Consider the following 100,960-nt stretch of genomic DNA (forward strand, 5'->3'; position numbering starts at 1 on the left):
ACCATTTGATCACATGACAAGATGTGCATCTACCTTAAATTTATGATTTTTATCAAAATCATTAGGGGATTCCTCAGAGCTTTGCCTTTATGATAGGCTCCGCCAGTGCGGAGCTTTTTCTTTTCTAACCTTTGGAACTTATCGTGTTGAGCAGAGTATTTAAACTTGGAACTGCTTAAGTTGATGTTTTTGATTTTCTGCTAAACCAGACAACTCTTGAGCGGCAGCAGCGGATTGCGTAATGCCAGTGACGTTCTGGCTCACTAGTTCATAGATGTTCGTTAAGTTGTTGTTGATATCAGCCGTGACCTGTTTCTGCTCTTCTGATGCGGTTGCAACTTGAGTGTTGATTGAGTTCAGATCGGCGATAGCATTACTGATATTAGCAAGTGATTGGCTAACTTCTTGTGTCAGAGCTTGGTTGTCTGACAACATGGCTAAGCTGGAATGCATACTTTCATTTGCGTGACCAGATTGTTGCTGTAGCTCTTCTATAATGGTTTGGATCTCTTTGGTGGACTCCTGAGTTCGCGCTGCCAGCATACGTACTTCATCGGCCACTACCGCAAAGCCTCGGCCACTTTCGCCCGCTCGTGCAGCTTCAATCGCTGCATTCAGTGCAAGTAGATTCGTTTGCTCAGAAATACCTTCAATCACTTCGATCACGCGACCAATGTGTTCTGATTGATCTTTTAGCGAAGTTACGACGGCAGCGGCTTCGTTAAGTTGTTCCGCCATCTTTTCACTTGCGCGAGTGCTTTCCCCAAACATGCTTATACTTTGTGAGGTTAACGTACGTGCTTGATTTGATGCACTATCGGCTTCTTGTGCATTGGTCGATACTTCAGCTGCGGTCGACTCTAGCTGATTGATCGCCGAGGCTACTTGCTCAACTTCTTGCTTTTCTTGATCCGAGTTGACGCTGCTTTGAGTCATAACAGTTGCTAACTCGGTTGATGCTGATGCCACATCTTCACTAATGCGAACCAATGCGCTTACAGTTTCACGCAGTTTTTCTATGGTCTGGTTTACATCTCGAGCCAGCTGAGACACTTCGTTTTTCCCGATGGCTTCGGCCTTAACTAGTAGGTTTCCCTTCGCGACTTCCTGCATCGTTACTTGAAGGTTACGAATCGGCGCAACGATGTAGCTGGCGAGTACCCAACTAATAAGTGAAGCGGCACTCAAGATCACCGCAAGCGAGACGGCGCTGTAAGTTAGCGTGGTTGAATGTTGTTCGCCATTCGTTTCGACTTCATCGGTGACGATTTGATTCAATTGTTTAGATAGTTTGTCGATGGCGTTGATCATCGCTTCGCCAGCTAATCGATACTCAGCCATTGCAGATTCGTACTTTTGATTGAAATCAGAGGTGGTGTAATCAGAAGAGTGTTTAGTGGTGAGCAGAGGTGTCATGGTAACGCGAGTGAAATCAACATAGTGATTCATGGCCTTACGCATAGCATTGACTTCATTTTGAACGCCAGGGAGATTGTCGATGGAGTTAAGAAAATCGCGGTTTTTGTTTTGTCGCTCAGAAAGCTCTTGGTTGAGAGACTGAACATCTTCGGCTCTAAATAGACTATAAATGGCTTTGATGCGCATGGCGTAAGTGTTGTCTACGATGCCGCTAAGTTCCTCTTTGTGAATGATTAGCTTATGGGTGGAAGCCGAAACCTTATTGAATGCTTGATCGAGTTTACCGATTCCGACACTTAGTCCAATGATGAGTAATATAACTGTGAATAGAACAGGTAGAAAAACCTGAAGTTTAATAGAAAGCGTACTAAGAAATTGACGCATGAGATTGACCCTCTATCGGTTTGATTATTATCTTTTTTATAAATAAGCATTTCGATTTTAATTGTTACATTCGCCAAATCAATGAGTTACTCATATCTAATTGTTATGAAATGTACCAAAATCGATGGGGTTATCATCTTGAACATGAGGCAACTTATAAAAACGTTACGTTCAAATTGAGAGAGGGATAAGTCGCGGAATTAATAGTTAGAAATGACAACGTGTCATAGAGGGTTCAACTAAGTGAAACACAACTGTCATATTCAAATTCTAAAGTGAGCACCGTTCAAGTGAAACACAACGGCAATAAAGCCACTTAAGGAAATTGTGATGAAAAAGACAGTAATCGGTGCAATCGCACTTCTAGGCGCAATGGCAGTGACTCCTGTTTCTGCTAAAGAAACTATCTCTGCAGTGGGTTCTAGCAGCGTAACTCCACTGATGGAAGTTTTCTCTGAAACGTACATGAAGAAGAACCCTAACGTATTTATCGAAGTTCAAGGTCCTGGTTCTTCAGCTGGTGTAAAAGCAGCGAAAAATGGTTCAGCAGACCTTGGTATGTCTTCTCGTAATCTAAAAGACTCTGAAAAAGAATCAACACTAATCGAAGAAGTGGTTGCTCGTGATGGTATCGCAGTGGTTGTTAACCCACAAAACAAACTGCCAGGTCTAACAGCCGAGCAAGTGACTGCAATCTACAAAGGCGAAGTATCAAACTGGAAAGAAGTCGGTGGTGCAGACAAGCCAATCGTAGCCATTACTCGTGACACGGCTTCTGGTACTCGTGGCGCATTTGAAGACATCATGTCTCTAAAAATGAAGATTTCTGGTAAGAAGGTATCAGCTATCTCTCAACGTGCTCAAGTTGCAAACGGTAACGGCGCACTGAAAACAATGGTTGCATCTAACCCATACGCAATCGGCTACATTTCTCTTGGTACTGTAGACAACACTGTTAATGCGCTAGCAATCGACGGCGTTGATGCAACGGTAGCTAACGTTAAAAACGGTTCTTACAAAGTAGCGCGTCCATTCCTTGTTCTTTACAAAGAAGGCAAGCCATCAACAGAAACGCAAAAATTCCTAGACTGGATGCTAACTGACGAAGCGCAAGCGCTAGTTGACCAAAAAGGTTACATCTCAGTTAACTAATCCCATCGGGACTCTAAAGTTTGCTCAGCCCAACGTTTCGGGCTGAGCCTTTTCTATCCATTGTGTTCAACGGCATTGCCCAGAACCGTGAGATTTTTAAATGACCATCGCAACAAATAGTGAAAAGCTTATGAATACTGACGCTAGAGCTATCAGCAAGTCAGGCCTACGCGAGAAGCGTCGTGTAGACTGGAAAGAGCGCATCTTCCACGGCTTGTTCCTAACGAGTGCCGTAATCGGCATTGTTTCATTGGCCGTTATTGCATACTTCATCGTTCGAGAGAGTATTCCGGCATTCCAAGAAGCAGGCGTATCGGGCATTGTCTTAGGACAAAACTGGTTACCACCTGCGCTTTACGGTGTCGCCACCATGATTGTGGCATCTATCGTATCGACGGCTGGTGCTGTCATTGTTGGGGTTCCAATTGGTGTTCTGACCGCCATTTTTATCGCTGAAATCGCACCAAAGCGATTAGCAGACATTATCCGTCCAGCGGTTGAGCTGCTAGCTGGTATTCCTTCAGTGGTCTACGGTTTCTTCGGTCTGGTTATTATCGTTCCATTGATTCAGAAGGTATTTGATGTACCTGCAGGTAATACTATCCTTGCCGGTATCATTGTTCTTGGTGTGATGATTCTACCAACGGTAATTACGGTATCTGAAACGTCTATCCGCGCTGTCCCTCGTACTTATAAAGAAGGTTCTTTGGCACTGGGCGCATCGAAAATCTACACCATCTTTAAGTTGCTCGTTCCAGCGGCTCGCTCAGGCATCATGACAGGTGTGATTCTGGGTATCGGTCGTGCGTTGGGTGAGACCATGGCGATTATCATGGTTATGGGTAACGCGCCGGCAATGCCAGAAGGCATCCTTGATTCGGCTCGTACACTAACTGCAAACATCGCTATTGAAATGTCTTACGCAAGTGGTGTTCACGCGAACGCACTTTACGCTACAGGTGTAGTACTTCTGGTCTTCATCATGTCGTTGAACGCTGTACTACTGTACCTAAACCGAGAAAAAGCGAAGTAATCGCTCGTTAAAGGTGACTATTATGGATCGCGCAAAACTAAAAAAAGCACGCCAGTTCAAAGATAATGTCTTTAACGCATTTGTCTGGATCTCGGCAGCACTAACGGTAGGTTTCTTGTTCTGGATTATCTGGTACATCCTATCAAACGGTCTACAACACGTAGATTGGAACTTCATTACTGATAACTATACGCGCACAGGTGAAGAGCACGGTATCTTCCCAATGATTGTGGCGACCATTTACATGGTTATCGCTTCTATCGCAGTGGCAGCGCCACTCGGTATCATGACGGCAATCTACTTGACCGAATACGCGAAAGTGGGCAGTCGTTTGGTGAAAATCATCCGATTCTGTACCGAGTCATTGGCGGGTATCCCGTCGATCATTTTCGGCCTGTTTGGTATGACTTTCTTCGTGGCGATTCTTGGCCTTGGCTTCTCGATTCTGTCGGGTGCATTGACGCTAAGTATCCTAATCCTGCCAGTTATCATCCGTACAACGGAAGAAGCGCTGATGGCAGTACCACAAACGTACCGTGAAGGCTCTTATGGCCTCGGTGCTTCTAAGATTTACACTATCTGGCGTTTGATTCTTCCGAGCGCAATGCCAGGTATCTTAACCTCGGTCATTCTAAGTATTGGTCGTGTCATTGGTGAGTCTGCTCCAGTATTCCTGACAGCAGGTATGGTTGCACGTATTCCGGATTCTTTATTGGATTCAGGTCGTACGCTAACCGTTCACCTATACAAACTGACTACCGAACTGTTTACCGTTGAAGAATGGAATCAGGCTTACGGTACGGCAACAGTGCTTATCGTAGTTGTTCTCTTGATCAACATGGTAACGAAACTGATTGCTAGACGTTTTAACACCGCAACTTACTAACAACACTAATTAAGAACGCACGTTAAAAGACACGAATTCAAGAATTAAGAGATTAAGACAATGAACAAATTTGATATTGAAAACCTAGACCTATTCTACGGTGACAACCAAGCACTGAAATCGATCAACTTACCAATTCCAGTTCGCCAAGTAACTGCACTTATCGGCCCGTCAGGTTGCGGAAAATCAACGCTTCTACGCTGTTTGAACCGAATGAATGATCTAATCGAAGGCGTGAAAATTACAGGTAAATTGGCGATGGACGGCGAAGATATTTACGGCAACATTGATGTTGCTGACCTTCGCATCAAAGTCGGCATGGTATTCCAAAAGCCAAACCCATTCCCGATGAGCATTTACGAGAACGTGGCTTACGGCTTACGTGCTCAAGGTATCAAAGACAAAAAGACAATTGATGAAGTGGTAGAGCGTTCGCTGCGCGGTGCTGCACTTTGGGATGAGGTGAAAGATCGCCTTAAATCACACGCATTCGGTCTTTCTGGTGGTCAGCAGCAACGTTTATGTATTGCACGTACAATCGCGATGGAGCCGGATGTGATTCTGATGGATGAGCCAACGTCGGCACTTGACCCAATTGCGACACACAAAATCGAAGAACTGATGGAAGAGCTAAAGAAGAACTACACCATCGTTATCGTGACTCACTCAATGCAACAGGCGCGTCGTATCTCTGACCGCACTGCGTTTTTCCTAATGGGTGAACTGGTTGAGCACAACGATACGCAAGTGATCTTTAGCAACCCTCAAGACGACCGTACTCAAGGCTACGTAAATGGTGATTTCGGTTAATCCACCGTATTTACAAGCATAACTAAATAACTATAAGCGATGGTAACTTTGCCCCTCTTGATGAGGGGCCTTTTTCTTTTTAAGTCGTAGGCTTAAAACATCTACCAACACAAAAATCTTGTAAATAAGTACAACTTTCCTCCCCAGTTTATAAAGCATGTAACTTATGTGAAACATGGCTTTAAAAGTGCTGAAGAGCTCTCGAATGTAACACTAAGTCTGATAATTTTGCGAATGACTTAACAGCTCAAATTTGAACGTATTGATTGCATATCATGGCCTAAGTAGTTTTTTATCGAGGATAAAAAAGTAGATTAGGTTGGTAGGGTGAGTTTAAGAAGTTTTACAAGAAAAGTGTCTTCAACGAGGGACCATCGGTTGCTAGCGGAGGCAATCTTTGATCATTTAGAGAGTCTGTTCTCCCCTCAAGCCCTCGCTATTTTTGAAGATCCTTCAATTAACCCTCGTCATTCAATGAGCTTCTCTCGCGGAGAGCTTTACCCAACCCAAAACTATCCTGAGACATTCTGGGAGTGGGCAAGTCAGTTTGATACCTCTGAAAGCATCATACCTCTGGCGATTAACACTTGTAACTGGAATCACACCCGAGATTTAGGCGGTGATAGTTACATCATGATGCTCGACAACACGCCTATCAAACGTACCTACCTACTGATTCAATCTGTACATGCTCGCACAGCACATAATATCTATGAAGAAAGTTACGACGCAATGCAGCTCGCAGCGGCGCGTTGGCAATGTATTCGTGCTGAAAAAAATGCCTCGAAAGAGATCAGGCACAGAGATATTCGTGAAGCGCAATATGTTGATGAGATTAGCCAACGCGAGCGCTTTATCGAAAATATGAAGTTAGTTCAGCAAGTTGCACTCGAAATCTCTAATCCTGATTCTTTAAAGGACTTGTATTACAAAGCCGTCGAAGCGTTACGTGAACGACTTGGGTTTGATCGCTCTACACTGATGCTTCTCGATATGAAAAAGCGTAGCTTCAGTGGTACATACGGCACGGATGAGTCAGGAATTACGATTGATGAATTTCACACACAATACGATTTACATCAACTTAGCGAGGAGTATATCACCGCGTTATCTAGCCTTGAGAGCAACTTAGTGATTGTAGAAGACGCGCCAATATACACAGCAGGCAAGGTCATCGGGCAGGGCTGGAATGCGATGTTGATTTTACGCGATGGCAATGAACCGTTTGGGTGGTTCGCGCTAGATAACTTTATTCATCGTAAGCCGATAACGGCATATCAAAAACAGATGTTGGACTCGTTTGGTTCACTCTTCTCTCAAATTTACATTCGTAAGCGCCAAGAACAAAACGTACGCATGTTGCATTCAAGCATGGTTGAGTTATCACGTTGCACTACTGTCAGTGGAGTATGCAAATCGGCCGTCACTTTCGCCATTAAAAATCTTGGTATTGATCGAATGGCGGTGTTTTTAACTGATGAAAATTGCTCTTACATGCAAGGAACGTGGGGTACCGATATTCAAGGTAACGTGGTGGATGAATCTTACTTCTTTGGCGAAACCCAAGATTTCTCTCTTATAAATCTGGCTCGCTCAATGCCAAACGAAGTCGCATTTGAAGAATCAGTGCCTATTTATCATGACTGTAATATTGTTGGCTTTGGTTGGGCTGCGATGACGGTATTGACTTCAAATAGCAGTGGTCCTATCGCCTTTATCGCTGTTGATAATTTGCTGACACGTGCGCCCTTAACTTCTCAGTTACGTGAAGTGATTCGTATGTTCGCGTCCAGCTTAGCTGAAGTATTGCAACGTACTCAAGCTCAAGAGGCGATTCGCGAACTAAACGAAAACTTAGAGCTGGAGGTTCAGAACCGAACAAAAGAGTTGGAGGAAGCCAATCGACAGCTTGAGGTACTTTCTAAGCTCGATCCTTTGACGCGTCTTGGTAATCGCCGCATGTTAGAACATGTGATGCAAAAATATTGTGCCCTAGAGTGTGAAGACGACATGTCGTTTGGCCTGATCCTGATTGATATTGACCATTTTGGCTTATTCAATAATCACTATGGTCATCTCGAAGGCGATATCGCATTGATGCGAATTGGCTATATCTTGGATCATCATACCAAAGGTGAAGATGAAGTTTTTTGCCGTATCGGAGGTGAGGAGTTTGCATTGCTCATGATTGGTTCTGAGCAAGAGGAGGTTCGACTGAGAGCAGAGTGCATTCGTCAGTGCATCGAGGGCGAGGGGATAAAGCATCGACATAACCCAGAAGGGGAGTTACTTACCGTTTCAGTCGGTTACTCCTGTTATAAAGCGAAAGGCAAAGACTTTAATTTCGACCATTTATATCAGTTGTCGGATAAGGCACTCTATCAAGCGAAGAATCATGGGCGAAATTGTGTAAGGCGATACGAATACGAGCCCCAAGTGTTTGTTGAGTGAGTTATGTTCATAAGAGCAACTTGATAGGGAAGGGGCGGCGGTTGGTGCTCTAGATAAAACCGCTAAAGCAAATTTGGCCGGATAAGAGAATGGGCAGCTCATGAGAGCTGCCATTGTTATCTAGTTATTTATAGCTTTTCGAGTTGGTGGTCGGTTTTCGTTACGTTTGCTTTGCCAAGGTTTTGAATTTTCGCTAGCAGCGAATCAGGGCTCCAAGGTTGTTGGTTGGCACTAAAATACGCTTGATTCATGGCATTAAGCTCTTGCTTAATTGCTTGTACGTCACCAGGGTTTAACCTGTCTTGATGAGTGGTTAAATACTCATTTACAGAGCGTTCAATTTTCGCAGCATCGCCCTCTTCGATGACTTTTTTTAGCGCGTCGATGCAAAGTGGTTGTTCAGTATTTGAAACCGTTCCACTCGCTGTTATTGACCGCTTTTTCCATGCCCAAATAGCGATTCCCAATGTCATTATCCAAAGCCCTAAGAAAACAAAGGTTAATGTTCGCCAGAGACTGTTTACATCGCCGCTTGATTCAGGACTAGGGGCTGACACTAAAGGCGCTGAAAGAGGCGATTCCGGCAACGTGATTAGCCCAGTGTCATTTTTCTCTACGTCTAATGTTAGCTCTGGTAACGTTGTTTTCTTCGCTTCATCATTTTGACTGTCCCACCAGTTCAAGTCGTATCCTGGTAAGGTATATTTCCCGGCCTCTGTAGGAATAATGACTTGCTTCACCGTCATGGTAACGGTGCCATCTCTCGCGCTATCGAACTTAGGTTGTTCGGGATACACGCGCAGTGAACTCGGGTAACTAATATTGACTCGTGGCAGATATTCGGCTTGTGTACCGCGAGCCTTAACTTGAATGGTTCGAGTGAGTGAAGAGCCTTGTTTTACTGTGTTGATTGCGTTAGTCGACAATAGATTACCTTGATCGTCTTGCCAGCTCTGTGTCATTTCTAACGCTGAAGCAGGAAGCCATTCACCTTTAAATTCGCTCGGAATCGGTTTGACCGTGATTGGCATGCGTTCCGCTTTGGTGTTGATAGGCATTATTTTGGTTGAGCCCGTCAAGCTGTCGCCATAAATATAAGAACCGGTCAGTTTAGGACCTATCAAGGTATAAGTGCCTGGTTGATTTGCCGTTAAGCGAAACGACTGCTCTATGACCGCTACTTCTAACCCATTTAAGATCTTCTGTCTTTGTTGTAAGCCACCCAGCGCCTCAAGCTTCATGCCTTCAATCTGCGGAGGTACTATTTGCGGGTTATCTAGGCGTCGAGTGTCCGCTTTAATTAGAAGTTGTATACGTAATGTTGCAGATTGCTGAGGGTAGAGCGTACTGTTGTCGACCGTAATATTGAAGCTAAATAGATCATCAAGATTGGGGTCTGTTTGGCTCGCGTTGACACGTAGTTTGATCGGCTCCGTTTTCATGCCATCAGCGGAAAAACTTGGAATAGTCAGAACACCTTCTTTCATTGGTGCAATTGAGATACTCCACTCGGTACGCACTGATTTTCTTCCGTTAATGTTATTGCTAGAGCGGCCATAACGAGGTTGACCCAAGAAGAAGTCTTTCTCTAGAACATTGAAGTCGATTGAGTCTGAGCTGAGCTCAGTATCTGAAATGATTCTGAGGTTAATCACTTCATTCTTGGCTACTTGTGTTTTATTCACACTAGCTTGAAGTGTCTGTGCCATCACCGAGAAACTGGATATTAGGCTGGCCACAAAAATAAAGACCAGTTTTACGCCTTTGTTCATCACAGGCTTACCACTCCTTTTGAGATTGTTGTGGAGGTTGTTTTTGTTGCGCTTGAAGTTGCATTTGCGCACGGATCAAAAAGCTTGGGTCGCGAGCACTTTCTACTGCTTCTAGTCGACGGAACTCAGGATCATCCTGATGCATTTTTTCGGGATGCGCTTTAGCCTGTATTGGTTCACCTTGAACCTTCACTTGCTTGTCATCTCGTTGCGGTTGATGTTGTTCCGTTTCTTGTTTTTCTTCTTTATTTTCAGAATCTTGCTGATTTTGTGACTGTTGTCCTTGCGCTTCTTTCCCTTCGTTTTGAGACTTTTGTTGCTGTTGCTGTTGCTGTTGCTGTTGCTGTTGCTGTTGCTGTTGCTGTTGCTGTTGCTGTTGCTGTTGCTGTTGCTGTTTTAGCTTTTCTTCTACAACCGGTAGGTTTTTCTTCGCGGCTTCAAAGTTAGGCTTTTCCTCTAGCAGTTTTTTATACAAATCAGCCGCATCTTCTAATTGACCATTTTGAGCGAGCGAGTTGGCGAGGTTATAGCGGCCGTTAAGGGAGGCATCATGAGAAAATGCTTCGATAGCGGCTTCGTAGTCACCTTTTTGATAACTGGCGGCTCCTTTCCAGCTTGGGTTTGTAAATAGGTTTTGCGCCTGTTCATACTCACCTTGCTTGTAGAGTTCCGCTCCTTGTTGGTCGGCATTTAAGAACGGATTAGCTTCTGCATGCGGTGTCCACGTTACTGGGACTACAGTCGCAACTACGATCCAAATCAGGCCGCGTCGAAACAGTAAAGCCGCAGGAAGAAGTAACAACGGCAGTAACCAAAAGCCACTGTTGAGACGAGAATCAGTTTTAACTTCTTCGCTTTGGGTCGCAGAAAGCTGGCTACCAATGTTATTAGTAAAGGCCGCGATATTTTCAACATCACGGTTGGTGTGCTGAATAGGAACAAATAGACCGCCAGTTTTATTCGCTAGCGTCTGTAGGTTTTTCAGGTTTGTTTTCGCTACGACGGTTGTGCCTTGTGCCGTTTTTAGCAGAGAGCCATCGGGCAGCGCGATAGGCGCACCGTTAGGAGTCCCGACGGCAAGAACAGAAATGCGAAACTTTGTACCTTGGACTAAATCTAACGCGCGAGACAGCTCTGACGTATCAAGATCATCCGCTAACACGATGATATCGCCTTGTTGCGTGCCGGCTTGAGAAAACTGGTTGATCGCAAGTTCAATCGCGGCAGGCAGGTTTGCTCCTTGAAAAGGCATCAGCTCTGGTGACAAATTTTCGATAATGCCCGCAAGCGTACTGGAATCAGTTGTCAGTGGACTTAAGTTATAGGCATCGCCAGCGTAAGCAATAAGTCCAGTGGCTCCCTCTTTCCATTTTGGCAGCAAATCGAGCGCCTTATAACGTGTTTGTGCTAGCCGATTGGGTTTGATGTCTGTAGCAAACATAGAGCGAGACATATCAAGCACCAAGATACGGTTTTGGTTTAACTCAAAGCTTGGTCGAGCATTGGACTGCCAGCTTGGCCCCGCTAATGAAATGCAAGTTATTGCCCAAGCTAAACCCCATAGAGTGAAGTAATGCTTAGACTGCGTGTTTTGTCCGAGCATCCGCGCTAGGTGAGGGGCAATCAGTGTGGATTTTTGGGCTCTAAATTTGTGATTAAGCAAGAGTGCGATAGGGATCACGATGAGCCCCAAAAGCCAATAAGGATTGAGGAAAATAAACTCAGCCATGTTTTCTCCTTAACAGGAATAACAATACCGATAATACAAATGCAGCGCTTAATGGATATGGAAACCATTCAGACTGTGGGCGCCAAGTTTGTGTGTCGCTAGATACGGGTTCTAGCTGGTTGATGGTGTCATAAATATTTTCGAGCTCTTCTGTATCTCGCGCTCGAAAATATTGTCCACCTGTCACCTCTGCCACTTTAGTCAGTGTTTGTTCATCTAAATCGGCTGCGGTGTTGACTTTGCGAGTCATGAAAAACTCCTTCACCATCATTTCACCAGCGCCCACGCCCACGGTGTAAATAGTGGCGTTGTATTTTTTCGCAATTTCCGCTGCTTCTAGCGGCTCGAGAACCCCTGCAGTATTGCTGCCGTCACTAAGCAAAATCATGACTCGTTGCGGAGCATCACTGTCTACAAAGGTTTTTGTGCCTAAACCAATACCATCACCAATGGCGGTTCGTTGACCAACCAAGCCGATGACGGTTTGATTAATCTGTTGCATGACGCTTTTGCGGTCTGCAGTGAGTGGTGTTTGCAAATAAGCATGGTCGCCAAACAAAACAACTCCGAGACGGTCACCTTTTCTCTTTGCTACGAAATCAGACAGAACTTGTTTGACTGCTGTGAGGCGATCGATATATTCGCCGTTGAGTTCCATGTCTTCCTGCTGCATCGAACCGGACAGATCGACGACTAACATCAAGTCCCGATATTTGGGTTGGAATTCAACGGGATCGCCAAACCAAACTGGACGCGCACAAGCGACGACAAGAAGGCCCCAGATCGCGATTGAAAGCGTTTTTTGCAGCGCTTGCTTAGGCTTGCTGCGATTCTCATTAGTTGGTAAGTACGCCAATTTGATCTCGGCTTGTTGAGATTCTTGTGGCAGGAACTTGTATACCAGCCAGGGGATGGGCAACAAAAACAGTGCCCACCACCAGACAAATTCAATGTTTAGCCATTGGGCAAGATCGGTTATGAGTGTTTGCTCAGTCACGGTTATTTGCCTTTTTCTTTGGTGGCAAAGCGTAGGTTATCCAAAAGACACAATCGTCTATCAAGCTTTGATGATGCCCTTGGGAGGAATTCTGATACAACGCTTCTTGCCACTGATGTTGTTTATCTACGAATCGAGTCTCTTTGGTATGGCTATCGAGAAATTTATACCAAGCGATTCCAGTTAATGGTGCGATCTCTTCACGCGGAAAGTAACTCAATGCTGCCTGGCGCAATATTTCCAGAGCAGAAGAGGGGGTATGAGGCGCGGTAGGTTGAGTTAAAAGTGTTAATGCTGTCTTTTTTGCGCGTAAGTGTTTTTTACGCCATCTCACATAAAGACAAATGCCGAAAACGAAGAGCAAGGTGGCTGCAAGCACCACCCACCATCCCCAAGCGAGCGGAAACCAATCCGGTGCGTTTGGCAAAATCAAAGGTTCAAGGTCTAGGCTTTGGTTGTTTGTTGTCATTATTATTACTGCTTAATAAATACTGCTTGTCAGTTTGTTAGCTTAATTGTGAAATTAAGGGCCAGCCACTTGATAGCGTGTTAAATGGAATTGCTATCGAATGGCATTGCTGCTTAATGGTTTCTTGATGTTGGGTAAAGTGGCTTTCGAGTTCTCTTCGTTGTCCTTTAGAGCCAAAGTTAAACCATTGACTATGCAGCCCATCCGAAGCTTTCACTTGACCTCTAAAGTCTGTTTCGCCTCTTTCTAACGGATCATAAAACTGAACAGCCCTTACGCTATTGTGTTGTTTGAGTCGACGTAGTTGTGCCAGTTCCGTTGGTGTTACGTGGGCAAAATCACTGAGCATAATCAATTCGCTGCCTTTTGGGGTGAGCGTATGAAGTGTCTCCAATACTTGTGCATACGGCAGTGTACGAGTGTCGTTGCTTGCAGTACGAGTTACTTGCGCATTATGTATGTCGACTATGGCGTTAAGAATCCGCAGCCCTTGTCTTTGTAAAGAGGAGGGGCGAAATTCAAGACATTGATGTCCGTCATCAATCACTGCGCCGATGCGATCTTTTTTAGCTAGAGTTAGCCAAATTAGAACACTGGCAAAGTGGGCCAATTGAACGGATTTGAGTACATACTTAGATCCAAAATGTAGACTAGAACTTAGATCAAGATAAAGAATGACCGCTTGCTCTTTATCTTCTGCAAACAACTTCGTATGTGCTTTACCGGTCCTAGCGGTGACTCGCCAATCAATGCTGCGAATATCGTCGCCAGGTTGATATTGGCGCACCTCCATAAAATCCATACCTCGCCCTTTTTGGCGACTGGTATGGTTACCACTCATCTGCGACCAGAGACTCTGTGCTGGTGGTAACCAACGTACAGATTGAGTGCGATATTGGAGCAGCTCTTCAAGGGTTAATGTCACCCCATTCGCATGAGGTGGTAATGAATGTGTAGCGGACATATCACTCACTCGTTTATGCACTGCCAACAAGGTTTAGCAGTTTATCGATGACCTGGTTTGCCGTAATGCCTTCAGCTTGAGCGTGGTAACTCAATAATAAACGGTGGCGCAGTACCGGATAAGCCATGGTTTGAACATCTTCCGGAGAGACAAAATCACGACCAGCAAGCCAAGCGTGCGCACGTGCACAGCGATCAAGAGCGATGGTAGCACGCGGACTCACACCCATTGACAACCATTTGTCCAACTCAGTGTCATATTCGTTGGCTTGACGTGTCGCCATAACTAAACGGACGATGTACTGCTCTATCGTTTCCGCCATATGAATATCCAACACTTCTTTACGTGCGGTGAATATATCGTGTTGGCTTAACATTGGGCGTTCAACCTTTGCTTCGCCTTTTGCTTCTCCGCGGTTAATACGCAAGATAGACAGCTCATGCTCCGCATCTGGGTATTCCACTTCTAAATGCAATAAAAAGCGGTCTAGCTGCGCTTCAGGAAGGGGGTAGGTCCCTTCTTGCTCTATCGGGTTTTGAGTTGCCATAACCAAAAACAACTCTGGCAGCGGGTAGGTATGACGACCTGCTGTGACTTGTTTCTCTGCCATTGCTTCAAGCATTGCCGCTTGTACTTTGGCTGGCGCACGGTTTATCTCATCCGCAAGAATAAGCGAGTTGAAGATAGGACCTGATTGGAAAGTGAATTCTCCGGTTTCGGGACGGAAGATATCGGTGCCGGTTAAATCGGCTGGCAGCAAATCAGGGGTGAACTGAATGCGGTGGAAGTCGCCTTCAACACAGTCTGAGAGTGATTTTACTGCACGGGTTTTTGCTAACCCAGGAGGGCCTTCAACTAAAATATGCCCATCCGCAAGAAGCGCAACAAGCAGTTGCTTTACCAGATCTTGCTGTCCGATGATCTGCGACTCTAAGTATTGCTGAAGAGTTTCGAAGTTAGATTTATGCATGCTTTGGACTCTCGGTATCCATGTGATTTTCGTGTTGAGTATTGGTCATTTTCCATGTGAAAAAAGTTCCAACGCTCTATTGCAATTTATCTTTTCAATATTGGGACGCTACAGAGAATTGCAAGTACGTGCTATCTCTGAAAGTGCTTATTTGACAGTGTGTTACATTTATTTTTCATAATATAATGAGAAATGCCTCTAGTTTTGTACATATGAGCCGATAAAGATTCCGTGGTGTGCGTGTCATGAGATATGCACCTGATTCCCCTTGTGGGGCCAATAACAAGTGATTCTTTTAAAAGGTCCGAATATGTTGAAACTTCATTCCTTGAGCATCAAACAGAAGGTTGTACTTGGCATTACGTTTGCTGTTCTAGCATCAACAATCATTGTTGGTGTTATGGCTCAGCGTCATGCGAGAGATGTATTGAGCCATCGTCTTATTGACATCGAGCTACCTGCGATGTTGCAGCAAATCAATACCGAAATTGACCGCGAAGTTGTCGAAATGCAACAAGCGGCAAAACAGCTGGCTACAAACGAATTTATTGTTGAAGCCCTATCTAATACAGACCGTGATCCGTCAGTAGAAGTTCAGTTGGTTCAGCAGCTCAATAACGTTAAATCACAGTATGGTCTTAATGATGCGTCGGTAGCGAATCGTCAAACGGCATATTACTGGAATCAAAACGGATTCTTACGTCAACTTAACCGAACGCAAGATGCTTGGTTCTTTGGATTTACGTCGTCTGGTCAAGAAACGTCCGTGAGTGTGTTCCAAGAGGCAAATGGCGAAGTGAAAATGTTTGCCAATTTCCAAGATCTTAATGGTACATCAATGTCAGGTCTCTCTAAATCTATGGGAGACATGGTTGCTTTGCTCAATGGGTTTAAAATTGAAGATACGGGTTACGTGTTCCTCACTAATGAACAAGGCCAGATTCAAATACACCGCCAACAAGGTAAGAACCAAACTTCTATCACTAAACTATTTGGTAGTGACGCAAGTGCGCTGTTGAACAAAAATAGCTTCAACCTAATTAATGTGGAGTTTGAAGGGCAGGATACTTTTGTTTCTAGTTTGTATGTTCCTTCAATGAACTGGTTTGTTATTGGCGTGGTTCCCGTTGATGAAGTATTCGCAGACCTGAATGCGACAGCTAAAAAAATGCTGTTTACGACCATCATTGTTGCCGTTGTATTCATCCTCATGGGCGTATGGTTAGCAAACAGCATTACGAAACCAATCCGACTGATTGCCGATCGTTTTACCGACCTTGGGCAAGGTGAAGGCGATTTGGCGCAGCGTATTGAAATTAAGGGTAATGATGAAATTGCTCAGCTTTCAAAAGGCTTTAATGGATTTATTGAGAAGATTCATGCCACGATGAAAGAGGTTGCTCTAACCAGTGGCTCATTAAGTCAAGCGGCAGAAAGTGTGTCAACGAAAGCAACATCCACACACGACAACAGCCAAGAGCAGCGTGATCAAACCATTCAAGTAGTTGCAGCTATCAACCAAATGGGTGCGACCATCAGTGAAATTGCATCGAACGCTGCTACCGCTGCTGATACGGCAAATCAGGCTTCAGATAACACTCAAACTGGTCGAGAAGTTGTGATGAAAGCAAAAGAGGTGATCAGCCGCCTAGCCGATGATGTTGAAACAACCAATATTGTTGTTACGCAGTTGGCGTCGACAACCAAAGATATTGGCTCGATTCTGGGTGTAATTCGTGACATCTCTGAGCAAACGAATTTACTTGCGCTAAACGCTGCAATTGAGGCTGCTCGTGCTGGTGAGCAGGGACGTGGTTTTGCGGTTGTTGCTGATGAGGTAAGAAACCTAGCTTCACGCACGGCTGATTCTACAGAAGAGATTCAGCGCATGATCAATCAGCTTCAAAGTGACGCACAAGACGCGGTAAGTGCTATGGAAGCGGGCAAAGCGGTCACCATAGAAGGGGTTACTTCTACCGATGAAGCAGTCGAGGTATTAATCAGTATTTCTGAACGAATCACCGACATCTCTGATCGTAATACACAAGTTGCAACGGCGACGGAAGAGCAATCCACGGTGGTGCATACCATTAATCAAAATATCGAAGAAATCAACGCGATAAATGAAATGACAACCGCGACAGCAGAAGAGTTGGCGGATGCAAGTCGCGATCTTCAAGCGCTCTCTTCTCGTTTAGACAAGATGGTTGGTAGCTTCAAGTTATAGAGTTGGATAGAATAGGCGAAGTTTAAAAGTTCAATCATTAATTTTAGGTAAGTACTATGAATGACTTCGAAAAAGAACTAGAGCAAATTTCTCAAGAAACCGCTCAGGAGCCAGAAGTAAAACTGCCGTCGCTAGAAGAGCAAAAAGCGATCGTCGCTGAGCTGAAAAAGCTGGAAGCGGAAGGTAAGCTGACGCCAGAAGTGTTAGAACAACACTTTGGTAAGTTTAACCAAAAAAACGCAGTTCCAATCCACTAAGTTAGGTGGTGTTTTGCCTCTAGCGTGCGTGATTAAATCACCTGCTCAAACACAAAAAGGGAGTTTATACTCCCTTTTTTAATGTGTGAAAAATGCTAATACCTCTCACATACTTGCCACTTAAAAATTATTGACACTTCAATGAGTTATTAATTAGTACTAGTGATTTTCATACTTGACAATACTACCGCTCTATCTAAATCTATTGCGTATTTCAATAAAAACGACCAAGGGAATGCGATCAGGATGGAGCAGCAAAAAAAAAGAAACGTTATTTTAATCACGGAGGGAAGTCTACAGTCATCTCTGTTGAAAGATGTATTGGAGACCAAACTCGGTATTAGTGTTGCTCTAATCACGCCAGATAATCTGATTCACGGAGTGTTACATGAATCTCTTGCATCAGCCATTATTGTTGATTGCAGCGTGATCACGGATGAAATTTTTCGCCGTTATGCGGAGTTTAAAGCGGCCAAGCAGAAAGACACGCTTGAAATCTTAATTAATTGTGAGCAATCCATATCGACAGAAGATCTCTTTGCTTGGCGTACTTTGGCCGGTATTTTCTATACCTCTGATGATATAAAAACGTTGCAAGTTGGTATTGGTAAGGTGCTTCAAGGAGATATGTGGTTCAGCCGTAAGTTTTCTCAGCAGTACATTACTTACCTTCGTCGACATTGCAAACCTATAAATAAGAATGTTTCCGCTATTCTGACCAAACGAGAGCAACAAATAATTACCTTTCTTTCCATGGGGGCGTCCAATCAACAAATCGCCGAACAATTATTTGTCAGCGAGAATACGGTAAAAACGCATTTACATAATATTTTCAAGAAGATTGATGTGAAAAATAGAGTTCAAGCACTTATTTGGGCAAAGGAAAATATTTCAGACAACTCGTTAACGGTGTAATGCTATTGCAATATTAGGTTGCCTAATTTAGTAAACTCTTAATAATTTCTGTGACCTGAATGTGTTAAAAGTGTTTCTTTTATGAGAAACACTTTTTTTGGTTCTCTTTTTAATAACTTTAGAATTTAAAAAAGTAGCAAATAACTTTACTCTGTGAACTAGCACTTACATATCAAACTAAGTGCTGACGATTAACTACTAATTTAAGAATGTTAAGTCACTGAAAGTATGAGAAACATTATGGAACAGTATATGGAAAAGCCTGAAATCCTAATGCTCACTCAACAAAGTTTACAGAGTGAAAACTTTAAGGAAATGCTTTCTAAAAATACAGAAACTAAAATAACGATCATTGATACTAAAAACCCTAGTTATCATGAACTCATTCCGGAACGCTACTTTTTGCTTGTTGATTTTTCAGTTGAGATTCCTTCCGAAACTTTAGTTTATTTAAAAGATAGTAATAAAGTGCTAGGAACCATAATGCTTAATCTAGGTTATGACTTAGACACAGAAGAACTCGCTTCTTGGCCTCATGTAAAAGGTATATTTGGTCCAGGAGATTCAATGGACAAGGTTTGTCAGGGATTAAAAGCAATAATAAAAGGGGATAATTGGCTGTCTCGAAGATTACTTGATCAGCTAGTAAATTATTATCGAGGCAGAGAAGTAAATAGCATTATCGAACCTGCTATTGAGGTTGAGCTTACTCGGCGTGAAGTTCAGGTTTTAAAAATGTTGAAAGAAGGTGGTTCAAATATGGAAATCGCTGATTCTTTATTTATCAGCGAGCATACTATTAAATCACATCTATACAATATTTTTAGAAAGTTAGAAGTAAAGAACCGTACGCAAGCTACAAGTTGGGCTAAGAGAAACCTGTAGTACTAGTATTAACTTGCTGTAATAAAAAGAAAATACTCTATAAAGTACTAAATTTTATATTTATTATTAAAATGTCAGTCTGAAATATCATCCCATATTCAAACTTATTCCTATTCAGTTGACTATTAGACTTCTCATGTCGTGACGAATCTAGTCAGACGTGGAACAGAAGGTCTATTCAATTAATAAGCTAAGAGGGAATAAAAATGAGCGCAAGTGACAATGACACGTATTTAGGCGATGCAGGTGTAAATAACCAATTTGCTGATTTCGATGGCGGCGATGATTTGTTTATCGGTTTTGGTGGTAATGACTCGTTTGTTGGCGGTGGCGGTAATGATTATGTGATCGGCGGCGACGGCGACGATCGCCTAACTGGTGGTGCTGGAGATGACATCCTTAGGGCTGGTACAGGAAACGACTACCTCGGCGGTGGTACCGGTAATGACTTGCTGTTGGGTTTGTTGGGTGACAATAAATTAAATGGTGGTGTCGGTGAAGATATTCTTGTTGCTGGTTCTGGTGACAACGTTTTAGTTGGCGGCAGCAATGGCGATAAGTTTGTGTTCACGGATAAGTTTGGTGGCCATGGCGAAGCCAAAGTTGTTGATTTCACCATTGGTGAAGACTCTTTGCACATCATTAGCGACTCTGTCACTGACTTTGGTGATTTAAGCTTTAGCTACGATGCAGTTGGGAATGCAGTGTTTACCGATGGGGCTGATCTAACAGTGAAACTTATTGGCGTGACTGAAACTGACATCAACACCTATGGTGCAGATCTGTTCGTAATCTAAACGACTGAAAATAACTCTGGATGGGAATTAGTTTGCGTGGCTCTGCCATGCTGAGGTGAACTAATCGGACACTCTAGAGCGATTTGAGGTTACCTTAAGCTAGGCGCTAGTATTTCTGGCGCCTACAATTTTCACGTTAAACGGAAGTAGTCGTGCAAAAAACGGTTTTCAAAGAAGTGAAACAAAAACTATGCACGCTTGCGGGCTTGCTGATCGTTTTTAGCCTTTTTATCAACTTATTGGTTCTCTCGATTCCGTTGTACATGCTTCAAGTGTACAACCGAGTTATATCCTCCTACTCAACCGATACTTTATTCTTGCTCACTGTCATCGTAATTGTCGCGCTGTTAACCATGTCCATCATCGACATTGCACGAGCACAAATGAGTAAATCTTTTGGTTATTGGATGGACACAAAACTCTCCGCTTTCATGCTCAAGCGCACGATTCAATATCAATCACATACTGGGAAGAGTTATACCTCGCAAACTCTGAGAGACATTCAGAACATCAAAAGCTTTTTGAGCAGTCAAGCACCTTATCCACTGTTGGATGCGCCCTGGACACCGCTATTTATTTTATTTGTGTATTTATTGCACCCGATACTAGGTCACATCGCGTTACTTGGATCTATCGTATTGTTTAGCCTAGGTCTGCTTAATGAGCTAATGACGCGTAAAACAATGCAAGAGAGCGAAGTCAGAGCGATTTCTCATATCAACAACGCAGAATTAGCCACGCAAAACTCCAATTCAATTCTCGCAATGGGGATGATGAATGCATTTTTAGAGAAGTGGCAGTCGCGCGTGAGCGAAGTGAATGTGCTTGAAGAGCGAGTTGCAGGTAAGTCTATCTACATGGCTAACTTTTCTAAGTTTGTGCGTGGCTCATTACAGATATTTTTACTGGGAGGTGGTGCATGGTTAGTTATCCAACATGAGATAACGGCAGGGGCGATGATCGCGAGCTCCATATTAATGAGTCGGGCATTATCGCCGATGGAGCAGGCGATAGGCACGTGGCGAAGCGCGATGTCTGCTAAAGGCGCCTATAAAAGGTTGAAAGAAATCGATGCGATCGTGCGCCAAGATGAATCAGATATGCCACTGCCTAAACCAAAAGGACACTATGAGCTTACCGGACTGGCCTATCGCCATCCTGGAGCAACCGAACCAGTGCTCTCATCGCTCAGCTTATCGATTCCTCCGGGTGTTGCTGTTGGGGTGATTGGCCCTTCTGGTACGGGTAAATCGACGTTTGCTCGGCTGTTATTAGGTACGGTTAAGCCATTAGCGGGTAAAGTGACTCTTGATGGAATGGAAGTCTCCGTATGGGCATCTGAAGATCGCGGCGTGCATTTTGGGTATCTCGCTCAAGAGGTGGAGTTATTTCCTGGCACAATTCGAGAGAACATCGCGCGCTTTAAAGAAGAAGACCCCGCTAAAGTCATCAAGGCGGCTCAACTAGCAGGATGTCATGAATTAATACTCAAGAAAAACAAAGGCTATGATTGCATTATTGGTGAAAATGGCCGTGGTTTATCTGGGGGGGAAAGGCAGAGAATCGCTCTTGCAAGAGCCGTTTATGGCGACCCTTCTATTGTGATTTTCGATGAAGCGAATGCCAACCTCGATGGTGAGGGAGAGGCTGCGTATCAACGTTTGATTGCCCATTTAAAAGCACAGAGTACAACGATTATCGTCATTGCTCACAATCCGAGCACGTTACGACAAATGGATAGGCTCTTGTATTTGGCTGACGGCCGAGTCAAGTTATACGGCGCTAAAGATGAAGTATTAAAACGTTTGATGGGCGAAGAAAGAACAGATATCCCAAGGGTAAGAAATGAGCAATCAACTGCCAACCGTTAATCAGAGTTCTACCGAGATCGTATATCGTTTTAGCCCCAAAGCGAGACTAAACTTTCGAAAACCAATTTTACTCGGTGTGGTGACCTTAAGTGTTTTTCTTGGAGGCCTTGGCTACTGGGCTGCAACAGCCAAATTAGAAAGTGCAGCGATTGCTTATGGTGATTTGTCAGTTCTCACTAAGCGACAAGAAATTCAGCATTTAGAAGGCGGTATTATTGAAAAGCTATATGTACAGGAAGGGGATTTAGTCGAAAAAGGTCAGTTATTAATTCAACTTTCTAAGCGTCAAGCTATGGCTAAGTTGGACTCGTTAAGTGGTCGTTTTATCCATACTCTAGCAAAGGAAAACCGTTTAAGTGCGGAGCTTGACGAGCTTCCAACGATTGTATGGTCTGATGATCTTGAAAGCATTCCCCGTGTCGATATCGTACAAGAAGCACAACTGGTTCAAAACAAGATCTTTGAAGCGAGAAAGCGATTCTTTGATAGTAAACTGAGTATCATTGAGCAGAGTATTTCTGGAGCAAATTTAGAGCTTGAAAACCTTCAGCAAACCAAAGTGATTGAGACGGAACGACTCAACTTTATTGCTGAAGAAATAGACAGCAACCAAGCCTTGGTGCAAAAAGGTTTCTCGGGAAAATCTACTTTACTTCAACTCAAGCGCTTAGCAGCGGAGGTGAGAAGTACCTTAAGCCAGTTAGACAGGCAATCGCTCACCGTTAGAAAAAGGTTAGATGAGAACCTAGCGCAAATTGAAGAGTTGAAGCTTGAAAGGCTGAATGAGATTGTCGAGGAACTACGAAACACCAAAACAGAAATTGTCGCAATTCGGGAAGAATATCGCTCCGCTCAAGATATTGTCGCAAGAACAACGATCAACGCACCTATTTCTGGTCGCGTAGTCAACATGCAAGTGTTTACCGAAAAAGGTGTGATTGGCTCGGGTGAAACGTTACTAGAACTGGTCCCGCAAGACGATAAGTTGTTAGTCGAGGCTCGTGTTAATCCTCAGGATATTGATTTAGTGAATCCAGGCCAGCAAGCGCATGTTCGTCTGACCGCTCTGAATGCACGGACGTTGGCACCTTTAGACGGTACAGTGCTGACGATTTCTGCCGATAAGCTCTCGCAAGAAAACCAAGAAGATTTTTATCTCGCTAGAATTGCAATTTCACCGGAAGATGTGACAAAACATCGTTTAACCTCAGGTATGAATGCCGAAGTGCTTATTTTATCTGAGCCACGAACGCCATTGAGCTACCTAATAAAGCCAATTACAGAAAGCATGAATCGCGCCTTCAGAGAGGAGTAATTTCAAAAAGACTTGAGTGAGCACGGACAACAGACAAAATAATTTGTTATCGTTAGCTGTTACTGGGCCGTATTTTTATTCGAGGGAGCCGTGGAATGGAGAAAGTGCAGTTAGTTGTCGATTTTCTTCTCACTCATAAATTGATTTTTACCGCACTGATCTTTGCGATTATGTGGTTAATTCGTCGTGCAATTTTATCGATGATTCGTGGTGATCACGCTTTTCTCTCAGAAGATCAGCGTAGTTGGATGTCCAGAACTAAAAATGGCACCTTTGCTGTTACATTACTGATTTTATTTATTTTATGGCAATCAGAAATTAACGAGTTTGCTCTGAGTGTAACGGCGATTGCCGTTGCCATTGTAGTGGCATCCAAAGAAATCATTTTGTGTTTTACGGGTTCGATTCAAAGAGCAAGTTCACGTTCTTTTCGCGTTGGGGACTGGATTGAGGTCGGGAAGTTATGCGGTGAAGTGATTGAGCACAATATGATGGCGACGGTGATTCAAGAGATCGACCTGCATCATGGGCAATATCATTACACCGGCAAAACAGCGACATTGCCTAATAGTATGTTCTTTACCTATCCAGTAAAGAACCTCAACTTCATGAAGCGGTACGTTTACCACAACTTTTCTGTAGTGGTGAAAGACTTCGTCAATTTGTATCCACTGCTACCGATTTTAACTGATAAAATTGAAGAACATTGCAGTTACTTTGCTGATGTTGCACATCGTTACAATGCGATGATTGAAAAACATGCCGGTGTTGACCTTCCTGGTTCTGAGCCACATATGCATATTTCTAGTAACATTAATGGTGAACAAATTCTGCACGTGATGATTTTCTGCCCAACCGATAAAGCGAACCACTTAGAGCACTTAATTCGTAAGGACTTTATGGAACTTTATGAGCAACGTTTTCCTGTAGTGCGAGAAGAATAGAGCATCGTACTTCGCCTTTAATTTCAAACCCCGCTATCAAAATAGCGGGGTTTGTTTTTCTTAGCGTATTTTTAGGCTGTAACAATATTCCCAACTTAGCTGAATTTACTCTTCAGCATTAAAAATAGGAAGTAAGTGCTGCCTATAATAGCGACCAACGTGCCAGCTGCGACCTGACTTGGATAAATAGCGATTTGTCCTAGCCAATCTGCCCACAACATTAGGGTTGCGCCAATTAAGGCACCGACACACAGTTGCTCTTTCACTTTTCTTGCTCCTAACATCATCGCCATATGGGGAGCGACCAAGCCAACAAAAGATATTGGACCAACTGTAGCGGTAGAAAAGGCGCATAACAAAGCAACGATGGTGAGCATAAGCGTATTGGCTACGGTAGGGTTAAGCCCTCGTGCATTTGAGAATTGTCGCCCGATGGAAATTAGTGTTAGCCAACGAGAAATCGAGAATACAGCGGCAAGCAGAACTATTATGGCCAAAAATAGCATCAGTGCGGTGTCGGCTGTGACTCGATAAATAGAACCAGTTAGCCACAATAAAATTTTGTAACTGTCACCAGAACCTTGAGCTAGCGAAAATTGAACGAGGGCTTCTAATAGTGCCGTTAGTGCGATGCCGGACAACACGAAGTTAGATGGATTAAAATGGCTTCGTTTACCGATAATCAGCAATAACATCAATACGGACATACTTCCGAAAAAAGCGATACCCCAGCTAAATGCGGAGAGAAGCGACCCAGCGATGACTCCTGTCGTTATAATGGCAAACGTGGCTCCGGAAGACACACCGAGAATATCGGGACTTGCCAGAGGGTTATAAACAATGCGTTGCAAAATGATTCCGGCAACGGATAGCGCAATACCGACAGAAAGTGCGGTTAACATTCGCGGCCAACGCAATTGCCATTGGAACTCACCTGGCACAGACCATTGAATTCCGTTTATACCATGGGTAACGAATGAGTAAGCTAGAATCCCAACCAGACTGAATAGCGCAATGCTGCATACCGCGCGTTTAGAAAGCGCCGTTTTTCCTTGGCTCATTGAAAGGTTAAGTTGATCGGTTGCCGTCAGCTTTTTACGAGTAAACCAAATTAAAGCGGGAGCGCCAATAGCTGCAGCCGCTACACCGCTAGGAATGGTTTCCTCTAACCATAAGCTCAGCGAGATAGCGGCAGAGTCTGTGATGATTAGTAGCATTGCGCCCAAAAGCATGCTGCTGATCAATTCGTCGCGCGGTGTTCTTGCCCCCATCGCTCTGGCAATATTGGGTGTCAGTAATCCGATGAAGCTGATAATACCAACTGCGGTGATGGAGGCAGATACCAGCCAAATACCCATCACCATTAACGCACCAAACGCGGGTAATACCGCTAAGCCTCGGGCTGCTGCGCCTTCTTGTCCTAGTTTCATTAAGGTCAGAATACGTGGTGCGACGATCAAAATTACGATTGCGATAGCGCAGCGAGGCAATAACCACTCAAACCAATCCCAGCTGTATTGAGAAAGGTCTCCGGCTCCCCACATAAAAATATTCTGTGCGAACTGGGCGTTTAAAATAATAATGGCTGTGGCGATAGAACCGAGCAAGATATTGATCACCATCCCCGAAACGACCAACGGCAAACCTGTCATATTACGCACGCCTGCAATTGATACGATCAGGCCAAACGCCACTAAAGCCCCAACCATTGCGGCTAATGCAGAGTAATCGGCGACCCAATCGACGAACCAAATGTTTACCACGACTAATGCAAGCCAAGCACCAGAAGAGGTGCCAAGAGTCAACGGCGAGGTGAGGTTATTCTGCGTTAATTGCTGCATTAAGCTGCCGGTGAGACCAAGCATGGCACCAACAAGCAGGGTCATACTTAACCTAGGAAGCTGCGCTTGCGTAAAGAATACGTCACGAAACTCGGTTGCTACCTCTGGTTTTGTTAATAATTGCCATTGTTCGAAAAGTGATAAATTAGTATCAATTTGTAGGCTAAAGACGCTAAGTAACGTAATCAGCGCCAGATAACCAATATAATGTTTCGTTCTCATTGTTCTGGTGCCAACTCTATTAGACTGTCGGTAATCGCTTCAGCGGTGTATTGCAAAGACATGGCACCGCCATACGCCCACACTGCTCTGACTGAATTTACCCGCTGCTTTTTCACAAACGGCATCGCTTGCCAAAGTGGCGACTCTTTCAGTTTTCGTTCTTCTGGGAAAGGTTGTACGTAGAGAACGTAGCTGTTTTGAAGGCTCTGAAGCCGATTGATTCGATCTTGCTTTACTCCCCACGCACGTGGGTCCTCTTTAATTGGAGCCTGTAATCCCAGTTTTCTAACCACGTAGTCAGTGGTGGAGTTTTCGGTTGCAAGTAATACAGTATTCGGAGTTGAAAATCGCATCACAAGAACGCTGAGTGGAGCAGAGTAATAGTGGCGAATTCGCTGGCGCATCTGCGCAAATGAAGCATCTAATTCTGCCAATTTCTGTTCAGCAAGTACCTCTTTATTGAATAGCTTGCCGAGCGTACGAAAGTGACGAATGGCCGTTTCAGCTGCGGCCTCATTTTCAGAAAAATTAGGTAAATAGATTACCGGAGCAATTTGTTTGAGTAACGGAATCAAGTCTTGCTGTGGAGACGCAGCAAGGATGACATCTGGTTTCAAACTGGCTATTTTTTCTAAGTTGGGCTCTGCTCGGGTTCCAATATCTTCAATTGACTCTGGTGCGGTTGGATTGACTACCCATTGGCGGTAGCCTGGTAAATTTGGGGCTGCGATTGGCTCTACGTTTAGCGCCAAAACTTGTTCTAAGATGTCCCAGTTTAAGGCAACAACGCGTTGTGGCGCTTGCTCAAAACTATGCTCACCATATTGATCAGTAATGGTGATTTTTGCATTTGCGTTGGTCATAAAAAATGCCGATAGGAAGGCAGATTGCATAACCAAAGTAAGTAAACGAGCTATTATGCGCATACAACAGCCACCTTTTGGCTCGCTAATGTGTTAGCCGGGCTTGGGTGTTCAATCAGCTTAATTGGTGACTCATATAGTTTAGAAAGGCGTGCCTCGTCTAACAACATGTCGGCGTTGCCTTCGAAGGCAATTTTACCTTTTTTGAGCGCAACAATGTGGGTGGCGTAGCGCAGTGCTAAGTTCAGATCGTGCAGGATCACGATAATGCCTACATTCTCGGTTCGATTCAGTTCTGCCAGCAGCGCCATTAGTTGAAACTGATGGTGAACATCGAGCGCCGAGGTTGGCTCATCGAGAATTAAAATTGGCGATTGTTGAGCCAGTAGCATAGACACCCAAGCACGTTGGCGCTCACCGCCCGATAAGTCATCCGCCAAAGCTTGAGCAAAAGGTGTAACCCCTGTTCGTTCCATAGCCTGCGTGATGATCTGTTTGTCTTCGGTTTTCCAACGACCAAGTGCCCCACGCCACGGAAAGCGACCTAAGCGCACTAGCTCTTCGACCGTTAAACCAGCTGAAGAGGGCAGCTTTTGTGGCAAATAGGCGATCTGTTTTGCCAACTCTTTGGTTTTAAGTGATGAAAGGGAAGTATCGTTTAGTGTTACCGTGCCTTTATCTGGTGGCATTTGACCAGAAAGCAGGTTCACCAGTGTCGACTTACCTGAACCGTTATGGCCTAAAACGACCGTTAGCTCATTTGTTGGGATGTTAAGTTGTTCGATGCCGAGGATCTGACGTCCACCTCGCACGATCTCAATATTAGACAGTTGAAACATGGATGGCTCTTAGGAGAAAACTCCCCTCAATAGAGGGGAGTAGAAGTACAATTACCAGCGGTAGTTTGCGTTTAGCATAACAGAGCGAGACTGGCCGTAGTAACACCAGTAATCGCAACCTGAAACAAACTCTTTATCTAGGATGTTGTTCACGTTTAGCTGTGCTTGCCACTGTGAAGTGATGTCGTAAGTGACTGACGCATCCCAAAGAGTGACAGAAGGAACCGTTAGGTTCGAGCTCTTAGGGTTATCTTTTGACTCACCTACGTAGCGCACACCAGTACCGATATTGAGGCCTGGAATCAGGCTGTAGGCGCTGTAGTCTACCCATGCAGACGCTTGATGCTCAGGAATAAGTGCGGCTTGTTTTTTACCTTGGCCAAAGCTCTCATCTGTTTTCGCTTTAGTGTAGGTGTAGCTTGCCATCAGTTTTAGATCGTCGGTTAGCTGCGCCGTGCTTTCTAGCTCAATACCTTGAGATGTCACTTCACCTGTTTGTGTCGCAATCCATGTTGATGGGTTAGTGACCAACGCGTTCTTTTGCGTGATGTCGAACCATGCAAGGTTGATAAAGCCATCCATAAAGCTTGGCTCATACTTTACACCCACTTCTACTTGCTCGCCTTCCAGCGGTTTGTAAAGTTCATTGGTTGCCGCATCAATAGTGCTGATCACTTCAAACGACTGAGAGTAGTTTGCGTAAGGTGACAGGCCATTGTTTGCAAGGTACATCACACCCGCACTTAGAGAGAGCTGACCATCATCACGAGATTCACTTTGATCAACGGTAGCGCCTTTGCCAGAGTTTTCTGTTTTCACCCAGTCGTAACGAGCACCTATGTTACCAATCCACTGTTCATGCAGTTTCAATTGGTATTGTGAATAGAGACTTGCTTGAGATTTCTCAATCTCACGTTTCACGTTGTTGGCAGGATCAAGAGGGGTGAAGTTGCCGTAAACTGGGTTCCACGGGTTGATAGTGCCAAATGCATAGTTGTCTTGCTCGTCGCCATCGGTTTTGTGGAATTGCAGATCCATACCGATAAGCACTGTGTGCTCTGCGTTGTCTGTCATCCAGTTGCCGACAGCATTGTTATCGAACGTAATGCTCTGGTTTTTTCCGTCACGGAATACGATGCCTTGCGTTAACTCTTCTTTCGCTGGATCGTTGTTTGAGAACGCGTAAGAGCTGCGCAAGTACAACTCATTCGAACCGTAGTTGAGGTTTTGCGAGAGTGACCACATGTCATTGATGTCGTGCTCTAGTAAGTAACCTAGAGAAAACTGCGTGCGTTCGTATTTATCGTAGTTTGGCTGACCAAGGTTAGTCGAAGGATCGATTTTGCCAAAGTTAGAACCAATCAGAGTACCTGCTGCCGGGAAGAATGGGTTAGTTGGTACACCGTCATCATGAAGGTAAGTTGCCAAAACGGTCAGCATTGTACGGTCAGAAATGTCGAACTCGACACTTGGCGCTAGGTAGAAACGCTCGTTATTTGTGCCGTCCAGTTCACCATCTTGGCTTGTCATCAAGCCAACCAAACGATAGCGCACAGTGCCTGCGTCGTTTGCTTCGTCAGCAATGTCAAAACCTACGGATTGGTGTTGGTTGTTGCCAACTTCGACTTTTACTTCGCCTTGAGGCGTAAACGTTGGTTTTTTCTGAACAGCATTCACGATACCGCCTGGTGCCGATTCACCAAACAGAATAGCCGATGGACCTTTAACGACTTCTACACTTTCTAGGCCGTAAGGTTCGACCAACCATGTGTAGTAACCATCGCGGAATAGGCGGTTGCCGTTTAGGTAAGTCGCTGCATCAAATCCACGAACTTTGAACCAATCAGTGTCGTTGTCTGCGCCATAAGGCTGAGCGGTTACACCAGACGTGTAGCGTAATGCTTCATCTAGCTTTTTCGGTGCACGAACACGAAGTTCATCTTCAGAAATGATAGATACGCTGCGCGGCGTTTCTGCTGCCGGGGTTTCTACTTTAAGTGCTTGCGCGGTGACCGTTATGGTCTCCATGGCAATCACGTCATCTTGTACGACGTCTTCTTGAGCTTGTGCTGTGAATGCAACCACTGCTGTAGGTGCTAAAGCACAAACCAACGCGTTGCGGATAGCGATGGTCAGTGAGTTATTCTTTTGCATAAATCTATTCCCGATAATTATGATTAACGCTAAGCTTAATTGTAATTATTATCATTTGAGCTTTTGTTTCGGTATTTTACTGACTTTTGTATCAAAAGATAGTAAAACGTTCGCAAATTCATTCGCGGTACCTAAAGTCATTGTTATGTTCAATTGGTTTGAAAAACTGACCCAACCCTTTCCCCAGATGGAAACCGAAAAGCCACCGAAGACGCTATTTGGCTTTTGTCGTTTTTACACTCGTGGCTTTGAAGCCCCTTTACTCGTTATGGCTGTGTTCAGTGCGCTTATTGCCATTACAGAGGTGACGCTGTTGCGTTATATGGGCGAGCTCGTCGATATTCTCTCTAATCAAGATCGCGCAACATTCTGGCAAGACCAGGGTGATCGCATGCTAATGATGCTGTTCTTAGTGGCGGTTGTGATGCCAGCTCTCGGTTTTGTCCACTCAATGGTGATGCACCAAACGTTATTGGGTAACTACCCGATGTCTATCCGTTGGTTGATTCACCGTTACTTGCTAAAACAAGCGGTTGGATTTTTCCAGCGTGACTTTGCAGGCCGAGTTGCGACCAAAGTGATGCAAAGTGCGTTAGCGGTACGAGAAACGGTCATGAAGCTGGTGGATGTACTGGTTTATATCAGCGTTTATTTTCTTTCGATGCTCTGGATGATGGGCGAAGCCGATGGTTTGCTAATGTTGCCTATTGTGATTTGGATAGGAATGTACGCGGTTATCCAGTTCTACTTTATCCCTAAAATGAAACAAGTAGCGACAGAGCAAGCGGATGCTCGTTCTGTAATGACTGGGCGCATTGTCGATTCTTACACCAACATATCTACCGTAAAGCTATTCGCGCACTCGCAACGAGAGTTGGAATACGCAGAAAGCAGCATGAAGCAATTTTTGGTGACGGTTTACCGCCAAATGCGCATGGTGACTTGTTTACTGTTTAGTGTGGATGCCATCAACTATTTGCTGCTGATGTCTATTAGTGCCATTTCGGTTTATCTATGGCTAGATCACGCTGTAACAATTGGTGCTATTGCGATTGCCATCAGTATTGCGTTGCGCGTACAAGGTATGTCGAAGTGGATCATGTGGGAAGTTAGCGCACTGTTTGAAAACATCGGTACAGTAGTAGACGGTATTAATACGATTTCAAACGATGTTGAAGTGAAAGACGTACCAAATGCTAAGCCTTTGCAAATCTCTCAAGGTGAGATCTGCTTTGATCACGTAGGTTTTAACTACAGTGATGAGAAGGCAGTATTTGAGAACTTGAATCTGACTATCAAACCGGGCGAAAAAGTCGGCATTGTCGGTCGCTCTGGGGCAGGTAAATCCACGTTGGTCAACTTGTTGCTGCGCTTTTACGACGTAAATAGCGGTAAGATTTGTATTGATGGACAGGACATTTCTCAAGTCGAACAAGAGTCTCTTCGCCAACACATCGGTATGATCACGCAAGACACCTCTTTGCTGCATCGTTCAATTAAAGAGAACATTCTTTACGGTGATCCAGATGCTTCAATGGATGCCGTTATCGCAGCTGCTGAGAAAGCACATGCTCATGATTTCATTCAATCTCTACGAGACGAGCAAGGTAACGTTGGCTATGACGTTGAAGTGGGTGAACGCGGTGTGAAGCTGTCTGGTGGTCAGCGTCAACGTGTGGCGATTGCTCGCGTTCTGCTGAAAAACGCGCCAATTTTGATCATGGATGAAGCAACGTCTGCACTTGATTCAGAAGTAGAATCGGCAATTCAAGAAAACCTTGAAGTTCTGATGGAAGGAAAAACAGTGATTGCGATTGCTCACCGTTTATCAACGATTGCCGCGATGGATCGTTTGATTGTAATGGATGACGGCAAAATCATTGAGCAAGGCTCGCATTACGAGCTGCTGCAATTGGGTGGTGTTTACGCTCAGTTGTGGAAGCATCAAACCGGCGGATTTTTGTCTGAGCAAGGTGATGCTCAACTGCAAGTCATCTAATATGACGCTACACGAAAGAGGAGCAAATGCTCCTCTTTTTTGTGTCTGTCGTTTATACCGAGTAAGTAGGCGTTAATGGGCAACGTTAACTTGTGATTATTCATTGAGTTAGGCCAACTTAATGATGGTTATGTTTATAACTCACTGTCGTTATTGAATTTTTTACGCTTTTTTTACGCGAACTCCGAATGGGCTTTTGCTAAAGTTTTCTACATCGAATTTTGGTTGATGTATTTTATGTTTGTTCAATGGCGAGATAACACCTTTCTCTTTTCTACTACCGTGATTGTTGGCGCGGTTGTCGTCTCATGGTTGTTAGACCAACTGTTTGGCTCTACAGCCGCAGTCCTGCTGATTTTACAGTTAGCGGTCGTGGTGGTGGCGTTTCAATGCAACTCGCGATTCGCTTATGCGGCGGCGGTGATCGAAGCGTTGAGCTTCAACTTCTTTTTCACGACGCCTCGTTACTCTTTGCAGATGTTTCGTCCGGAAGACATTTTTAATTTAGTCGTGTTTATGGTGGTGGCATTTATCACCAGCACCTTTGCGGATCTTTATCGTCGCCAGCAGGGAGAGTTAAAACAAACCAAGCTGCAAAACAGCATCCTGCTATCGGTGTCCCATGACCTACGCACGCCGCTGGCAACCATTATTGGAACATTGACCACACTCAACGAGTACATGCCCAAGCTCAATGACTTAGAGCGCAAAGAATTGCTCGACAGTGCGACTTCAGAAAGCCACCGTTTGCACCAATATATCGAGAACCTTTTACAGGCGACTAAGCTCCAGCATGGCACATTAAAAATTACCAAAAAAGATGAGCTGATTGCAGATATTGTGCGGGATGCGGTTTCTCGTTTGCCGAATTACACTGAGAAAGTTTCCATGAATATGGATGATTCCGTTGGTTATTTATCAGTAAGTCGTTCGCTAATCGAACAAGCGATTTTTAATGTGTTGGATAATGCCATGCGATTTTCACCAGAGAATGAATCTGTTGAGGTTTCACTTTCTAAGCAGGGTTCGTCGTGCGTGATTGATGTTCGGGACATGGGGATTGGCATCAAAGCTGAAGATGCGGAAAAAATATTCAGCCTTTTCTATTCCGGCGCGAACAACAAATCGGCCGATTCAGGCACCGGAATGGGACTCGCGGTTGCCAAAGGCATCATCACCGCACACCAAGGAGAGATTCAATCTATGCCAGTATCAGAAGGGACGCTGATCCGCATTCGACTTCCACTCAATCAAGGAGCAGAGCAGGCGTGAGTTACAAAGTTTTAGTCGTGGACGATGAGCCTCGCATTCATACCTTTATTCGAATTTCGCTGTCTGCTGAAGGGTTTGATTACATTGGCGCGAGTACCATTGCAGAAGCCAAAGCGTGTTTCGAAGCACATTCGCCGCACGTCATTCTGCTAGATTTAGGCTTGCCCGACGGCGATGGGAAGGAGTTTCTCACTACGCTTCGTCAGACGTATAAAACGCCAGTGCTAGTGCTGACGGCTCGCGATCAAGAAGAGGAAAAAATCCGCCTTTTAGAAGCGGGCGCGAATGATTACTTGAGCAAGCCTTTTGGCGTAAAAGAGCTCATCGCGCGCATCAAAGTGCTGGTTCGAGATTTGGTGGATGAGCAATCCATCGCTGATGAGCTGGTGGCTGGCCGAGTCAAAATCATCAAAAGCACTCACCAATTTTGGTTGGATCAGAGGGAAATTCCACTCACCAAGAAAGAGTTTTCTTTCATTGAACAATTGATTCTCAAGCCGGGAAAACTCATTGAGAAAACTCATTTGCTAGCGGTGATTTGGGGAAAAAGTCATGTCGAAGACACTCACTACTTACGCGTGTTAGTGAGTCAACTACGCAAAAAACTGAACGATAGTGCTGACGAACAGCGGCTATTAAAAACCGAGCCGGGGCTGGGTTATCGTTTAGTGCTTGAGACGTCCAAGCACCACTAAATTCCAAATTTAATCAACGTTAATGCCAAGGTTTAGTGCTGGTTATCGGCACTCGAACAGGATTCGTGTTGCCTATTTTTCGTGACGGAAAATCAGCCTAGCCCTTAGCGCATTAGCATTTTCTATACATAAAACACAGTTAGGGATTGATATGGCTCACTTTACAGTAATTGGTTTAGGGCGATTTGGCGTTGCCGCTAGCTTAGAACTTATTCATCTTGGACACACCGTAACGGGGGTGGATAGCGACCCGAAAATCGTCGAGAAATACGTCGAAGAGTTAACGCAAGCGGTCATATGTGACGCAACAGACGAAGGTGCACTCAGAGAGTTAGCGTTAGCGAACAGTGATGTGGTGTTGGTGGCGATTGGCGAAGACATGCAAGCCAGTTTGTTGTGTACGCTGGCGCTGAAAAATCTGGGTGTGAAATCTATTTGGGTCAAAGCGAGCACCAAAGCACACCACACCATCGTGTCTAAGCTTGGTGTACAACGCATTATTCATCCGGAAGAGGAGATGGGCGTAAGAGTCGCGCAGGCACTCAACTATCCGATGGTGAACAACTATTTGGAAATGGGGCATGGTTTGTATGTGGTGGAAATCCACGTTAAATCCAATCTGCACGATACGCCGCTTTCTAAGTTGATCAGCCGAGGCAGTTACAACATTCAGCCTATCTTGGTGAAGCGCGAAGAAGCCGTCTACACCAATATCAATGATGAGTTTGTGCTTAATGAGTTCGACACGCTGTTGCTTTGCGGTAGTCGCGCTGAGCTGAAATACGTCGCTCCAAGGTTGGTGTAACATGGTTTTGTGGCATCCCTCTGTTATCCCAATCGAGCGAAAACCCAAAGCGGGCAAAAAATTGTTGGGCGCACCGCCATTAATACTTAGCCTCAGCTTTGCGTGCTTGATCATGCTCGGCACGGTCTTACTCAAACTGCCGATTGCCACCACAGAGCCCATCACTTGGATTCAAAGCCTGTTTACTGCGACATCGGCCATTACGGTGACGGGATTAGTTGTGGTAGACACGGGCACGGCGTTTACGCCTTTTGGGCAAGTGGTTATTGCTTTCCTGATTCAATGTGGTGGCCTAGGTTTGATGACGTTTGCTATCGTGACCTTGCTGGCTCTGGGCGGAAAAATTGGCTTTTTGGAGCGAGCAGTCGCGAGAGAGGCGTTCAACCAGACTGATTCATCGACACTCATTGCCACCGCTAAATCTGTATTGATGTTCGCTCTGCTCGTTGAACTTATTGGTTTCACTATTTTGAGCGTTTATTGGAGTGAAGAGCTGGGCTGGGAAACCAGTTTGTTCCATGGTTTCTTCTACACCATCAGTGCGTTTAACAATGCAGGTTTTGCGTTGAGTGCCGATAGCTTAATGCCTTACGTGGACGACCCGGTCGTTAACTTCACCATTACCAGTTTGTTCATTATTGGTGGTTTAGGCTTCTCGGTTTGGATTGACTTAAAACGCAATCGCCGTTGGCATCGACTCACCGTTTACAGTCGAATGATGATCTTAGGCACGATGATCATTAACGTGGTGGCACTTATCGCGATTTATCTGATTGAATATGACAACCCCAACACGCTTGCCCCGTTGAGCGAAGCAGGGAAATGGTGGGCATCGTGGTTTCAAGCGGTGACGCCAAGAACGGCAGGGTTCAACACTTTAGCTATCGATCAGTTGGAAGATGCCACAACGGCGATCATTCTGGTGTTGATGTTTATCGGCGGTGGATCATTGAGTACGGCAAGTGGCATTAAAGTTGTGACATTTATGGTGTTAGTCTTGGCAACTTACAGCTATTTGCGTCGCGATGAAGCAACCTATGCCTTTCAACGCGAGATTCCCAAAGAGACCATCAGCAAGGCATTGGCGCTGACTCTGATCTCGGTGGGGGTGACTTGGTTTGCCATATTCACGCTGTTACTGACAGAGAAAGCGTCTATGTTAGATATTATGTTCGAAGCGGTCTCGGCACTGGGTACGGTTGGGTTATCGCGAGGCTTAACGGGCAGTTTGTCCGAACCAGGTGAGTTAGTGATCATCTTCATGATGTTTATGGGACGATTAGGGCCTCTTACATTAGCGTACTTCTTAGCCAGTCCAAGAAAGAAAAAAGCGCGTTACGCGAGTACTAAACTGGCAATAGGGTAGATGGGCTAACTCGTACAAAGTGAGCAAAAGGCTAGACAAAAGAGGAGTAACTGCTCCTCTTTTTGTGCTCGTTGTAGCCACGAAACTGTATACGGCAGTCTCTCTCACAACAATTTATGATTCATCTCTATTTTTTATCATTTATAAATTGTCGTTTTTGAGGTGTTGTCCAGAATGGCATTATCCACGTGCAACATAAGATTGCCGGGAATAAAAATAATTACAATACTGCCTTACTGGAAGATACATGAAAATCAAACCCCTCCCACCTTTAAATAGCCTCGTTGCGTTTGAAGCGTCGGCGCGGCACTTGAGTTTTACGTTAGCCGCTGACGAGCTAAACGTGACCCAAGGTGCTATCAGTCGCCAAATTAGACAATTAGAAGAATACTTAGGCAAGGCTATGTTCACGCGAGCCAATCGAAGCATTAATTTAACGCCTACAGGTCTTCAATATTATCAAGCTGTCAGCCAATCTTTGCTCGATATTGCTCAAATCACGGGTGAAGTGAAGAAATGGCAGGGCGAACAAAAGATCACGGTTGCGACGACAAATGCAATGGCAGCCTTGTGGTTGTTGCCTAAGGTTGCTCAATTTCAAAATGAACATGATGACATCGATATAAGGATATTGGCCTCAGATAATGTGTTGGACTTACGCCGATTAGATTGCGATCTCGCCTTGTTTTATTGTCGCACTCCACCTGCGGAAATGGATGTGACAACGCTATTTTCAGAAGAGGTATTCCCTGTGTGTAGCCCGCTTTATTTAGAGAAAATCGGCCAGCCTAGTGAGCCAGAAGAAATCTTCAATAAAACGTTACTCTATCTGGAAGAGTCTCAAAGAGATTGGGTGAATTGGGAGCAGTGGTTTGCAAGTGTGGGGTTGCCAAATATTTCGCCTCGTAATCGCATGAACATCAATAACTATCCAATGCTGTTACAAGCGGCAATTAATGGTCAGGGAATCGCGTTAGCCTGGGGGTCATTAGTGGACGACTATTTACAAAGCGGCGCTTTGGTTAGGCCAGTCGAACACGTGCTTTCAACACCTTCCAATTTTTCTATGCTTGAACCTAAAAATAGAGGTTTAATCCCAGCCAGCGTCAAACGTTTTAGAGAATGGCTTTTGCATCAGTTGCCAGATGAGGTAGGTGATCGAGGCTTAGCTTAAATCAATAAGCAGAGAAAATAACAGAGTTTGGTCATGTTAAAAAAGCGGGAATATCAGTTCCCGCTTTTTTAATTGATTGATGAAACGACGCACTAACTTAGTACTGGTCCCTGATTAAGTGTGGAATCATCTTTCAGCGAGGATCTTGAAGCGATAGGCTCGGAAGCCACAGTTTTGCTTTCAACAAGCGGTTCAACAGGACCATCAAGTTTCTCTTGCTCTGGGTGAACATGCTCAGGAAGCATTGCCCATGGCTTAGGTTCGCGTCGAATACTATGGAACAGCGTTAAGCTCATCACCGCGATAAAAATCGCGATAGGGAAACCGGCAATAATGGAGGCTGTTTGCATTGCTTTTAACCCTCCTGCATATAGAAGCACTCCCGCAATGGCAGCGATCATGATTCCCCACAATACGCGTATAGACGTAGGAGGCTCACTGTGCCCAGCGGCATCGAGGGTACATAGAACCAAGGTACCCGAGTCTGCGGAGGTAATGAAATAAGTACCGAGCAATAGACACGCAAGCACGCTAAGGAGTTTACCAAACATACCTGTATCTAGATTGTCGAATAGCGTAAACAAAGCGCGTGTCGTATCGGCTTTAGTCGCTTCAAGAATCGGGCCGCCAGAGAAATCCGCAGGTGGTGTTTGTTTGGCTTCTTGTGCCGCAGTGACTTGCTCTTGATGAGCAACACGAGCGTCTTGCTCTACCTTCAACGCTGCACCACCAAATACTGAAATCCATAAAAACGTGATCAGCGTGGGTACGATGAGAGCACCGCCGATAAGTTCACGTATTGTGCGTCCTTTAGAGATACGAGCCACAAACATGCCAACGAAAGGTGCCCAAGTCATCCACCAAGGCCAGTAATAAGCCGTCCACCAGTTTTGCCAGCCAGAGTCATTCTGTGCATCGCTCCATAAGCTCATACCGACAATGTTTTGTGCATAAAGCCCCGTACTTTCGAGTAGCGTATTTAAGATATAGCGAGTTGGGCCAATGTAAAGTACGACTAGCACGAGTGCGAGTGAGAGCAGCATGTTCCATTCTGATAAACGGCGAATACCTTTTCCTACACCAGATAGCACCGACGCAACCGCACAAGTACAAAGGGAAACGATAATAAAGAGTTGAATCCCCAAACTAATATCTAGACCAAAGGCTTGATTCAAACCAGAGTTTATTTGGATAACTCCCATCCCCAAGGTTTGAGAGATACCGAAAGCAGTCACCGCGACTGTTAGGATATCAACCGTGTGTCCGATAGGCCCATAAATACGATCACCAATCAAAGGGTACAAGATAGAGCGTAGGGTAAAAGGCAGATCTTTACGGTAGGAAAAGTAGGCTAATGCGAGTGCAACAATAATAAAGACAGACCAAGGATGTAGACCCCAGTGAAAGAATGTCAGTTTCATTGATGTTGTTGCGGCTTCATTGGTCAGGCCTTGAGTAAATGGGTTGTCAGCGTAATGCCACATCGGTTCGGCGACCGACCAGAAAATTAAGCCTATCCCCATGCCTCCGGAAAAAAGCATGGATACCCAAGACAAATAACTAAACTCTGGTTTTTCGTCATCTTTACTCAAACGAATATGTCCATATCGACTAACCATAAGGTAAAGAAGAAAACCGACAACGAGTGAAACAAGTCCGATGTAAAACCACTTCATATTCTGCAGCAAAATGCCGGAAATCGTTTCGAAGTATTGGCCCGCTTGGTTGGCGAGAATGGCGCAGAAAAGTACAAAACCGATAACGACGATCTTTGATGCGATAGTCACAGTCGGATTGAGTCCTTTCAATATCCCAGATGTTGCTCTCATAGGCATCCCTCACAGTGCGTTTGTTTTAGCGTTATTGTTTGTTGCGTTATTGTTAATTTTTGAAAGAGAGTAGAGAGAGGGCTTTTGTGTTTCAACTGATTAATACTCATCGGTTAATGAGTATTAATCATGACAAGAAGATCATTGTTAATTAAAAGGTTATTTTTTTGTTCGAGATCAATGCATGAATGACAAAAACTCATCCAAGCCCGGCGAAAAAGTCGTTTGTTTGTTGCCGGGTTGTTAATCAAAATCATCTCCACTAACACAACACGATGTTGTACGCACTGGATGCAACTCGACTCTCGGAGATAAGAATATGAGTAATGTCAACCAAACCATTATTCCTGTTGAACTTGTTGATAATGTACTGAACCCAATCAGTGAAGCAACAGGAATGCCGAATCAGGCCTACACCAGCGAAGAGTATTTTACTTTTGAGCGTGATCAGGTGTTTGGTAACACTTGGGTATGCATTGGTTTTGCATCAGACCTGCTTAAAAATGGCTATGTGATGCCACTTGATTTCATGGATCTTCCACTACTCATGATGAGAAATCGTCAAGGTGAAGTCCAAGTCTTCCACAACGTATGTAGTCATCGTGGTATGAAGCTGGTGCATGAGGCAGGCGAAGTTCAAGGCATGATTCGCTGTCCTTACCATTCATGGACGTACGATCTTGACGGCAATCTAAAAGGCACACCACACATTGGTGGTATCGCAAAACACAAAGATGACCGATTTAAGTGTGAAAAACATGGCCTTAAGCCACTTCGTTCAGCCGTTTGGATGGACATGGTGTTCGTCAACTTATCGGGCAATGCAGAAAGCTTTGAAGAGCATATCGCGCCGCTAGAGCAACGTTGGCAGCAATTCTTAGGTGAAGAAGGATTAGGGCTTCTTCGCCGCGTGAACATGGGTGGCAACCTAGAGATAGAAGTGAAAAGTAACTGGAAGCTTGCCGTAGAAAACTACTGTGAAGCTTACCACTTACCTTGGGTGCATCCGAGTTTGAACAGTTATTCTCGCCTAGAGGATCACTACAACATCATGTTTGCAGAGCGTTTTGCTGGCCAAGGTAGTCTCGCATATAACCTCTCTGATACTGCAGGAACACACTTACCTAAATTTCCAAACTGGCCAGAAGATAAACTGCGTCATGCAGAATATGTTGCACTCTTTCCAAACGTGTTGCTTGGTATTCAAGCCGATCATGCCTTTGCGATGATGATTGAACCAATCACTGCGAATAAGAGTGTTGAGCACCTACGTGTTTTCTATGTGGGTGATGAAGCAACGAAAGATGAGTTCGCTGCGTGCCGTACTGCTACCGTTGAGTCATGGCGAGTCGTATTCGGCGAAGATATTGGAGCGGTCGAGGGCATGCAGGAAGGTCGTTACTCACCTGGCTTTGGTGGTGGTGTGTTCTCACCAGAAATGGATGTTCCGACGCATTTCTTCCAAACCTGGTTGGCAAAGCAAGTGAAAGCGGCACTGGAGCAGTAATATGATGCATTACCTTAATTATATTGATGGTGAGTGGTGCGATTCAGAGCAAGCGCTGACCGTCATGAACCCTGGCACAGCCGAAGCGTATGCGACGATTGCAGAAGCCACTATCACCGATGCCGATCGCGCAATGGCAGCGGCACGTCGAGTGGTCTATCAAGGTCTTCTTTCGGACGTTCGTCCCGCCGTCAGAACCGAGTGGATGTTAAAAGCCGCCGCAGCTATTCGTGAAATGGTTGATGAAGGTGGGTTAGTTGCCTGTCGTGAAAATGGGAAATCTTTGCAAGATGCCAAAGATGAGTTTTTAGAGTCGGCACGTTACTTCGAATACTACGCTGGCATGGCCGACAAGCTGGAAGGCACGTCAATTCCGTTGGGTAAAGACTATGTCGACTTCACTCAATATGTGCCGTTTGGCGTGTCAGTGCAGATTGTGCCGTGGAATTTCCCTGTCTCTATTTGTGCACGCTCATTGGCACCTGCATTAGCCGCAGGTAACGCAGTGGTGATCAAATCGCCAGAGATTTCTCCACTTGCCATGACGTTGTTGATTAAAGCGATTGAAAAAGCGGGCTTCCCAAAAGGCACGATTAACTTGCTATGTGGCAAAGGCTCAGTCGTTGGCAGTCATTTGGTGCAGCACCAAGAGGTCGATCAAATTGTCTTTACGGGTTCTGTTCCAACTGGCCAACGCATCCTGCAAGATTCAGCGCAACGCGCTACTCCATCGGTGATGGAGCTGGGTGGTAAATCGGCTGCTATCGCGCTGAAAGATGCGAGCCTCGAAACACTTTTGAAAAGCGTTCAGGTCGGTATTTTCTTTAACGCTGGTCAAGTTTGTTCGGCAATGTCTCGTTTGCTGATTCAAAAAGAGCGTTATGAAGAAGTAAAAGCGGCGGTTGTGGAAATGGCAAAAAGCCTAACCATTGGCCAAGGCGAAAGCCAGCCGGACATCACACCGTTGGTATCGGCTGATCAACAAGCGCGCGTGCTTGAAATGATAGAACAAGCAAAAGCCGACGGCGCGAACATCCTAACGGGTGGCTACGCCCCTGATTTGTCGGGTTACTTTGTGGCACCGACGGTGATTGAAGCCTCACCAGATATGCGTATTGCTCAAGAAGAAGTGTTTGGCCCTGTACTGGTAATTACACCGTTTGAAACCGAGCAAGAGGCCGTTGAAATCGCGAATGGCACCGATTTTGGCCTGGTCGCTGGTGTCTTTGGTGAAAGCCTAAACCAAACATTGCGTGTGGCACAGCAACTGCGTGGTGGACAAGTGTTCATCAATGAATGGTTTGCTGGTGGCATCGAAACACCATTTGGTGGCGTGGGCTTGTCCGGGTTTGGGCGAGAAAAAGGACAAGAAGCGATTTATAGCTACGTCCAGACACGCAATATTGCCATTCGTTTGCAGCAAGACAGCAACGTATAGCTACCGTGTAACTGTATTTTCATCACCTCGTACCGGCTTGGATTTCAGACCACAAGCTAGGGCGAGGTTGATGGAATCACAACAAATCTGACAGCGGTTTGTAAACACGGAAATTCTGAACAAGGTAGTTGGAGTATAAGTGATGAGAAAGTGGCTCTGTATTATTTGCGGCTTAATCTATGATGAAGCACAAGGTTGGCCATCCGATGGTATTGCACCAGGAACAGCATGGGAAGATGTACCGGATGACTGGTTATGTCCTGACTGTTTAGTGGGTAAGGCCGATTTTGAAATGATCGAAATCACCGACGATGCGCCACTAGAAGAGGTTGCAGCGGTGTCTTCGGCGTCGGTAGAAGCGTCTGTTCAGCCAAATACTGCTCAGCCTCTTCCATCTGAAGTTACTCAACCTGTATTCTCAAATGACCCTATCGTTATCATCGGTAGTGGCCACAGTGGTTACCAGTTGGCGGCGGCACTTAGAGCGCAATCTGAGACGGTTCCGATCACTGTCTTTACCGCTGATGATGGCGCTTTGTACAGCAAACCAGCATTGTCTAATGCACTGGTCATGAATAAAGACGGCGACGCGCTACAAAGTGAGAGCGCGTTGGAGTGGGAAAGCCGTCTAAATATCCGAGTTTACCCGCATACCCGTGTTGAACAGATCGATCGTGCCAATTCAACGTTACATACCTCCATCGGTAAATACGCCTACAGCCGCTTGGTACTGGCAACAGGTGCATCACCGATTGAAATCCCAATTGAGGGCGATCGCTCTTGGGTTATGAGTGTGAACGACTTAGTTGATTACCGCCGTTTCAGAGCGGAGCTGCAAGACAAAAAGCGCATCGCGATCCTAGGTGATGGCTTAATTGGCTGTGAGTTCGCAAATGATCTGATCGAAAGCGGTTATGAAGTAACAGTTATCGGGTTGGGTCAATGGCCAATGGAGCGTTTGATCCCGCAACAGTTGGGTGAATCATTACAAAGCGCACTTGCCGATCGAGGCGTGCAATGGGCTCTACAAGACAGTATCGCCAGAATCGAGCCAAGGTCCGAATCAAGCGCGGTTTTACATCTAAACAGTGGCAAGCAGATTGAAGCAGATCTAGTGCTGAGCGCGGTTGGACTCAAGCCAAATGTTTCTCTGGCTGAGCAAGCAGGGCTCGAAGTGGGCCGCGGCATTAAAGTGAATCAATTCGGCCAGACGAGTGATGAGAATATTTACTCGCTAGGTGATTGTGTTGAAACTGATCACGGGTGGCAGCCCTATATTGCGCCGATTAATCAAATGATCCCTTCTGTAGCGAAAAGCTTGCTAGGCGATGTCGCCTCTATCTCGTTAACACCAACTCCAGTGATTGTAAAAACGCCGATTCTTCCACTCACGATTTTCCCGGTAGCCGCTGAAGAACAGGGACAATGGTACATCGAGAACCAAGCAGATGAATTGACCGCTGCGTTTTATTCACCAGAAGGAGCAATGCTCGGTTTTGCGTTGCTAGGAAGAAAAGTACAGTCATTACGCGGCCCTTGGCTAGATCAATTGTCATTGAAACTGTCAGCAGCGTAGCGGAGAAAAAAGATGATTCATTTACCCAATGATGACGTGACGTGTGGTTGGTATCATGCGTTGCCAAGTATTCCAGAAAAATCGGCGTTAAAAGGTAAACAAAGTGCTGACTATGCCGTGTTAGGTGCCGGTTTCGCAGGCCTAGCTATGGCAAGACGTTTAGCTGAACTTATGCCTAATGCACGAATTATACTGATTGATGCGCAACGTATCGGCCAAGGGGCTTCAGGAAGAAATTCGGGCTTTGTTATCGATTTGCCTCATAAGTTTTCACTTGAGCATCCCGACCCTGAGCACAAGCAAAAGTTATTATCACTCAACCGTTCTGCGATTGCTCAGCTAAACACTTTAGTGTCGAAGCACAGTATTTCTTGTCAGTGGTCAGCAAAGGGCAAATATCAAGGAGCCGTAGGGGCGCGCGGTGAAGCATATCTCGATCACTTTGAGCACCTAATGAAAGACCTTGGCGAACCATACTTCCATGTTAATGGCAGTGAGCTTGCGAAAGTCTTAGGGACAAATTACTACAGCCGCGCAATTTACACGCCAGGTGGTTATTTAATGCAACCTGCTGCTCTGGTGCGTGGGCTAGGGGAAAGCCTTCCAGAGAATGTCGAGGTGTTAGAAAACTCGCCAATCCGCAAGCTCAGTAAAGAAAACGGTTGCTGGGTATTACATGGAGATAGTGGCTCTGTTGAAACCCCTGAACTGCTGCTTGGGACCAGCATTTTTACTCGGGAGTTTGGTTATCTTAAAAACAGACTACTTCCAGTGATGACGTTTGCAAGCTGGACGCGTCCATTAACCGACGCAGAAATGCAACGATACGGAGGTGAGCTGAATTGGGGGTTAACTCCAGCTGATCATGCGGGAACGACGTTACGTATGACCGCCGATCGACGTATTTTGATCCGCAATACTTACAAACACGTGCCGAAATATGGCTCAAGCATGAACGATAAAGTCAGAGAACAAATTCGCGACGATCATCGTCAGGTCTTTCTGGCGCGTTATCCCGAGCTGGCCGACGTACCATTTACTCACACATGGGGTGGGGTGTATGCAATCTCTCGTAACTTTACTAACTTTTTCGGTCAATTAGATGAAGGTGTTTATGCCAGCGCTTGTGACAATGGTGTTGGTGCTGCGTGGGGAACCATTTCTGGAACACTGTTAGCTGACTATGTCGTTGGTGCGACATCTAAATCATTGGATGACATACAGCAAGTGACAGGAATGCCTTGTTTGAATCCGCCAGAGCCTTTTTTAGGTTTGGGAGTAAAAACGCGTATCCAATTAGCAAAATGGCAAAGCCGGAGTGAATTATGAAGCCAGTCAAACTTGTTGATAGTAAAAGTCTAGATTTCAATGTTCGTGGTGATACGCCGGGAATGGCGTATGTTGCCAGGGCGTTAAGCCCAGAAATTTCACCAAACATAGGCGTAGGCTTTGCTAAATGGGAAGGCGCTAAAGTGGCTTGGACAGTGCTTTATGATGAGGTTATTTTCGTGATTGAAGGCTGTTTCGAGCTGACCGCAAATGGTGAAACACATTTTGTGCACCCAGGTCAGATGCTGTGGATACCGGAAGGGACTGAATTGGTTTATGGTGGGCATGCTCTGTTCGGCTATGTGGTTCATCCAGGAAACTGGAAAGAGTTACATGATATTGAATGACTTTTATCATTTAGTAGTGTTTCGGAAAGGCAAAACAAAAATCCGATTTTTACCCATGAGTTTTCGTAAAAGAACTTAATCTCAGTGGAGCAAGGGTTTCTTACTTGCTATGTTTCTTGGTCACGTTTCCAGACGTGTTAGACCTTTCTCAATTGCTATTTTATCTATCAAAAAGGGAAGCCTTGGCTTCCCTATAATGAGTCTTCTTTTGGCTTGGCTGAATCTTTTATTTTAGCTCAAATTTACCCTGCATGATTGCCCAGTGACCCGGGAACGAACAGAAGAATGAATAGTCACCGCCGGCTTTCATTTTCTCAGTACTGAACGTAATGCTGGTGCTTTCACCGCCACCAATTACTTTTGTGTGAGCGTAGACGCGATCATCATTTGGTTTTACGTAGTTATTTTCTGCTCCAGCTGCCATGCCATCAGTACCGACTGCTTGTAGGTTGGCTGTGTCAGAGATGACCACGTTGTGACCCATCGATTGCGCTGGCATCTTACCTGTGTGATTCAGCGTTAGTTTTACCTCTTTACAAGTGGCTGGTACGCTCAATGTTTTAGTAGAAAACTGCATCATATCGTTAGCATCTAATGACACTTCACACTCGGCACTGGCTTGGGCACCAAAGCTCATTCCTACTAATGCGAAGGTTGTTGCTAATAAACGTAAAGACATATAACACTCTCCATTTTGTATTTTAGGCTGACTTGGATTGATCTTATCCAATAGTTCTCATTATCAGCCAATTTTCACTCCAAAAACGTGCTTCAATCGGTATATTGACGTTTTGTTGCAAGCTTGTACTGGTCAGTTCCGCTATTTGATCACTCAAATGCCTTATTTCATGCGATTGCGTGAGTTAAATCAAAAGTCGTGATTAGCCAGAGTTAAGGTGAAAATAATCTCTCTAAACGGGTGGCAGAATTGTTTGGTTTTACGGTATTGGAGAGGTTTCAAGAAAGAAGCTCAGCTAAATTGCTGAGCTTCTAGAGAACAGACGACAAGTAGACCTAGCGAGTTTGCTTTAACGTGTGCAACACATCATGCAGTGAAGGTGCGACGGTATGGCCTAATTGTTTTATTTCGTTGCAAGGCTCAACCAAATCAGGAATTTGATAAGTGATCATGTTCGCTGCTACAGCAGCACGCACGCCATTATTTGAATCTTCAAAGGCGAGACATTTGGTTGGATCTACGCTTAGACGACTTGCTGCAAGCAGGTAGATCTCTGGCTCAGGTTTGCCGTGTGACACTTCACAGCCTGTCGTTAAGTTGTCGAAATACTTGCTTAGGCCCGCTAATTCCAACTTCTTCTGTGCCACTTCTTTTGCTGTAGAAGTGGCGACTGCAATTGGCAACCCTTGGCTTTTCAACCACTCAAGCAGTTCAATCACCCCTTCTTTTACTGGTATCGCTTGGTGCTTAACCACAGCGTCGTAACGGTCGCGCCACTCTTGGTGTAAGCGGTCAAGATCATCCCCATAAGCTTTACGAAAAATCACTTCAATGCCCGCTGCATTGCGACCAATGATTGAAAGATAAACATCTTTATAGAAGGGTAGGTTCTGGGCTTCACATGCTTCTTGGAAAATATGCATACAGACGCGCTCAGTATCAAGGAGCAAACCATCCATATCAAAAATAGCAGCTTGGTAGTTCATTACATTAAGACTTTTTGGTTGGGATGGCGCATTTTGACACAAGCAGATCGGTTTTTCTTCTAAAAATTAGAACTTGATTTTGATCCTATGAGTTCACATTGCCTTTGAACACACTATACACAGAGTCTATAAACTAGGTGTGAAATATAATGTTTTTAAAATTAGAAAAATTTCAGTTAAATAGATAAAACTCTATCTTAATATAAGCTAGAGTTTTATTAATATCCTATTGTTATTTTAACTATTGAATGATTTGTTAATAATAAAATAATACCAAGTCACGATTGTTTACGACTGCATGAGTGTACCAGCTCTTGACTTCAGATATTTGTTGCTCTGATAAGCCTCCGAAGTCAACGTTATCTTGGTGAATATCTTGATTTTTTATCATAAAAACAACAGGGAAATCGTCAGGGAATGGGAATTTTATAGGATAATCGGTATTAGTGAATGGAATATCGCAGAAATCGTTTACATCGCAAGGATACCAAGAGTTATTGGATAAGTAATAACCAGTTATCTTACATATAGCTTCAAGCAAGTAAGCATAGGCGTAACCCAAGTGACTGTATTTTATCTCTTCAGACAACATTTGCATAAGAAGCTCTTCAGCTCGGATGCTTTCGCCACTACTTTCCAGCATTTCATTAATCGCCTTAAAGGAGTCTTGACACCTTTCCATGATGGCTTTTTCTAGCTCTGGATTACGCTCATTCTTTAGTACGTTAAAAACCTTTTCAGTATCTAATGAATATACTGTCGCCCCATATCCCATATTTTATTCTCCTCACTTTTATACAGTTAAATTCATTTAAGTGTTTTTTATCGAAGGGATTATATTTTGATGTTTTTTGAAGGTAAAGTGTATATATAGAGGTTGTATTTATTATGATGAACTTTGAAAGTTTAAATTCTTAAAATAAATACTATATATTTAATTTTATTAGATCTAGCTCATAAAAATACCTTAACTATTATTGTGTTTATTGTTAAGGGTTATTAAATCTGTGAGGTGGTTCAAGACAATAAAATTTAGAAGAAAATACCGTCAAACTTAGGTGGCTATTCTATCTGAGCACTCAGCCCACTACTTATGGTGGGCTGAGTGCGCGGTTGGGCATCAGGCACATTATTTGGCGATGAATATCCATATTAGGTGATATTCGTTAGTGTCTATTTTATCCCTAGGCGTTTTGCTAAGCGGTGCAAATTGCCGTTATCTATTTCAAGCTGGCGTGCGGTTGCTGCCCAGTTGCCTTGATTCTCTTCCAGAGCTCGAACAATCATCGCTTTTTGGAAGGCGTCTGTGGCTGGTTTTAATCCGCCTTCTGGTAGCTCAAGCTGACGTTTTTTTTCCGTTTCTTCAACGTTCTTGATGTTCTGATTCGGCGTTCGAATATCAAAATCTTGCTCAACTAGCTCAATGTCCATGGCGTGAGCGCGTGCTTTTGCCAAAACACCGGCACGTTTAATGACATGTTCAAGCTCTCGTACGTTGCCTGGCCATGAATAGTCTTTGAGTGCTTGCACTAAAGTGGGGGACAAACGAATGCTGTTCAGTCCCAGTTTGCTTCTTAAGCGCTCGGCAAAAAAGCCTGCGAGTAACACCACATCGTCTTCACGTTCACGAAGAGGTGGAACATGAAGCGGGAAGACGCTTAGACGATGATATAAGTCGGCTCGAAAACGCCCAGAGGTTACTTCTTCATGCAATATACGGTTGGTGGCGGCGACGATGCGTGTATTGACTCGAATATGGCGGTCATCACCCACACGTTGAATGTCGCCGTATTGTAGGGCTCGAAGTAACTTGGCTTGCAGCTCTAACGACAGTTCGCCGACTTCATCCAAAAACAGTGTGCCGCCGTCGGCTTGTTCGAACTTACCCTTACGATTACTGATTGCGCCTGTGAATGCGCCTTTGATATGGCCGAACAACTCGCTTTCCGCGACTGATTCCGGCAGCGCCGCACAGTTGAGGTAAACCAAAGTATTGCTAGAGCGACTAGAGCGATGGTGAATAGCGCTCGCAACCAACTCTTTACCCACGCCCGTTTCTCCCATCACTAGCACAGACAATTCAGTATCGGCGACTGCATCAATCTGCTCTTGAAGATTCTTCATCCCCTGAGAGTTGCCAATGATTTCATTACTTAAAGTGCGTTTCTCGGCGTAAGAGTCGCGTGGCAGGCTCGCTTGTGTCTCTAGTTGTTCTAGTAGGAGTGCAGTGTGTAGGCCACCAGCTGCTAATGCGCTGACAAAACGTAGCTCTTGGTTGCGTAGTCCATCAAACTGGTTGGGGTCGAAGGCGTCAATCGTAATGGCACCAATCAGTTGATCGTCGATCAGCAGAGGTAAACCAATGCAGGAATGAACATGCAGTTTGTCATCGTGGTTTGGAATCAAGCCATCGTATGGATCAGGTAAGTCGCTGTCGGAGGGAAAGCGCACGATATCACCTGCTCGGGCAATGGCTTCTAATCTTGGGTGCTGCTCAATGGAGAAACGGCGTCCAAGCACTTCTTTCGCCAATCCATTGATTGCTAAAGGTTTAAAGTGCTGGTCTTCATACAAAAGAAGGGCAGAAGAGTCACACTTCAATACCTCCCGAATCGTGGTTAACAACGTCTCGAAGCGAGCCTGTTGAGTGAGCGCCGAGTTAAGGTCTTGCGTGATGTGTAGCCATTGCGCGATTAAAGAAGTCATAGCCAATACCGATTGTGTCAATATGACTATTGTAGTGTCTAAATGACAATTTTCAACTGTGTCTAAATGACAGCTATTAGAGTTGGGTTTTAATTAAGATATTGAAATATATAGCAATTAAAAGTTGGCACGCCCAGTGCAATACAAGAAGAAATTATTTTTGTTTATCCCGTCATTCAAGGTAGTAATTATGACAATTCACGTAAAAAACAACATCCACTGGGTAGGTCAACGCGATTGGGAAGTTCAAGACTTCCACGGTACAGAATACAAAATGACAAAAGGTACCAGCTACAACAGTTATCTAATTCGTGAAGAGAAAACCGTATTGATTGATACGGTCGATCATCGATTCAGTCAACAATTCATCCAAAATTTAGAGATGGAAATCGACCTTAAGTCTATCGACTTTATCGTGGTAAACCATGCAGAAGAAGATCACTCAGGCGCATTGTCGGCATTGATGGAGAAAATTCCGAACACGCCAATTTACTGTACAGAAGCGGCGATTGATTCAATTGTGGGTCATCATCACCATCCTGAGTGGAACTTCAAAACCGTAAAAACGGGCGACAGTATCGATATTGGTAACGGTAAGCAATTGGTGTTCGTGGAAGCGCCGATGCTGCATTGGCCAGACAGCATGATGACTTACCTAACTGGCGATGCAGTGTTATTCAGCAATGACGCATTTGGTCAGCACTACTGCGATGAACGCTTATTCAATGATGAAGTGGATCAAAATGAGTTGATGGAACAGTGTTTGCGTTACTACTCAAATATCCTAACGCCATTCAGCAACTTGGTAACCGCTAAAATCAAAGAAGTGCTGAGCTTTAATTTACCTGTCGACATGATCGCTACGTCACACGGTATTGTATGGCGCGATAATCCGGTTCAAATCATCGAGCAATACTTGGTATGGGCAGACAATTATAAAGAAGATCGCATTACGATTTTCTACGACTCTATGTCAAACAACACTCGAATGATGGCTGATGCCATTGCGCAAGGCATTCACGATGTCGACCCTGGCGTGGCGGTCAAAGTCTTTAATGTCTCTAAGCATGATAAGAATGAAATTCTCGCCAACGTATTCCGCTCAAAAGCCATCTTGGTTGGTTCTTCTACCATGAATAACGTCATGATGCCGAAGATCGCAGGAATGCTAGAAGAAATTACCGGTCTGCGCTTTAAGGCGAAGAAAGCCGCTGCGTTCGGTAGCTACGGTTGGAACGGTGGTGCGGTGGATCGTATCCATGCTCGATTGACTGACGCAGGCTTTGAAACCGCGGTGAGTTTGAAAACCAAATGGCGACCAGATGGTAAAGCGATGCGTGAATGTCGCGAACATGGTCAAAACATCGCGAAATTGTGGGCAAAGCATGACCTGACAAGTCCTGTTATTTCTCCGGCGATTGTGGCGTCTGCACCACAAGTTCAGTCACAACCCGTTGCACAAGTAGCAACACAAGCGGTAGTAGATGCTGTTCCTAGCAACCCTAGTACTGAGGCGCATCCTGCAGATTGTCAATGCATGGTTTGCACCGTTTGTAATTGGGTATACGACCCAGCTAAAGGCGAGCCTAATCAAGGCGTTGAACCGGGTACGGCATGGTCTGAAGTGCCAGATTACTTCTTGTGCCCAGAATGCCATTTGGGTAAAGACGTCTTTGTCGAATACAACGGGTAAGGGGGCGAATATGCAAGCACCTATTGTGATTATTGGTAGCGGCTTTGCGGCTTACCAATTGGTGAAAACAGTGCGTCGAATGGACGCACATATTCCGATGCAAGTGTTTACTGCTGATGATGGCGCGGAATACAACAAGCCCGATTTGAGTCATGTATTCAGCAACAAGCAAACCGCCCAAGATTTGGTAGTTAAAAGCGGTGAGGCGTTTGCACAGGAACACAACATCGAACTGCTCGCCCATACCATGATTGAGCATGTCGACGTGCAAGCTCAGCAAGTGGTAGCCAACGGCCAAACCTATCCTTACTCCAAACTGGTGTTTGCGACAGGCGCGAAAGCCTTTGTGCCGCCAATATCTGGTAGTGCAGCACCTGAGGTGATAACGCTGAACTCGCTACAAGAATATCAATTAGCGGAAGAGCAAATTAGCCGCGCGGAACGAATTCTAGTTATGGGTGGTGGTTTGATCGGCGTCGAGATCGCCATGGATCTCGCAACCAGTGGTAAAGCCGTTACGGTGGTTGAGCCAAATCCCCGTTTGCTCGCTAACTTGATTCCTGAATTTGTTGCATTGCCGCTGGAGAATCAACTTAAGCAGCAAGGTATTCAACTTGCCTTAGAGACTGGAGTTGTCGCGATCAATCACTCGGATGATTCGCTTGTGGCAAGCTTGAGCAAAGGTAAGGAAATCGAAGCCGATGTAGTGATTTCAGCTGCGGGTTTACGTGCTAACACTTGGTTAGCGAAGGCTTGTGGGTTGAGTGTCAATAAAGGCATCGAGGTGGATGCTCGATTACAGACATCAGCAGCCAATGTGTTCGCATTAGGCGATTGTGCTGAGATCCAAGGTCGAATGATGCCGTACCTCCAACCGATCGTGCTAAGTGCCAATGCTTTGGGCAAACAACTACTGGGGCAAGAAGCAGAGTTGAAACTACCGCCCATGATGGTAAAGGTCAAAACGCCGAGCTACCCAATTCAATTGGCAGGCGATTTTAGTTCGGTGACGAACTGGAGCGTGCAGATTTCTCAAACTGGCATTGCCGCGAAAGCAGAAGATGAAAATAGCCGACTTATGGGCTTCGTCGTGACGGGAGAACAAGTTACGCAAGCATTTCCATTGCTTCGAGAGTTGTCTCAAGCCGGTCAGGCTTAACCGATTTAAACGAAAAGAATTGTAATTAGAGAGGGTATTATTATGTCGCATCTACGAATTCCTAAAGACTGGACTGTTCAACGTTCAACGCCTTTCTTCACTAAAGACAATGTGCCACCAGCGCTACTGACTCATCACAATACTGCTGAGGGTGTGTTTGGGCAGTTGTGCGTCATGGAAGGGCAAGTGACTTACTACGGCTTTGCTGATGAAAATGCCACAGAAGCAGAAGTAGTGGTGGTGATTAATGCAGGCCAGTTTGCTACAAGTCCACCGCAGTACTGGCACCGCATTGAGATGAGCGATGATGCTCAGTTCAACATCAATTTCTGGTCGAACAAGGACAAGAGTGGGCAAGCGATGTTCCACGCTAAGTAGTAGTGAACCTTTGTAAGTGCTTTGACTGTTACGCTAATCGTCAAGTAAAGGGGTGTAGAAGGCGCAATAAACGGACTGAAATACTGGATCATCGAGACCGTGGAAAGAGAAATCACGAGTAATGATTTCAATTCTTTAGTAGCATGTTACGAAACATTTCAGTCAGGTGAACTAAGGGAAGCGTGCAATGGAAAAACAACGAGTAGCATTTATTGGTCTGGGTGTGATGGGATACCCAATGGCTGGTTACCTAAGTAAAGCGGGCTTTGAAACCAAAGTATACAACCGCACAAAAGCGAAAGCCGACAAATGGGCTGAAGAATACCAAGGTGTGGCTTGTGAAACACCACGTGAAGCGGCAGAAGGCTGTGACATCGTTTTTACCTGTGTGGGTAATGATGATGACGTTCGTAGCGTTGTTTACGGTGAAGAAGGCATTCTGGTTGGCTTGAAAGCGGATGCAGTGTTAGTGGATCACACGACGACTTCTGCAGACCTAGCTGTTGAGCTGGCTGAAGCGTGTGTTAAGTACGGCAATCACTTCATTGATGCGCCAGTTTCTGGTGGTCAAGCGGGCGCAGAAAATGGTGTTCTAACCATCATGTGTGGTGGTGAACAAAGCATTTTTGATCGTGTGTCTCCAGCGATGGATGTGTACGCGAAGCAGATGACACTACTGGGTGAAAACGGTCAGGGTCAACGCTGTAAGATGGTAAACCAAATTTGTATTGGTGGCGTTTTACAAGGTCTGAGTGAAGCTTTGCTGCTGGCACAAAAATCAGGCTTGGACATCGCTCAAGTTGTAGAAACGTTGAAGCACGGCGCTGCAGGTTCATGGCAGATGGAAAACCGCGCAAATACGATGGCGGAAGATAAGTTCGATTTTGGCTTCGCTATTGATTGGATGCGCAAAGACTTGGGTTTCTGTCTGCAAGAAGCAGAGCGAGTGGGTCTAGAGCTTCCACTGACTAAGAAAGTGGATGAGCAATACGCAGACCTTCAACGTGATGGTTTAGGTCGCATGGATACATCAGTACTGATCAAAGCGGTCGCTAAAAATCAGTAGTTGATGAATCAGTAATAGATAAACAGTTCTTTGGTATCAAAGAGCTTAAAGAAATCTAAGTTAATCATAATGAATCTCCTTGAGCATGGTTTGTGACTAGTGATTAAGGATTAGTGATTTGAAATCAGGAGGTGCTGTTGGGCACCTCCTTTTTTATGTCTTTTAATCACACAGTGTGATGATTATCGCGTTTGCTTACTTGTTTAAGCCTAGTGCAATCTCAAGACCTTTGCCGTACGCTTCGTCCGCTTGGTATGCGTGTTGAACGTGGCGTTGTTGGATGAACTCTGGCACACCGTCCATTGCGCGAGCTGTGTTGTCGAACAGAGTTTGACGTTGCTCTTCGCTCATCAGACGGAATAGGTCACCCGCTTGGCTGAAGTAGTCTTCGTCTACACGGTGATCGTAGTGATCAGCGTTGCCGTTGATGCGTAGAGGTGGCTCAGAGTAATCTGGTTGCTCTGCCCATTCTTGTTTGTAGTTTGGCTCGTAACCTAGTGTTGAACCAAAGTTGCCATCAACGCGCATTGCGCCATCGCGGTGGTAGCTGTGAACAGGGCAACGAGGTGCGTTCACTGGGATTTGATGGTGATTCACACCTAGACGGTAACGCTGAGCATCGCCGTAAGCGAACAGACGACCTTGTAGCATCTTATCTGGAGAGAAGCCGATACCAGGTACTACTGCTGCTGGGTTGAACGCTGATTGCTCAACTTCTGCGTAGAAGTTTTCTGGGTTACGGTTCAGTTCAAACTCACCAACTGGGATCAGTGGGTAGTCTTTTTGAGACCATACACGTGTTAGGTCGAATGGGTTGAAGTTGACTTCATCCGCTTCTAACTCAGGCATGATCTGTACGTACATCTTCCATTTAGGGAAGTCTTGACGCTCAATCGCTTCGTAAAGGTCACGGTGGTGGCTTTCGCGGTCTTTACCTACGATTGCTTCTGCTTCTTGGTCAGTTAGGTTTTTGATGCCTTGCTGAGTTTTGAAGTGGAATTTCACCCAGTAACGCTCGTTTTCTGCGTTGATGAAGCTGAATGTGTGGCTACCAAAACCATGCATATGACGGTAAGAAGCTGGAATACCACGGTCACTCATTACGATAGTCACTTGGTGGAATGCTTCTGGTAGTGATGTCCAGAAATCCCAGTTGTTGGTAGAGCTACGCATGTTAGTGCGAGGGTCGCGTTTTACTGCGTGGTTTAGGTCTGGGAATTTTAGTGGGTCACGTAGGAAAAATACTGGTGTGTTGTTACCAACCAAGTCCCAGTTACCTTCTTCAGTGTAGAATTTAAGTGCGAAACCACGGATGTCGCGTTCTGCGTCTGCTGCACCGCGCTCACCAGCTACGGTAGTGAAGCGAGCAAATAGTTCTGTTTTTTTGCCGATGTCAGAGAAGATTTTAGCGCGAGTGTATTTTGTGATGTCGTGCGTTACTGTGAACGTACCGTAAGCACCAGAACCTTTTGCGTGCATACGACGCTCAGGGATCACTTCGCGGTCAAAGTGTGCCAATTTTTCAAGGAACCAAACGTCTTGTAATAGTTGAGGGCCACGAGGACCTGCAGTCATAACGTTTTGGTTATGTGCGACAGGGCAACCTGCTGCTGTAGTCAATTTCTTGTTTGTCATTTTTCTTCCCCCTCCAGGGCTCAATACCTTAGAAACTGTAGAGGAGGTTATTACGGAAAAGCTGGAGGAGAAAACTGATATTGCTTATCAATTCAATAGATGGTGACTATGGTCGAAACTATATTAGAATCAGAAATTTACTACATTAGCTTGATTGACATAACAATCGACGTTCTCGAATACGATTGACTGGGGGGAGCGCTATCCAGTTAGCGTGTCTGCGATGCTAGTAATATCGCCCCTTAAATGAAGTTTTACGTGTCATCAAAGGGGCGAAAGGGGGAAGTAATTAAGAGTACTTCACTTCAAGTTGTTCAGCTTTTGCAAATGCTGGGTGTGTCGCGAGCTGTTTCCCATAACGTTCAATATTAGGGAAGTGATTAACTAAACCAAACTTTTGAACCAATTCGACAATGAAAGACATCATGATGTCTGCGCCAGTCAGACGCTCTTCTACTAGGTAAGTTTTGCCTTCTAAGGATTGCTCGAAGTAGCCTAGTACATTCATTGCTTCCTTGTCGGCATAGCCTGATAAAAACTGAGTTTCATTTGGCTCTTTGCTTACGAAGATTTTTAGCAGCATAGGTAAAATTGCGGAGCTTTCTGCAAAGTGCATCCATTGCAAATATTCTGTGTGTGCTTTTGTACCGCGCTCAGGAGCAAAGGCTCCGTCACTGTATTTCTCAATCAAATATTCGGTCATTGCACCTGACTCAATGATAATCTCGCCGTTATCTTCAAGAACAGGTGACTTTCCTAATGGGTGAACACTTTTTAGTTCTGGCGGTGCCATGAAGGTCACGGAATCACGGACATAGGGTACAATTTCGTAATTTACATCTAGCTCTTCAAGTAACCAAATGATGCGCTTTGAACGAGACTGATTGAGGTGGTGAAGTTTAATCATTTACATATCCCTTTTTATAATGGGTCGTTAATCTGTACTACAAGTTTGCCGAAATTCTTACCTTCCAACAGACCGATGAATGCTTCTGGCGCATTATGCAGTCCTTGTACTAGATGTTCGCGGTATTGGATCTTTCCTTCTGCCAACCATTGATTAATATCTTGCGCAAATTCACCGTAACGATGTCCGTAATCATCAAAAATGATGAAGCCCTGCACCTTGATTCGTTTGGTCAGGAGCTTACCCATTAGTAATGGAAGATGGTCGGTACCTTCAGGCAGCTCTGTCGCGTTGTACTGAGAAATCAAACCACAAAGTGGGATACGCGCATTTGTATTCAGAAGTGGCAATACAGCCTCGAATACTTTGCCACCTACGTTTTCGAAGTAAACATCGATACCTTTGTCACAGGCATTTTTCAGTTGTTCTGCAAAGTCTTCAGCTTTGTGATCAATACACTCATCGAAACCAAGCACCTCTTTAGCGTAACGGCATTTTTCTTCTCCGCCTGCTATACCAACAACTCGGCAACCTTTGATTTTACCAATTTGACCAACTGTTGCGCCTACAGGCCCCGTAGCAGCTGCTACCACGATGGTTTCCCCTGGTTTTGGCTGACCAATGTCGAGTAAACCCATGTACGCGGTAAATCCTGGCATACCTGCAACGCCTAGCGCGTAAGAAGGATTTTTCGGTTCTTTACCAAGTTTAATGACCATCTCACCAGTTGAGATAGCGTAGTCTTGCCAGCCAACAGTGTAGGCAAGAACCCATTCACCTGCTTCGTAATCTGGGTGGTTTGATGCTTCTACCTGACAAACTGTACCACCGACCATTACGTCATCAATTGCAACAGGGTCAGCGTATGATTCGGCATCACTCATGCGACCACGCATGTATGGATCTAGAGATAAATAAACCGTTCTCAATAGCATTTCACCCTCTTTCGGAGTCGGTTTCGTTACCTCTTCTAAACGAAAGTTTTCTTGTGTCGGTGCACCATGGGGACGTGACGCGAGTACTATTCTGCGATTTGTTGCGTTAGTCATATCTATCTCACTTGTTGATTAGACCGGTCGTCTAGCATTTGTTTCAAAATATCCCGCTTATGTAAAGCGGGAAGGTTTACTGTGTTAACACTGACGCTTTTTCTGACAGTGAAACGTGTGTAGGGTGTTCATTCTGCTTCCACGCCGCCCGTTATGGGCAAGTGCGCGTATTCTGCAGTAAGTGTTGAGTATAGGTCAGACTTTGCGTCAATGCTGCCTGATCTTGATAAAGTTTGTTCAGCAAGCTAGCGCCATTCCAAAGGTAGTATATCTGCCTTGCTAATAACGCACTGTCACCATTGGGGATTGAGCCATCTTGAATGCCGATGTCAATGCAATCCGCTATCGCTTGAATGGTTTTGTCTGCTCCTTGGCGTAATGCCAAGCGCATTGACTCAGAGAGATCGGAGACTTCTGCACTTAACTTAACCAATAAACATTTGTTCGCATTACACACGTCGTCTTCTACTTTGACCATTTCTTCGAAATAGCTCATTAGGCGTTGGTAGCCACTCAGTTCAGTATTGGTAAAGCGTGCGTTTAAACGCTCAAAATACTTAGTAAAGTAGTCTTGAATCATCGCTTCACCAAATTGTTCTTTGGATTTGAAGTAATGATAAAACGACCCTTTTGGCACTGCGGCCTTTTTTAATAGCTCTGAAAGACCAACACTCGTGAACCCTCGGTTTACGATCAACTCGTATCCGACGTCGAGAATATGTTGGCGTGTGTCATTCGTCTTTGCGTTCATGAAGTGTACTATAGAATGAATTAGACCAGTCGTCTAGTATTTGTTGTGGGTTATTTAATCAGCTCATACTCAATAACAAAGAGCGTGTCGGTATTTGGGTAGATTTCTCGAATTAGCTGCTTGAGTTTTGGTAGTTCGATGGCTTCTTGTTCTGCATGAAACTCATTAATATCTTCAAAGTGAAGTGGTTCTACAGAACGTATCTTGATATCGCAGACTTTACGATCCGTTTCTAAGGTAAAAACTTCGACTTCTGTATTGGGAACGTAATGGCTTTCTGATTCATCTCGAATCGTTATCGTCTTTTTGCCTGACGTGATCAACGGGGTTAAGAATTCAAAAAAAGTAATCTTGGTTGGATGAGATGGCATGATGTACTCGTTAGTCTGGTTGTTTGGCGTAATTATATACCCAAATCCCCCAGAGATTCCTGTATTACTAGAACGATCGAGCGCGGATGAAGCGAATTAACTTGGCACTAAAGTAACCTGAGATAACGCCTATCCAGTTGGTGCTGAGATCATCAAAACTAAATGATCGATTTGGAATAAAAAGTTGGCTTATTTCTTCCATTGAAACGATAGCTAACAGCAGTAGCAAAAGACGAATCCCAAAAACGTCGGTTTTATTCGAGCTCACCAGAGAAGGGAACGTGAAGACCGATAAAAAGCCGATCAATAAACTGAAAGTAAAGTGAAGCGTACTTGATCCGCCTAAGTAGGTTTCCATTTGCAGGTAAGCAGTATGGTGTAGGTCAGAGCTTTTCCACAAAGAGAGTGAAGCGGTTAGCATCAGGACTAAAACAAAACTCGTGCGTGCCAGTATTAAAGCCATAATTAACCTATTGGAAAGAAGCCTAAGTAACGTTTTACAAAGTACAGTGCAGCTAAATTCTGGATAGCCATGCCAATTGCCATTGCCCACGCTGCACCAATCACACCAAATATTTGGCAAAGCGTAACAAGTAGGCAGATGGACACCGTACCGGAGGAAATTGTAATGTATTTCATGGTTCTCTCATGACCACTCATTAATAATAAAAAACCTACTGAACCAGTCGCAACATTGACTAACTGCCCCAGAGAAAGGACGACTAATAGTGGTGCCGCGGCGAGAAACTCCTCACCAAAAAACTGCATTACAAACTCGGGGAAGAGGGTGCAAATAATTACGGGTACAATCGCTAAACCAACATTGGCTCGGCACGCCAAGCGGCTCAGGTTCTGCAGTTTGCGCATTTGACGCTCTTTGTAGAGAGAGGCAAACATCGGGGCGACCACAAAGTTAATGGTAATCAGCACAAAGCCAATCAGTAGTGATGTGCGTTGGGCTGCGGCTAACAAACCGATTTCCGCTGTTGAGATAAAAAAGCCCGCAATAACAAGGCTTCCCCATTGAAGAACATTCGTGAAGATACTGCCAACCCAGACTTGCTTGGCAGAAGCGACCATTTTTTTGTTTGGTACGAAAGCCGATGTTTGATATTGATCTGAGCCCAGCCAATTGGCACTAGATATGACCGCGACACCTATGCTCGCTAAAAGCAGTGCGGTCATTAGATTGTTGATATTTTGCTGACCCATATAGTCTAGGGCAAAGACAAAAATGACCATCAACATGCTTACCCCAAGCTGCAACGCAAACAGAGATGATACAACATTTCTACATGCTTGAAGCACCCGACTGTTGGTTTGCGCAAGCACCAAGAAAGGTATGCAAAGCAAGCATAGAGTAATCGCATACATTGGTGATTGAGTTTGGTTTAGCTGCTCTGGAAACAGATTAAACCCTGCCAACAAAACGCCTATGGCGAGCAAGCAAAATGCCATACTTCGATAAAGTGCGGTTTTATAGTTTTGGCTTTGTTCAAGCTTCTCTTTGTTATTAAAAGCGATCGCATTGTAACGAACTAACGAGACATCAAAACCTAGCTGAGAAACGATGGCGAGTAGCGAGACTAGGTTGAATAAAAAGAAGAATTGACCGGCCGTCGAAGCGTCACTGGTCTTCGATACAATCAGAGTCAGTAAAAAAGCAAATAGCGCACTCAACACACGCGTGATTGCGGTTTTTAATCCAGTAGATAACAAGCTTTTTTTACCGCTGGGCATCAACAGTAATTTTTGTTGAACAGTGTGAAACATAGGGGCATTTAACCGTAAAGTTTATTGAGTGCGAGGCGCTGTTTTTCTTCACTGAAGGCATCGTTTAATTCTGCTGTATATTGGCGAAAATCGATCTCTTCATAATGATTGACACAATGCGCGATCTGCTTGGCCATTTCTTCAGGTGTGAGCGCTAAAAACGGGTAGTTGAGATCTTTGGTTGCGCCGATGGTCCGAATAACCATAGGAAGATGTAACTTGGATGCTTCTAGAATGGTTAACGGCATCCCTTCCCATGCTGCAGTATGTAGATAAAGGTCTGACCCCTTGAGCTTTTCAACTACCTCATCGCGAGGCAGCATGCCCGTTACATCCACATTTTCAGTGCGTAATTTCTGTTCGAGTACGTGGTCACCACCACCTATCCATGTGATCTCTATCGGGCGGTTAAGCGCATACCGATTAAGGAACTGCAATGTGCTGATAAGAAACTGAGGATCTTTTTGGGGCGCGACACGACCAAGTACAACGAGCTTCAGGGCTTCTTGCTTGTTTCGCTCTATACGATCTTCACTTTGATAAGACACGTAGTTGTTGAGCAGTTCGGCACGTTTCGCACCAATGCTAATGGCTAGGTCACACTCTCGTTGGCTACAGCCTGCAACCACATCAATTTTGCTCAGTTTTACTTTCTCTAGTGCTTTATAGATCTGGCGTGCAAGCTCTGAGATATCTTCACGTTCGAAGGCATAACAGTGCGGTGTGTAAACCAAGCGTGCCTTGCCAAGCTTTAGAAATCGGCCGAGAAATCCCGCTTTACTCGAGTGCAAATGCACGACGTCGGGAGCAAGTGATGCAATCATGTGGTTTGCATCGCGAATAAATTGAAGCAAGCCGCCTTCTACCCACTTTGTCTGTACGAAAATGTGGTGGTTGTTCTCATTGGTCAAGTCGTTTTCTCGGGCTCTGGCTAGCAAGAAATGTTGATAAGGCTCGTCTCTGGATGAGTGAACATAACTATAGAGGGCGGTTTGAACGCCACCTCCAAACGCTTCTGTAACATGGAGTACTTTCTTCATGATGATTTTGTCCCTGGTGTTTGCATCCATTTGTGTTTAAAAGCATCACGCTCTTGCTCTGAATAAACGTGGCGATACAAGGGAAGATCGTACATATAGAACAGTTTTGAGAAGTCGTAGTGATTCTTAAAGTGTTGGTGGATATTGGAGTACCACTTGTTTTTCGCTTCGTTGCTGTTTTTCAGTACGAAGTCTTGCAACTCAAGAAACTCACCGATTTCTTTATCAAGAGAACTGAGCTGTTCGCATTTGATTAGCATGACGTTGGCCTGATCGTTCTGGAATGTGAAGAAAGGTTGAGTGTTGTCCAGCTCTTGGCGCATCGCATCGATATTGAAATTACGCTTTAACTCGTTGTCGAACCAGTCCGCAAAATAGTTGAGATTGATATAGTTATCAAAGCAATGCTCGAGGTGCTGATACGTGACTTCCATATCTCGGTGAATTGCATCATTCTTTTTGCCTTCGATAAATTGCAAATGGAGGTCTTGAAAGAAACGAGAAAAGACAGTTGCGATTGGATCGCGGACCAGCGTAACGATTTTAATCTGCTCGCGTTTTTGTAAGATACGTTTTCGCTGCTTGAGCACTAAGCGATAGAGTGCGCGGTTTCGGAAGTCGAAGAATTTACTCACGTCTTTTTTATTGTGATACATGTGAAATTCTTCGTGATCATCAAAGGTGTGGATGTGATAGCTCGGGATATTTTTCTCCCCTAGCGTGTGCTCAATTGATGAGGAGCCAACTTTGCCCATTTGGTAAACTAAAACAAAATTATCAGCTTGGAGTTCTCGGTTCTTTTCAAATTGTCGAGAGATTGAATACTTCATCTATCCTATCCTTGATTATTCATATTCGTGGTGATGGTTTACCGGAAAAGTATGAGCAATGGCCCTTGAGTCGTTGCTCATGCTGATCATGACGGGTAATAAGAGTATTAAAATTATGGTGGTGTTTACCGCAACGAAAAACACCATGATGAGGGCGTATATCGCAAGTAATAGGCTTTTTCTGTTTTCATTAAGACTACGGAAGCAAAAGCGAATAAAAAGAAAATAACCACCAAACAGCAGACCGATACCAAGCAATCCGTATTCAATTGCGGTATCTAACACAAAGTTGTGGGTGTAGATCGCCAGCTCATCATAATTAAAGTAACTGATCATAAAGTTGGGTAACATTTTCGCGCCGACACCTAACACTGGGTGTTGAAGTAAAATATCTAGCCCATTGGCAAGTAAAAGTTTTCTATGAAGATTCGATACCCAGCGCGCTTCACTTTGGTTGGCAAATAAGACGTCTTCTTGGGTTATTTCCAATGTGTCTGCTAGCGTTTCAAACCCAACGTAGAGTGTGGTTGTGACGGCAGTAAACACAATGAAGCTCAAGGCTAATAAAATTGTCCACGTGTACGTTTCGCTGAGCGATTTTCTCATTAAGTTTTTTACGAGCAGTTGGTCAAAGAAGAAAAGCAGACAAAAACCAAGTAGCGCTTTTCTTTCTTGTGACAACACCAGTAATACTAAAGCTACGAGCATCAAAAGGTGGAAAGCGCGAATTTTATCTCGATAAAGGTACAGTAGCGAGCACAGTACACCGAACCCGTATTTACTTACCCCGAGTAACTTAAACCCGCTTTGATAGCCCTGAGCAAAGTGCCATAAGGCAACGAGCGTACAGATGAAAAACAACAGATACGTGAAATAAACCATTACCCGTTCGTCATCAAACACGCCATAGGCGTACATTAGGCTCAGTAGGCACAAAATCGCTAACCATTGCACAGTTTCTATAACTAGCGGCATTAAAGGGACGCGATTTAGCAGACCATTTATGAACACATACCCAGTGAACAATATGAGGAACCCCATACAGGGATGCATGAGTTTTTCAGCTTTTCCTTCCAATACCACTAATGCAGTAAAACCAATGGACAAAAGGCTTGCGATGTCAGATGGGGCTAGCGCTATTCCTCCAGCACGAAACTTCATAGGAATAAAGAACAATGCTAATAGGCATGCTGCAAGCAATGAGGCGCGATGGCTCGATGGCGCGGAACTATTTGTTGGCGCAAAGCTGCTGGTAGATTCCATAGTAACCTTCACGAAATTTATCGATGGTGTAGAGAGAGGCCCTATTGACTGAGTATTGACTTGCAGCGTCATACCGCTCAACACTTTCACACAGCTGGAGGACTTTTTGGCTCAGTTCAGTGGCGTTACCAACTTGAAATAAATATTCGGCACGTCCGGTGACGTCATCCAAACCAGGTACGTCCGATGATAATACGGGTAAGCCTGCTGCCATCGCCTCAACCGCCGCCAAACCAAAGCCTTCGACGTGCGACGATTGCACGTAAATATCCATGTTGTTCAAAAAGGCTGGAATGTCAGAAACTACGCCATGAAAGTGAACACGTTGCGCGACGTTGATTTTTGTTGCCAATGCTTGCAGTGACGATTTTTTTTCTCCATCTCCCGCAAGGTGGAGTTCGTATCGTCTTGGTAAATGGATAAGTGCTTGGATAAGTGTTTCATGATCTTTATGTTGGTGAAGTCGGCCCACCATTCCAATCTTGATAACTTGTTTGTCGATTAGGTGGCTGGCGCATCTTGGCGTCATAGAAAACCTTTTTAAATCAACGCCATTGTGCACCACGTGATATTTGTGTTGGTAGCGAGGCATGAACTTCACCAGTTCATCTTGTACTTTTTCACTAATACTGACCGTCAAGTCGTGGCCCCAATATAAGACGTATTCCATGAACTTAAACAGCGGATAGTCACGTCGACGGTTATAAGAACAGTGCTCAGTCTGGATTCGTTTTTTACCTACCGCCAATAGCGCTAGGTAAATGGAAGGGTAGAGGTGCCCGTGAACGACATCCGGCCAACGCAGCAAAGAGAATTTCTCACTCAATGGCAATGTGCGCCAGTTAAAACACTCTATGCCTTGGGCGGATAGCATTGGTAAGTAATCATTTTCATCACACAAGACCAAAATTTTGATTTCGTATTCAGGCTTATGTTCTAAAACAAGGTCGACTAAGAACTTCTGAGCACCGCCGTTCTGAGAAAGATCATTGATAATATGTAGAATCTTGGTTTTCATGATTAATTGGTCAGATATTGCTGTTTAAGGTCGGTGATTTCTGCATTTGAGAAAAAGTGCTTCGTCAATTTAGAATTCAGCATTTCTTCAACGTACTCGGGTGTAGGTTGAAATTGCGTTTTGAATTCTTTCATTAGTGGCGAGTACCATTTGTTGTCTGATTGATTTTCATAAACAACATCCACGGGGTAACCTAAAAAGTCTTCAACTGCGGAGTTAGCCTTCGTTAGCTTGTCACTTCGAATGACCAACAGTGAGAAGTTATTGTTATGGTATGTTTGATAGCCTACTTCGTGATTAAAAGACTCGTTAAACACATCAATCCCTGTTAGTTGTTTGATCTCGTTGTCAAACCACTGCAGCGCATATTGATGATTCATGTGCTTATCAAATGCTTCTTGGAGTAATTGCGGTCGTTCGGTACGTATTGCGCTGTCATCCTTTAGATATTTGTCCGCCATCCAAAAAGGAAGTGCTTGAAAGAACATTGAGACATTTCGTCCGATCGGTTCACGCACCAGAGAGATAATTCGAACTTTTTTCTTGCGCTTTAACATATGGCTCATCGTTATACGCTTTAGTCGTCGCTTTAACGCATTGATCTGAGGCTTATGCAATTGCGCTCTAACGGGGGATATTTGTTTTTGCGCATCGACGGTCATAAGGTCGTGCAAGTGAATCGAGTTAGGAATGGAATGCTCTAATGCACTCGAACCTACTTTGCCCATTTGATAGATCAATACCGGCTGTTCTTGGCTTTTCAACGTTTGGTACCAAGATAGGTTTACGTTAGTAGGCGTATTTCTGGACATAAAGCGTCTCTCCTTCCTTGGCCTTGGCTTGTGTGATTAAGACGCCAAGAGATGGAACTGAGTGTTGTATTTGTTTAGATAACGCAAGGTTAACCAGTGATGATTTTGTTGATTCTGAGCGAATGACGGTGATCAGACCATTGGCATACTTACCAAGAATAAGTGCGTCACTCACTGACAATAGGGGCGGTGTGTCGATAATGATTCGGTCATACTTATTTTGAAAATGTTCGAGCAACTTTTTAAAGCGATCAGAAGCCAGTAATTCCTGTGGGTTTGGCGGAACTAGGCCGGCCGGTAATACATCTAAGTTGGCTTCTTTTATATGTGTAACACAATCTTTGATTGGCGTATCCATCGTCAGGATATGCGTTAAGCCAGGGCTTGATTCAGCAATACCGAATCGCTTTGCGATGGAAGGTCGACGTAAATCGCAGTCGATGATCAACACCTTTTCCATTTTTGAAAACGACACCGCCATATTGATACTGGTCGATGTTTTTCCTTCTTCTGGAATAGCAGAGGTAAAGGGCAATATCTTTTGCTTCGTGTTGGTTAATCTGAGCAGAAGCGAGGTTCTGACCGAGCGGCAAGCTTCACTAAATAGTTTTTCTTCATCATCTAAATACGCGCTATAACTGACGCCGTTTTTACGCAAATTGCGTTTTTTGACCATAGGAATCACACCTAAACACGTAACACCAAGTTTTTCCTGCACATCAGCTGTGCTTCGGATAACTTCTCGCATCGTTTCTAAGATGATGACTAGAGCGCAAGCAATGGCAAAGCCAAAAAAGGTGGCAATCAGTACCAGTTTGATTCGTTGTGGTGCCACCGGGAATAGAGGAATGATGGCTTTATCAGTAAAGCGAGCAGTGACATTCTTGTAGTCGCTGGTGGCGTTGGTCTCTTTCTCACGATTTAAGAACGCTTCATAGAGTGCCTTATTGGATTCAACCTCGCGTTTTAACTGTTCGTAACGCGCTTTTTGTGACCCTAACGATTGGAAGTCTGACTTTTTGTTATCGAGTTCTTCTCGAAGCATGTCCTCTTGCGCTTTTGCAGCAAGAAGGTCTTGTTGCTTACTGAAGGAAATGTCACGGATGAGTTGCTGGGTTCTTGATTGAATTTCAGCAAGCTGTGCTTTCGCCTGAATCATTCGATCATGTTTAGGTCCGTAGCGCTGTGCCAGTTCAGAGAGATTTTTGGCTGCCTGTGCTTCCGACAATTTTAGATCGCGGATTTGCGCTTGATTAGCGAATTCATCAATTGACAACAAGCTGTCTAAACTTTGCGAAGATTTACGTCGTAACAGTTGGATTAACGTCTGCGCTTCAATACGCTTATTAACAGCGATATTCAGCTTGCGAGTGAGTTCTTCTAGCTCATTTGCGTAAATTTCATCAATACCGTTTATATCGATCAACCCTTCTTTTAACAAGAATTCTTGCAGCGCTTGCTCCGAGTTACGTAATCGCTCCTCCAATTTTTGAGAGTTATTTGTCAACCAAGTAGCCGCATTTTGTGTAACGACCAATTTGGCTTCAAAATTTGCGTCAATATAGGCTTGGCCGACCGCGTTGGCGATTGTCATCGCAAGCTTAGGATCGGTAGAACGAAAGCGAATTCTGACTAATTGGGTGTTACGTACTGGCTCAATATCGAGTTTACTTCTGAAAGCTTGAAGTGCCTGATAATAGGACTCTGAAAACTGGGCGGTTTCTTTTGGGCTTGGTGCAACATTCAGTAGGTCTTGAACAAAAGGAATCGACTTTATTTGGTCGATTTTTTTATTTACCCCCCCTGAGCTTGTGAACTCAGGTAATTGGGTGAGGTTCAACTCTCTAATGACCTTATCTGCAATATGATTCGATTTTAAAATGGCGATTTGCGTTTGAAAGTACTCTTTTTTTGTCGTGTCGACGCCATATACTTCCTCGATTGAAAGGGCGCTTTTTTGCTCCTCTTGGATGAGTAGCGTAGCTGTAGCTTGGTATATCGATGCTTTGGAGTAGATATACCAAGTACAAGTTAATGAGAACAGAAGCGTGAATGCTGCGATGCTTAGCCAATTCTTTTTAATCGCTTTGAAGTGATGGCCAAAACGAATCAGTTCTACTTTGTTCATCTGGAGATTATTTGGATGAGTCCCGTTCATTTGATTCCCTGTCACTTAAAAGAAGCTCTGGTCAATAAATACAATGTCACCAGGTTCAACGTTGCGGTGCATACTGACTCCTTCCATCGTTTGACCCGTTTTATGCTTGGTTAGGTTAATGCCTTTGCGTGAGGCTCTGTCGGTCAAGCCACCTGCTAGAGCGATGGCCTTCTCTATGGTTAACCCTGGACGGTACTCAAATCCACCAGGTTTCCTGACTTCGCCATTAACGTAAAACAGACGAAAGTTATTGATGGTGACCATCACTTTTGGATTGATGAGATAATCGCCTTTTAAGCCCGTTTCTATTTCGTACTTGAGTTGTTTTGGTGTTTTTTTGATTGCTTTAATTCGGCCAAGGTAGGGGTAATCAAAGTAGCCATCTGACGTTATTAGAATATTTTTAATCGTAAGATCTTCTTCACCATAGACCTGCACGGAAATGGTATCGCCAGTATCGAGTAAGTAATCTTCCTCGTTTGAGTCAGCGTTGACCAAAGTGCTAAATAGCAACAACGCTACACTCATGAATTTGATGAATGCCTTCATTAATAATCCTTTTTACAGAGAAAACTGTGCGCTTAAAGTCCAAATATTTTGTTCGAAGCTATAATCCGATCGGCTAGAGTTTTTATCTTGGTATTGCCAATCGGCTTGCAGCTGTATCCAACGTTTGATCTGATAATCGATACCAAAAGATAGAGTGTACCGATCGTCGTTTCTGGAGATTCCCGTGTAATCATCTTGTTGATAAACAGCACCTAAGCGAGTTGCAAGGTAACTATTCCAATCGTGCTTCAGGTTCAGTCGGTAACGAGTTTGTAGGTTGTAATCGCCATCTTGATCGGGGTTAACCGCCGCTTGAGTGGTTTTCACGCTGACTAGAGTTTGTTCTTGAGGCAACCATTCAAAGCCGATATCCCAACTAAAGCCTTTAAATGTCTCTCGTTTAGCGCTGTCAAAATCTTTGATTTGATAACCGAGTCGAGCGATGCCTTTGGTTTTTCCTGTGACTTCCCATTCGGCACCGGTGTAATAGAAACTGGTGTTGTTATCTTTCGATGGCTGCGCAGAATTTCGGTGCTGATACTCGGTTACGATTTGGTTTGTTCCGACTAACCAATAGGTTCTTGGCGTCGCTCTTAAATAGAACTCCAAATGTGCATTGGGAGCTCGAAAATCGTTGTATTTAGTTTTAGCGTTTGGGCGACCAGGCAAGCCGTCACGATAGTTTTGATAGGTTTTATCACTATAGCCTAAACCGAATTCGAGTCTGCCTTTGGCACCGTTAGATCCAAAGACATAATTGGTTTTTACATCGTTACGGTTGAACTCTATTGGTGCGTCGATTGCGCTACCATTACCTTCGGTAATATCTTCTCCTCGAACTTCATGCTGGGCGCGAAAACGGTAATCAACCACTAAACGATGACGATGATTAAATTCGAAAAAGTTGGAAAACTGAAAAGTGTGGTCGTCGAAGTCGTTGCGATCGTCAGATGAAAAGCCAGCTTTTAACTTATATAAAATATCTGCGCGATAGCGATTCCGTTCTATACGTGCTAGTAAGCTTGGTTCTATACCCCAAATATTGACTGACTCTACATTGCCGGATTTTTCCGCTTTATTGATGTTGTCATCTCCCTCGTAGAAAGTTTTTACGAGGGGAATCAACTCTATACCAGACTCGGTTTGGTAAGCCATCGGTTCTGCGAGCAAGTCAGTAGAAAACAGACTCAATGCTATTGCCATTGTCAGTTTCTTCATAATCTCAACCTTAGTAAGCGTTAGCACCAGTGAAGCCTTTGAAAACGGTCATAAAGATGATTTTGATGTCCATCCAAACCGACCAATGGTGGATGTAATCCAAATCAAACTCGACTCTCTTTTCCATTTTTTCTAAGGTGTCGGTTTCGCCGCGATAACCATTAATCTGCGCCCAGCCAGTAATGCCTGGTTTTACTTTGTGACGTAGCATGTAGCGATCCACGATCTGACGGTATTCTTCATTGTGTGCCACGGCATGAGGGCGTGGGCCGACAATAGACATGGTCCCTTGCAGTACATTGATAAATTGAGGTAGTTCGTCCAAAGAGGTGCGACGTAGAAATCCGCCAAAAGGCGTAATACGAGGATCGTTCTTTGTCGCCTGTTTCACGTTGGAACCTTGATCCATGGTTGTCATTGAACGGAACTTCCAGACTTCAATCTTGCGTCCATCAAGACCGTACCGATGTTGTTTAAAGATGACAGGGCCTTTAGACGTTGCCTTAATGACAATCGCAATGACGAATAGAATAGGGGCGATTAAGACCAAAATAATGCTCGAAAACAAGATGTCTTCAAACCGTTTTACCCAAGAAGAAATTCCAGCAAAAGGTGTATCAAAGACACTTAGTGTTTGAACTTGGCCGATCTGCGCCCAACGAGAATGTAAAAGGTTATAAGTGAAGAAGTCGGGAATCAGATACGTATTTGCGGTGGTATCTGAGAATTGGTTAAGAAGTGACGCAATGCGCTCTTTTGCGTGCATTGGCATCGCGATATAGACGTAATCTACTTCCCCTTTTTTAGCTCGCTCAAGGGCGTGGTCAACAGCTCCTTTAATAGGATAATCAGAATTTGGCAATCTGTCGGAAGATCGTTCGTCGTAAAAGCCATCAAAAAGCACGCCGTGTTCTGTGTGGTTTTGAATTTCGTTAGCTAGGGTAATGCCGTGAGGAGTTTGGCCGATGATGATCGCAGTGCGAGTGTTGAATCCTTTTTTTCTCAAATAGGCTAATCCGGTACGGAATGTTACTCGCCATGCTAAAAGCAGAGCGGGCGTAATCGCAAACCACAGCGCTAAAATTGTGTTATCAAATAAGGTATGGACTTCAGAAAAATACAGCACAATAAAGATAAGTGCAGAAGTCACCGCCCAAGAAACACAGACAATAAACATCTGCTCTTTAAACGAACTGGTTCGCCAAGAGCGATACAGATTGCCGCTTTCTGCCATAAATAGAAAAGAGATGCCTCCAACGAAAGCCAATATGACGTAATCTTTCCCCATCGCAGTATTCATGTCTTTGAACACTAAAAGCAGCATAAAAGAGACGATGACAGCAAGATCTGAGATGCGATATAAAAAAGCGAACTCCATCTCATGAGAGCGGATAAGTCCTTTTTGTTTCATGACTCAGTTTCCCTTCTGACACGCTACCGCCCTTGGGTGTCTTCCCCAATTGCCGTGTCGTGAACGTTATTAGTAGTTAGTGCACAGAGCATTCTGTGGAATGCTGCTGAGTTTTTTGTCACGTGTAATTTCGTTGATAAGTGTAAAAATTTGCTTTGTTGAGGTAAGTGGAAATAAGAATGATATTTAGCCCTTTGGCTAAGTTTGGCGGGTTAGGAAAAAGCTGGTACTTACTTATGAGGAATGAGGAAAAGTATTAAAAATGAAGTATCAGTACAAAGACAATGGTTTATGTGAGGGTAGAAGAAACGGGTGATTTGATTCGTTCACGATTAATGATTTAGTATCGAATTGCTGATATTTATTAAGATAAAAAAATCCCTCTCACTTGAGAGGGATTTTTTTGAGTAAGGACGAATGAATTATTCGACTTCTACGCCGTTTTCTTTGTATAGGCGGCGGCATGCGCGACCATCACTGTGGAACAGGTGACAACGATGAGCTGGAATACCGATCTCGATTTTATCGCCAGTGTCGACTGCAAGCGTGTCAGGCTGACGGAAAATAACGTCGGCGTCCGCACCTTCTAGGTTTAGGTATACTTGAGTTTCGTTACCTAGCTTCTCAACAATCATCACTTCACCGTGAATACTTGCATCAGCTTCAGAAGCGGATAATAGGTGCTCAGGGCGAATGCCTAAAGACATTCGGTCGCCGCGGTTAACTGTTGTACCATCCACCGGAATCCAGAAAGATACGCCGTTAGATAGTTGAACTTTGACGCGCTCTGCTTCTACTTCATCAATGAATACGCTCATGAAGTTCATTTTCGGAGAACCGATAAAGCCAGCTACAAAGCGGTTTTGTGGGTAATGGTAAAGCTCAAGCGGCTTACCAACTTGCGATACATAACCGCCGTCTAGTACAACGATTTTATCTGCCATTGTCATCGCTTCTACCTGATCGTGCGTTACGTAGATCATGGTACAACCAAGTTGGCGTTGTAGCTTAGTAATTTGTGCACGCATGTTTACACGCAGTGCCGCATCCAAGTTTGATAGTGGCTCGTCTAGAAGGAATACATTTGGCTGCGATACCAATGTTCGGCCAATCGCCACACGTTGACGCTGTCCACCAGAAAGTGCTTTTGGTTGGCGCTCAAGCAAGTGGCCTAGTTGTAGGATTTCTGCTGCTTGTTCAACACGCTTGTCGATTTCTGCTTTGTCTGCTTTTGCTAGTTTCAAGCCAAATGACATGTTGTCATATAAGTTAAGGTGCGGGTAAAGAGCGTAAGACTGGAATACCATACCAACACCACGTTTGGATGGTTCGACGTCATTCATGCGCTGGTCACCAATATACAAATCACCTGAAGTAATGTCTTCAAGACCGGCAATACAACGTAAAAGGGTAGATTTACCACAACCTGATGGACCTACAAAAACAACAAATTCACCTTCGTTGATTGTTAGGTCTACGTTCTTAGAAATCAGTACGTCGCCATACGCTTTACAAACATTTTTTAACGTGACACTCGCCATGTAGCTCGTCCTCGATCAATTTTTTATTATTCACCGCTCATCATTATATGAATTATCTAGCGAGCAGTAACAGTAGGAATCGGTAAGTTCTTGCGGTTGGTAAGAAAAGTAGGGTAGCACTTCAATAAAATGTCCTGAATAGAAGTGCTACCCATCATAGCCAAGTACGAGTTTCTCTCCCCCACATTATTCGTATTGTCTCCCCCGTGAAATAATTACCACAAACAACACTAATAATGACATTCCACTCGTCTGGCAATGCAAAACCAGCAAATCTTTTTCCTAATACGTAGGCACTGCTGGGAAAGGGTTCTTACCATCCACTCTTGGATGACTGCAGTTTCTAAGATTGTGCGTAGTGCGACATCCTCCTAATAGAAATAATTGTAGGGGGAGTAGAAAGGGAGGAGTAAAAAAGGAGGAGGAAGAGAGCAGTTGGTCGGAAATCACATTATTGCACCACCTAAAGTTGAAACCGATCACAGGAACTATCCATTTTGTGATTTGAGTCTCTTACCCTTGGCGATTTAGATCACGAAAATACGTCATAATTGTAAGGGCGTAGGGATTAGGAGGATGAGACATATTGGATTATTTCAGATGATATATGTCGAAATACGGCTGAACCTCAATGGACTAGCCCTACATCAAAAATATAAAAAGGATACGAACATGAAAAAGTTAAGCGCTGTAGCACTAGGTACTCTTGTTGCTTTGGGTTCTTTTGGTGCTAATGCTGCCATCGAAGAAGGACAACTTACTATCTGGATCAACGGTGATAAAGGCTACAACGGCCTTGCTGAAGTTGGTAAGAAATTTGAAGAAGACACAGGCATTAAAGTGACTGTGGCTCACCCAGATGGCCTTCAAGACAAATTCCCTCAAACTGCAGCGACTGGCGACGGTCCTGATATCGTATTCTGGGCTCACGACCGTTTCGGTGGTTACGCAGAAGCTGGCCTGCTAGCAGAAATTAAACCTTCTAAGAATATTCAAGAAGGTATCGTTGATTTCGCTTGGGATGCAGTACGTTACGATGGCAAATTGATCGGCTATCCAGTTGCGGTTGAGTCTCTATCTCTAATCTACAACAAAGACCTAGTTCCAAACCCACCAAAGTCTTGGGAAGAGGTTGCAGCATTAGATGCAAAACTTAAAAAAGACGGCAAGTCTGCAATCATGTGGAATCTAAAAGAACCGTACTTCACTTGGCCACTAATGGCGGCTGATGGCGGCTACGCGTTCAAATACACTTCTGAAGGTTACGATGTTAAAGACGCTGGTATCGCGAAAGAAGGCGTTAAAGACGCAATGAGCTTCGTAAAAGGCTTAGTTGATAAAGGCGTAATCTCTGCGGATATGGATTACTCAGTGTCTGAGTCTGCGTTCAACCAAGGCAAAACAGCGATGACGATCAACGGTCCATGGTCTTGGGGCAACATTGAGAAGTCTGGCGTTAACTACGGCGTGACTACGCTACCTAAGTTCCAAGGTCAATCTTCTAAGCCATTCGTTGGTGTTCTAACGGCTGGTATCAGCACTGCGTCTCCAAACAAAGACCTAGCAGTTGAGTTCATTGAGAACTACCTACTAACAAACGATGGCCTACGTATGGTTAACAACGATAAGCCTCTAGGTGCGGTAGCACTTAACTCGTTCCAACGTGAGCTTGATTCAGATACTCGTATCGCAGCAACAATGGACAATGCGATGAACGGCGAAATCATGCCAAATATCCCTCAAATGAACGCATTCTGGGGTGCGGCTAAGAACGCAATCATCAACGTAGTTGACGGTCGTCAAACTGTCGATGCAGCTCTTGCAGATGCAGAAAAACAAATGACTAAATAATTAAGTAAGACCTTTTTAAGGAGGAGGCAACTCCTCCTTACTTTTCTATATTTATTCTATATTCGCTAGCAGGTTCCCTATGCAGTCAGTTCAAGGTACAAATGCTATGACAGCACCAGAAGCCAGCCTTCCGAGCAGCAAAAAAGTGTTCATGAAATGGTCACTTTTAGGCACAGTCGGCATCATCAATGGCTACGCAACAATCCTTATGTATTCTCGCGGTGAGATTGCGTTTGCACTACTTACGCTCATTCTTACCGCTTTAGCGTTGTTCATCTTTGGTAGCAAAAAGACGTACGCACACCGTTACATCTACCCTGGTATAGCAGGGATGATCCTTTTCATTCTTTTTCCTTTGGCGTACACCATAGGTTTGGCGTTTACCAACTATAGCGCGAAGAACCAACTCTCTTTTGATCGCGCTCAGAACGTACTTTTGGACCGAACTTACCAAAGTGGTGATAGCTACCCGTTCACTTTGTATAAAACGGAGCAAGGCCATCAACTTGTGGTTGAAAAAGATGGTGAGCTACTTGCAAGCCCGACTTTTCAGCTTGATAACCTTTCAGCATCGGAGTTTGATCTTTCACCAACTGAAGAAGTGACGGGTGAAAAAGAATCAATCAAGGCGATTGTTAAGAACCGCAGTGCGTTGAGCAGTGTCGATTTACATTTGCCAAGCGGTGATGATATCCGTATGAGTGGGCTGCGCAAATTTGCTGCAGTTGTGCCTTTGTACACATTACAAGAAGATGGTGAAACGCTTTACAACAACCGGACTGAAGAAACGCTACGTCCAAATATGGAAGTAGGTTACTACCAGCCTGTCGATGAAAACGGTCAATTTGTTGGCAGCACAGTGTCACCAGGTTTCGTGGTGAACATTGGTACCCACAACTTTGAGCGTGTTTGGAAAGATGATGGTATCAAAGAGCCGTTTATCAGTATCTTTATCTGGACCATTGTTTTCTCTGCGCTAACCGTATTGTTTACGCTTGTTATTGGTCTTGTCCTTGCCAGTGTGGTTCAGTGGGAAGCACTTAAAGGTCGCTCAGTTTACCGTTTGTTGCTAATCCTGCCTTATGCAGTTCCGGCGTTTATTTCTATCTTGATCTTTAAAGGTTTGTTTAACCAAAGCTTTGGTGAGATCAACATGTTGTTGGAAGGCTTATTCGGCATTAGCCCGGCTTGGTTCTCTGACCCGTTCATGGCGAAAACCATGATCTTAATTGTGAACACTTGGCTTGGTTTCCCTTACATGATGATTTTGTGTATGGGCTTACTAAAAGCGATTCCAGACGATTTATATGAAGCATCAGCAATTGATGGTGCGAACTTTGTCACGAACTTTACACGTATCACACTACCAATGATGTTGAAGCCGTTAACACCATTGTTGATCGCGAGTTTTGCATTTAACTTCAACAACTTTGTACTTATCCAGTTGTTGACTGGCGGTGGTCCAAACATGATTGGTACATCAGAGCCTGCGGGTTACACCGACCTACTAGTAAGTTACACCTACCGAATCGCATTCGAAGGTGCTGGCGGTCAAGACTTCGGTCTAGCAAGTGCGGTAGCAACGCTTATCTTCCTATTGGTTGGCGCATTGGCACTTATCAACCTACGTGTAACTAAAGTAGCTCAGGACTAAGGAGAAATTACAATGGCAATGGTACAAGGTAAGTCATTAAAGTATCGTGTTTGGGCTACTCATATTGCAATGTGGGCATTCTTGGCACTGATTATTTTCCCTTTACTGATGATCATCGCGATTTCATTCCGTGAAGGTAACTTTGCAACGGGTAGCCTGATCCCAGACAACCCAACACTTGATCACTGGAAATTGGCATTAGGTTTCTCGGTGACTAATCCAGACGGTACAGTTACACCGCCACCATTCCCAGTAATGACATGGTTGTGGAACTCGGTAAAAGTGGGTGGTATTTCTGCAATCCTAATCGTGGCGCTATCAACCACATCGGCTTACGCGTTTGCTCGTATGAAGTTCAAAGGTAAGAACACCATTCTTAAAGCGATGATGATCTTCCAGATGTTCCCTGCGGTGTTGGCACTGGTTGCTCTGTACGCGTTGTTCGACAAACTGGGTCAGTACATTCCTTTCCTTGGTCTGAACACGCATGGCGGTCTGATCTTCGCTTACTTAGGCGGTATCGCACTGCACGTTTGGACCATTAAAGGCTACTTCGAAAGTATTGACTCGTCTCTAGAAGAAGCAGCGGCTCTTGATGGTGCTACACCATGGCAAGCATTCCGTTTGGTATTGCTGCCACTGTCTGTGCCAATCCTAGCGGTAGTCTTCATCTTGTCGTTCATCATGGTAATTGGTGAAGTTCCTGTAGCGTCACTACTGCTTTCTGATGTAGACTCGTACACACTTGCAGTGGGTATGCAGCAATACCTATATCCACAAAACTACTTGTGGGGTGACTTTGCCGCAGCTGCTGTACTTTCAGCAGTGCCAATCACTGCCGTATTCTTACTTGCGCAGCGCTGGTTGGTTGGTGGTCTAACCGCTGGTGGTGTGAAAGGATAATCTCTTGTGGTCTGAGATTGATAAGAATAACTAGAAAAGGGCGACCACATGGTCGCCCTTATACTTAGCACGGATATTACAATTTTGGTTTGGCCGCCGATCAGTAATATCTTGGCTTTTATTGGCGTTACGCATAGCTGGCTGTTAGCTTAGTTCCTTACGATTCAATCACTAACAGTTTTTGTAACCATAACCTGAGTTTAGACTCAGGTTTTTTTATGCCTGTTAAAGGCAATTGTGCAATAAGTAGATAGAGATTAGCGGCTTTGCAATGGATTACACAGGGCTTGAATAATGCCCTGCGTAGCACTTCACATAAATAACTAGAGCTTAGTAAAAAGCTAAATTGAGGTAGGGAAGGAAGAGATTAAAACTCTCGGCTGGAAGGTGCGCATCCAACGTATTGAAGCAGCGTGTACAAACTTTCTTGCTGCAGTGCGACGCGACGAAATAGATTAGCAAAGGTAACGTCACCGCCAAAGCAAGTTTGAATGTAATGATTAATTTCTGTTTCGTTATACCCCTCGACGTACATGGTTCTCACCCACTGGTACTCGACCGCTTTTAAATTGGTCAACGTCTCTTCACTTAAGGTCGTTTCTTTTAGTCTCAAGATCCAAACTCTATCCAACTCTAAAATAATGGATGGATTTAAGCAAAGCTAGGTGAAGGATTTATGACAGAGAAGGGCGAGCGTGAAACAAATGGCAAAACCATGATGTTGCTCCACACTCTGGGTCTAGGTAACGTTGAGGTACTTAATAGCGTTCTTAACGGATGCCAGTTACTTGAGATATTTAACGTGTGCTTCCATTTCTTCCCCAATCTCTTTACGCATGTTCATAAGACGGATAGCGGATTGCTCTAAGGCTTTGTCTTCATCTGACTCTGGAATCCATTTCGGTACATCGGTTGGTTTTCCGTTTTCATCTACAGCAACCATGATAACGATACAGTGAGTGGTGAGTCTGTTTTTCATTTGCTTTGGATCACTAGCTTGCACGTCAATCGCAATGTGCATTGAGCTTCGTCCGGTATAAATGACTTTCGCGCTAACTTCGACTAAGTTGCCGACATGAATCGGCGCAACAAACCGAATGCCGCCAGCATATGCGGTAATGCAATATTTACCACTCCACGCTGCAGAGCAGGCGTATGCTGCCAAGTCGATCCATTTCATTACGGCGCCGCCGTGCACTTTTCCGCCAAAATTTACGTCGCTGGGTTCTGCTAAAAAGCGAAGGGTAATGTCTCTTTGACCACTGCTCATCTGTCTTTCCTTGATGGGTTATTGTTTTCCCAATTTAGCAGCAAGATGAATTTTCGGGAATAGCGAATGAAACAAAATATTAACTTTTATTCGAACGCTGGAAGTGACAAGCCACAGCGTAGTTCTGTGGCTTGGGGTGTAGATGTTAATTGGCGGTAGAGGCAATCTCAGAATTGGACAATGGTTTTCTCTGTCTTACTTTTATTTGCGACAAGATAACGCCAGAGATGACTAACAACCCACCAATAATGTGGTAAGTGTAAATTTTCTCACCAATTAGTGTTGAAGCAAGTATGACGGAAACCACAGGCATTAGGTTCATGAACATAGCACTTGAATCAGCACCAATTGAATCAATCGCTTTGACCCACATCAGCGGCGCGAAAATGGAAGCAGCAATACCAGCATAAGCGATTAATGGTAGCGCGTCTTGGCTTGGTAACAGTTGCTCACTAGAGAGCCAAAGTGGTGTGAGCATCAAAACAGAAAAGAAGCCCTGCATGTAAACCAGAGTCAAACTACTGAATGGCATTTTCCAGCGTTTTAGCAGAACACAATAAGCCGCGTATACCATGGCAGCAACGAGCATTAAGCTGTCACCTTGCGTTAAGTCTTGATGTAAAAAGTAAGTGATATCACCGTGACCAAGCATAAATGCTAAGCCGCCGAGCGAAATGACACCACCGACGATACTTAACATTGATATAGATTTACCGAGCAATGGGACACTTAAAAACACACTGATCAAAGGAACTAAAGAGGTGATCAGGGCCATATTAGAGGCCGTTGTTGTTAAACCGGCATAGTATCCAAGTGACTGGTTGAGAACCATACCAAGTAACGCAAGAAACGCCAACTTAGCTAAGTAAGGTCGAGTAATGTGTCGTTGTTTGATGATTGCAGGCAGGCAAAATGGCGTTAGGAGTACCATTGCGACAAACCAACGGTAGAAACTCATCGCACTTGGTTCAATGGCGCTCGCAGCCATCTTGTTCACAATTGAGTTACCACCCCAAATCATAACGGTGAAAAACGGAAGTAAATAAATCATGAGAACCCTATAGCACAATTATTGATGGCGCTAGTCTGGCAGGTCTTTATAATAAAAAGTATCTCTTAAAAGACATCGTAAGCGATAGGAAGACAATTTTGAAAAAGAGCGCCAGAAATCTTCACCCCTCCTTATCAATCGATCGTGCGCCATCAGATGTATTTATGAATTTCGAAGCGTTTCTCTCTAATACAGAAACACGAATTCATAGCCACCCTTGGGGGCAAGTGCAACTGATCAGCGGTGGGATTCTGGAGATGGATGCAGAAGACACAAGATTTCTAGCACCTCCACATCTTGCTATTTGGGTTCCCGCCGGAATTCGTCACACTAGCTACAACCGTAAGCCAATCGAATATTGTTCTTTGAATATTGCCCCTGAATTGACGGCGCATTTTCCAACTAAAACGAGCTTGATCAAAGTGACTCCAATCGTGTCATCTATTATTGAGGACTTTCGTCAGCGAGACATTAATGTGGCGCAAACTGATGAAGACAAGCGCTTGGTACAAGTGTTATTGGACCAGCTTGCAAAGCAAGAAGTCGAACATCACTTTTTACCGACTACCGACAATAAGTATCTTGAACCGATTTTAAAAGCAGTAGAAGAATCGCCGACGGATGAGATCAGTTTGGCGGAGTGGGCGGCAAAAGTGCATACCACAGAACGCACGTTAGCGAGACATTGCCAGAGTGAGTTAGGAATGAGCTTTACTGAGTGGCGCTTACGTGTGCGATATTTACATTCTATGGAGTTGCTGCGTAAAGGGCAGACCGTAAAAGAAGTCGCTCTGACGTTAGGTTATAACCAAGCTAGCCCTTTTATCGCGATGTTCAAGAAATACTCCGGCATGACACCGGAGCAATACAAGAATCGATTGTTATAAAAGTGTAGAGTCTATTTTAAAAAAATTGACAATGCGCTGTATGATGACCGACTCGAAAAGCTGATGGTATTGGAAAGACTTACGTCTATCTTGTGTCAGATTGAGTCAGAATTATAACCTTGAGAATTCGCTTTATTATTATTGCTTTACAACATGCCTGTAAGATTCTTTAGATGATACAATGTGCTAAAGTGACAAAAAACTCAATTGACACCGCTTAGATTTAAGTATTGATTGTTATTAGTTTCTTCAGCCGCCAATTTGTCCCTACTTTTCAAGGAAGTAGAGTTGTACTGTGCAACTATAACTCTTCTACCCTCAATCGTGAGTTCCAATGTGGGTGACCATATATTCTGATCGCGATGCGTCACAATAATCACGGTCGAGTTCAATGTTTGAATATGTTGAGCAATACTTTTTTCGGTTGCTTCGTCTAATGCTGCCGTCGCTTCGTCGAAAATGAGGATTGGCGCCTTTTTAATGAGAGCTCGCGCAATTGCGACTCTCTGTCTTTCACCTCCTGACAACCCTGAGCCTCTTTGTCCTACTGTTTGATGTATTCCTTTAGGAGATGAGTCAATAAGTTTGTCCAATTGTGCGTGTCTTGCAAAGCTCTCAACTTCATAATCACTTGCATTGGGATTACCTAACCGAATGTTATCCGCCAATGTGCCAGTAAAAATGACCGGTTCTTGAGCAACATAGGCTATATGCTGGGTGAGCACGTCATAAGGGATACTCTTTAGATCTATCCCTCCGAGCGAAATAAGACCTTGGTCAGGATCATCAAACCTTAGAAACAGGCCCAGTAAAGTGCTTTTGCCACTGCCACTGACTCCATTGATGACGACGGTATCACCTTGTTTGATCTCCGTGCTAGCATCTTCAAAGAGATCTAAATGGCCCACAAGGTTCAGTTCGAACTTATGGTTTTTGGGGGAGGTTGCAAATTGAGGATTAGGCTCAGGCAGAACAGGGACATTCGTTAACTGAGCGTAATTTTTAATTGAGGATTTTACGTCGTTAATCGCAAAGCCTGCCAACGCGAGTTCACCCAAAGGTGCAGCTGCACGGGTAATCAATATCAATAAAGCCAAGACTAATAAGGGTTGAGTAATCGGCTCTAAGACGAGATAGATGGCGATACCTGCAAGGGGTAAAATCGTTGCCAATCCTGATACTAAGGTTGCGATAGAAGCGTTACGATTAATAGTTGAATGAGCTTCTTCTTGTGCGTGCCAACTCTGTTCAATACGCTCGATTGAGCGCTCAGGCCCCGCTGTTGAGCGAAGTAACTCAAGGTTATCTATGAGCTCAAGTGTTGATTTAGTCGCTTGAAGCTCTGCGTCATGTCGGTCGCTATCTGAGCGACTTAGGTATCTTTGCGCCTTGTACTGAACGAGCAGTGCAACTAGTAACAATACGGCACTGAGTAGTGCAATTTCACCTCCTCCAACGACCCCAATACCGATAATTAAAAATATGGGTAACATTGGAGCGTGTAAAAATGTTTGTAGCTGATGAGCAGGAATGGCCATAAAGCCAGGTATTCCTCGTTCTGCTAGTTGGGTGAGCTGAGTTCTATGCTGATCATTAAACCAAGCTAACTTTGCTTTACTGAGCGAATGACCTACTGATGAATAAAGATCCCCAGCCAGTTTCGCACCAGAGAGAAATCCAGAACGAGTTACAATAACGGTAACTATCACAGTTAGAACAGCAGCTATTATGACGTTCAATGGTGAAGCTTGTTCGACAATAGATATTGCAAGAAATGTGTAAGCCGTTGCCTCAAATAATGCAACTAGTCCCCAACCTATAGCGACTCGATATAGACGGTGCTTTGCACTTTGTGGAATTGTCGAATTGGAATAGAGGGTATTGTGAGCCGTCATACTTCTTCATCCTGTCGTTGAGCCTTTCTGTTGAGCATCAATGTAGTGTCTGCAAGTTTCGCGAGTTCTGAGTCGTGAGTAATTATGATCAATATCTTGTCTTGTGTTTTCGCAAACTTCGCGAGATTTCTGATCACAGTGAAGGCCGTATTTTTATCGAGAGCACTGGTTGGTTCATCCAGTAATAGAACGTTGGCTTGAGTTAGAAATGTGTTAGCTATTGCGACACGTTGTTGCTCGCCTCCTGAAAGCACGCTTGCATCAGAATTGAGGTCAATCTTTAATTGAGCTTGTTGCAAAGCTTGGTTCAGCTCGTCGTCACTTGAACTTGGCGTTGATAGTTTCAAATTCTGCCTAATGGTAGTTTTGAGTACACCGATATCTTGGGGTACATAGCGTATGGCGGAGTATCGGGATATCTCAGAGAGTTTAGACAGTTGATTGCCTCCTAAGGTAACGAAGCCTGAAAGAGGTGTTTCTTGACCTGCTAATAGACGTAGTAACGTACTTTTGCCTGCTCCGCTAGGCCCCATGATGGCTGTAAATGAACCCCGTGGGAAGTAGTGGGAGAAGTTATCAATAATATTAACAGTTCCATTAGCCACTACGATATTTGATGCTTGTAGTGATAGCGGTTTTTCTCCCGCGCTCAAACTGCCACTTTCTATTTGTGGTTGCTGTAAAAAGTCGCTGATGTTCTTTGCAGCATTCTTTCCTGCGTTAACGTAGTCCAATCCATGGCCAAGCTTCAGTGCGGGTGATACGACGGCCAAACCAAAAAAGAATAGCGACGCCATTGCCATGGGACTTAATTCATAGCCAATGGTATAGGCCATTGCGAAAGTCGAAACCGCTTGAAGTAATGCGGTAGCAATTGCTGCTGGAAGGGCAACGCTACCAACCCATTTCACTATGCCGTGAGTAAAGCGTCTTGTGGCATCATTATAGCTGTCGAGTGCTCCTGCTTGCGTGCCGTAAATTCGATTTACTCGGATACCTCTTGTGTAGTCGTTTACTGCGGTAACGATATCACCCATTATTGTCATGCGCTCTTTGCCATGTTTAGCGGCGAACCTAGGTAAAAAGAGTAGGTAGTACAATGATGCAATTAGACCAGGGAGCAGAGTAAGCATCGCTACCGGACCTGTGAGATTCAACATGATAAAAATAGAAGTTGCGGGTACGACAATGAATGTCACGAGTTCTGAAGGCAAATGCGCAACCATGTGGTGAAGCGTGCTGATGTCTTCGGAAACTATGCGACGCAGTTGATTATCACCATATTGAGAGATGGTCTTGCTTGGCAAGCGCGTCAAGTGCTGAGCAACTTGGCGACGTAATCGAGTGGAAAACTGCGACTCGGCATCATGAACTAACCACGAGCCCACTGATGAGGCAAGTGCGCTAGCCGCCCAAAGTCCTATGGCACCGTAAATCCATTGGTTTGCAAATTTATCGATAAGGTTTATCAAGCATAGCAGTGCACCAACTTTTGCCACAGCGGCAAGTGCTTCACAAAACGTTCCCAAAGCAAGCTTCTTAATCGATGGCTTTAAGGCTGGCATTAAGCTAGGCGTAACGTAATGTTGGCTGATTTTACTTATCATATTGTCACCTTATCTAGCCTATCAAGCGAAAATAAGGAGAACGTGGTAGAGCATATTGAGCTCTTATCGTTTTTCATATAAAGCCTATGGAAGTGGACGTTGATGGATTATGTTTTGAATTAACTTTGGCCGTAGGTGTTGCGAGCTCTTTGTCTGCTTGAATGTTGAAGATGAGTACTTCCTTTGATTTGTTGTGAATTTTCATGAACAGCCAAATGGGAGTAAGTCCCCCCTTAGAAGGCAGGCTAAAGGGGAGGTGGAGGGATTAGAAATCCGCAGTAGCTGACAGCATCACTGTACGTGGTGCGCCAAGAGCTAGGTCCGCATAGTGGGTGGTTGTCCAGTAATCTTCATCCAGTACATTGTTTACGCTAAGGCGCCAAACCACGCTTGTTTCAGCAATTTTTGAGTTGTAGCGTGCGCCAAGATCAAGAATAGTCTGTGCAGGTAATGCCTGAGTGTTTTGTGCATCAATGTATTGTTCAGACATATAGTTCGCTTGGCCGATAAGCGTGAGATCACGCATCGCAGGGAGGTTCCATTCTAATGCGAGTTTAGCTTGTAAATCGGGTAGCTTAGTTGCTTGTTTCCCCTCCTCTGTCACATCTGTTGCTTTTGTAATCTCTGCATCTGTATAGGCGATACCACCGATGAGTGTATAGTCCTTTGATAGTGTGCCGTAGAACCCCCATTCAATACCGCGATTGCGCTGTTCACCACCGAAAGAAAAAATGTTGGTATCCGGATCTTGGTACCCATTTGGCTTTTTAATCTCAAATAAACTGAACGTATGAGCAAAGCCGTCCAGGTCAAGCTTCACGCCTGCTTCAGTCTGTTTGGTTTTTTGGGGTTCAAAAGCCTCTCCTGCGTTTGCAGCGCTAGAGCCTGCTGTTTTCCCATTCGTTAAGCCTTCGGTGTAGTTACCATAAAGCGAAACTGAGCTCGAAACTTTGTATAATGCTGCAAGTGCGGGAGTGTAAGTACTTTCCTTAAACTTGGTGGTAGGAAGCGACATTCCGTTCATTATTATTCCAGATTCATAATCAATGCTCTGGTAACGCAAGCCGAGCGTGATTTGGTATTTCCCATCAACAAAAGATAACGTATCGGCAATGCCATAGCTGACCTGAGTTGAATCGATAGGTAAACCATAGTAGTTGTCGTAAACTGAATTTTCTGGTCCCCAAACAGGATCATAAATATTCGAGTTCCAAGGGGCTGGATTATTATTACCTGTTGGAGAATCATTTTTATCTTCTCTAAAGTAAGTACTATTCAGTACAAGGTGGTGTTCTACTGGGCCAGTGTCAAAGTTGCTACGAACACCTATCTCACCTGAAGTCCGTTTGTTCTCAAGCTTAACTGATCCGAGAGATACCTCTAGGTTACCCTCGTTATCGATGATTTTGATTCGTTGCGGTACATTTGAATGAAAATCTGTACGGCTACCACCCAATGCGCTGTATACAGTTACAGAGTCACTAACGCTTAGCTCCCCGCGAATCATCATCCCTTTATCTTCGCTATCATTGTAGGCCCAACTTGGCGTCAATAATGTGTCAGATGGAGGAGGTGATGGGATTTTGAGACCAGAAGCGATGCTTAACCCACGGTTTGCACCTTCAACTCGCTCTGTACTGTAGTAAAAATCTGCTTCAAGGAAAGCAATGTCATTACGCCAATCAAGGCTTAATGATGCAAGTTGAGTTTTGTTGCTTTGGTTGTTTATCGCGGTGTCTCCATCTTTAAATGCACCGTTGAAACGAATACCAAATTCTTCATTTGTACCAAAGCGACGTCCAATATCGATATGTCCTCCGAATTGAGTGTCCGATAAGTAGCTGCCGGTGAAAGATGTGATTGGTGTTTCTTGTGCTCTTTTTGTCACTAAGTTGATGGTGCCACCAACAGATCCATTCGGTGGCATACCGTTGAGCAAAGAAGCAGGACCTTTAAGTACATCAATACGTTGATACATTTCAGGAGAGGTTCGGTAATAAGGAGCGATACCATACAATCCATTAAGCATAACGTCGCTAATGTCTGAGTTGAAACCTCTTATTTTGAAACTTTCTTTGTTTAAGCCGGTTTCACCGCTGGTGAAAACAGAGGGATCAGAAGCTGAGATTACATCTGAGATATCGCGTGCTTGTTGGTCTTGAATGTGTTTTTCTGTGTATCCAATCGTATTGAAAGGCGTTTCCATGAGGTTTTTATCGCCAAGCATTCCTATATTACTCGCGTGAGAAACTTTGCCAGCGGCATAAACTCTGTTTGCTTCACCATAAACTGTCATTGATTCATCTACGACTTCTTCAGCTTGAGCGATACTAATTGGTACGACAAAAGTACTAAATTGAAGTGAAATAAAGAGGGCGATATGACATGGGCTTGGTTTGTTTTTCTGTGAAGAGTCCATCGCTATCTGATGATAGTCATGAGTCATTATAGATTCCTTTTCTTTGTTTGGGCTAGCTCACATCCGTTCTGACGTCGATTGAGTGTTGAATTACTTAAGATCCAACTCATTGTTATTAGATTTAGCTTTGGTAACCTTTTAGGATGTCTTCAATTATGATTTTCAGAGATGTGATGCTTGCTGAAGTGATGTACCAAGCATCGGCATCAACAAAAACGACGTTGTCGTTTTTCCATGCTTTGGTTTGACGGAGTAGTGGGTTTGCTAAGTGTTCCGCATCAATGACAGGCTTTCCTTCCATTACTGCTGTTCGATCAATGATGTAAAGAATGTCTGGATCAGCTTGGCTAATGAACTCGCTAGAAATTGGCTGACCATGCAAACCTGTCTCCACTCTTTCACTCGCTGGTTTTACCCCCAGAACATCGAAAACGAAGCCATAACGAGACTCAACGCCAAATGAGCTGAAAGCACCATTGTTATGCATGACAACCAAAGCTTTTTCAGAACGCTCTTTCGTAACAGCGCGCACTTCTGCGACTTTTGCATCGATTTCGGCAACTTTCTGTTGGGCTAGCTCCTGCTTTTCAAAGATCTCACCAAGCTCTACAAGGTGTTTCTTAATGGTATCGACGTGATGGTCACGACTATTACGGTAGTTGATGTCAAAATGTAAAGTCGGAGCGAGTTGAGAGAGTTCTTCATACTGATTAGCATGTAGCGGAGTCATCAATACGAGATCTGGTTTTAGGGCATAGATCTTTTCCATATTAGGCTGAACTATCGCACCAATATCCGCTATCTCAGGTGTGTCTTTGTATTTCGCTAGAAAGTGAGGAACAAAGTCTTTCACCATTCCTGAGATTGGAACATTTAGCTGATCTAAAAAGTCCACTTCGTTCATATCTAATGCTGCCACTCGTTGAGGGCGATGAGAAATAGTAGTTGCTCCGAGATTGTGTTCAATCACGATGAGCTTTTCTAATGGCTGAGTATCTTCAATTTTAGTTATTTCCGGCTCGCAACCTGATAAGGCTCCTAGAGCGCAGCAAGCAAGCGCGATACTCAAACGTAGGGGGCTCTTAAACATGGGGTATTTCCTTTTTGTCAGTGAGTTGTCTTTAAACAGGCGAGTAACAGTTTTCATATTTGGCTTCTTGTTCTTATCGTGATGGCTAGGAAATATCCCCCACAAAGGACATTCACCAAAATAGAGACGGTGGTTTTAAAGTTAAATAAGTGCTCTACCAGAAGTTGACCAGACAAGAACATGACAATTGCAATAGCACAAGCAACGAGCAATATGTGTCTGTAGTTCGGTGCGCTAGTAACGGAATAAGCAATATTGGCAATAAAAATTCCCATAAAAGCCGTTGGGCCAATCAAGCTCGTCGAAATTGCTACTAAAATGGCGATTACAGCAAAGAACTTTGGTACATATTGCTTATCATTTAGTCCTAATGACATCGCTTGGTCTCGACCTAGACCTATCACATCTAGCTCGCGTGACCATCTGTTAGCAAAGAGTGCCAAAACGCTTAACGCAATACTGGAAAAAAGTAACGTAGAAGGTTTCGCTCGCGCAAACGAGGTATAGCTGAGCCCTTGAAGGATAGAGAATTCTCCAGGGCTTATTCTGAGCTGGATAAATTGAGCAAGAGTTGTCAGCACCATTGTCAAAACAAAGCCAATCAGCAGAACTTGGTGCATGTCATGTTTAAATCTATTGAGTACCCAAGATTGAATCGCTAAGGAATACAACAGAATGAGTATTGCAGAGACAGCGAAATTACCGACAACACCTAATGTAGCAATGCCAGAAGTGCCCCCTAGTAATAAGAGTAGGGTTTGCCAAACCAGATAAACCGACTCATATCCCATAATGGATGGCGTAAGAATACGATTACCAGCTAAAGCTTGGAAAATAACAGCAGAGATGGCCACGCAGCTGCCCCCAATAACTATGGCACCAAGTTTAATCAGCCTCTTAGGGATGACGTAATCAAAATCCCACCCAGAGCTTGTAAAGATAAAGGCGATAGACAGTATGCAAACGAGTATAATGCTCACTCGCATGTTTGAGTAATGTGATCTCATACTCGTGCTCCTTTCAAAAGAAACACAAGAAACATGACTCCCCCGATAGCACTGGCTGTTAATCCAATTGGGACTTCAAAAGGAAAGGCAACAACTCTGCCTATGACATCGCAAAAAATAAGTAACGAAGCGCCGCCTAGTGCAACGATTGGTAGGGTGTTTTTAAGGTGATCGCCATATTTTAGTGCGACTAGGTTAGGTATGACTAAACCGATAAAATGAATGGCACCTACGGTCACCACTGTTATAGCAACTGTCACGGAAACTAGCATTAGACCCAAGGCGGCAGTGAACGCAATATTAATTCCTAAGTTGGACGCAACATCTTCGCCCATTCCCATCACAGTAAACTTATGTGCATATAAGTAAGTCAGTAGGGTGATGGGTAAAATCAAGAAAATTATTTCATAGTGTTCTTGGACCACTTTGGAGAAATCTCCCATTAACCAACCGGACATACTCTGTAAGATGTTGTTTTGATAAGCATAAAACTCCGCTATAGCACTTATTACACTACCAAACATAAGCCCAATCACAGGTATTAACGCAGAGTTACTGAATTTAATTTTTCGTACGATGGCAATGTAGATAAGGCCAGCGGCGAAGCAAAATAGTACGGCGAAGAGCATACGTTCAAGCTTGTCTGAGGATGGAAGCATGACGATAGATACCAAAATACCGAGCTTTGCCGCATCGATACCGCCTGTGGTGCCCGGCTCAACAAAACGATTTCTAACAATATGTTGAAGAATAACACCACATATTGCGAGACCAGATCCGGTAAGAATTAGTGCGATTAGCCTTGGTAATCTGCTAGCAGTAATCGGTAGCCAAGCTTTGTCATCCATGGTCAGCAATAACGACCAATCTAGTTGGTTTGCGCCGACGAAAATTGAAGTTAAGCACAGTATAAAAAACAGGCTTACTACGTGAATACTCATACAGAATCTGCCCCAAAATAAAATGAGTTTCTCTTAACTTATGACTTGGGGATGGAATACGAATAATGAATATCTATTCGCATATAGGTTCTAAATTCCAACAAAACATAACCAAGTTATTTTTTATAAACATTAAGGTCACAATCCAGCCCTCAAAGTATCACTAGGCCATACCTAAAAATTCAACGTGCTGATTTGGCTTTAAAACTGGATTAACTAGCAAAAGAAAAGTGCCGCTTTCAATGCAAAGAGAAAGAGGTTCTCGATTTAAAATTAAAATACAAATGATAATTATTTTCATTATATCTTTGTTTTTTCGGTTAAGCAATGAGGTTCATATATGTTTCTCTAAAAAGATCAATCGCGTATAAAAAACAAGGCAATGGCTAATGCATGTGCTTTTGGGTAAGTGGTTAAAAAATAAAGCCAAAGAGCATTAAGCTTTCTTATTGTTTAAGGATGTTTTTCGCTTCAGAAGCTCGTTGGTTGAGGTTTGATTTAAATGGTATGACGATAGTTTGTTCAGGAAGAGGAGTTAGTAGTGACGATGATGTCTAGATGTCGTTTGTATTTTAGGATTTATTAGATACCGCATTAAAATAGCGTCATAAAGTCGTGATGCTTCGCATCTTCAGTGTTAGCGATGTTAATGCGGTAATTTCTAATAAACTAGCGGATTAATGTCTCAACTTGCTTTTGGAGCAAAGTAAAGCTGATTCACAATTCAAAGACATCGTCAGTTGCTTTATTGTTAACCTGTGTTATTCGAGCTTACTTAGTACGTAATTCAAACCACCAACTACGGCTGCAACCTGTGCATCGTTGCATTCTTCGTCGGTCACCGTTGGGCTGTCTGGGTACACTTCCGTTGTCGTGCCGTAAACGCAATTTGTTACGCCGCCACACAGGCCCAGTTTTACCATTGGGTAGTTGATAACGCCAAACTGTACGACGGGTGAACCAATGATTTCTCCGTTTTCATCTGCTGGTGCAATGTGAGTCACTTTTGCAACTGACTCAATGACCGCTTTTTGGAAGTCAGGCTGAGGGTTTTCACTATCTCCCACCGTGTAAAAGCCATCTGGGATCATACCTTCAATGTACTCAATACCATCACGAGCAGCTAAGGCTGGACGGAACTCAGTTTCGTCAGAATCTGTCGTTTCATGTAGATCAATGTGCATTAACACATCGCCTAAAGTTGCAACTAGCTTTATGAGGTTAGCGGACTCTTCGGCAGGGCTATCCTTATAGAAAGAGCGGTTTGGATCAATCGCGTTTGGATTCCAGCGGTTGATCACCTCGTAACCCCAAGGGCTTACGCAGGGTGCAACGACAATATTGAAATGCTCTGCATAGCGCTCTGCTTCTGTTTCTACAAACTTTAATGCGCCATGTACACCGCTGGTTTCGTAACCGTGCACGCCGCCTGTGACCAACACAACAGGTTTAGTTGAATCCCAATTGCGTGTTTTGATACAAAACAGAGGGAAGCGTGCCTCGTTGTATGAGAGCGCACCATATTGTTCAACATCAAAACGCTCGCGTAGGGCATCGATTTTACTGACGACTTCATCTTGGTAGCTACGTTTTACTTCTTGCGTTGCTAACCAAGCTTTACGTTCTTCTTCGTTCCAAGGTTGGCCAGGAGTACCGATCGGGTAAATGTATCCACTTTTCATCTATACTTTTTCTTTTGACTGCTGAAAGGTATCACAAGACTAGACCTGTCTTATCTTTACGGCAATATAAAACACCATTTGGGGTGGTCTTCTTTGCAAAATCATCACTTTGATGAGTGATTCATTGGTGTTACATTTTGTTACTTACTCAATTTCATATAAGAGACCAAAAATGGCTGGAGCAAGTTTACTCACACTGTTGGATGATATTGCCACGGTGCTTGATGATGTCGCCTTAATGTCAAAAATGGCGGCAAAGAAAACCGCAGGTGTGTTGGGAGATGATCTAGCGTTAAACGCTCAACAAGTGTCTGGTGTTGCATCTGAGCGAGAGATTCCAGTGGTTTGGGCGGTTGCAAAAGGCTCATTCAAAAATAAATTGATTTTGGTTCCTTCTGCTTTACTTATTAGCGCCATTATTCCATGGCTTATCATGCCATTATTGCTAATTGGCGGCTTATTTCTCTGCTTTGAAGGGGCAGAGAAAGTACTTGAGAAAGTGTTTCCTCACTCGCATCCGCACGAAGAAAAAGAGGAGCTAGTTAATACTGGCGAGTCGATAGAAGAGTATGAAAAGCGTAAAGTTTCTGGGGCGATTCGAACAGACTTTATCCTTTCAGCAGAGATCATCGTGATTGCGTTAGGTACCGTGACAGGAGCCAGTCTTGTTACGCAAATTTCAGTTGTCAGTTTAATTGCAGTGATTATGACGGTTGGAGTTTATGGACTAGTCGCTGGGATTGTGAAGCTAGATGATTTAGGCCTTTACCTTGAAAGTCGTTCAAACGGTAAAGGTTGGGTGGCGAAAGTCGGAGGGGCCTTGGTCGCTTTTGCACCAAAGTTGATGAAGTTGTTAACCATTGTAGGAACTGCTGCGATGTTTTTGGTGGGTGGGGGAATTGTGGTGCACAACGTGCCAGCCATTCATCACTTTGTAGAGCCGATTATTATGAACTTTAGTGGTTATTCGGTTGCTACAGCCATTTTGCCTATTTTATTGAACGGTATTATCGGCTTTGTGGCGGGGTTGGTTGTGGTTGCGGTATGGACGATGGTTGAAAAGCTTCGTGGTCAATAATCACATCTAAAACATGAGACGATAATAACAAGGGTCATGACTTCTTTTTACAAAAAGCATGACCCTGTTTTATGGGTGAAACGTCAGTAAAGTACTTACTTCACTTTCCACTCGATCTGTTCATTTGCTCGAATAGGCACAACGATATCATTGCCAAATGGCATCGTTTCTGGCACATCCCAAGCGGATTTTTCTAACGTTACCGTATCTTTGTTACGTGCAATGCCGTAAAAATCAGGACCGTTGAAGCTTGCGAAAGCTTCCAAGTTTTCCAACTTGCCTTCTTTTTCGAAGACTTCTGCATAAAGCTCTAGCGCTGCGTGTGCAGTGTAAGAACCAGCACAACCGCAAGCCGATTCTTTTGCCCCTTTCGCATGTGGCGCTGAGTCTGTACCTAGGAAAAACTTCTTGCTACCACTAGTTGCTGCTTCGATCAGCGCTTGCTGGTGGGTTCCGCGCTTAAGAATTGGCAAACAGTAGAAATGAGGTTTAATACCACCCACAAGCATGTGGTTACGGTTGAAAAGAAGGTGGTGGGCAGTGATGGTAGCCGCTACGTTGTCTGAGGCGTTGCTAACGAAGTTTGCTGCGTCGGCGGTGGTGATATGTTCTAGTACGATTTTAAGATTAGGGAAGTCATTGACGATAGGAGCGAGGACAGTATCAAGGAATTCTTTCTCTCGGTCGAAGATATCAACATCGTGATGTGTTACTTCGCCATGAACCAGAAGTAACATTCCGACTTCTTCCATCGCTTCTAAAACGTGATAAATGTTCTTCGCATTGGTCACACCGGAATCTGAGTTTGTGGTAGCGCCTGCAGGATAAAGCTTGGCAGCAACAATGTTTCCGGTGGCTTTAGCCTTACGTATTTCGTCTGGTGTCGTGTTATCTGTAAGGTAAAGCGCCATTAAAGGCTCAAACTGTTCGCCATGTTGCTCTTTAATAATTCGGTCACGGTAGGCTAGGGCGAGCTCAGTTGTAGTAACAGGTGGGACGGTATTTGGCATAATCAGCGCACGGCCATTGTAGCGGCTGATGTCGCGAACGGTGTCTTTAAGAACTTCCCCATCGCGTAAGTGAACGTGCCAGTCGTCAGGACGAGTGATAGTCAGTGTTGTCATTAATTGCTCCCACCATTGAAAAGTTGTCTGATTGGAGCCTAAGCGCCGTATTTGCTTTTGAGCAAACGCTTGCGCTTAGGCGACAGGATGATAGAGGAATTGCCCTCATATTTCATCCCATTTTTCAATTTTATAAAGAGTGAGAGTGTAAGTGGTTACTTCATTGTTAACCAAAGCGCGTGGATCGTACCTGGTAGAAAGAAGAAACACGTCAATATTAGATTAATCAAAAAGTCTTTATTTAGACCTTTCTCCATAAAAACCGCGACAGGCGGAAGAAAGATACATAACAAAATCAGAACCAGTTTTCTTGTATCCATAATTAAGCTCCAAATCGATAAATGGGAGTAGTGATAACTTGGGTGAATTATGTGTGTCGTATCACACTTTATCAAACGGTATTTGGTCAGAACGGTGTTAAAAAACGCGAATATTGAGTGTAGTAAATACTTGTCACTAAAACCAAATTTATAAGAATATGGTTTCGAGAAAGTTGCGATGGATGAAGAGGCAGTAGACTCTGCAACTTAATGTGATTTGAGTATACAATACCGCAACAAATAAAAAACACCCGTAGGAAGAAGGCCATGTCGCAACCCGTTTTATCCCAAATTAATGTTTTTCCGGTTAAGTCAGTTGGCGGATTATCGCTGTCGTCCGTATGGGTTGAGAAGCAAGGATTGAGCTTCGATCGTCGCTTTATGATTGCGAAAGCTGATGGCTCGATGATCACTGCGCGAAAGTATCCGCAAATGGTAACCATTAAGTCTGCCTTATTGTCCGATGGAGTGGTGTTTAGTAGTTTGGGTATGGAACCACTTAAAATCCGTTACCAAGATTTCAAAATGCAGGAGACACCTGCAACGGTTTGGAAAGATACGTTTACTGCCTATACCACGACAGATGATGCAGATGACTGGTTTAGTCGTGTGCTGGGGCAGCGCGTTGAGTTGTTGTTTAGTGGTGAGCAATCGAATCGTGTCCGTGAAAAGCTAGGTCAAAACGTCAGTTTTGCTGATGGTTATCCGGTTTTAGTGATCAGCCAAGCTTCACTTGATGAGCTGAACCGAAGAAGTTCAGAGCTACACTCAATGGATCAGTTTCGTACTAACTTAGTTGTCTCTGATACTAAGCCATTTGAAGAAGATTCATGGAAGCGCATACGAATTGGTGAGGTAGAGTTTGAGTCTCTCAAACCTTGCGAGCGCTGTATCCTGACTACGGTGAATACCCAAAGAGGCACATTCCGTGAGAGCAAAGAGCCGCTCAAAACCTTGCAACAGTTCCGTGCAAACGATGTCGGTGGTGTGTTCTTTGGCCAGAATCTTGTCGCGCGAAATGAAGGCATTATTCGTCAAGGCGATAAAGTTGAAGTATTGGAGTACAAAGAGCCGGAGTTTTACGCAGATAACTCGCCAGTGCGCATGAAGCTTACATGTGTTGAGCGTGAAGAAATTGCCCAAGACTTTGTGACCTTATGGTTAGAGCCAAACAAAGGTTCGTTGCCTAATTACTTGCCAGGACAACACCTGCCAATAGAGGTGAATATTGATAGTAAGAAAGTGGGTCGACGCTATACCTTATCATCCAGTCCTTCTCGTCCGGGTCGTTATGCTATTTCTGTAAAGCGTATCGCGGGCGGAAGAGTCTCTAACTCACTCTTAGACAACTTACAAGTCGGTGATGTTTTAGAGGCAGAACAACCTGACGGTCAGTTCCACCTTAAAACGCATGAAGCGCAGCCTCTGCTGTTACTCTCCGCGGGTAGCGGAGTAACACCAATGTTATCAATGGTGCGTTACTTAGCGGATCATAATCAGTTGGAGAACGTGGTTTTCTACCATCAATGTCGGACCGAAAATGATATTCCTTGTCGCTCAGAGTTGGAGCAGTTAAAGCGTGAGCACCCAGGGCTAGAAGTAAAAGTCTGTTTAACGCAGCCTGCCGTTGATTGGTTTGGGTTAAAAGGGCGTTTAAGTTTGTCACACATTAAGCAAATCAAAGATGTTGAACAGCGCCAAGTGTTTGTGTGTGGTCCTGATGGTTTTATGGAGAAAGCGAAAAATCTCCTGCTAAGAAAAGGGCTGCCAGAAGAAAACTACCATCAAGAAGCGTTTGGAGTTTCTTCTCTTACGTCAAAGCCAGAGAAAAGTCTCGCTATTGACTTTAATGGAACTAAAGTCGTAGGCAACAACCAAAAAACGTTGTTAGATCAGCTCGAAGATGCAGGGAAGGTTGTTAGTAATAGCTGTCGTGCTGGCTTATGCGGCGCGTGTAAGGTTCAGCTTACGTCGGGTCAAGTACATCATCCGGACGTGCCCGCGTTGACTGATGAGGAACGTGCAATGGGAATCGTATTGGCGTGTTGTGCTGTGCCAGAGACGGATGTAACAGTAACCAACTAGGCGAGAACGTCTTTGTCCTTCGACAAAAACTGTTCCTAGACAAAAAAAACGCTGCTATTTTTAGCAGCGTTTTGAGTTTTAAAGAGAACGAAAATATCGTTTAGTCGTAAATCGTCGGGATTGGCTGGCGTTTGTGCTGCGTTGCTTTGTAAATCGCTACCAGACGGTCACTCACTTGCTGTGGAACAGGTTTGCCCTCTAAGAAGTCGTCGATTTGCTCGTAAGTTAGGCTTAGGGCATCTTCATCTGCTTTTTGTGGAGCAAGCTCTTCTAAGTCTGCTGTTGGCACTTTCTTAACTAGTTGCTCAGGTGCACCCAATGTAGCAGCTACTTCACGAACTTGGCGCTTACTTAATCCGAACAATGGTGCCATGTCACAAGCGCCATCACCAAATTTAGTGTAGAAACCAGTGATGTTTTCTGCTGAGTGATCAGTACCAAGAACAAGGCCGCCTACGTAGCCCGCGATCTCGTATTGAGCAACCATGCGAGCACGCGCTTTTACATTGCCTTTTACGAAGTCGACTTTTGCTGCATCAGTTGGTAGAAGATCTGTGCCTTCTAATGCAACGTGAGAAGCCGAATGAAGCCCGTCAACACCTGCTTTGATGTTCACCGATACAGAATGGGTTGGCTGGATAAAAGACAGAGCGAGCTGAGCCTCATCTTCATCTTTTTGCTCCCCATAAGGCAGGCGAACTGCGATAAATTGGTAGCTATTGTTGCCCGCTTCTTCGTTCAGCTGGTCTACAGCCAACTGAGCTAAACGGCCACATGTCGTTGAGTCAACGCCACCGCTGATGCCAAGAACAAGAGACTTACAGCCCGCTTCTTGCAATTTACGCTTAATAAAAGCGACACGGCGTTCAATTTCAAAATGCGGATCAATTGAAGGGAGTACGCGCATTTCGTCACGGATGGATTGTTCCATTTAGGGTTCCTTTTCCTGCAAATATTTCAGACTCTAAAGCACATTTGCTCAAATGGTGATAAACCATACAGTTGAGGCTCATTAAACGCGACTTTAGGGTCAAAAGCTGTAAAGATTAGTAGTATCATACCGAAATCATCAGATTAGAAAACTCTCTTCAACCAGGTAATCACCGGATATGAAAAAAATCGCCATTTTTGGTAGTGCATTTAACCCACCTAGTTTAGGGCATAAAAGTGTTATTGAGTCTTTGAGCCACTTTGATCTTGTGCTACTTGAGCCAAGCATTGCACACGCTTGGGGCAAGAACATGCTTGATTACCCAACTCGGTGCAAAATGGTTGATGTGTTCATCAAGGATATGGGGCTTTCTAATGTTCAGCGTTCTGATGCAGAGCAAGCTTTATACCAACCTGGACAAAGTGTGACGACCTATGCGTTGTTAGAAAAAATTCAAGAAATCTACCCAACTGCCGATATAACTTTTGTCATTGGTCCTGATAATTTCTTCAAATTTGCTAAATTTAGTAGAGCTGAAGAGATTACGGAACGTTGGACTGTTATGGCATGTCCTGAAAAAGTAAAAGTCAGAAGCACAGATATTCGCAAAGCATTGGCCGAGGGTGAAGATATCGGCGCCTATACAACACCTTCCGTACGTGATTTATTACTTAGTAAAGGCTTATACAGAGAAACATTGTCTGGGAACTGAGAGGTCAGATTTTCATGGTCAGAGTCGTTTTATTTAGTGCATGTGCGCTGCTTGTGGTGACACAAGCTCATTCCGCGTGTAACTATTTTTCTGATCGTTCCGTGGTGTTTGAAGATAACACTCTTCCTATCTGTGAAGAAATTTTAGATTCCATCGGCGTGTTAAGTACTGAAGCATTGATTTGGTATGCAGCGGAAGCGAAGCTTGAAGGACCAACAGAAAACTATTGGGAGGAGTGGGCGATTAAGCCGGAAGACACCCCACTTCTAACTCAAAACTTAGAAAAGAATTACTTTGGTCTTGGTTTTTGGATGCCGGAAGAGCTTCGAGACGAAGAGAGTAAAATGGATACAGAAGAGTGGCTTCGTAGTCACGGGTTGATGTTCAGCGTTGGTTTTGGTGATAAATCCGACGGACAGCCAAGAATGCGGTTTGATTATCGTTGGCACGAATATTATGACGCTGACTGGATGATGCAGATAGAGGTACCTTTCTAGACACCTCAAGCAAATGAAAAAAGGGCGTACATTATCAATGTACGCCCTTTTTGTTTTAATCTACTTTCTGTGTCCGTAATTCTACGTAATGCTGAACACGTAGCTTGTTAAAGAGCAAGTTATAGCACTTCTCCAAAGACTAAAAAGCAAAGCTGTTCATATTCTTCGGTGTTACCAGCAAAAAGAGAGTCAACAATTTGCTCTTCCTTCTTCCCCGACAGTTTCATTTTTCTTGCTTCACGTAGTGTTAGTACCAAGCAAAGCTCTTTAGAAATATTCATGTCACAGCCAGGAGTCCATTGATTGATGGTTCTCGTTAACGTTGAGTGCGCTAGTTTAGGAGACAGCGTCAATACTTCATGTCTTACTACTGTCAGTAGATCGGTTTGCAGATCCGAGCGTTCGGCAGTTGTTGCTAGCTTCTCGACGAGCGCTTTTAGTAGCGGTGAAGGCTTCACAAAGCCCGCCTGTTGTGAGAAGTCGTCATTTAAACGCACAGAAAAATCACAACGATATACACGAGAATTAGGTAAAAAGGTGAGGGAGCTCAAACATCCTTGAGGAATCCAAAAATATTGGCCTGGTTCAATGGCATACTCCTGCTTACCCAATTTAATGACGGCTAACCCTTCGATGACAGATAGTAGACTGTGCTTCAGTGCTTTTTTACGCGCAGCTACATCAAGAAAGGGGTATTTAGCGTCGTGAAATTCAATTGCGTAGTTCATTATGAGTACCAGTGTTTTTTGGCGCTAAGGGTAACGTTAAACCCATACGATTCCAACCGGCTGAGAGAATTTTTTAGCATGATAAATGGTGGCTTAACTGGTATGACCATGTTAAAAGTATGGGTTGAAATGCTGCTTGTCAGCAAAACTATGCGTAAAATGTGCCAGCTTTTTTTGATATGTAATGAACAATGACAGCCAATACCGATCCTTATATTGAAATTCGTCCTTACAACGACGAAGAAATTCCAGCAGCGCTGGATCGTCTAATCCAAGATGATGAATTTATCACTGCTATCCTAGAACATCGCTTTGCTAATAAAGCAGCATGGTTCAAAACGCTAATGAGCCCGATCCTGCGCATCTACCTGAAAGCCAAGTGGAGCAAGCTTGATTCTGTCGAAGCAATTCAGATTGAAGTGAAGAAGTATCTGAAAGATACATTGAATAAGACAACGGATGGCGTCACTTTTTCTGGTTTGGATAAGCTGGATAAAAACACGTCATACCTATTCGTTTCTAACCACCGTGATATTGCGATGGACCCTGCGCTCGTAAATTATGGCTTGTACCAAAGTGGGCACCGTACAGTTCGTATAGCGATTGGCGATAACCTGCTGAAGAAGCCATGTGCGACAGAATTGATGCGACTCAATAAGAGCTTCATCGTTAAGCGCTCTGCTAAAGCGCCTAGAGAAATGATGAAAGCATTGGGACAACTGTCAAGCTATATCAAACATTCGCTTGATACTGGCAATTCAATTTGGATTGCCCAAAAGGAAGGCCGTGCTAAAGATGGAAACGACTTTACTGATCCTGCGATTTTAAAAATGTTCCATGTTGAAGGTCGTAAACAAAAGATCAGCTTTGGTGAGTACACGCGTTCTCTGAAAATCGTTCCTGTCTCGATTGCCTATGAAAATGATCCATGTGACATTGCCAAAGCAAAAGAGCTGTACGAAAAAGCAGAAAATGGCCGCTATGAAAAAGGCGAATTTGAAGATATTGAAAGCATCATTCAAGGTATCGTTGGCTATAAAGGCCGTGTACATGTTGCGTTTGGTGATGTGATTGAGCAAGAGTTTGAAACGCCGGAATCTCTTGCTGGTGAAATCGACCGCCAAATTCACAACAACTACAAGTTGTACCCAATCAACTTGTTAGCTGCTGGGCATGAAGATTCGAGCATCATTACGGAAGCAGTTAAGCGTCATCTCGCGGATAAGTTGGATCAGCTACCTGAAGGCGCAAGACCTTATTTGGTGGCGAGCTATGCCAATCCTGTGAATAACCAAGAGTAACTTTCGTCACTGAACTCTGTTGATTCAGAATGCCTTAAAGCCTCGGTCTGCCGGGGCTTTTGTTTATCTGCTCTTTAAGGTGCGACGGCGCCACCAAGGGTTAAATTGCTAGGCCATTTGGTGATCCTGTTACCACCTAAATAGATATTCCCTTTCACCGTCATTGTGTCTGGAAATACTTTCAGCGCTGATCCTCCAATATAAAGATTACCATCAACCACCAATCCTTCAGGAAGTTCAGAAATGGGAGTGCGAATAACACTTAGATCACCTTTTACTCGAAGTTTAGCTGGAAGCGCTTTTAACGGTGTATCTGTCAGATTTAGGTAACCGCCTAGTTTGATGCCTTTAGGCCAGTTTTCGATCTTACTACCTAGTAGGTTTGCATAGCCTTTTATCTTTGTTCCTGAGCGAATAACTTTGAGTGCGCTGTTAGTTGCTTCCAGACTGCCTTCAACATCAAGCCCTTTAGGCAAGGTTTTGATAGGGGTTTGTGAGATGTTTAAGTTGCCCTTTACCACTAGGCCAGAGGGTAGTTGGGTGTAAGGCTTGTTTCTAAGATCAAGATTGCCGTAATTATCGATGTGACCAAACTTAGAATAGTAATCTAGCTCATATGCCAAAGGAGACGAGCAGAGCAGGATTGAAGTAAGGCATAGGAAAACAAAACGCATAGTCAAAGAGTTAGTTAAATACCGAGATCAACAGGTGCTTATCTTATACTTAAATAAACCTATTATGCATTTTTTGCTCACAGTTTTTGATTCATAACTTAAATATTCAAATTAGAGATACACGTTAAAAGTGTGCGCTTCTTTACTGAGCTAAGTAACTTCAAGCTTACTAAAATGAGATAAATTAAATGATTGAATGTGAAGCAGACCCAAGTGTAGAGGTGAGAAAAATATCAGTAGATATTTGAATAATATGAGATTCTTCCAAGAACTTCACAAGGGTCCTTGTTAGTATTATTGAGGTTTGAGGGAGATTTTCATGAAGTTAAAAAGTGTATCTATTTTTACCGCTGGTGTTTTTGCAGTACTGCTGTCGGGTTCCGTTTTTGCTAAATCATACAGTACACCAGAAAACAAAGCGCTAATAGTTGTTGACGGTAAGGTAGGTCAGCGTATCTGTTACTACGATGATAAAGCCTACACCACAGGGGCCGTGATTAATGTTGAAGGCGTATTACTGATGTGTACCGCTGAGAACGATTTTGAAACCAATGGCTCGTTAAAGTGGGTCGTGTTCAAAAAAGATAAATAAACGCGCCGAAGTTGTCTGTTTCATTTAGAGCGGTTTAAGATTAAGAGATTGGAAAAATAAAAAGCGAGCATCATGCTCGCTTTTTTCATTTTCAGCCCTAAACCACCTACTTCAGTAGGTGGTTATCATCCGTTTCGGCTTTGCCTGTAAAACTACTCATGCTAA

General features: G+C 44.2%; 86 protein-coding genes and 1 pseudogene. 39 read left to right on the plus strand and 48 right to left on the minus strand.

Going from position 1 to position 100,960, the window contains the following annotated elements; genetic code table 11:
- Nucleotides 1-159: 159 nt before the first annotated feature.
- A complete protein-coding gene (locus tag R7R24_RS17650; protein ID WP_005375152.1) occupies nt 160-1,803 on the minus strand; it encodes a methyl-accepting chemotaxis protein in 1,644 nt (547 codons plus the stop codon).
- A gap of 330 nt (nt 1,804-2,133) precedes the next feature.
- Between R7R24_RS17650 and R7R24_RS17655 the strand changes: the two genes are divergently transcribed.
- From R7R24_RS17655 to R7R24_RS17675, 5 genes are all read left to right on the plus strand, one after another.
- Complete coding sequence (locus tag R7R24_RS17655) at nt 2,134-2,955, plus strand: phosphate ABC transporter substrate-binding protein (protein WP_005375153.1); 822 nt, start codon at nt 2,134-2,136, stop codon at nt 2,953-2,955.
- A 100-nt stretch (nt 2,956-3,055) separates the two neighbouring features.
- Nucleotides 3,056-3,988, plus strand: coding sequence for a phosphate ABC transporter permease subunit PstC (gene pstC, locus R7R24_RS17660; protein ID WP_005375154.1), 933 nt, complete (start codon nt 3,056-3,058; stop codon nt 3,986-3,988).
- 22 nt (nt 3,989-4,010) lie between these two features.
- Nucleotides 4,011-4,874, plus strand: coding sequence for a phosphate ABC transporter permease PstA (gene pstA, locus R7R24_RS17665; protein WP_005383923.1), 864 nt, complete (start codon nt 4,011-4,013; stop codon nt 4,872-4,874).
- Nucleotides 4,875-4,934: 60 nt separating this feature from the next.
- Nucleotides 4,935-5,684: a phosphate ABC transporter ATP-binding protein PstB gene (pstB, locus tag R7R24_RS17670; RefSeq protein WP_005375156.1), complete on the plus strand. Its 750-nt coding sequence runs from the start codon at nt 4,935-4,937 to the stop codon at nt 5,682-5,684.
- Between the two features lie 327 nt (nt 5,685-6,011).
- Entirely contained in the window at nt 6,012-8,135 is a 2,124-nt protein-coding gene (locus tag R7R24_RS17675; protein ID WP_025768552.1) for a GGDEF domain-containing protein, read from the plus strand.
- A 128-nt stretch (nt 8,136-8,263) separates the two neighbouring features.
- Here the strand turns inward: R7R24_RS17675 and R7R24_RS17680 are convergent, their stop codons facing one another.
- The 6 genes from R7R24_RS17680 to R7R24_RS17705 are packed head-to-tail and all read right to left on the minus strand — an operon-like array spanning nt 8,264 to nt 15,036.
- A complete protein-coding gene (locus R7R24_RS17680) occupies nt 8,264-9,910 on the minus strand; it encodes a BatD family protein (protein WP_054579336.1) in 1,647 nt (548 codons plus the stop codon).
- Between the two features lie 4 nt (nt 9,911-9,914).
- On the minus strand, nt 9,915-11,636 hold the full coding sequence (locus R7R24_RS17685) for a VWA domain-containing protein (protein WP_318119572.1): 1,722 nt from the start codon (nt 11,634-11,636) through the stop codon (nt 9,915-9,917).
- Nucleotides 11,629-12,633, minus strand: coding sequence for a vWA domain-containing protein (locus R7R24_RS17690; RefSeq protein WP_054578629.1), 1,005 nt, complete (start codon nt 12,631-12,633; stop codon nt 11,629-11,631). Before R7R24_RS17690 ends, R7R24_RS17685 begins: the two co-directional genes overlap by 8 nt.
- Entirely contained in the window at nt 12,626-13,102 is a 477-nt protein-coding gene (locus R7R24_RS17695) for a DUF4381 domain-containing protein (protein ID WP_054578630.1), read from the minus strand. The genes R7R24_RS17690 and R7R24_RS17695 overlap by 8 nt, the downstream gene beginning before the upstream one ends.
- A gap of 37 nt (nt 13,103-13,139) precedes the next feature.
- The gene (locus tag R7R24_RS17700) at nt 13,140-14,066 is read right to left on the minus strand and encodes a DUF58 domain-containing protein (RefSeq protein ID WP_005383915.1); all 927 of its coding nucleotides are present in this window, start codon (nt 14,064-14,066) and stop codon (nt 13,140-13,142) included.
- Between the two features lie 13 nt (nt 14,067-14,079).
- On the minus strand, nt 14,080-15,036 hold the full coding sequence (locus tag R7R24_RS17705; RefSeq protein WP_054578631.1) for an AAA family ATPase: 957 nt from the start codon (nt 15,034-15,036) through the stop codon (nt 14,080-14,082).
- A gap of 310 nt (nt 15,037-15,346) precedes the next feature.
- On the opposite strand from R7R24_RS17705, the gene R7R24_RS17710 reads away from it, so the two are divergent.
- The 8 genes from R7R24_RS17710 (at nt 15,347) to R7R24_RS17745 (ending at nt 24,247) form a co-directional block, all read left to right on the plus strand.
- Nucleotides 15,347-17,263 (plus strand): methyl-accepting chemotaxis protein, encoded by a 1,917-nt coding sequence (locus tag R7R24_RS17710; protein ID WP_017821859.1) that lies wholly within the window; start codon nt 15,347-15,349, stop codon nt 17,261-17,263.
- Nucleotides 17,264-17,319: 56 nt separating this feature from the next.
- The gene (locus tag R7R24_RS17715) at nt 17,320-17,520 is read left to right on the plus strand and encodes a restriction endonuclease subunit S (protein ID WP_005375165.1); all 201 of its coding nucleotides are present in this window, start codon (nt 17,320-17,322) and stop codon (nt 17,518-17,520) included.
- Between the two features lie 246 nt (nt 17,521-17,766).
- Nucleotides 17,767-18,435, plus strand: a complete 669-nt coding sequence (locus R7R24_RS17720; protein ID WP_021707603.1) for a LuxR C-terminal-related transcriptional regulator — start codon at nt 17,767-17,769, stop codon at nt 18,433-18,435.
- A 228-nt stretch (nt 18,436-18,663) separates the two neighbouring features.
- Complete coding sequence (locus R7R24_RS17725) at nt 18,664-19,320, plus strand: LuxR C-terminal-related transcriptional regulator (protein WP_031777174.1); 657 nt, start codon at nt 18,664-18,666, stop codon at nt 19,318-19,320.
- A 206-nt stretch (nt 19,321-19,526) separates the two neighbouring features.
- On the plus strand, nt 19,527-20,117 hold the full coding sequence (locus R7R24_RS17730; protein ID WP_005375168.1) for a calcium-binding protein: 591 nt from the start codon (nt 19,527-19,529) through the stop codon (nt 20,115-20,117).
- 152 nt (nt 20,118-20,269) lie between these two features.
- The gene (locus tag R7R24_RS17735; RefSeq protein WP_042521608.1) at nt 20,270-21,988 is read left to right on the plus strand and encodes a type I secretion system permease/ATPase; all 1,719 of its coding nucleotides are present in this window, start codon (nt 20,270-20,272) and stop codon (nt 21,986-21,988) included.
- Entirely contained in the window at nt 21,963-23,303 is a 1,341-nt protein-coding gene (locus R7R24_RS17740; RefSeq protein ID WP_005375170.1) for an HlyD family type I secretion periplasmic adaptor subunit, read from the plus strand. The genes R7R24_RS17735 and R7R24_RS17740 overlap by 26 nt, the downstream gene beginning before the upstream one ends.
- Before the next feature lie 95 nt (nt 23,304-23,398).
- Complete coding sequence (locus R7R24_RS17745; RefSeq protein WP_005375171.1) at nt 23,399-24,247, plus strand: mechanosensitive ion channel family protein; 849 nt, start codon at nt 23,399-23,401, stop codon at nt 24,245-24,247.
- 95 nt (nt 24,248-24,342) lie between these two features.
- Here R7R24_RS17745 and fhuB read toward each other — a convergent pair whose 3' ends face one another.
- From fhuB to R7R24_RS17765, 4 genes are read right to left on the minus strand one after another with little or no spacing between them, the layout of a single operon-like run.
- A complete protein-coding gene (fhuB, locus tag R7R24_RS17750; RefSeq protein ID WP_054578632.1) occupies nt 24,343-26,310 on the minus strand; it encodes a Fe(3+)-hydroxamate ABC transporter permease FhuB in 1,968 nt (655 codons plus the stop codon).
- Nucleotides 26,307-27,236, minus strand: coding sequence for an iron-siderophore ABC transporter substrate-binding protein (locus R7R24_RS17755; RefSeq protein WP_318119573.1), 930 nt, complete (start codon nt 27,234-27,236; stop codon nt 26,307-26,309). The genes fhuB and R7R24_RS17755 overlap by 4 nt, the downstream gene beginning before the upstream one ends.
- Nucleotides 27,227-28,012: an ABC transporter ATP-binding protein gene (locus R7R24_RS17760; RefSeq protein ID WP_005383893.1), complete on the minus strand. Its 786-nt coding sequence runs from the start codon at nt 28,010-28,012 to the stop codon at nt 27,227-27,229. The genes R7R24_RS17755 and R7R24_RS17760 overlap by 10 nt, the downstream gene beginning before the upstream one ends.
- 51 nt (nt 28,013-28,063) lie before the next feature.
- Nucleotides 28,064-30,166, minus strand: a complete 2,103-nt coding sequence (locus R7R24_RS17765; RefSeq protein WP_054578633.1) for a TonB-dependent siderophore receptor — start codon at nt 30,164-30,166, stop codon at nt 28,064-28,066.
- A 145-nt stretch (nt 30,167-30,311) separates the two neighbouring features.
- Between R7R24_RS17765 and R7R24_RS17770 the strand changes: the two genes are divergently transcribed.
- The 6 genes from R7R24_RS17770 (at nt 30,312) to R7R24_RS17795 (ending at nt 37,477) form a co-directional block, all read left to right on the plus strand.
- The gene (locus R7R24_RS17770; protein ID WP_042521744.1) at nt 30,312-32,165 is read left to right on the plus strand and encodes an ABC transporter ATP-binding protein; all 1,854 of its coding nucleotides are present in this window, start codon (nt 30,312-30,314) and stop codon (nt 32,163-32,165) included.
- A 237-nt stretch (nt 32,166-32,402) separates the two neighbouring features.
- The gene (locus R7R24_RS17775) at nt 32,403-33,437 is read left to right on the plus strand and encodes an ATP-binding protein (protein ID WP_191116091.1); all 1,035 of its coding nucleotides are present in this window, start codon (nt 32,403-32,405) and stop codon (nt 33,435-33,437) included.
- Nucleotides 33,434-34,132, plus strand: a complete 699-nt coding sequence (locus tag R7R24_RS17780; protein WP_054578634.1) for a response regulator transcription factor — start codon at nt 33,434-33,436, stop codon at nt 34,130-34,132. The genes R7R24_RS17775 and R7R24_RS17780 overlap by 4 nt, the downstream gene beginning before the upstream one ends.
- 151 nt (nt 34,133-34,283) lie before the next feature.
- The gene (locus R7R24_RS17785; protein ID WP_005375180.1) at nt 34,284-34,937 is read left to right on the plus strand and encodes a potassium channel family protein; all 654 of its coding nucleotides are present in this window, start codon (nt 34,284-34,286) and stop codon (nt 34,935-34,937) included.
- Between the two features lies 1 nt (nt 34,938).
- Nucleotides 34,939-36,303: a TrkH family potassium uptake protein gene (locus R7R24_RS17790; protein WP_054578635.1), complete on the plus strand. Its 1,365-nt coding sequence runs from the start codon at nt 34,939-34,941 to the stop codon at nt 36,301-36,303.
- A 247-nt stretch (nt 36,304-36,550) separates the two neighbouring features.
- Nucleotides 36,551-37,477 (plus strand): LysR substrate-binding domain-containing protein, encoded by a 927-nt coding sequence (locus R7R24_RS17795; protein WP_054578636.1) that lies wholly within the window; start codon nt 36,551-36,553, stop codon nt 37,475-37,477.
- A gap of 92 nt (nt 37,478-37,569) precedes the next feature.
- On the opposite strand, the gene R7R24_RS17800 is transcribed toward R7R24_RS17795, so the two are convergent.
- A complete protein-coding gene (locus tag R7R24_RS17800; protein ID WP_021035854.1) occupies nt 37,570-39,306 on the minus strand; it encodes a BCCT family transporter in 1,737 nt (578 codons plus the stop codon).
- A 319-nt stretch (nt 39,307-39,625) separates the two neighbouring features.
- On the opposite strand from R7R24_RS17800, the gene R7R24_RS17805 reads away from it, so the two are divergent.
- The 6 genes and pseudogenes from R7R24_RS17805 to R7R24_RS17830 all read left to right on the plus strand — a co-directional run bounded on the left by R7R24_RS17805 (nt 39,626) and on the right by R7R24_RS17830 (nt 45,503).
- The gene (locus R7R24_RS17805) at nt 39,626-40,813 is read left to right on the plus strand and encodes an aromatic ring-hydroxylating oxygenase subunit alpha (protein WP_054578637.1); all 1,188 of its coding nucleotides are present in this window, start codon (nt 39,626-39,628) and stop codon (nt 40,811-40,813) included.
- Between the two features lies 1 nt (nt 40,814).
- Complete coding sequence (locus R7R24_RS17810) at nt 40,815-42,251, plus strand: aldehyde dehydrogenase family protein (RefSeq protein WP_053303840.1); 1,437 nt, start codon at nt 40,815-40,817, stop codon at nt 42,249-42,251.
- A 142-nt stretch (nt 42,252-42,393) separates the two neighbouring features.
- A pseudogene (locus R7R24_RS17815) lies at nt 42,394-42,555 on the plus strand (rubredoxin); the annotation flags it as partial.
- Nucleotides 42,544-43,827, plus strand: a complete 1,284-nt coding sequence (locus tag R7R24_RS17820) for an NAD(P)/FAD-dependent oxidoreductase (RefSeq protein WP_230849482.1) — start codon at nt 42,544-42,546, stop codon at nt 43,825-43,827. The pseudogene R7R24_RS17815 and the gene R7R24_RS17820, both read left to right, overlap by 12 nt.
- Nucleotides 43,828-43,839: 12 nt before the next feature.
- Nucleotides 43,840-45,156 carry an NAD(P)/FAD-dependent oxidoreductase gene (locus R7R24_RS17825; RefSeq protein WP_005385877.1) on the plus strand — a complete coding sequence of 439 codons (1,317 nt, stop codon included), beginning with the start codon at nt 43,840-43,842 and terminating at the stop codon, nt 45,154-45,156.
- Entirely contained in the window at nt 45,153-45,503 is a 351-nt protein-coding gene (locus R7R24_RS17830) for an ethanolamine utilization protein EutQ (RefSeq protein ID WP_054578639.1), read from the plus strand. Before R7R24_RS17825 ends, R7R24_RS17830 begins: the two co-directional genes overlap by 4 nt.
- Nucleotides 45,504-45,729: 226 nt before the next feature.
- Here R7R24_RS17830 and azu read toward each other — a convergent pair whose 3' ends face one another.
- From azu to norR, 4 genes are all read right to left on the minus strand, one after another.
- Entirely contained in the window at nt 45,730-46,182 is a 453-nt protein-coding gene (azu, locus tag R7R24_RS17835; protein ID WP_005375211.1) for an azurin, read from the minus strand.
- A gap of 335 nt (nt 46,183-46,517) precedes the next feature.
- The gene (locus R7R24_RS17840; protein WP_054578640.1) at nt 46,518-47,168 is read right to left on the minus strand and encodes an HAD family hydrolase; all 651 of its coding nucleotides are present in this window, start codon (nt 47,166-47,168) and stop codon (nt 46,518-46,520) included.
- Between the two features lie 256 nt (nt 47,169-47,424).
- Nucleotides 47,425-47,943, minus strand: coding sequence for a hypothetical protein (locus R7R24_RS17845; protein ID WP_054578641.1), 519 nt, complete (start codon nt 47,941-47,943; stop codon nt 47,425-47,427).
- A gap of 398 nt (nt 47,944-48,341) precedes the next feature.
- On the minus strand, nt 48,342-49,874 hold the full coding sequence (norR, locus tag R7R24_RS17850) for a nitric oxide reductase transcriptional regulator NorR (RefSeq protein ID WP_054578642.1): 1,533 nt from the start codon (nt 49,872-49,874) through the stop codon (nt 48,342-48,344).
- Nucleotides 49,875-50,064: 190 nt separating this feature from the next.
- On the opposite strand from norR, the gene norV reads away from it, so the two are divergent.
- The 4 genes from norV (at nt 50,065) to R7R24_RS17870 (ending at nt 54,170) form a co-directional block, all read left to right on the plus strand.
- The gene (gene norV / locus R7R24_RS17855; RefSeq protein WP_054578643.1) at nt 50,065-51,567 is read left to right on the plus strand and encodes an anaerobic nitric oxide reductase flavorubredoxin; all 1,503 of its coding nucleotides are present in this window, start codon (nt 50,065-50,067) and stop codon (nt 51,565-51,567) included.
- A 10-nt stretch (nt 51,568-51,577) separates the two neighbouring features.
- Nucleotides 51,578-52,726 (plus strand): NADH:flavorubredoxin reductase NorW, encoded by a 1,149-nt coding sequence (gene norW / locus R7R24_RS17860; RefSeq protein WP_054578644.1) that lies wholly within the window; start codon nt 51,578-51,580, stop codon nt 52,724-52,726.
- A 42-nt stretch (nt 52,727-52,768) separates the two neighbouring features.
- Nucleotides 52,769-53,104 (plus strand): DUF1971 domain-containing protein, encoded by a 336-nt coding sequence (locus tag R7R24_RS17865; RefSeq protein WP_025768526.1) that lies wholly within the window; start codon nt 52,769-52,771, stop codon nt 53,102-53,104.
- A gap of 187 nt (nt 53,105-53,291) precedes the next feature.
- Entirely contained in the window at nt 53,292-54,170 is an 879-nt protein-coding gene (locus R7R24_RS17870; RefSeq protein ID WP_017821261.1) for an NAD(P)-dependent oxidoreductase, read from the plus strand.
- Between the two features lie 195 nt (nt 54,171-54,365).
- On the opposite strand, the gene R7R24_RS17875 is transcribed toward R7R24_RS17870, so the two are convergent.
- From R7R24_RS17875 to malK, 17 genes are all read right to left on the minus strand, one after another.
- Nucleotides 54,366-55,805, minus strand: coding sequence for a catalase (locus R7R24_RS17875; RefSeq protein WP_017821260.1), 1,440 nt, complete (start codon nt 55,803-55,805; stop codon nt 54,366-54,368).
- 289 nt (nt 55,806-56,094) lie between these two features.
- Nucleotides 56,095-56,712 carry a glutathione S-transferase family protein gene (locus R7R24_RS17880; RefSeq protein ID WP_005375238.1) on the minus strand — a complete coding sequence of 206 codons (618 nt, stop codon included), beginning with the start codon at nt 56,710-56,712 and terminating at the stop codon, nt 56,095-56,097.
- A 14-nt stretch (nt 56,713-56,726) separates the two neighbouring features.
- A complete protein-coding gene (locus R7R24_RS17885) occupies nt 56,727-57,761 on the minus strand; it encodes an NADP-dependent oxidoreductase (protein ID WP_042521588.1) in 1,035 nt (344 codons plus the stop codon).
- Between the two features lie 151 nt (nt 57,762-57,912).
- Nucleotides 57,913-58,512 carry a TetR/AcrR family transcriptional regulator gene (locus R7R24_RS17890; protein WP_005385858.1) on the minus strand — a complete coding sequence of 200 codons (600 nt, stop codon included), beginning with the start codon at nt 58,510-58,512 and terminating at the stop codon, nt 57,913-57,915.
- Nucleotides 58,513-58,562: 50 nt separating this feature from the next.
- On the minus strand, nt 58,563-58,883 hold the full coding sequence (gene yqfB, locus R7R24_RS17895) for a N(4)-acetylcytidine aminohydrolase (protein ID WP_005385855.1): 321 nt from the start codon (nt 58,881-58,883) through the stop codon (nt 58,563-58,565).
- A gap of 67 nt (nt 58,884-58,950) precedes the next feature.
- On the minus strand, nt 58,951-59,346 hold the full coding sequence (locus R7R24_RS17900) for a VanZ family protein (RefSeq protein WP_033906760.1): 396 nt from the start codon (nt 59,344-59,346) through the stop codon (nt 58,951-58,953).
- Between the two features lie 2 nt (nt 59,347-59,348).
- Nucleotides 59,349-60,656, minus strand: a complete 1,308-nt coding sequence (locus tag R7R24_RS17905) for an oligosaccharide flippase family protein (protein WP_206947061.1) — start codon at nt 60,654-60,656, stop codon at nt 59,349-59,351.
- Between the two features lie 8 nt (nt 60,657-60,664).
- The gene (locus R7R24_RS17910; protein WP_053303830.1) at nt 60,665-61,696 is read right to left on the minus strand and encodes a glycosyltransferase family 4 protein; all 1,032 of its coding nucleotides are present in this window, start codon (nt 61,694-61,696) and stop codon (nt 60,665-60,667) included.
- Nucleotides 61,693-62,526: a putative capsular polysaccharide synthesis family protein gene (locus R7R24_RS17915; RefSeq protein ID WP_054578646.1), complete on the minus strand. Its 834-nt coding sequence runs from the start codon at nt 62,524-62,526 to the stop codon at nt 61,693-61,695. Before R7R24_RS17915 ends, R7R24_RS17910 begins: the two co-directional genes overlap by 4 nt.
- Before the next feature lie 15 nt (nt 62,527-62,541).
- Nucleotides 62,542-63,789: an O-antigen ligase family protein gene (locus tag R7R24_RS17920; RefSeq protein WP_025768520.1), complete on the minus strand. Its 1,248-nt coding sequence runs from the start codon at nt 63,787-63,789 to the stop codon at nt 62,542-62,544.
- The gene (locus R7R24_RS17925) at nt 63,755-64,807 is read right to left on the minus strand and encodes a glycosyltransferase (protein ID WP_025768519.1); all 1,053 of its coding nucleotides are present in this window, start codon (nt 64,805-64,807) and stop codon (nt 63,755-63,757) included. Before R7R24_RS17925 ends, R7R24_RS17920 begins: the two co-directional genes overlap by 35 nt.
- Nucleotides 64,808-64,809: 2 nt before the next feature.
- Entirely contained in the window at nt 64,810-65,619 is an 810-nt protein-coding gene (locus R7R24_RS17930) for a putative capsular polysaccharide synthesis family protein (protein ID WP_005375261.1), read from the minus strand.
- Complete coding sequence (locus tag R7R24_RS17935; RefSeq protein WP_196333391.1) at nt 65,597-67,777, minus strand: GumC family protein; 2,181 nt, start codon at nt 67,775-67,777, stop codon at nt 65,597-65,599. The genes R7R24_RS17930 and R7R24_RS17935 overlap by 23 nt, the downstream gene beginning before the upstream one ends.
- Before the next feature lie 15 nt (nt 67,778-67,792).
- A complete protein-coding gene (locus R7R24_RS17940) occupies nt 67,793-68,326 on the minus strand; it encodes a polysaccharide biosynthesis/export family protein (protein WP_005375265.1) in 534 nt (177 codons plus the stop codon).
- A gap of 12 nt (nt 68,327-68,338) precedes the next feature.
- Nucleotides 68,339-69,544: an outer membrane beta-barrel protein gene (locus R7R24_RS17945; RefSeq protein ID WP_031778890.1), complete on the minus strand. Its 1,206-nt coding sequence runs from the start codon at nt 69,542-69,544 to the stop codon at nt 68,339-68,341.
- Between the two features lie 10 nt (nt 69,545-69,554).
- Nucleotides 69,555-70,955: an undecaprenyl-phosphate glucose phosphotransferase gene (locus R7R24_RS17950; RefSeq protein WP_054577072.1), complete on the minus strand. Its 1,401-nt coding sequence runs from the start codon at nt 70,953-70,955 to the stop codon at nt 69,555-69,557.
- Between the two features lie 422 nt (nt 70,956-71,377).
- On the minus strand, nt 71,378-72,496 hold the full coding sequence (gene malK / locus R7R24_RS17955) for a maltose/maltodextrin ABC transporter ATP-binding protein MalK (RefSeq protein ID WP_005375271.1): 1,119 nt from the start codon (nt 72,494-72,496) through the stop codon (nt 71,378-71,380).
- Nucleotides 72,497-73,168: 672 nt separating this feature from the next.
- On the opposite strand from malK, the gene malE reads away from it, so the two are divergent.
- From malE to malG, 3 genes are all read left to right on the plus strand, one after another.
- Nucleotides 73,169-74,347: a maltose/maltodextrin ABC transporter substrate-binding protein MalE gene (gene malE, locus R7R24_RS17960; RefSeq protein ID WP_005375272.1), complete on the plus strand. Its 1,179-nt coding sequence runs from the start codon at nt 73,169-73,171 to the stop codon at nt 74,345-74,347.
- A gap of 79 nt (nt 74,348-74,426) precedes the next feature.
- A complete protein-coding gene (gene malF, locus R7R24_RS17965; protein WP_191116396.1) occupies nt 74,427-76,001 on the plus strand; it encodes a maltose ABC transporter permease MalF in 1,575 nt (524 codons plus the stop codon).
- Between the two features lie 12 nt (nt 76,002-76,013).
- Nucleotides 76,014-76,904 (plus strand): maltose ABC transporter permease MalG, encoded by an 891-nt coding sequence (gene malG / locus R7R24_RS17970; protein WP_005375275.1) that lies wholly within the window; start codon nt 76,014-76,016, stop codon nt 76,902-76,904.
- A 367-nt stretch (nt 76,905-77,271) separates the two neighbouring features.
- On the opposite strand, the gene R7R24_RS17975 is transcribed toward malG, so the two are convergent.
- The 3 genes from R7R24_RS17975 to R7R24_RS17985 all read right to left on the minus strand — a co-directional run bounded on the left by R7R24_RS17975 (nt 77,272) and on the right by R7R24_RS17985 (nt 79,225).
- Nucleotides 77,272-77,517, minus strand: coding sequence for a hypothetical protein (locus R7R24_RS17975; protein WP_005375277.1), 246 nt, complete (start codon nt 77,515-77,517; stop codon nt 77,272-77,274).
- 171 nt (nt 77,518-77,688) lie between these two features.
- Complete coding sequence (locus tag R7R24_RS17980; RefSeq protein WP_005375279.1) at nt 77,689-78,174, minus strand: acyl-CoA thioesterase; 486 nt, start codon at nt 78,172-78,174, stop codon at nt 77,689-77,691.
- 145 nt (nt 78,175-78,319) lie between these two features.
- The gene (locus R7R24_RS17985) at nt 78,320-79,225 is read right to left on the minus strand and encodes a DMT family transporter (RefSeq protein ID WP_042521576.1); all 906 of its coding nucleotides are present in this window, start codon (nt 79,223-79,225) and stop codon (nt 78,320-78,322) included.
- A gap of 98 nt (nt 79,226-79,323) precedes the next feature.
- On the opposite strand from R7R24_RS17985, the gene R7R24_RS17990 reads away from it, so the two are divergent.
- Entirely contained in the window at nt 79,324-80,112 is a 789-nt protein-coding gene (locus tag R7R24_RS17990; protein ID WP_005385013.1) for an AraC family transcriptional regulator, read from the plus strand.
- Nucleotides 80,113-80,315: 203 nt separating this feature from the next.
- On the opposite strand, the gene R7R24_RS17995 is transcribed toward R7R24_RS17990, so the two are convergent.
- The 7 genes from R7R24_RS17995 to R7R24_RS18025 all read right to left on the minus strand — a co-directional run bounded on the left by R7R24_RS17995 (nt 80,316) and on the right by R7R24_RS18025 (nt 90,753).
- Complete coding sequence (locus tag R7R24_RS17995) at nt 80,316-82,007, minus strand: ABC transporter ATP-binding protein (protein WP_005375285.1); 1,692 nt, start codon at nt 82,005-82,007, stop codon at nt 80,316-80,318.
- On the minus strand, nt 82,004-83,614 hold the full coding sequence (locus R7R24_RS18000) for an ATP-binding cassette domain-containing protein (RefSeq protein WP_054578648.1): 1,611 nt from the start codon (nt 83,612-83,614) through the stop codon (nt 82,004-82,006). Before R7R24_RS18000 ends, R7R24_RS17995 begins: the two co-directional genes overlap by 4 nt.
- A gap of 265 nt (nt 83,615-83,879) precedes the next feature.
- Nucleotides 83,880-86,060 (minus strand): TonB-dependent receptor, encoded by a 2,181-nt coding sequence (locus R7R24_RS18005; RefSeq protein ID WP_054578649.1) that lies wholly within the window; start codon nt 86,058-86,060, stop codon nt 83,880-83,882.
- 94 nt (nt 86,061-86,154) lie between these two features.
- Nucleotides 86,155-87,123 carry a siderophore ABC transporter substrate-binding protein gene (locus R7R24_RS18010; RefSeq protein WP_191116397.1) on the minus strand — a complete coding sequence of 323 codons (969 nt, stop codon included), beginning with the start codon at nt 87,121-87,123 and terminating at the stop codon, nt 86,155-86,157.
- 53 nt (nt 87,124-87,176) lie between these two features.
- Nucleotides 87,177-88,130, minus strand: a complete 954-nt coding sequence (locus tag R7R24_RS18015; protein WP_054578651.1) for an iron chelate uptake ABC transporter family permease subunit — start codon at nt 88,128-88,130, stop codon at nt 87,177-87,179.
- Nucleotides 88,127-89,071 carry an ABC transporter permease gene (locus R7R24_RS18020; RefSeq protein ID WP_191116398.1) on the minus strand — a complete coding sequence of 315 codons (945 nt, stop codon included), beginning with the start codon at nt 89,069-89,071 and terminating at the stop codon, nt 88,127-88,129. The genes R7R24_RS18015 and R7R24_RS18020 overlap by 4 nt, the downstream gene beginning before the upstream one ends.
- Nucleotides 89,072-89,832: 761 nt before the next feature.
- Entirely contained in the window at nt 89,833-90,753 is a 921-nt protein-coding gene (locus R7R24_RS18025; protein ID WP_005375292.1) for a M14 family metallocarboxypeptidase, read from the minus strand.
- Between the two features lie 172 nt (nt 90,754-90,925).
- Here R7R24_RS18025 and R7R24_RS18030 point away from each other — a divergent pair, with 172 nt between their 5' ends.
- Nucleotides 90,926-91,831 (plus strand): DUF808 domain-containing protein, encoded by a 906-nt coding sequence (locus R7R24_RS18030; RefSeq protein ID WP_206947059.1) that lies wholly within the window; start codon nt 90,926-90,928, stop codon nt 91,829-91,831.
- Nucleotides 91,832-91,926: 95 nt separating this feature from the next.
- On the opposite strand, the gene pyrC is transcribed toward R7R24_RS18030, so the two are convergent.
- Nucleotides 91,927-92,955 carry a dihydroorotase gene (gene pyrC / locus R7R24_RS18035; RefSeq protein ID WP_206947057.1) on the minus strand — a complete coding sequence of 343 codons (1,029 nt, stop codon included), beginning with the start codon at nt 92,953-92,955 and terminating at the stop codon, nt 91,927-91,929.
- 155 nt (nt 92,956-93,110) lie between these two features.
- Nucleotides 93,111-93,275, minus strand: a complete 165-nt coding sequence (locus R7R24_RS18040; protein WP_005375297.1) for a YqaE/Pmp3 family membrane protein — start codon at nt 93,273-93,275, stop codon at nt 93,111-93,113.
- Between the two features lie 267 nt (nt 93,276-93,542).
- Here R7R24_RS18040 and R7R24_RS18045 point away from each other — a divergent pair, with 267 nt between their 5' ends.
- Nucleotides 93,543-95,360, plus strand: a complete 1,818-nt coding sequence (locus R7R24_RS18045) for a hybrid-cluster NAD(P)-dependent oxidoreductase (protein WP_206947055.1) — start codon at nt 93,543-93,545, stop codon at nt 95,358-95,360.
- 100 nt (nt 95,361-95,460) lie between these two features.
- On the opposite strand, the gene nadE is transcribed toward R7R24_RS18045, so the two are convergent.
- Nucleotides 95,461-96,291 (minus strand): ammonia-dependent NAD(+) synthetase, encoded by an 831-nt coding sequence (gene nadE / locus R7R24_RS18050; RefSeq protein ID WP_005375299.1) that lies wholly within the window; start codon nt 96,289-96,291, stop codon nt 95,461-95,463.
- Between the two features lie 178 nt (nt 96,292-96,469).
- Here nadE and R7R24_RS18055 point away from each other — a divergent pair, with 178 nt between their 5' ends.
- Together R7R24_RS18055 and R7R24_RS18060 are read left to right on the plus strand one after the other, a co-directional pair.
- A complete protein-coding gene (locus R7R24_RS18055) occupies nt 96,470-97,003 on the plus strand; it encodes a nicotinate-nicotinamide nucleotide adenylyltransferase (protein WP_053307875.1) in 534 nt (177 codons plus the stop codon).
- Between the two features lie 14 nt (nt 97,004-97,017).
- Complete coding sequence (locus R7R24_RS18060; protein WP_017635276.1) at nt 97,018-97,500, plus strand: hypothetical protein; 483 nt, start codon at nt 97,018-97,020, stop codon at nt 97,498-97,500.
- Between the two features lie 119 nt (nt 97,501-97,619).
- On the opposite strand, the gene R7R24_RS18065 is transcribed toward R7R24_RS18060, so the two are convergent.
- Entirely contained in the window at nt 97,620-98,228 is a 609-nt protein-coding gene (locus R7R24_RS18065; protein ID WP_170890005.1) for an AraC family transcriptional regulator, read from the minus strand.
- A 191-nt stretch (nt 98,229-98,419) separates the two neighbouring features.
- On the opposite strand from R7R24_RS18065, the gene R7R24_RS18070 reads away from it, so the two are divergent.
- Nucleotides 98,420-99,529 carry a 1-acyl-sn-glycerol-3-phosphate acyltransferase gene (locus tag R7R24_RS18070; protein ID WP_005385027.1) on the plus strand — a complete coding sequence of 370 codons (1,110 nt, stop codon included), beginning with the start codon at nt 98,420-98,422 and terminating at the stop codon, nt 99,527-99,529.
- Between the two features lie 74 nt (nt 99,530-99,603).
- Here the strand turns inward: R7R24_RS18070 and R7R24_RS18075 are convergent, their stop codons facing one another.
- Nucleotides 99,604-100,203 carry a hypothetical protein gene (locus tag R7R24_RS18075; protein WP_191116401.1) on the minus strand — a complete coding sequence of 200 codons (600 nt, stop codon included), beginning with the start codon at nt 100,201-100,203 and terminating at the stop codon, nt 99,604-99,606.
- A 319-nt stretch (nt 100,204-100,522) separates the two neighbouring features.
- On the opposite strand from R7R24_RS18075, the gene R7R24_RS18080 reads away from it, so the two are divergent.
- Nucleotides 100,523-100,795 (plus strand): YnjH family protein, encoded by a 273-nt coding sequence (locus R7R24_RS18080; protein WP_104976467.1) that lies wholly within the window; start codon nt 100,523-100,525, stop codon nt 100,793-100,795.
- Nucleotides 100,796-100,960: the final 165 nt, after the last annotated feature.

This window comes from Vibrio sp. 704 (assembly GCF_033339295.1).

What these genes read in the sequence shown, in the direction of transcription:
- R7R24_RS17650 (WP_005375152.1), bottom strand. Translation starts at nt 1,803, where the DNA reads ATGCGTCAATTTCTTAGTACGCTTTCTATTAAACTTCAGGTTTTTCTA.
- R7R24_RS17655 (WP_005375153.1), top strand. Translation starts at nt 2,134, where the DNA reads ATGAAAAAGACAGTAATCGGTGCAATCGCACTTCTAGGCGCAATGGCA.
- pstC (WP_005375154.1), top strand. Translation starts at nt 3,056, where the DNA reads ATGACCATCGCAACAAATAGTGAAAAGCTTATGAATACTGACGCTAGA.
- pstA (WP_005383923.1), top strand. Translation starts at nt 4,011, where the DNA reads ATGGATCGCGCAAAACTAAAAAAAGCACGCCAGTTCAAAGATAATGTC.
- pstB (WP_005375156.1), top strand. Translation starts at nt 4,935, where the DNA reads ATGAACAAATTTGATATTGAAAACCTAGACCTATTCTACGGTGACAAC.
- R7R24_RS17685 (WP_318119572.1), bottom strand. Translation starts at nt 11,636, where the DNA reads ATGGCTGAGTTTATTTTCCTCAATCCTTATTGGCTTTTGGGGCTCATC.
- R7R24_RS17695 (WP_054578630.1), bottom strand. Translation starts at nt 13,102, where the DNA reads ATGACAACAAACAACCAAAGCCTAGACCTTGAACCTTTGATTTTGCCA.
- R7R24_RS17700 (WP_005383915.1), bottom strand. Translation starts at nt 14,066, where the DNA reads ATGTCCGCTACACATTCATTACCACCTCATGCGAATGGGGTGACATTA.
- R7R24_RS17705 (WP_054578631.1), bottom strand. Translation starts at nt 15,036, where the DNA reads ATGCATAAATCTAACTTCGAAACTCTTCAGCAATACTTAGAGTCGCAG.
- R7R24_RS17710 (WP_017821859.1), top strand. Translation starts at nt 15,347, where the DNA reads ATGTTGAAACTTCATTCCTTGAGCATCAAACAGAAGGTTGTACTTGGC.
- R7R24_RS17715 (WP_005375165.1), top strand. Translation starts at nt 17,320, where the DNA reads ATGAATGACTTCGAAAAAGAACTAGAGCAAATTTCTCAAGAAACCGCT.
- R7R24_RS17720 (WP_021707603.1), top strand. Translation starts at nt 17,767, where the DNA reads ATGGAGCAGCAAAAAAAAAGAAACGTTATTTTAATCACGGAGGGAAGT.
- R7R24_RS17725 (WP_031777174.1), top strand. Translation starts at nt 18,664, where the DNA reads ATGAGAAACATTATGGAACAGTATATGGAAAAGCCTGAAATCCTAATG.
- R7R24_RS17730 (WP_005375168.1), top strand. Translation starts at nt 19,527, where the DNA reads ATGAGCGCAAGTGACAATGACACGTATTTAGGCGATGCAGGTGTAAAT.
- R7R24_RS17740 (WP_005375170.1), top strand. Translation starts at nt 21,963, where the DNA reads ATGAGCAATCAACTGCCAACCGTTAATCAGAGTTCTACCGAGATCGTA.
- R7R24_RS17745 (WP_005375171.1), top strand. Translation starts at nt 23,399, where the DNA reads ATGGAGAAAGTGCAGTTAGTTGTCGATTTTCTTCTCACTCATAAATTG.
- fhuB (WP_054578632.1), bottom strand. Translation starts at nt 26,310, where the DNA reads ATGAGAACGAAACATTATATTGGTTATCTGGCGCTGATTACGTTACTT.
- R7R24_RS17755 (WP_318119573.1), bottom strand. Translation starts at nt 27,236, where the DNA reads ATGCGCATAATAGCTCGTTTACTTACTTTGGTTATGCAATCTGCCTTC.
- R7R24_RS17760 (WP_005383893.1), bottom strand. Translation starts at nt 28,012, where the DNA reads ATGTTTCAACTGTCTAATATTGAGATCGTGCGAGGTGGACGTCAGATC.
- R7R24_RS17765 (WP_054578633.1), bottom strand. Translation starts at nt 30,166, where the DNA reads ATGCAAAAGAATAACTCACTGACCATCGCTATCCGCAACGCGTTGGTT.
- R7R24_RS17770 (WP_042521744.1), top strand. Translation starts at nt 30,312, where the DNA reads ATGTTCAATTGGTTTGAAAAACTGACCCAACCCTTTCCCCAGATGGAA.
- R7R24_RS17775 (WP_191116091.1), top strand. Translation starts at nt 32,403, where the DNA reads ATGTTTGTTCAATGGCGAGATAACACCTTTCTCTTTTCTACTACCGTG.
- R7R24_RS17785 (WP_005375180.1), top strand. Translation starts at nt 34,284, where the DNA reads ATGGCTCACTTTACAGTAATTGGTTTAGGGCGATTTGGCGTTGCCGCT.
- R7R24_RS17790 (WP_054578635.1), top strand. Translation starts at nt 34,939, where the DNA reads ATGGTTTTGTGGCATCCCTCTGTTATCCCAATCGAGCGAAAACCCAAA.
- R7R24_RS17795 (WP_054578636.1), top strand. Translation starts at nt 36,551, where the DNA reads ATGAAAATCAAACCCCTCCCACCTTTAAATAGCCTCGTTGCGTTTGAA.
- R7R24_RS17800 (WP_021035854.1), bottom strand. Translation starts at nt 39,306, where the DNA reads ATGAGAGCAACATCTGGGATATTGAAAGGACTCAATCCGACTGTGACT.
- R7R24_RS17805 (WP_054578637.1), top strand. Translation starts at nt 39,626, where the DNA reads ATGAGTAATGTCAACCAAACCATTATTCCTGTTGAACTTGTTGATAAT.
- R7R24_RS17810 (WP_053303840.1), top strand. Translation starts at nt 40,815, where the DNA reads ATGATGCATTACCTTAATTATATTGATGGTGAGTGGTGCGATTCAGAG.
- R7R24_RS17820 (WP_230849482.1), top strand. Translation starts at nt 42,544, where the DNA reads ATGATCGAAATCACCGACGATGCGCCACTAGAAGAGGTTGCAGCGGTG.
- R7R24_RS17825 (WP_005385877.1), top strand. Translation starts at nt 43,840, where the DNA reads ATGATTCATTTACCCAATGATGACGTGACGTGTGGTTGGTATCATGCG.
- R7R24_RS17830 (WP_054578639.1), top strand. Translation starts at nt 45,153, where the DNA reads ATGAAGCCAGTCAAACTTGTTGATAGTAAAAGTCTAGATTTCAATGTT.
- azu (WP_005375211.1), bottom strand. Translation starts at nt 46,182, where the DNA reads ATGTCTTTACGTTTATTAGCAACAACCTTCGCATTAGTAGGAATGAGC.
- R7R24_RS17840 (WP_054578640.1), bottom strand. Translation starts at nt 47,168, where the DNA reads ATGAACTACCAAGCTGCTATTTTTGATATGGATGGTTTGCTCCTTGAT.
- R7R24_RS17845 (WP_054578641.1), bottom strand. Translation starts at nt 47,943, where the DNA reads ATGGGATATGGGGCGACAGTATATTCATTAGATACTGAAAAGGTTTTT.
- norR (WP_054578642.1), bottom strand. Translation starts at nt 49,874, where the DNA reads ATGACTTCTTTAATCGCGCAATGGCTACACATCACGCAAGACCTTAAC.
- norV (WP_054578643.1), top strand. Translation starts at nt 50,065, where the DNA reads ATGACAATTCACGTAAAAAACAACATCCACTGGGTAGGTCAACGCGAT.
- norW (WP_054578644.1), top strand. Translation starts at nt 51,578, where the DNA reads ATGCAAGCACCTATTGTGATTATTGGTAGCGGCTTTGCGGCTTACCAA.
- R7R24_RS17865 (WP_025768526.1), top strand. Translation starts at nt 52,769, where the DNA reads ATGTCGCATCTACGAATTCCTAAAGACTGGACTGTTCAACGTTCAACG.
- R7R24_RS17870 (WP_017821261.1), top strand. Translation starts at nt 53,292, where the DNA reads ATGGAAAAACAACGAGTAGCATTTATTGGTCTGGGTGTGATGGGATAC.
- R7R24_RS17875 (WP_017821260.1), bottom strand. Translation starts at nt 55,805, where the DNA reads ATGACAAACAAGAAATTGACTACAGCAGCAGGTTGCCCTGTCGCACAT.
- R7R24_RS17880 (WP_005375238.1), bottom strand. Translation starts at nt 56,712, where the DNA reads ATGATTAAACTTCACCACCTCAATCAGTCTCGTTCAAAGCGCATCATT.
- R7R24_RS17885 (WP_042521588.1), bottom strand. Translation starts at nt 57,761, where the DNA reads ATGACTAACGCAACAAATCGCAGAATAGTACTCGCGTCACGTCCCCAT.
- R7R24_RS17890 (WP_005385858.1), bottom strand. Translation starts at nt 58,512, where the DNA reads ATGAACGCAAAGACGAATGACACACGCCAACATATTCTCGACGTCGGA.
- yqfB (WP_005385855.1), bottom strand. Translation starts at nt 58,883, where the DNA reads ATGCCATCTCATCCAACCAAGATTACTTTTTTTGAATTCTTAACCCCG.
- R7R24_RS17900 (WP_033906760.1), bottom strand. Translation starts at nt 59,346, where the DNA reads ATGGCTTTAATACTGGCACGCACGAGTTTTGTTTTAGTCCTGATGCTA.
- R7R24_RS17905 (WP_206947061.1), bottom strand. Translation starts at nt 60,656, where the DNA reads ATGTTTCACACTGTTCAACAAAAATTACTGTTGATGCCCAGCGGTAAA.
- R7R24_RS17910 (WP_053303830.1), bottom strand. Translation starts at nt 61,696, where the DNA reads ATGAAGAAAGTACTCCATGTTACAGAAGCGTTTGGAGGTGGCGTTCAA.
- R7R24_RS17915 (WP_054578646.1), bottom strand. Translation starts at nt 62,526, where the DNA reads ATGAAGTATTCAATCTCTCGACAATTTGAAAAGAACCGAGAACTCCAA.
- R7R24_RS17920 (WP_025768520.1), bottom strand. Translation starts at nt 63,789, where the DNA reads ATGGAATCTACCAGCAGCTTTGCGCCAACAAATAGTTCCGCGCCATCG.
- R7R24_RS17925 (WP_025768519.1), bottom strand. Translation starts at nt 64,807, where the DNA reads ATGAAAACCAAGATTCTACATATTATCAATGATCTTTCTCAGAACGGC.
- R7R24_RS17930 (WP_005375261.1), bottom strand. Translation starts at nt 65,619, where the DNA reads ATGTCCAGAAATACGCCTACTAACGTAAACCTATCTTGGTACCAAACG.
- R7R24_RS17935 (WP_196333391.1), bottom strand. Translation starts at nt 67,777, where the DNA reads ATGAACGGGACTCATCCAAATAATCTCCAGATGAACAAAGTAGAACTG.
- R7R24_RS17940 (WP_005375265.1), bottom strand. Translation starts at nt 68,326, where the DNA reads ATGAAGGCATTCATCAAATTCATGAGTGTAGCGTTGTTGCTATTTAGC.
- R7R24_RS17945 (WP_031778890.1), bottom strand. Translation starts at nt 69,544, where the DNA reads ATGAAGAAACTGACAATGGCAATAGCATTGAGTCTGTTTTCTACTGAC.
- R7R24_RS17950 (WP_054577072.1), bottom strand. Translation starts at nt 70,955, where the DNA reads ATGAAACAAAAAGGACTTATCCGCTCTCATGAGATGGAGTTCGCTTTT.
- malK (WP_005375271.1), bottom strand. Translation starts at nt 72,496, where the DNA reads ATGGCGAGTGTCACGTTAAAAAATGTTTGTAAAGCGTATGGCGACGTA.
- malE (WP_005375272.1), top strand. Translation starts at nt 73,169, where the DNA reads ATGAAAAAGTTAAGCGCTGTAGCACTAGGTACTCTTGTTGCTTTGGGT.
- malF (WP_191116396.1), top strand. Translation starts at nt 74,427, where the DNA reads ATGCAGTCAGTTCAAGGTACAAATGCTATGACAGCACCAGAAGCCAGC.
- malG (WP_005375275.1), top strand. Translation starts at nt 76,014, where the DNA reads ATGGCAATGGTACAAGGTAAGTCATTAAAGTATCGTGTTTGGGCTACT.
- R7R24_RS17980 (WP_005375279.1), bottom strand. Translation starts at nt 78,174, where the DNA reads ATGAGCAGTGGTCAAAGAGACATTACCCTTCGCTTTTTAGCAGAACCC.
- R7R24_RS17985 (WP_042521576.1), bottom strand. Translation starts at nt 79,225, where the DNA reads ATGATTTATTTACTTCCGTTTTTCACCGTTATGATTTGGGGTGGTAAC.
- R7R24_RS17995 (WP_005375285.1), bottom strand. Translation starts at nt 82,007, where the DNA reads ATGACGGCTCACAATACCCTCTATTCCAATTCGACAATTCCACAAAGT.
- R7R24_RS18000 (WP_054578648.1), bottom strand. Translation starts at nt 83,614, where the DNA reads ATGATAAGTAAAATCAGCCAACATTACGTTACGCCTAGCTTAATGCCA.
- R7R24_RS18005 (WP_054578649.1), bottom strand. Translation starts at nt 86,060, where the DNA reads ATGACTCATGACTATCATCAGATAGCGATGGACTCTTCACAGAAAAAC.
- R7R24_RS18010 (WP_191116397.1), bottom strand. Translation starts at nt 87,123, where the DNA reads ATGTTTAAGAGCCCCCTACGTTTGAGTATCGCGCTTGCTTGCTGCGCT.
- R7R24_RS18015 (WP_054578651.1), bottom strand. Translation starts at nt 88,130, where the DNA reads ATGAGATCACATTACTCAAACATGCGAGTGAGCATTATACTCGTTTGC.
- R7R24_RS18020 (WP_191116398.1), bottom strand. Translation starts at nt 89,071, where the DNA reads ATGAGTATTCACGTAGTAAGCCTGTTTTTTATACTGTGCTTAACTTCA.
- R7R24_RS18025 (WP_005375292.1), bottom strand. Translation starts at nt 90,753, where the DNA reads ATGAAAAGTGGATACATTTACCCGATCGGTACTCCTGGCCAACCTTGG.
- R7R24_RS18030 (WP_206947059.1), top strand. Translation starts at nt 90,926, where the DNA reads ATGGCTGGAGCAAGTTTACTCACACTGTTGGATGATATTGCCACGGTG.
- pyrC (WP_206947057.1), bottom strand. Translation starts at nt 92,955, where the DNA reads ATGACAACACTGACTATCACTCGTCCTGACGACTGGCACGTTCACTTA.
- R7R24_RS18040 (WP_005375297.1), bottom strand. Translation starts at nt 93,275, where the DNA reads ATGGATACAAGAAAACTGGTTCTGATTTTGTTATGTATCTTTCTTCCG.
- R7R24_RS18045 (WP_206947055.1), top strand. Translation starts at nt 93,543, where the DNA reads ATGTCGCAACCCGTTTTATCCCAAATTAATGTTTTTCCGGTTAAGTCA.
- nadE (WP_005375299.1), bottom strand. Translation starts at nt 96,291, where the DNA reads ATGGAACAATCCATCCGTGACGAAATGCGCGTACTCCCTTCAATTGAT.
- R7R24_RS18055 (WP_053307875.1), top strand. Translation starts at nt 96,470, where the DNA reads ATGAAAAAAATCGCCATTTTTGGTAGTGCATTTAACCCACCTAGTTTA.
- R7R24_RS18060 (WP_017635276.1), top strand. Translation starts at nt 97,018, where the DNA reads ATGGTCAGAGTCGTTTTATTTAGTGCATGTGCGCTGCTTGTGGTGACA.
- R7R24_RS18065 (WP_170890005.1), bottom strand. Translation starts at nt 98,228, where the DNA reads ATGAACTACGCAATTGAATTTCACGACGCTAAATACCCCTTTCTTGAT.
- R7R24_RS18070 (WP_005385027.1), top strand. Translation starts at nt 98,420, where the DNA reads ATGACAGCCAATACCGATCCTTATATTGAAATTCGTCCTTACAACGAC.
- R7R24_RS18075 (WP_191116401.1), bottom strand. Translation starts at nt 100,203, where the DNA reads ATGCGTTTTGTTTTCCTATGCCTTACTTCAATCCTGCTCTGCTCGTCT.
- R7R24_RS18080 (WP_104976467.1), top strand. Translation starts at nt 100,523, where the DNA reads ATGAAGTTAAAAAGTGTATCTATTTTTACCGCTGGTGTTTTTGCAGTA.